This window comes from Wocania arenilitoris (genome assembly GCF_021728535.1).
GTDB classification, from domain to species: Bacteria; Bacteroidota; Bacteroidia; order Flavobacteriales; family Flavobacteriaceae; genus Wocania_A; species Wocania_A arenilitoris.
On sequence record NZ_JAKKDU010000010.1, the window covers coordinates 1 to 115,343 of the forward strand.

The 115,343-nt window shown below is 30.3% G+C and carries 101 protein-coding genes and 1 pseudogene (1 of these 102 running past the window's edge); 39 read left to right on the forward strand and 63 right to left on the reverse strand.

What is annotated here, in order from left to right; genetic code table 11:
* Nucleotides 1-317: 317 nt before the first annotated feature.
* Genes thrC through thrA form a run of 3 tightly spaced genes read right to left on the reverse strand, consistent with a single transcriptional unit; the run spans nt 318 to nt 4,990 of the window.
* A complete protein-coding gene (gene thrC, locus L3X37_RS09395) occupies nt 318-1,610 on the reverse strand; it encodes a threonine synthase (RefSeq protein ID WP_237239922.1) in 1,293 nt (430 codons plus the stop codon).
* Nucleotides 1,611-1,618: 8 nt separating this feature from the next.
* Nucleotides 1,619-2,542 carry a homoserine kinase gene (locus tag L3X37_RS09400; protein WP_237239923.1) on the reverse strand — a complete coding sequence of 308 codons (924 nt, stop codon included), beginning with the start codon at nt 2,540-2,542 and terminating at the stop codon, nt 1,619-1,621.
* A gap of 3 nt (nt 2,543-2,545) precedes the next feature.
* A complete protein-coding gene (gene thrA / locus L3X37_RS09405) occupies nt 2,546-4,990 on the reverse strand; it encodes a bifunctional aspartate kinase/homoserine dehydrogenase I (RefSeq protein WP_237239924.1) in 2,445 nt (814 codons plus the stop codon).
* A 334-nt stretch (nt 4,991-5,324) separates the two neighbouring features.
* On the opposite strand from thrA, the gene L3X37_RS09410 reads away from it, so the two are divergent.
* Nucleotides 5,325-6,884 carry an NAD(P)H-hydrate dehydratase gene (locus tag L3X37_RS09410; protein WP_237239925.1) on the forward strand — a complete coding sequence of 520 codons (1,560 nt, stop codon included), beginning with the start codon at nt 5,325-5,327 and terminating at the stop codon, nt 6,882-6,884.
* Nucleotides 6,885-6,903: 19 nt separating this feature from the next.
* Here the strand turns inward: L3X37_RS09410 and L3X37_RS09415 are convergent, their stop codons facing one another.
* From L3X37_RS09415 to L3X37_RS09440, 6 genes are all read right to left on the reverse strand, one after another.
* Nucleotides 6,904-7,953 (reverse strand): TlpA family protein disulfide reductase, encoded by a 1,050-nt coding sequence (locus L3X37_RS09415; RefSeq protein WP_237239926.1) that lies wholly within the window; start codon nt 7,951-7,953, stop codon nt 6,904-6,906.
* Between the two features lie 84 nt (nt 7,954-8,037).
* Nucleotides 8,038-8,892, reverse strand: a complete 855-nt coding sequence (locus tag L3X37_RS09420) for a substrate-binding domain-containing protein (RefSeq protein WP_237239927.1) — start codon at nt 8,890-8,892, stop codon at nt 8,038-8,040.
* Nucleotides 8,893-8,908: 16 nt separating this feature from the next.
* Nucleotides 8,909-9,772: a nucleoside phosphorylase gene (locus tag L3X37_RS09425; RefSeq protein ID WP_237239928.1), complete on the reverse strand. Its 864-nt coding sequence runs from the start codon at nt 9,770-9,772 to the stop codon at nt 8,909-8,911.
* Entirely contained in the window at nt 9,762-10,703 is a 942-nt protein-coding gene (locus L3X37_RS09430) for a DUF1835 domain-containing protein (RefSeq protein ID WP_237239929.1), read from the reverse strand. The genes L3X37_RS09425 and L3X37_RS09430 overlap by 11 nt, the downstream gene beginning before the upstream one ends.
* 3 nt (nt 10,704-10,706) lie before the next feature.
* Nucleotides 10,707-11,042 carry a translation initiation factor gene (locus L3X37_RS09435; RefSeq protein WP_237239930.1) on the reverse strand — a complete coding sequence of 112 codons (336 nt, stop codon included), beginning with the start codon at nt 11,040-11,042 and terminating at the stop codon, nt 10,707-10,709.
* 92 nt (nt 11,043-11,134) lie between these two features.
* Nucleotides 11,135-12,085: an isopenicillin N synthase family dioxygenase gene (locus L3X37_RS09440; protein ID WP_237239931.1), complete on the reverse strand. Its 951-nt coding sequence runs from the start codon at nt 12,083-12,085 to the stop codon at nt 11,135-11,137.
* 162 nt (nt 12,086-12,247) lie between these two features.
* On the opposite strand from L3X37_RS09440, the gene L3X37_RS09445 reads away from it, so the two are divergent.
* Genes L3X37_RS09445 through L3X37_RS09460 form a run of 4 tightly spaced genes read left to right on the forward strand, consistent with a single transcriptional unit; the run spans nt 12,248 to nt 16,799 of the window.
* Entirely contained in the window at nt 12,248-14,224 is a 1,977-nt protein-coding gene (locus L3X37_RS09445; RefSeq protein WP_439654836.1) for an alpha-ketoacid dehydrogenase subunit alpha/beta, read from the forward strand.
* A gap of 9 nt (nt 14,225-14,233) precedes the next feature.
* Nucleotides 14,234-15,454, forward strand: a complete 1,221-nt coding sequence (locus tag L3X37_RS09450) for a sulfite oxidase (protein WP_237239933.1) — start codon at nt 14,234-14,236, stop codon at nt 15,452-15,454.
* Nucleotides 15,454-15,921, forward strand: coding sequence for a monoheme cytochrome C (locus L3X37_RS09455; protein ID WP_237239934.1), 468 nt, complete (start codon nt 15,454-15,456; stop codon nt 15,919-15,921). Before L3X37_RS09450 ends, L3X37_RS09455 begins: the two co-directional genes overlap by 1 nt.
* A 2-nt stretch (nt 15,922-15,923) precedes the next feature.
* Complete coding sequence (locus tag L3X37_RS09460; protein WP_237239935.1) at nt 15,924-16,799, forward strand: sterol desaturase family protein; 876 nt, start codon at nt 15,924-15,926, stop codon at nt 16,797-16,799.
* Here the strand turns inward: L3X37_RS09460 and L3X37_RS09465 are convergent.
* Nucleotides 16,796-18,088 (reverse strand): dipeptidase, encoded by a 1,293-nt coding sequence (locus L3X37_RS09465; RefSeq protein ID WP_439654834.1) that lies wholly within the window; start codon nt 18,086-18,088, stop codon nt 16,796-16,798. The two genes, L3X37_RS09460 and L3X37_RS09465, sit on opposite strands and share 4 nt — an antisense overlap.
* Nucleotides 18,089-18,183: 95 nt before the next feature.
* Here L3X37_RS09465 and L3X37_RS09470 point away from each other — a divergent pair, with 95 nt between their 5' ends.
* Nucleotides 18,184-18,597 (forward strand): 3D domain-containing protein, encoded by a 414-nt coding sequence (locus tag L3X37_RS09470; protein WP_439654835.1) that lies wholly within the window; start codon nt 18,184-18,186, stop codon nt 18,595-18,597.
* A gap of 12 nt (nt 18,598-18,609) precedes the next feature.
* On the opposite strand, the gene L3X37_RS09475 is transcribed toward L3X37_RS09470, so the two are convergent.
* Both L3X37_RS09475 and L3X37_RS15270 read right to left on the reverse strand, forming a co-directional pair.
* Entirely contained in the window at nt 18,610-19,161 is a 552-nt protein-coding gene (locus L3X37_RS09475; RefSeq protein WP_237239936.1) for an ExbD/TolR family protein, read from the reverse strand.
* 68 nt (nt 19,162-19,229) lie between these two features.
* Complete coding sequence (locus tag L3X37_RS15270) at nt 19,230-19,364, reverse strand: hypothetical protein (RefSeq protein WP_262910802.1); 135 nt, start codon at nt 19,362-19,364, stop codon at nt 19,230-19,232.
* A gap of 454 nt (nt 19,365-19,818) precedes the next feature.
* On the opposite strand from L3X37_RS15270, the gene L3X37_RS09480 reads away from it, so the two are divergent.
* From L3X37_RS09480 to L3X37_RS09515, 8 genes are all read left to right on the forward strand, one after another.
* Nucleotides 19,819-20,487, forward strand: a complete 669-nt coding sequence (locus L3X37_RS09480; protein WP_237239937.1) for a hypothetical protein — start codon at nt 19,819-19,821, stop codon at nt 20,485-20,487.
* Between the two features lie 404 nt (nt 20,488-20,891).
* Nucleotides 20,892-22,448, forward strand: a complete 1,557-nt coding sequence (locus L3X37_RS09485) for a DEAD/DEAH box helicase (protein ID WP_237239938.1) — start codon at nt 20,892-20,894, stop codon at nt 22,446-22,448.
* Between the two features lie 408 nt (nt 22,449-22,856).
* Nucleotides 22,857-23,312 (forward strand): cold-shock protein, encoded by a 456-nt coding sequence (locus L3X37_RS09490; RefSeq protein ID WP_237239939.1) that lies wholly within the window; start codon nt 22,857-22,859, stop codon nt 23,310-23,312.
* Between the two features lie 36 nt (nt 23,313-23,348).
* On the forward strand, nt 23,349-24,254 hold the full coding sequence (locus tag L3X37_RS09495) for an EamA family transporter (RefSeq protein WP_237239940.1): 906 nt from the start codon (nt 23,349-23,351) through the stop codon (nt 24,252-24,254).
* 94 nt (nt 24,255-24,348) lie between these two features.
* Nucleotides 24,349-25,398 (forward strand): glycosyltransferase family 9 protein, encoded by a 1,050-nt coding sequence (locus L3X37_RS09500; RefSeq protein ID WP_237239941.1) that lies wholly within the window; start codon nt 24,349-24,351, stop codon nt 25,396-25,398.
* 90 nt (nt 25,399-25,488) lie between these two features.
* The gene (locus L3X37_RS09505) at nt 25,489-26,031 is read left to right on the forward strand and encodes a DUF4251 domain-containing protein (RefSeq protein ID WP_237239942.1); all 543 of its coding nucleotides are present in this window, start codon (nt 25,489-25,491) and stop codon (nt 26,029-26,031) included.
* Between the two features lie 132 nt (nt 26,032-26,163).
* Nucleotides 26,164-26,790, forward strand: a complete 627-nt coding sequence (locus L3X37_RS09510) for a dioxygenase family protein (protein ID WP_237239943.1) — start codon at nt 26,164-26,166, stop codon at nt 26,788-26,790.
* 1,194 nt (nt 26,791-27,984) lie between these two features.
* Nucleotides 27,985-29,214, forward strand: coding sequence for a M43 family zinc metalloprotease (locus L3X37_RS09515; protein WP_237239944.1), 1,230 nt, complete (start codon nt 27,985-27,987; stop codon nt 29,212-29,214).
* Nucleotides 29,215-29,240: 26 nt separating this feature from the next.
* On the opposite strand, the pseudogene L3X37_RS09520 reads toward L3X37_RS09515, so the two are convergent.
* Nucleotides 29,241-30,432: pseudogene (locus L3X37_RS09520) on the reverse strand (ISAs1 family transposase).
* A gap of 233 nt (nt 30,433-30,665) precedes the next feature.
* Here L3X37_RS09520 and L3X37_RS09525 point away from each other — a divergent pair.
* Nucleotides 30,666-32,066 carry a Gfo/Idh/MocA family protein gene (locus L3X37_RS09525; RefSeq protein WP_237239945.1) on the forward strand — a complete coding sequence of 467 codons (1,401 nt, stop codon included), beginning with the start codon at nt 30,666-30,668 and terminating at the stop codon, nt 32,064-32,066.
* 75 nt (nt 32,067-32,141) lie between these two features.
* On the opposite strand, the gene L3X37_RS09530 is transcribed toward L3X37_RS09525, so the two are convergent.
* A complete protein-coding gene (locus L3X37_RS09530) occupies nt 32,142-32,852 on the reverse strand; it encodes a hypothetical protein (RefSeq protein ID WP_237239946.1) in 711 nt (236 codons plus the stop codon).
* Between the two features lie 166 nt (nt 32,853-33,018).
* Here L3X37_RS09530 and L3X37_RS09535 point away from each other — a divergent pair, with 166 nt between their 5' ends.
* Nucleotides 33,019-34,095: a DUF3667 domain-containing protein gene (locus L3X37_RS09535; RefSeq protein ID WP_237239947.1), complete on the forward strand. Its 1,077-nt coding sequence runs from the start codon at nt 33,019-33,021 to the stop codon at nt 34,093-34,095.
* Between the two features lie 11 nt (nt 34,096-34,106).
* Here the strand turns inward: L3X37_RS09535 and uvrA are convergent, their stop codons facing one another.
* The gene (gene uvrA, locus L3X37_RS09540) at nt 34,107-36,890 is read right to left on the reverse strand and encodes an excinuclease ABC subunit UvrA (RefSeq protein ID WP_237239948.1); all 2,784 of its coding nucleotides are present in this window, start codon (nt 36,888-36,890) and stop codon (nt 34,107-34,109) included.
* 230 nt (nt 36,891-37,120) lie between these two features.
* On the opposite strand from uvrA, the gene L3X37_RS09545 reads away from it, so the two are divergent.
* Nucleotides 37,121-37,705, forward strand: a complete 585-nt coding sequence (locus L3X37_RS09545) for an RNA polymerase sigma factor (RefSeq protein ID WP_237239949.1) — start codon at nt 37,121-37,123, stop codon at nt 37,703-37,705.
* Between the two features lie 223 nt (nt 37,706-37,928).
* Here the strand turns inward: L3X37_RS09545 and L3X37_RS09550 are convergent, their stop codons facing one another.
* Nucleotides 37,929-38,588, reverse strand: coding sequence for an endonuclease III domain-containing protein (locus L3X37_RS09550; protein ID WP_237239950.1), 660 nt, complete (start codon nt 38,586-38,588; stop codon nt 37,929-37,931).
* 35 nt (nt 38,589-38,623) lie between these two features.
* On the opposite strand from L3X37_RS09550, the gene bcp reads away from it, so the two are divergent.
* Nucleotides 38,624-39,076 (forward strand): thioredoxin-dependent thiol peroxidase, encoded by a 453-nt coding sequence (gene bcp / locus L3X37_RS09555; RefSeq protein WP_237239951.1) that lies wholly within the window; start codon nt 38,624-38,626, stop codon nt 39,074-39,076.
* Between the two features lie 166 nt (nt 39,077-39,242).
* Here bcp and L3X37_RS09560 read toward each other — a convergent pair whose 3' ends face one another.
* Nucleotides 39,243-40,721: a TonB-dependent receptor gene (locus tag L3X37_RS09560; RefSeq protein WP_237239952.1), complete on the reverse strand. Its 1,479-nt coding sequence runs from the start codon at nt 40,719-40,721 to the stop codon at nt 39,243-39,245.
* Nucleotides 40,722-40,816: 95 nt separating this feature from the next.
* On the opposite strand from L3X37_RS09560, the gene L3X37_RS09565 reads away from it, so the two are divergent.
* Together L3X37_RS09565 and L3X37_RS09570 are read left to right on the forward strand one after the other, a co-directional pair.
* Nucleotides 40,817-41,578: an MBL fold metallo-hydrolase gene (locus tag L3X37_RS09565; RefSeq protein ID WP_237239953.1), complete on the forward strand. Its 762-nt coding sequence runs from the start codon at nt 40,817-40,819 to the stop codon at nt 41,576-41,578.
* Nucleotides 41,579-41,589: 11 nt separating this feature from the next.
* A complete protein-coding gene (locus L3X37_RS09570) occupies nt 41,590-42,090 on the forward strand; it encodes a hydrolase (RefSeq protein ID WP_237239954.1) in 501 nt (166 codons plus the stop codon).
* Here L3X37_RS09570 and L3X37_RS09575 read toward each other — a convergent pair whose 3' ends face one another.
* The gene (locus tag L3X37_RS09575) at nt 42,091-42,441 is read right to left on the reverse strand and encodes a DNA topoisomerase IV (protein ID WP_369409889.1); all 351 of its coding nucleotides are present in this window, start codon (nt 42,439-42,441) and stop codon (nt 42,091-42,093) included. It lies immediately after the preceding gene.
* Nucleotides 42,442-42,498: 57 nt separating this feature from the next.
* Nucleotides 42,499-42,867, reverse strand: coding sequence for a helix-turn-helix domain-containing protein (locus L3X37_RS09580; RefSeq protein ID WP_237239956.1), 369 nt, complete (start codon nt 42,865-42,867; stop codon nt 42,499-42,501).
* Nucleotides 42,868-43,159: 292 nt separating this feature from the next.
* Here L3X37_RS09580 and L3X37_RS09585 point away from each other — a divergent pair, with 292 nt between their 5' ends.
* Both L3X37_RS09585 and L3X37_RS09590 read left to right on the forward strand, forming a co-directional pair.
* The gene (locus L3X37_RS09585; protein ID WP_237239957.1) at nt 43,160-44,314 is read left to right on the forward strand and encodes a M14 family zinc carboxypeptidase; all 1,155 of its coding nucleotides are present in this window, start codon (nt 43,160-43,162) and stop codon (nt 44,312-44,314) included.
* Between the two features lie 74 nt (nt 44,315-44,388).
* Nucleotides 44,389-44,868: an Lrp/AsnC family transcriptional regulator gene (locus tag L3X37_RS09590; protein ID WP_237239958.1), complete on the forward strand. Its 480-nt coding sequence runs from the start codon at nt 44,389-44,391 to the stop codon at nt 44,866-44,868.
* 71 nt (nt 44,869-44,939) lie between these two features.
* On the opposite strand, the gene L3X37_RS09595 is transcribed toward L3X37_RS09590, so the two are convergent.
* Complete coding sequence (locus L3X37_RS09595) at nt 44,940-45,782, reverse strand: cupin-like domain-containing protein (protein ID WP_237239959.1); 843 nt, start codon at nt 45,780-45,782, stop codon at nt 44,940-44,942.
* Nucleotides 45,783-45,797: 15 nt separating this feature from the next.
* Nucleotides 45,798-46,949: an ATP-grasp domain-containing protein gene (locus tag L3X37_RS09600; RefSeq protein ID WP_237239960.1), complete on the reverse strand. Its 1,152-nt coding sequence runs from the start codon at nt 46,947-46,949 to the stop codon at nt 45,798-45,800.
* Between the two features lie 256 nt (nt 46,950-47,205).
* On the opposite strand from L3X37_RS09600, the gene L3X37_RS09605 reads away from it, so the two are divergent.
* Nucleotides 47,206-48,660, forward strand: a complete 1,455-nt coding sequence (locus L3X37_RS09605; RefSeq protein WP_237239961.1) for an MBOAT family O-acyltransferase — start codon at nt 47,206-47,208, stop codon at nt 48,658-48,660.
* 7 nt (nt 48,661-48,667) lie between these two features.
* The gene (locus tag L3X37_RS09610) at nt 48,668-49,624 is read left to right on the forward strand and encodes a hypothetical protein (RefSeq protein ID WP_237239962.1); all 957 of its coding nucleotides are present in this window, start codon (nt 48,668-48,670) and stop codon (nt 49,622-49,624) included.
* Here L3X37_RS09610 and L3X37_RS15415 read toward each other — a convergent pair.
* The 18 genes from L3X37_RS15415 to L3X37_RS09700 all read right to left on the reverse strand — a co-directional run bounded on the left by L3X37_RS15415 (nt 49,617) and on the right by L3X37_RS09700 (nt 71,143).
* On the reverse strand, nt 49,617-53,327 hold the full coding sequence (locus tag L3X37_RS15415) for a GNAT family N-acetyltransferase (protein WP_237239963.1): 3,711 nt from the start codon (nt 53,325-53,327) through the stop codon (nt 49,617-49,619). The two genes, L3X37_RS09610 and L3X37_RS15415, sit on opposite strands and share 8 nt — an antisense overlap.
* Before the next feature lie 2 nt (nt 53,328-53,329).
* Complete coding sequence (locus L3X37_RS09620) at nt 53,330-53,965, reverse strand: acetyltransferase (RefSeq protein ID WP_237239964.1); 636 nt, start codon at nt 53,963-53,965, stop codon at nt 53,330-53,332.
* Between the two features lie 27 nt (nt 53,966-53,992).
* Complete coding sequence (locus L3X37_RS09625; RefSeq protein WP_237239965.1) at nt 53,993-54,658, reverse strand: acetyltransferase; 666 nt, start codon at nt 54,656-54,658, stop codon at nt 53,993-53,995.
* Nucleotides 54,659-54,680: 22 nt separating this feature from the next.
* Nucleotides 54,681-55,304 (reverse strand): sugar transferase, encoded by a 624-nt coding sequence (locus L3X37_RS09630; RefSeq protein ID WP_237239966.1) that lies wholly within the window; start codon nt 55,302-55,304, stop codon nt 54,681-54,683.
* A 15-nt stretch (nt 55,305-55,319) separates the two neighbouring features.
* Complete coding sequence (locus L3X37_RS09635) at nt 55,320-55,562, reverse strand: acyl carrier protein (protein ID WP_237239967.1); 243 nt, start codon at nt 55,560-55,562, stop codon at nt 55,320-55,322.
* Between the two features lie 3 nt (nt 55,563-55,565).
* A complete protein-coding gene (locus L3X37_RS09640) occupies nt 55,566-57,062 on the reverse strand; it encodes an AMP-binding protein (RefSeq protein WP_237239968.1) in 1,497 nt (498 codons plus the stop codon).
* A 15-nt stretch (nt 57,063-57,077) separates the two neighbouring features.
* Nucleotides 57,078-58,172, reverse strand: a complete 1,095-nt coding sequence (locus L3X37_RS09645) for a hypothetical protein (protein ID WP_237239969.1) — start codon at nt 58,170-58,172, stop codon at nt 57,078-57,080.
* A gap of 235 nt (nt 58,173-58,407) precedes the next feature.
* Nucleotides 58,408-59,712 carry a phenylacetate--CoA ligase family protein gene (locus tag L3X37_RS09650; RefSeq protein ID WP_237239970.1) on the reverse strand — a complete coding sequence of 435 codons (1,305 nt, stop codon included), beginning with the start codon at nt 59,710-59,712 and terminating at the stop codon, nt 58,408-58,410.
* A gap of 1 nt (nt 59,713) precedes the next feature.
* A complete protein-coding gene (locus tag L3X37_RS09655; RefSeq protein ID WP_237239971.1) occupies nt 59,714-60,757 on the reverse strand; it encodes a sugar-transfer associated ATP-grasp domain-containing protein in 1,044 nt (347 codons plus the stop codon).
* Between the two features lie 6 nt (nt 60,758-60,763).
* Complete coding sequence (locus tag L3X37_RS09660) at nt 60,764-61,921, reverse strand: glycosyltransferase family 4 protein (RefSeq protein ID WP_237239972.1); 1,158 nt, start codon at nt 61,919-61,921, stop codon at nt 60,764-60,766.
* 106 nt (nt 61,922-62,027) lie between these two features.
* Entirely contained in the window at nt 62,028-63,158 is a 1,131-nt protein-coding gene (locus L3X37_RS09665; protein WP_237239973.1) for a GNAT family N-acetyltransferase, read from the reverse strand.
* Nucleotides 63,159-63,166: 8 nt separating this feature from the next.
* Entirely contained in the window at nt 63,167-64,387 is a 1,221-nt protein-coding gene (locus L3X37_RS09670) for a GNAT family N-acetyltransferase (protein ID WP_237239974.1), read from the reverse strand.
* A gap of 15 nt (nt 64,388-64,402) precedes the next feature.
* Nucleotides 64,403-65,566 (reverse strand): GNAT family N-acetyltransferase, encoded by a 1,164-nt coding sequence (locus L3X37_RS09675; protein ID WP_237239975.1) that lies wholly within the window; start codon nt 65,564-65,566, stop codon nt 64,403-64,405.
* A 2-nt stretch (nt 65,567-65,568) separates the two neighbouring features.
* Nucleotides 65,569-66,756, reverse strand: coding sequence for a GNAT family N-acetyltransferase (locus L3X37_RS09680; RefSeq protein ID WP_237239976.1), 1,188 nt, complete (start codon nt 66,754-66,756; stop codon nt 65,569-65,571).
* A 6-nt stretch (nt 66,757-66,762) separates the two neighbouring features.
* Nucleotides 66,763-67,710 (reverse strand): GNAT family N-acetyltransferase, encoded by a 948-nt coding sequence (locus L3X37_RS09685; protein ID WP_237239977.1) that lies wholly within the window; start codon nt 67,708-67,710, stop codon nt 66,763-66,765.
* A gap of 28 nt (nt 67,711-67,738) precedes the next feature.
* Complete coding sequence (locus tag L3X37_RS09690) at nt 67,739-68,746, reverse strand: GNAT family N-acetyltransferase (RefSeq protein WP_237239978.1); 1,008 nt, start codon at nt 68,744-68,746, stop codon at nt 67,739-67,741.
* Entirely contained in the window at nt 68,747-69,697 is a 951-nt protein-coding gene (locus L3X37_RS09695; RefSeq protein WP_237239979.1) for a hypothetical protein, read from the reverse strand. It abuts the gene before it with no gap.
* Nucleotides 69,698-71,143: an MBOAT family O-acyltransferase gene (locus tag L3X37_RS09700; RefSeq protein ID WP_237239980.1), complete on the reverse strand. Its 1,446-nt coding sequence runs from the start codon at nt 71,141-71,143 to the stop codon at nt 69,698-69,700. It abuts the gene before it with no gap.
* A gap of 501 nt (nt 71,144-71,644) precedes the next feature.
* Between L3X37_RS09700 and L3X37_RS09705 the strand changes: the two genes are divergently transcribed.
* Nucleotides 71,645-73,609 (forward strand): right-handed parallel beta-helix repeat-containing protein, encoded by a 1,965-nt coding sequence (locus L3X37_RS09705; protein WP_237239981.1) that lies wholly within the window; start codon nt 71,645-71,647, stop codon nt 73,607-73,609.
* 66 nt (nt 73,610-73,675) lie between these two features.
* On the opposite strand, the gene L3X37_RS09710 is transcribed toward L3X37_RS09705, so the two are convergent.
* The 13 genes from L3X37_RS09710 to L3X37_RS09770 form a co-directional block, all read right to left on the reverse strand.
* Nucleotides 73,676-74,572, reverse strand: coding sequence for a hypothetical protein (locus tag L3X37_RS09710; RefSeq protein WP_237239982.1), 897 nt, complete (start codon nt 74,570-74,572; stop codon nt 73,676-73,678).
* Between the two features lie 5 nt (nt 74,573-74,577).
* Nucleotides 74,578-76,026: an MBOAT family O-acyltransferase gene (locus L3X37_RS09715; protein ID WP_237239983.1), complete on the reverse strand. Its 1,449-nt coding sequence runs from the start codon at nt 76,024-76,026 to the stop codon at nt 74,578-74,580.
* 35 nt (nt 76,027-76,061) lie between these two features.
* The gene (locus tag L3X37_RS09720; protein WP_237239984.1) at nt 76,062-76,787 is read right to left on the reverse strand and encodes a DUF2334 domain-containing protein; all 726 of its coding nucleotides are present in this window, start codon (nt 76,785-76,787) and stop codon (nt 76,062-76,064) included.
* The gene (locus tag L3X37_RS09725; RefSeq protein ID WP_237239985.1) at nt 76,762-77,877 is read right to left on the reverse strand and encodes a glycosyltransferase; all 1,116 of its coding nucleotides are present in this window, start codon (nt 77,875-77,877) and stop codon (nt 76,762-76,764) included. The genes L3X37_RS09720 and L3X37_RS09725 overlap by 26 nt, the downstream gene beginning before the upstream one ends.
* On the reverse strand, nt 77,877-78,755 hold the full coding sequence (locus tag L3X37_RS09730) for a glycosyltransferase family 2 protein (protein ID WP_237239986.1): 879 nt from the start codon (nt 78,753-78,755) through the stop codon (nt 77,877-77,879). Before L3X37_RS09730 ends, L3X37_RS09725 begins: the two co-directional genes overlap by 1 nt.
* A gap of 4 nt (nt 78,756-78,759) precedes the next feature.
* Nucleotides 78,760-79,854, reverse strand: a complete 1,095-nt coding sequence (locus tag L3X37_RS09735) for an EpsG family protein (RefSeq protein ID WP_237239987.1) — start codon at nt 79,852-79,854, stop codon at nt 78,760-78,762.
* A 178-nt stretch (nt 79,855-80,032) separates the two neighbouring features.
* Complete coding sequence (locus L3X37_RS09740) at nt 80,033-81,160, reverse strand: glycosyltransferase family 4 protein (RefSeq protein WP_237239988.1); 1,128 nt, start codon at nt 81,158-81,160, stop codon at nt 80,033-80,035.
* A complete protein-coding gene (locus L3X37_RS09745; protein WP_237239989.1) occupies nt 81,161-81,940 on the reverse strand; it encodes a glycosyltransferase family 32 protein in 780 nt (259 codons plus the stop codon).
* A 57-nt stretch (nt 81,941-81,997) separates the two neighbouring features.
* On the reverse strand, nt 81,998-82,924 hold the full coding sequence (locus L3X37_RS09750; protein ID WP_237239990.1) for a glycosyltransferase family 2 protein: 927 nt from the start codon (nt 82,922-82,924) through the stop codon (nt 81,998-82,000).
* Nucleotides 82,925-82,999: 75 nt separating this feature from the next.
* The gene (locus L3X37_RS09755) at nt 83,000-84,526 is read right to left on the reverse strand and encodes an oligosaccharide flippase family protein (RefSeq protein ID WP_237239991.1); all 1,527 of its coding nucleotides are present in this window, start codon (nt 84,524-84,526) and stop codon (nt 83,000-83,002) included.
* A 40-nt stretch (nt 84,527-84,566) separates the two neighbouring features.
* A complete protein-coding gene (locus tag L3X37_RS09760) occupies nt 84,567-85,847 on the reverse strand; it encodes a nucleotide sugar dehydrogenase (RefSeq protein ID WP_237239992.1) in 1,281 nt (426 codons plus the stop codon).
* Nucleotides 85,848-85,854: 7 nt separating this feature from the next.
* A complete protein-coding gene (locus L3X37_RS09765) occupies nt 85,855-87,234 on the reverse strand; it encodes a nucleotide sugar dehydrogenase (RefSeq protein WP_237239993.1) in 1,380 nt (459 codons plus the stop codon).
* Nucleotides 87,235-87,480: 246 nt separating this feature from the next.
* Nucleotides 87,481-88,479, reverse strand: coding sequence for an SDR family oxidoreductase (locus L3X37_RS09770; RefSeq protein WP_237239994.1), 999 nt, complete (start codon nt 88,477-88,479; stop codon nt 87,481-87,483).
* Between the two features lie 676 nt (nt 88,480-89,155).
* Between L3X37_RS09770 and L3X37_RS09775 the strand changes: the two genes are divergently transcribed.
* From L3X37_RS09775 to L3X37_RS09790, 4 genes are read left to right on the forward strand one after another with little or no spacing between them, the layout of a single operon-like run.
* Nucleotides 89,156-90,286, forward strand: coding sequence for an aminotransferase class I/II-fold pyridoxal phosphate-dependent enzyme (locus L3X37_RS09775; protein ID WP_237239995.1), 1,131 nt, complete (start codon nt 89,156-89,158; stop codon nt 90,284-90,286).
* A complete protein-coding gene (locus L3X37_RS09780) occupies nt 90,283-92,244 on the forward strand; it encodes a polysaccharide biosynthesis protein (RefSeq protein ID WP_237239996.1) in 1,962 nt (653 codons plus the stop codon). The genes L3X37_RS09775 and L3X37_RS09780 overlap by 4 nt, the downstream gene beginning before the upstream one ends.
* 42 nt (nt 92,245-92,286) lie before the next feature.
* Nucleotides 92,287-93,090 carry a polysaccharide biosynthesis/export family protein gene (locus L3X37_RS09785; RefSeq protein WP_237239997.1) on the forward strand — a complete coding sequence of 268 codons (804 nt, stop codon included), beginning with the start codon at nt 92,287-92,289 and terminating at the stop codon, nt 93,088-93,090.
* Nucleotides 93,091-93,098: 8 nt separating this feature from the next.
* On the forward strand, nt 93,099-95,480 hold the full coding sequence (locus tag L3X37_RS09790; protein ID WP_237239998.1) for a GumC family protein: 2,382 nt from the start codon (nt 93,099-93,101) through the stop codon (nt 95,478-95,480).
* Here L3X37_RS09790 and L3X37_RS09795 read toward each other — a convergent pair.
* From L3X37_RS09795 to aroB, 3 genes are all read right to left on the reverse strand, one after another.
* A complete protein-coding gene (locus L3X37_RS09795) occupies nt 95,477-96,223 on the reverse strand; it encodes a tyrosine-protein phosphatase (RefSeq protein ID WP_237239999.1) in 747 nt (248 codons plus the stop codon). The two genes, L3X37_RS09790 and L3X37_RS09795, sit on opposite strands and share 4 nt — an antisense overlap.
* Nucleotides 96,224-96,267: 44 nt before the next feature.
* Nucleotides 96,268-96,426, reverse strand: coding sequence for a hypothetical protein (locus L3X37_RS09800; protein WP_237240000.1), 159 nt, complete (start codon nt 96,424-96,426; stop codon nt 96,268-96,270).
* Nucleotides 96,427-96,606: 180 nt separating this feature from the next.
* Nucleotides 96,607-97,674, reverse strand: coding sequence for a 3-dehydroquinate synthase (gene aroB, locus L3X37_RS09805; RefSeq protein WP_237240001.1), 1,068 nt, complete (start codon nt 97,672-97,674; stop codon nt 96,607-96,609).
* 97 nt (nt 97,675-97,771) lie between these two features.
* On the opposite strand from aroB, the gene L3X37_RS09810 reads away from it, so the two are divergent.
* Entirely contained in the window at nt 97,772-98,950 is a 1,179-nt protein-coding gene (locus L3X37_RS09810; RefSeq protein ID WP_237240002.1) for a proline dehydrogenase family protein, read from the forward strand.
* Here L3X37_RS09810 and L3X37_RS09815 read toward each other — a convergent pair whose 3' ends face one another.
* The 4 genes from L3X37_RS09815 to L3X37_RS09830 form a co-directional block, all read right to left on the reverse strand.
* Entirely contained in the window at nt 98,951-100,006 is a 1,056-nt protein-coding gene (locus L3X37_RS09815; protein WP_237240003.1) for an SDR family NAD(P)-dependent oxidoreductase, read from the reverse strand.
* An 87-nt stretch (nt 100,007-100,093) separates the two neighbouring features.
* Nucleotides 100,094-100,687 carry a sugar transferase gene (locus tag L3X37_RS09820; protein ID WP_237240004.1) on the reverse strand — a complete coding sequence of 198 codons (594 nt, stop codon included), beginning with the start codon at nt 100,685-100,687 and terminating at the stop codon, nt 100,094-100,096.
* Nucleotides 100,684-101,034 carry a hypothetical protein gene (locus tag L3X37_RS09825; protein ID WP_237240005.1) on the reverse strand — a complete coding sequence of 117 codons (351 nt, stop codon included), beginning with the start codon at nt 101,032-101,034 and terminating at the stop codon, nt 100,684-100,686. Before L3X37_RS09825 ends, L3X37_RS09820 begins: the two co-directional genes overlap by 4 nt.
* A gap of 34 nt (nt 101,035-101,068) precedes the next feature.
* Entirely contained in the window at nt 101,069-102,268 is a 1,200-nt protein-coding gene (locus L3X37_RS09830; protein WP_237240006.1) for an alanine dehydrogenase, read from the reverse strand.
* Between the two features lie 166 nt (nt 102,269-102,434).
* On the opposite strand from L3X37_RS09830, the gene L3X37_RS09835 reads away from it, so the two are divergent.
* On the forward strand, nt 102,435-104,861 hold the full coding sequence (locus L3X37_RS09835) for an outer membrane beta-barrel protein (RefSeq protein ID WP_237240007.1): 2,427 nt from the start codon (nt 102,435-102,437) through the stop codon (nt 104,859-104,861).
* Between the two features lie 31 nt (nt 104,862-104,892).
* Here L3X37_RS09835 and L3X37_RS09840 read toward each other — a convergent pair whose 3' ends face one another.
* The 4 genes from L3X37_RS09840 to porX form a co-directional block, all read right to left on the reverse strand.
* A complete protein-coding gene (locus L3X37_RS09840; RefSeq protein ID WP_237240008.1) occupies nt 104,893-105,420 on the reverse strand; it encodes a hypothetical protein in 528 nt (175 codons plus the stop codon).
* Nucleotides 105,389-105,526 (reverse strand): hypothetical protein, encoded by a 138-nt coding sequence (locus L3X37_RS09845; RefSeq protein WP_237240009.1) that lies wholly within the window; start codon nt 105,524-105,526, stop codon nt 105,389-105,391. Before L3X37_RS09845 ends, L3X37_RS09840 begins: the two co-directional genes overlap by 32 nt.
* A 169-nt stretch (nt 105,527-105,695) precedes the next feature.
* Nucleotides 105,696-106,127 carry a tRNA (adenosine(37)-N6)-threonylcarbamoyltransferase complex ATPase subunit type 1 TsaE gene (gene tsaE / locus L3X37_RS09850; protein WP_237240010.1) on the reverse strand — a complete coding sequence of 144 codons (432 nt, stop codon included), beginning with the start codon at nt 106,125-106,127 and terminating at the stop codon, nt 105,696-105,698.
* Between the two features lie 92 nt (nt 106,128-106,219).
* Nucleotides 106,220-107,767 carry a T9SS response regulator signal transducer PorX gene (porX, locus tag L3X37_RS09855; RefSeq protein ID WP_262910803.1) on the reverse strand — a complete coding sequence of 516 codons (1,548 nt, stop codon included), beginning with the start codon at nt 107,765-107,767 and terminating at the stop codon, nt 106,220-106,222.
* A gap of 90 nt (nt 107,768-107,857) precedes the next feature.
* Here porX and L3X37_RS09860 point away from each other — a divergent pair, with 90 nt between their 5' ends.
* The 8 genes from L3X37_RS09860 to fabG form a co-directional block, all read left to right on the forward strand.
* Nucleotides 107,858-109,087 carry an HD domain-containing protein gene (locus L3X37_RS09860; RefSeq protein WP_237240011.1) on the forward strand — a complete coding sequence of 410 codons (1,230 nt, stop codon included), beginning with the start codon at nt 107,858-107,860 and terminating at the stop codon, nt 109,085-109,087.
* A gap of 78 nt (nt 109,088-109,165) precedes the next feature.
* Nucleotides 109,166-110,188 carry a UDP-3-O-(3-hydroxymyristoyl)glucosamine N-acyltransferase gene (lpxD, locus tag L3X37_RS09865; RefSeq protein WP_237240012.1) on the forward strand — a complete coding sequence of 341 codons (1,023 nt, stop codon included), beginning with the start codon at nt 109,166-109,168 and terminating at the stop codon, nt 110,186-110,188.
* Nucleotides 110,179-111,585 carry a bifunctional UDP-3-O-[3-hydroxymyristoyl] N-acetylglucosamine deacetylase/3-hydroxyacyl-ACP dehydratase gene (locus L3X37_RS09870; RefSeq protein ID WP_237240013.1) on the forward strand — a complete coding sequence of 469 codons (1,407 nt, stop codon included), beginning with the start codon at nt 110,179-110,181 and terminating at the stop codon, nt 111,583-111,585. Before lpxD (L3X37_RS09865) ends, L3X37_RS09870 begins: the two co-directional genes overlap by 10 nt.
* 2 nt (nt 111,586-111,587) lie before the next feature.
* Complete coding sequence (lpxA, locus tag L3X37_RS09875) at nt 111,588-112,373, forward strand: acyl-ACP--UDP-N-acetylglucosamine O-acyltransferase (protein ID WP_237240014.1); 786 nt, start codon at nt 111,588-111,590, stop codon at nt 112,371-112,373.
* Nucleotides 112,374-112,423: 50 nt separating this feature from the next.
* Complete coding sequence (efp, locus tag L3X37_RS09880; protein ID WP_237240015.1) at nt 112,424-112,990, forward strand: elongation factor P; 567 nt, start codon at nt 112,424-112,426, stop codon at nt 112,988-112,990.
* Nucleotides 112,991-113,071: 81 nt separating this feature from the next.
* Complete coding sequence (gene lpxD, locus L3X37_RS09885) at nt 113,072-114,016, forward strand: UDP-3-O-(3-hydroxymyristoyl)glucosamine N-acyltransferase (RefSeq protein WP_237240016.1); 945 nt, start codon at nt 113,072-113,074, stop codon at nt 114,014-114,016.
* 76 nt (nt 114,017-114,092) lie between these two features.
* Nucleotides 114,093-114,965 carry a succinate--CoA ligase subunit alpha gene (gene sucD, locus L3X37_RS09890; protein WP_237240017.1) on the forward strand — a complete coding sequence of 291 codons (873 nt, stop codon included), beginning with the start codon at nt 114,093-114,095 and terminating at the stop codon, nt 114,963-114,965.
* Between the two features lie 108 nt (nt 114,966-115,073).
* Nucleotides 115,074-115,343 carry the 5' end (the start) of a 3-oxoacyl-[acyl-carrier-protein] reductase gene (fabG, locus tag L3X37_RS09895; protein WP_237240018.1) on the forward strand. Its footprint extends 477 nt past the window's final position, so the window shows 270 of its 747 coding nt (coding positions 1-270); its start codon is at nt 115,074-115,076; its stop codon lies off the right edge, out of view.

The window sequence follows — 115,343 nt, forward strand, 5'->3', positions numbered from 1 at the left end:
TTATAATTGCATATTTGAAAAACCAAGGAAAACAAAAAGAGTATAAACAGATTCACTCAAGCCAGTTAAGGTTATTTGAGTAATTCTGATACCTCGTCAGCTTGCTGCGGGGTAGTTCATTTTTCTATTTGATTTTTTTTCTCTCAAAATGGAGTTTTAATCAAATGTGGCTAATTTATTATTATGCTTAAAAAATTGTACGGATTGCTTATACTACTAGGGATTGAAACACATAGGTTTTTTCGCATATTGAAAGCCTACTGCGTTAAAAAAAATAGTTATTTAACAAGGCTAATAAAACACAATAGATTTTGAAATTATTTCAATAAGAATTCCTTTAATTCGTCGTAACTTGAAATTACTATAGATTTTTTTTCTTTACCCATAACAGATTGAATTTGCTTAGGTAATGGCTGTTCTTTTTTTATAACTTCCTCAACCACATCTAAAAACTTAGTTGGATGAGCAGTTTCTAAAAACACACAATGCGCATTTGGGTTGTCTTTTAAATAGGTTTTACAGCCTAAATAGCCGACAGCACCGTGCGGATCTGCAACATAACTATAACTATTGTAAATTTCAAGCATGGCTTTTTTGGTTTCATCATCAGAAAAACTATATGAAGATAAATTTTCTTTTAGTGTTTCAAAATTGTTTTTATAGATTTCTTCAATACGAATAAAATTACTTGGCGCACCAACATCCATAGCATTACTGATAGTTTGAACAGATTGTTTTGGCTCGTATAACTGCGATATGAGATAACGCGTTACCACATTATTGGCATTATTTGAAGCTACAAAATGTTTTATTGGCAAGCCTAATTGTTGTGCCATCATGCCTGCGCAAATATTACCGAAGTTGCCACTAGGAACTGAGAATACAATATTGTTGTATTGTTTATACAACTGTTTGTAGGCAAACATAAAGTAGAATAACTGAGGCAGCCAGCGTGCTACATTTATAGAATTTGCTGATGTTAATTGCATTTGGTTTGTTAGTTCCTCATCTAAAAAAGCCGTTTTAACCATGGCTTGACAATCATCAAATGTACCATTAACTTCTAAAGCAGTAATGTTTTGTCCGAGTGTTGTTAATTGCTTTTCTTGAATGTCACTCACTTTTCCGCTAGGGTAGAGTATCACTACATTCACACCCTTTACACCTAAAAAACCATTAGCTACAGCACCACCAGTATCTCCAGAAGTAGCTACTAACACAGTTACCTCTTTATCATTATTTTGATTAAAATACCCCAAACAGCGAGCCATAAAACGTGCACCAACATCTTTAAAAGCCATTGTTGGTCCGTGAAATAACTCCAATGTAGAAATGTTTTTATTTAATTTTACAACAGGAAAATTAAAAGACAATGTATCGTTAACAATATTTTTTAAAACATCTTCTGGAATTTCAGGGCTTACAAACTGTTTAATTGTTTCAAAAGCAATCTCTGTATGTGATAATTTATCAATATCATTAAAAAATGATTTTGGTAAAGGCTTAATTTTTTCTGGAAAATACAAGCCTTTATCTGGTGCTAATCCTTTTATAACAGCATCTTTAAAAGATGTGTTTGGTGCTACTTTATTAAGTGAGTAATAATTCATTATTAAGATTAGTTCAAAATTTTGATTCCTTCAGTATTTATTTTAGATACATAAATATCAAATTTAATTCCTGTTTTAGAGTAGATATTTTTAATTGCATCTTTTACATTGTTAGCACTTTCTAATCCTTCACATAAAGAAAATATTGAAGGCCCAGACCCAGAAATACCTGTTCCTAAAGCACCAGCTTTTATGGCTGCCGTTTTAACATCATTATAATTAGGAATGAGCTTACTTCTGTGAGGTTCAACAATTGAATCGTGTAAAGATCTTTTAATTAATTGATAATCGCTGGTGTGCAAACCATGTATTAAACTTCCAAAATTGCTCCATTGCTCTATGGCATCTTGAAGATTAACTTGGTTTGGAAGAATAGCTCTAGCCTCAGCCGTTTTTATTTCGATTTGCGGATGAATAATGGTAGCATATAAATTTTTGGGTACTGGAATTTGTAATATCTCAAGTGGCGACATGCTTTTAACTAGAGTAAAGCCACCAAAAATAGCTGGTGCTAAATTATCGGCATGCTCACATTTACTGGCTAAAGCTTCGCCTTTAATTGCAAACTCTACAAGTTGTGTTTTATTAAAAGGTCTGTCCAAAAGCTCATTTATTCCAAAAACACTACCTACAGCACTAGCAGCACTACTTCCAATGCCACTACCCGGTTTAATGTTTTTATATATTTCAATTTCAAAACCATAATCTAAGTCTAAAGTTTTGTACATAGCCAAAGCAGAAACCCCAGCTACATTTAATTCTGCTTCAATAGGTAAATCAAAACCTTCAATTTTAACTATAAAAATGCCTTTTTTATAGGTTTTTTTAATGCACATCTCATCACCGATTTCATTTAAGCAAAAGCCTAAAACATCAAAACCACAGGCTACATTGGCAACAGTTGCAGGAGAAAATATCTTTATTTGGTTCATTGCTTAGTTGTTTCCTATTCTTATTATATCTGCAAACAAACCAGATGCAGTAACGTCGGCACCAGCACCAGCTCCTTTAATAATCATAGGTTGTTCTGGGTAACGTTCTGTATAAAACATAACGATATTGTCGCTACCTTTTAAATTATAAAAGGGGTGTGCTACAGGTATTTCTTGTAAGCCAACACTCGCTTTTCCTGAATCAAATTCTGCGACATATTTTAATTGGCAATTATTTGTTTTCGCTGATGCGAATAAACCCTGATAATGTGCTTCATCTTCTATAAGTGTTTTATAGAAGTCATCAACAGTATTACTTTTTAATCCAGCTTCAGATAAAAATGGTTTATTTTCAATATCTTCTAAATTGATTTTCACTCCACTTTCACGAGCTAAAATTAATATTTTTCTAGCTACATCTACACCACTTAAATCAATTCTTGGATCTGGCTCAGTATAACCTTCTGCTTGAGCTTGTTTAACTACATCATGAAACTTAGTAGTCTCATTAAAATTATTAAAAACGAAATTTAAACTACCAGATAATACCGCTTGAATTGAAGTTATTTTATCGCCAGAAGCAATTAAATTATTTAAGGTGTCGATAATTGGTAAACCTGCGCCAACATTAGTTTCAAACAAGAAAGGAGCATTATATTTAAGCGATAATCGCTTTAATAAACTATAATTTTGATAATGATTTGAGCATGCTATTTTATTACATGCTACAACACCAATACTTTGTCTTAAATAGTTTTCATATAAATTGGCAACGTCTTTATTTGCTGTAACGTCAACAAAAATGCTATTGCGTAAGTTTAGTGCTTTAATTTTTTCAAAAAAGCCATGTAATGATGCTTTTTCTCCTTCTGCTAGTTTTTCTTTCCAAGTTTTTAAATCAATCCCTTGGTCATTAAAAATCATGGTTTTTGAATTAGACAAACCAATGATTCTTAAATTAATTTTAAGATTTTCTTTTAGGTAATTTTTTTGTTGCTTAATTTGTTCGACTAAACGTTCGCCAACATTGCCAACACCTGTAATAAATACATTGAGTTGTTTTGTTTGTGTTTCAAAAAACTGTTCGTGTAATGTATTTAAAGCCTTTTTTACATCGTTACTTGCTATTACTGCTGAAATATTTTTTTCTGAAGCACCTTGAGCAATAGCTCGAATATTAATATTGTTTTTACCCAAACTACTAAACATTTTTCCGCTTATGCCTTGGTGATTTTTCATGTTATCACCAACAAGAGCAATAATAGATAATCCCGTTTCAACAATAATAGGGTCTATCTTTTTAAGTGCAATTTCATTTTCAAAAGCACTATCAATGGCAATTTTAGCAGCATGACTATCGCTTTCATCAATTCCTAAACAAATAGAATGTTCTGATGATGCTTGTGTAATTAAAATGATGTTTATTTTTTCTTGCGATAAGGTTTCAAATAAACGTTTAGAAAAACCAGGAATACCAACCATACCACTACCTTGAAGTGTAAGCAACGCAACATTGCTTATATTGCTAATACCCTTTACCGGACGTGTTGCGTTAGACGCATTATTAGAAATTACGGTTCCAACAGCTTCTGGCTGTAACGTATTTTTAATATGAATTGGAATATTTAAATCTAATACAGGTTGTACTGTTGGAGGATACAAAACTTTTGCCCCAAAATGTGATAGCTCCATAGCTTCCTGATACGAAATTTTTTCAATAGGGTAGGCTTGCCTAACTAGTTTAGGGTTGGTTGTAAACATGCCGCTAACATCTGTCCAGATTTCTAATTGTTTTACATTTAAAGCCGCAGCTACGATTGCTGCAGTAAAATCAGATCCTCCACGACCAAGGGTTGTTTGTTCTCCTAAATTAGAATTTGCTACAAAACCAGGAAGTATAGTAATTTGCTGGCTAGCTGATTTAAAATAACCCTTAATATTAGAGTTTGTTATATTGAAATCTACTTCTGCCTTAGTAAAATTTGAGTTAGTAATTATTAAGTGTTGTGAGTTTTTTTGTCTAGCTGATAAACCTCTATTTTTCATGGTTTTAGCAATAATAAACGAAGATAAAGATTCGCCAAAACTTACTAATTTGTCTGATGTTTTTGGAGACAGCTCATTAATCAAATAAATACCATCTAACAAGCTTTTAAGTGTTTTTAATTGCTCATTAACATCAACTAAAATATCTTTGCTCTTGTTAGGGTTTAGTTCATTTATAATGTCTAAATGAATCTCTTTTATAGTATTAAATGTGTTTAAAAAATTAGTGTCTTTATTTTGTGCTTGGGTACCAGCAAGTAATAATTTATCTGTAATACCCCCAACAGCCGAAACAACACATATTACGGTGTCTTCTTTTGAATAATTATCTAAAATATGTATAACACTATTTATGTTTTTTGAAGAACCTACAGATGTTCCTCCAAATTTTAAAACCTTCATTTTTAATGAATTAGTACTTTTAATAAATTATTTAAAAAAATGTAATTATAAAAATTACAAAGATAAACCGAAGAGAATATAATTAACAACCCCAAAGGGTAATTGTAGTTGTAACAAAAATAGTAGTAGTTACTTTTGTAGAAAAAGAAAGTGAGTTAAAGCTATTTTGACTTAAAAGAATCATTATATTCATAAATAATACAAGTCAAAAGTATTATTTTTAACTCAATAAAAAAACAAATTGTGTTTTTTTGCAGTATTCTTACGAAGCCTTTCTTTTTCCAAAAGAATAACGATAAAACATATTAAGAATTGAAAAAATGATAATTAGTAAATGAAAATATTTTCAAAAGAACAAATATATGAAGGTGATAAGCTAACTGCCGAACGCCAAAATATTTCCTCTACAGAACTCATGGAGCGTGCAGGAAATCAAATTTTTAATTGGATGCATATGCGTATGCAAGGAGCCCAAGTGCCCGTACACGTTTTTTGTGGTATTGGCAATAATGGAGGTGATGGTTTGGTTATTGCACGACATTTGGTAACGCATGGTTATGATGTTAAAACTTATATTGTTAATTGTAGTGATAAACGCTCAAAGGACTTTTTAGTGAATTACGATAGAATAAAAAATGTTACTAAAAAATGGCCAATATTATTGAGTTGTACTGAAGATTTTCCTGAAATACATCAAGACGATATTATAGTTGACGCTGTTTTTGGAATTGGCTTAAATCGACCTGTAGATACATGGGTTAAAGCTTTATTTGTACATTTTAGAATCACTAAGGCTTTTACACTTTCTGTCGATATTCCTTCTGGTTTAAGCACAGATAAAATTCCTACTGATTCAGATGCTGTGGTATGGGCAGGATTTACATTAAGTTTTGCATCTCCAAAATTGGTATTCTTTTTACCAGAAACAGCAAAATATACGGTACAATGGGAAGTATTGGATATAGGTTTAGATCAAGAATTTTTATATACCACAGAAACTGAAGTGGATTTAATCGGCAAGCACGAAGTACTGCCGATATATATTCCGAGAGAAAAATTTTCACATAAAGGACAGTTTGGACATACGCTTATAATTGGAGGAAGCTATGGTAAAATTGGAGCTGTTACTTTAGCTAGCAGAGCTGCTTTATCGGCTGGTGCCGGATTAGTAAGTGCATTTATTCCCAAATGTGGTTATCATGCATTGCAAGCTTCTTTTCCAGAGGCTATGGTTATTACAGATGTAAATGAAGATCTGATTTCTAAAATCGATTTCAAAATAGCACCAACTGTTATTGGTTTTGGTGTTGGCGTTGGTACAAATACTAAAACTGTAAATGCCTTTGAAGCATTTTTAAAAAATAACAACATTCCATTAGTTATAGACGCTGATGGAATTAATATATTATCTAAAAAGAAAGCCTTATTAAAATTATTACCAGAATCAACTGTTTTAACACCACATCCTAAAGAATTAGAGCGTTTAATTGGTAAGTGGAAAGACGATTTTGATAAACTTAAAAAAGTAAAGGCTTTTTCCAAAAAACACAATGCTATAGTGGTTATAAAAGGAGCAAATACTATAACTGTTTTTCAAGACAAATTATATGTAAATACTACAGGAAACCCGGGTTTAGCAACTGCTGGTAGTGGAGATGTTTTAACGGGAATTATTACCGGATTAATTTCTCAAGGTTATAATCCATTAGCTGCTACTATTTTCGGTGTGTATTTACATGGCAAATCTGCCGATATTGCTGTTGAATATTTTGGTTATCAAAGCTTAATTTCAAGTCATGTTATCGATTATTTAGGTGAAGCTTTTATAGATTTGTTTAAGCAGCCTGAGCAACCGCCACAAGAACATGATGAGGAAGATAACTCAAATCAATAATTGTAATAAATTATGTGAATTAAATACTTAATTCCACAAATAGTTCTTTTATAGACGCGCTAGATGGTCTCGGTGCATCTGGAGTTACTATATTGCCGTTTGGGTCTATTAATAAAAATCTTGGAATGCCTTTAATCTTGTAGTCTTGTACAAATTGAGATTGCCAGCCATTTGGTGCTAATATTTGAATACCTCCTAACTCTTTTTCTGCAATCATTTTTTTCCAACCTTCTTTCGCTCTGGCAAATGATTCTTCTTTGGTACCTGCTTTATAACCTCTACCGTCATCAATAGAAAGACTAACAAACTGAATGTTTTTGTTATGATATTCTTTTTCTAAAGCTTTTAAATAGGGGATTTCAGCTATACATGGACCACACCAAGTAGCCCAAACATCAATATATACATATTTTCCTTTTAAATCTGAAAGCGAAGTTGTTGTGCCATCAATGTTTTCATAGTTTTTAAATATAGGTGAAGGCGATCCTTTTGGTAATTCTTCTTTTAAAGCAATGGATTTGCTTAAGTACCTTTTGTAAAAATTCAACATAGGGTCAATCTCATTTTTTCCTTTGTTAATTATTGAAGAATCAATTTGAGGATTAGAATTATAAAACTTGGTTAATTCGTCTTTTATGTCGTCTATTTCAGCTTCTAAACCAGCCATGTTTAGTTTAGATAATACATCCACATTTAATAATTTTTCTTGTAATAAAGCTTTTTCAGCTAAAAAATTACTGTGTTCAGAACCTGTACCAGTATATTTTACAGATTCACCAAATGCTTTGGTGTCAATTGTAACTTTTAAATCGAATCCGTTTTTTAAGAAAACAAGTGTTGATTCATTTCCATCATAAAGGAGATATAGGCCTGTTTCTACTTTTAATGTGTCTTTAAAAGAGCCATCTTCACTTACTTGTATAGCTTTTGAATAAGTTCTGTTTTTTACAACTAAAGAGTCGCTGTTTTTATCTGTTATTATCCCTGATAACGTTACATAGTCTTTAGGTTCTTCTTTACAAGCTATTGCCATAACAAATACACAGCATAAAATAAATAGTTTTTTCATTTTTATAATTTTTGTTAATGCAAAAATAGCCTTTACATATACTATAGTTTCAGCATTAACATTTATTTAAGAGGTTTAAAGGGTTTATAACTTATGAGTTAACTTTTTATAATCAACAATTTCTGGAATAATATTTAATGCAAACAATTCTTTTTGAACATTGTTAAGAGTTTTTTTGCTTATAAGTTCTTGAGACCACTCTGTTAAACTTAGCCATTCTTGTACATCTTCAAGTTTTTGCTCGTAACGATTTGCTATGGTTTTATCTATGCTTGGTATGTTTTTAAATTCTTTTGTTGTGCTATTGATGATTTTTAAAATGGTTTTAATATCTTCTTTATTTGATTTTATAAAATCTTCTCTTACAGCAATAACAAAACAAGGCCACGGCGAAGGGCAATTACCAATACGCCTAAAAGTATTATTATCAACCAAAGGCTTGGTGGTAAATTTTTCCCATAAAAAATAATCAGCTTTTTGGTTTGTTAAGCCTTCAACAGCTCCGTCTAGATTTTTTATCACTTCAAAATTTAAATCTTTATCTAAATCCCAATTATTGTTTTGTGCATTTATGTATGCCATTAAATGAGATCCAGAGCCGTATCTGCTAATTGCAGCTTTTTTGCATTGTAAATCTTTAATGGTTTTATATGATGAATTGTAAGCTACATGAACACCCCAAATTAATGGTGTTTGAACAAAAGTTTGTACAATTTTACTTGGGTTTCCGTCTATAATATCTTTTACAATCCCTTCGGTAAGAATAACTGCAATATCAATTTCTTTTGCTCTTAGTGCTTTGCACATAGCGCCTGTACCACCATAATAATCATGCCAACGCAGGTTAATATTTTCTTTTTTGTATTCACCATCTTTTAAAGTTAGGTACCACGATAAATTAAAATGTTCGGGTACACCTCCAATGTTTATTTGTTTCATCAATGCTAATCTTTTTCTATATTCTTTCTAAAGTGTAATCAATTAGGTCTTCTATTATTTTTTTTGGATTTTCACTAAACGTCCCACTAGCTCTATTGGCAATTATAGCATTTAATGAAAGAGCATCATGCCCTAATAATTTAGATAATCCATAAATAGCTGATGTCTCCATCTCAAAATTAGTAATGCATACTCCATTAAAATTAAAAGCATCTATTTTGGTGTTTAAGTTTTCATCTTGTAAGGGTAAACGCAAAACGCGTCCTTGCGGACCATAAAACCCACCGGCTGTAGCTGTTAAACCAGAGCAAGTTTGCTTACTTTTAAAACGTTTTTCTAATGTTTTACTGTTTTTTACAACAATGGGGCGTGCTTTTAATGGCGACCAATTAGTTTGTTGTATAAAGGCGTCTTCTAGTTTTGAATCGCTAATAGATTGAATTTGGTAGGAGTGAAGCATGCCATTAAGATCTAAACCATGTGTACTTAATACAAATGAATCTACAGGAATGTTACTTTGCAACGAACCCGATGTTCCTATTCTAACAATATCTAAACTTGTAAGTGTTTCTTTTGGCTTTCTTGTTTTTAAATCAATATTAACTAAAGCGTCTAATTCATTTAACACAATATCAATATTATCTGGACCAATACCTGTAGAAATAACTGTTATGCATTTACCTTTATAAGTTCCTGTTTGTGTTTTAAACTCACGTTTTTGAGTTTTAAACACAATAGTATCAAAATGCTTGGTTACTTTTTCAACACGGTCTTGGTCGCCAACGCATATAATTGTGTTTGAAATGTTTTCAGGTTTTAAATTAAGATGATAAATACTACCATCAGGATTTAAAATGAGTTCGGAGTTTTTAATACGCATTTGAAATGGTTTTTACAAGCTTGTTTTCTGCGCTATTAAATTGAAAATTGAATTTATTTACACCACCAAAAACCATATTATTATGTAATTCGCTTGAAAAATTATGTGTTCCTAAAAGTGCTTCGTGTCCTTTACGATTAAGTGTTATGCCTTCAGCTTTTTCATTAAAAAAGATATTTAGCTCTTCAATAATTCTACTTAATTGCAGATCTCCGTAACCATAATAGCCTTGGTAATTAATAGCATAGCCTAATAGATGATTTTTCGATTTAATAGTATTATCCTTAATGATTTCTAAAATATTTCGCTCTAAAATATTTAAACCACTTTTATGATCTGGAAATCGCTCTAAATGTGCTTTTAAGCAATTACTTAAATACTTAAATGTTGAGCTTTTAATAATGTAAGGCTTAAACAAATTGTGGTCTTTACCACAATATATACCCCAAAGTGTTACAACTAGTTGAATATCGTCTGGCTTTAGTTTTACCTTATTTTTATAATGATTTAGAAGTTGTTCTGTGGTAAGTTCAGATAAACCTTTTAAGTTTTTTTCACCCGGAATTCTACCACTGCAAACCAAATAAATAGGGAGTTCTATTTTTTGTTGTTGTATCATGCTAATAACAGCCATCATGTTTATATGGCAAAATAAATCATACTCAAACCAAAGAACAATTTCAGAGTATTTTTCAGGGTTATTTAACTTATTTAACTCTTTTTTTAACTCGTCAATATCTAATTCAATATCATAAAAATCTTTTAAAAATGTTGTCCTTAGGTTTAAAAAGGCATCGCTACCAACAACAGATTGTGTTGATCCTTCGCAAAGCATTTCTTGCCACGTAAGTTTTTCTCCAGTAATATCTAGTTCATTTAAATAATCTGTTAAACTATCTCCATTGGTAATATGTAATGTTTTCTTAGCCATAAGTTATCCACCAACACGTTTTACTTTAAATCCTTTATCTCTTAATATTATCATAATCTTATCTCGGTAATCTCCTTGAATAATAATTTTATCGTCTTTAAAACTTCCGCCAACGCTAAGTGTTTTTTTTATGTCTTTTGCAAGCGTTTTAAAATCTTTATTTGCACCAGTGTATCCTTCTAAAATAGTAATTGGTTTTCCTTTGCGTTTTTCATATTTACAAATTATAGGTTCTTCTTGAATCCACAAATTATCTATTTCTTTAGAGTTTAATTCATTTTCCAATTCTTCAGAAATATGGTCTGGAAATAAATTTTTTAATTGATCTTGTAAATCCATGTTTTCAGTATGCAGTCTTTAGAGTTTTCAGTAAGCAGTTAAAAAACACGCAAAAATAAGCAACTGCTTACTGCCAACTGTTGACTGTTCTCTTATTTTTTTATTAGTCCAAGTTCAATTAAACGCTCATTTAAAAATTCACCAGCAGTAATATCATCGAAAGCTTTTGGGTTTTTTTCGTTAATGCAACCTTTTAAAGCATTTAATTTCATTTCGCTTATTGGATGCATAAAAAATGGAATAGAATACCGCGATGTTCCCCAAAGTTTCTTTGGCGGATTTATAACACGGTGTATGGTTGATTTTAATTTATTATTAGTATGTCTAGATAGCATATCGCCAACATTTATCATAAGTTCATCAGGTTCAGCAATGGCATCAATCCATTCGCCTTTATGGCTTTGTACTTGTAGTCCACGACCTTGAGCTCCCATTAAAAGTGTTATTAAATTAATATCGCCGTGTGCTGCTGCACGAACTGCTTCTTTGGGTTCTTTTGTAATTGGTGGATAATGTATGGGCCTTAAAATAGAATTTCCGTTATGTATGTAAGCATCAAAATAAGTTTCATTTAAACCAAGGTGTAATGCTAAAGCACGCAGCACATATTTTGCAGTTTTTTCAAGCATTTTGTATGCTTCTTTGCCAACAGCATTAAAATTTGGTAGTTCGCTAACGATTACATTCTTGGGGTATTCATCTTCCAATTTTGGGTTGTTTTCAACATATTGTCCAAAGTGCCAAAACTCTTTTAAATCAGCTTCTTTTTTACCTTTAGCACTTTCTTTTCCAAACGATACATAACCACGTTGCCCACCAATTCCTGGAATTTCATATTTTTGTTTAGTTTCTGTTGGCAAATTAAAAAATTTTTTTACTTCGGTGTATAAATCGCCTACTAATTTATCATCTAGAAAATGTCCTTTTAATGCAACAAAACCTATCTCTTCGTAAGCCTTCCCAATAGCATTAACAAAATTTTGTTTTCTAGTTGGATTATTGGAAATAAAGTCATTTAAATTAACACTAGGTATGCTACTCATAAGAATAATTTAAAATTGAAAGTAATACAAATGTACAAAAACATTAGAAATTTTTTAGGCCATAATTTACAAGTAACTTTTCAGTTGATATATTCATTTTATGCTATATTTGATAAAATTTGACACACTAGTTTTATGAGTCACTCCACATCTTTGTTTAATATGGATTATAATATTAAAAGCCTTGATGCTACAGCATTACTAGAACTTTATAAAAACATGCTCAAGCCAAGAATGATTGAAGAAAAAATGCTTATTCTGCTCCGTCAAGGAAAGATTAGCAAGTGGTTTTCTGGCATTGGGCAAGAGGCTATTTCTGTTGGTGTTACAATGGCAATGCATAAAGAAGAATATATCCTGCCAATGCATAGAAACCTTGGCGTTTTTACTACTCGTAAAATCCCTTTAAATAGATTATTTGGTCAATGGCAAGGAAAAGCATCAGGTTTTACTAAAGGTAGAGATCGCTCGTTTCACTTTGGTACGCAAGAATATAAAATTGTTGGGATGATTTCTCACTTGGGGCCACAATTAGGGGTTGCTGACGGCATTGCACTGGCAAGTATTTTAAAAAACAAAAGTCAAGTAACAGCAGTTTTTACAGGAGAAGGAGGTACTAGCGAAGGCGATTTTCATGAAGCTTTAAATGTGGCTTCGGTGTGGCGTTTACCTGTTATGTTTTGTGTAGAAAATAATGGTTATGGTTTATCTACACCTACAAATGAGCAATATAATTGTAAAAATATTGCAGACAAAGCTTTAGGTTATGGTATGGAATCTCATATTATTGATGGTAATAATATTGTTGACGTTTTTACAAAAGTTAGTAAAATAACCGAAAGTATAAGAAATAAACCAAGACCCGCTTTAATAGAGTTTAAAACCTTTAGAATGCGAGGACATGAAGAAGCTAGTGGCACAAAATATGTTCCGCAAGACCTTTTGGATGGATGGGCTAAAAAAGATCCTGTTATAAATTTTCAATCGTTTTTAAAAAATGAAGGATTGCTAAATGAAGCTGAAGAAGTTGAAATAAAAGAAACTATTTTAGCAGAAATTAATGAGAATTTAGATATCGCCAATAAAGAAGATATTATTAAACCAAATGAAACTAACGAGTTAAATGATGTTTTTCAAGAATTTGAATATGAAGAAGTTAATGTTTTTTCAGAAAGTAAAGAAATTCGTTTTATAGATGCTATTTCTGATGGATTAAAACAAAGTATGCAAAAGCATAACGATTTAGTGATAATGGGACAAGACATTGCCGAATACGGTGGCGTTTTTAAAATCACAGATGGTTTTGTTGAAGCTTTCGGAAAAGAAAGAGTAAGAAACACACCTATCTGCGAATCTGCTATTGTAGAAACTGCCATGGGACTTTCTATAACAGGGATTAAAAGCGTTGTAGAAATGCAATTTGCAGATTTTGTAACGTCTGGATTTAATCCTGTGGTTAATTATTTGGCTAAATCGTATTACAGATGGAACCAAAATGCAGATGTAGTTTTAAGAATGCCTTGTGGCGGAGGAGTTGCTGCTGGTCCGTTTCACTCACAAACAAACGAAGCTTGGTTTACTAAAACACCAGGCTTAAAAGTGGTTTATCCAGCATTTCCGTATGATGCCAAAGGCTTATTGGCAACAGCTATAAACGATCCTAACCCTGTGCTATTCTTCGAGCACAAAGGTTTGTATAGAAGCATCCGACAAGATGTCCCTGAAGATTATTACACCTTGCCTTTTGGTAAAGCCTCAACTATAAAAAAAGGGGATGATGTAACTATTATAGCTTATGGGGCTGCAGTACATTGGGCGTTAGAAACTTTAGATAATAACCCATCTATAAATGCTGATTTAATTGACTTGAGAACTCTTCAACCTTTAGACACTCAAACAATCTATACCTCGGTAAAAAAGACAGGAAAAGCCATTATACTTGCTGAAGATTCTTTATTTGGAAGTATTACTAGCGATATTTCAGCATTACTTATGGAGCATTGCTTTGAATATTTAGACGCTCCGATAAAACGTGTTGCTAGTTTAGAAACTCCTATTCCGTTTGCCAGTCAATTAGAACAGCAATACCTTCCAAAACATAGATTTGAAAAAGAATTAAAATTATTGCTTGATTATTAATTTGCTAAAATGAAAAGACGTCATTTTATTAAGAATACTGTTTTAGGCACAACAGCTTCCATATTAGCTTCAGATATTGTTTTTTCATCTGCAATTCCAAGTGGTTATGTGCCCATTGCTTTTCAAGAACCCGATCCTTACACATTGTTTGGGAAAGATAAAGAAATGACCTCTTTAAATAATAAACCTTGGAATATTGAAGCCAAAGCACATTTATTAGATGATAAAATTACACCTAATAAATACATGTTTATTAGAAATAATGGTATTATTCCTAAAAATATTGATGTATCAAAATGGGTATTAACTATTGATGGTGAATCGGTTACAAAATCTAAATCCTATTCGCTAGCAGATTTAAAAGCAAAGTTTAAACAGAATACGTATCAATTAACATTAGAATGTGGTGGAAATGGAAGAAGTGAATTTAATCCACCTGCTAAAGGAAATCAATGGACAACTGGTGCTGTATCTTGTGCAGAATGGACAGGTATAAGGCTGAAAGATATTCTTGAAGATGTTGGTATTAAAAGTAATGCCGTTTATATAGGGTATCATGCTGCAGACACGCATTTAAGTGGCGACCCAGAAAAAGAGCCTATTTCTCGTGGTGTACCTATGCATAAAGCATTACAAGATGAAACGCTTTTGGCTTTTGAAATGAATGGAGAAGATATTCCTTTGGCTCATGGTTATCCACTACGTTTGGTTGTAGGTGGTTGGCCTGCATCGGCATCAGGAAAATGGGTAAATAGAATTAGCGTTAGAAATAAAATACACGATGGCACTAAAATGAAAGCACCTGCATATCGTGTACCTTGTAAACCAGTTGCTCCTGGAGAAACAGTAAAAGATGAAGACATGTGTATCATTGAAAGTATGCCCGTCAAATCTTTAATTACTTACCCTAAAACTGGTGCGATGATTAAAAAAGGAAAACAATTAAACATTAGAGGGCATGCTTGGGCAGGAGAATTAGTTGTAAAAGCTATGGAATATTCTATAGATTTTGGTTCTACATGGAAATCATGTGATATAGAAAATCCAGTTAATCGTTTGGCGTGGCAACACTTTAAGGCTTCTGTAAACTTTCCTAAAAAAGGGTATTACGAAGTTTGGGCTCGAGCTACAGCTAGTAATGGTGTAAGTCAACCCATGTTAGTTCCTGGTTGGAATCCTAAAGGATATTTAAACAACGCCTGCCATAGAATTGCTGTAATAGTTAAGTAATGGATTATAAATTATTTACAAAACGAGTTAAACACATTTATAAGTATCTATTTGTTCTCTTTGCAGCTTTAACAATTGGCTCTAGTGGATTAATTTATAAAATATTAAACCCATCATTTTTATCGTTTTCTGAAGAAGATAATACAGAAACTTACACAAATGCTGAAGAATTTGATAACATTGAAAACAATATACATGTTGCTACTGGCTTTAAGGATGATGAAGGCTTGCAATTGGTAATAGCAAATTGTACGTCTTGCCATTCAGCACAATTAGTTACTCAAAACCGAGCTACGAAGGAAGGTTGGTTGAGTATTATACGATGGATGCAAGAAACACAAAACCTTTGGGACTTAGGTAATAATGAAGCCATTATAGTAGATTATTTGGCTAAAAATTACGCACCAGAAAAAAAGGGGAGAAGACAAGCATTACAGCAAATTGAATGGTATGATTTAGAAGATTAAGTATGAGTAATTATTTAGAGGTTTTTATTAGTACACTTTTAGGGACAATAGATTGGGTTTGGAAATCTATGAGTTTTCAAGTGCCTCTACAAAACAATTATTTTTGGGGCTTAATAGTTATTTCGCTTGTTGTTTGGTTATTAGAAATTGTGTTTCCGTGGCGCAAAAACCAGTCCATTTTTAGAAAAGATTTTTGGCTTGATGCGATTTACATGTTTTTCAACTTTTTCATTTTTGCCATTATTATTAGTGGTATTTATAAATGCTCAGAGTTGTTTTTTTTAGATATTGGTATTACGGTAAAATCTTTGGCAATTATTGATATAACAGTACTTCCTATGTGGAGTCAACTTTTAATTTTCTTTTTATTTCAAGATTTTGTGCAGTGGTTTACGCATGTTTTATTGCATCGGTATAATTTTTTGTGGAAATTTCATAAAGTACACCATTCGGTTAAAGAAATGGGTTTTGCGGCACATTTGCGCTACCACTGGATGGAAAATATTTTTTATAAACCTTTAAAAGTTTTGGTTGTGATGCTTTTAGGAGGTTTTGAACCTGAGCAAGCATTTATTATTCACTTTATAGCTATAAGTATTGGGCACTTAAATCATGCGAATATAAAATTGACATACGGACCTTTAAAGTACATTTTTAATAACCCAGTAATGCATTTATACCACCATGCGTTTAGTTTGCCAAAAGACAAAAAATATGGGGTTAACTTTGGTATTAGCTTAAGCATGTGGGATTACATTTTTAAAACCAACTATATCCCTGAAAAAAGCGGAACAATTGAATTGGGTTATTTAGACGATTCTAAAATGCCTAAAAACTTTTTTAGACAATTGCTTTATGGCTTTAAAAAGGGGGATTAATTAAGCGTTTTCGCAACCGCTTCAACTTCATCTAAAACACGCAATAAGTTACCACTCCAAAGCATTTCTATTTCATCCTCAGTATAACCACGTTTTACCAATTCTAGAGTTACATTAAAAGTTTCAGAAGCATCACTCCAACCTTCAATTCCGCCACCTCCATCAAAATCACTACTAATGCCAACATGTTTTAAGCCCATTTTTTTAACTAAATAATCTATGTGATCTACAAAATCTGTAACGCCAACATTTGGTGGAAGGTTTTCTGTTTTTTCTAATTTTTGCTTTCGGATTGATACCATCAAATCATAATATTCATAATATGCTTCTCGTTCTTCAGGACTAATTTTTCTCAAATCTTTACGGTCTACCCATTGTACTTGCATCGAGTCTAATATTTCTTGGGCCAATTTTGTTTCAATTGCTGAACGTTTTTCTACCTTTTCAGTATTTAAATAAGATTTAAATGCAACAGTTTGAACAACACCACCGTTTTGTTTCATCCATTCTAGTTGCTCATCATCTAAATTCCTACTATGATTACATAAAGCTCTCGCTGAAGAATGCGACGCAATAATTGGTGCTTTACTTAATTTAATCATTTGTCGCATGGATTCTTTTGAAGGATGCGAAACGTCAATCATCATACCCAAACGATTCATTTCCTTAATCACTTCTTTACCTAAATCGCTTAAGCCGTTGTGCAACCAAACATCATCAGTTTCACCTGTATTACTATCGCACAATTGACTATGTCCATTATGTGATAGCGACATATATCGAGCACCAAGATTATAAAATTTTTCAACATTTTTAATATCTAATCCAACAGGGTATCCGTTTTCAATCCCAATCATAGCTACCTTTTTACCAGATTTATTAATGCGTCTAACATCATCAGAAGTTGTAGCTAATTCAATATCATTTGGAGCCAATTCATTTACCAACTTATGGATGGCATTAAATTTAGACATGGCATTTTCATAAGCCTTTTTATAGCCTTCATCAGTTAAAGTATCTTGCCCAGTGTAAACAATAAACCAAGCCACATCTAAACCACCTGCTTTCATTTTTGGAAGATTGACTTGAGATGATAAATTTTGAGTATAGTTTATAGAATCCGTAAAATTCTTCACATTAATATCGCAATGCGTATCTAAAGTAATAACGCGTTCGTGAATTGCTTTTGCACGATCTTTTAAGGATAGCACTTCGGTGGTTTTTTCAGTGTTGTTTTTGCAAGCCATAAGCATAAATAATGTACAGAATAATAAATTATTTTTTTTCATTTTTTAGTTGTCTGTTATAAAAAGTGAAAGTACAAAAACTATAACACTTTTATAAATGCCTTATAATCAGTATATTTAATAAAGTTTTGATAAGGATGAATTATAGAATTTTGATTGGTATTGCAACTATGTTGTTAGGTTTTAATTGTAAAAAAGAAGCAAAACCGAAAGATATTTATGAATGGAAGACCATAGAAGTTACTGCTACGGCATATAATTCGTTAGCATATCAAACAAATTCTAATCCTCACATAACAGCATTTGGCGATAGTTTAAAACCTGGTTTAAAGTATATAGCGGTATCGCGTGATCTTTTAAAAATGGGATTAAAGCATAATACGCCTGTTAAAATTGAAGGGTTTGATAGCGTTTATCTAGTTAAAGATAAAATGAATAAACGATGGAAAAACCACATAGATATTTATATGGGTGTTGATGTTAAGGCAGCAAGAAGATGGGGCAAAAAAAAGATTTCTATTGCATATGGTATTCCTAAAAAACAGGATTAATTTATGTTATTACTACTTTGTTAAAGCTTCAGATAGAATAAAAGGATAAGCATCCTTGACTTTTTTTAAATCTGTTTTTGATAAGTTCTCAACCTCTTTTTTAAGCACATTTTGGCTGTATGTTTGCCTTAATTGGTAGTATGCTTTTGTTAACTCGTCTTGTACTTCAATAAATTGATTATAGCTAGTTAATGTTCCTGTTTGTAACGAAACTACTGCTTTTTTAGGGTTGTTTGATGCCTTTTCGTTTTTTATTCCATTGCAATAATTACAGGTTCCATCGCCATTATTATCAATAAAACTTGCTACAAGATCTTTTAATTCATCTATTAGAATTAAATCATCATCTACCATTATTTCATCATTATTATTAATAACAATGCGTAAAATATTACGCTCTTGAATTGTAATAGGATGGGGGATTTCATTTTCTTTAGCCAACTTTCTATTAATCCCTGTGTCTTTAGGAATCGTTGCTGTAACTAAAAAGAAAATAAGTAATAAAAATGCAATATCTGCCATAGAGCCTGCATTTACCTCTGGAATTAATTTTGAGCGCCTCATGTTTGTGGGTTTATTGTTAATGCTTAAAATAACTCACAAAAACAATACCACTTTATATGACCCTATTTTTAATGTGCATAGCGTTTAGTACCTTTCCAAAGTGTTCCACTGGAGTAGTTAAAACTCAATATACGCCTGTTTTGCAATAAGTTTTCTTTAGTGATTACATCTAAATGTTTAGATAATTTTAAAGGTGATTTCATGATTTTTTTGATTGATGATGATGATGAATTCTTAATTAAAAGACGCTACATTACCTGTAACGTCTTTTTGTGTTCCAACGGTTACTCTTTGTACTGTTTAAAGTTCCGCTTAATTGATTGTTGTTTAAAGTTCTCATTATTTTTCGTTTTTTAATTGATTTATACTAAGTAGACGTCTATAAATAGAAAATGTTACAGTACTATGTATAACACACTAATAAATTAACACATTTTAACAATTTAAACAGTGTAGAAGATAAGGTTAAGAGGTGTTTTTAGATTTTATATATATACTTAGGAACGGTTTTTGCTTAAATAAATACTAAATACTATTGGTTATAAGACAAATTACAGATAAAAATAATAATTTTGAAATTCATAATGATTATTTTTTAGTAACGATACAAATATGAATAAAAAAACTAAGCATCATTAAAATTCATTTTTTATACAGATGAAATATTACATTTCTTTTTTCATACTATGCTTTTTTGCTATATCAGCAAGCGCTCAAATAGATAGTAAAAATAAATCTATATCTATTCCTGCGGTAGAAAGTAAAAAAGATTCGGCTGATGCTAAAACATTATTGCCATCAAAACCACTAAATAATAATACTATTAATGGTATAACGGTGCCTAAAACAAATACGACTTTAAACTTTCCTAAAAAAGAATTTTCCATGTTTGGAGAAAAATTTGGTAACCCAGGAGAGTTATATGAAGATAGATTAAAAAAACAAACAGAAGACCTTAAAACCGAAATGGGTATTGGCGCTAGAGGTAGCACAACAGATGTTTTTTATGGCAACTTTAATACCAAATCTGAATTTATTAGAGTCGTTTATAGAGATTTTGGTTTACAAGATGGCGATTTAGTTCGCATTTTGGTTAATGACGAAATCTTAGAATTCCGAGTTATGCTAACAAATAGAAATAAGAGTTTTAGGTTAATGTTAAAAAAAGGTATTAACAAAATAGATTTCTTAGCTCTAAATGAGGGTAATGCTATGCCTAATACAGCAGAATTTTATATTATTGACGATAAAGGCACTGTTATTACTGGCAATAAGTGGAATCTTTCTATTGGAGTTAAAGCAACTGTTAATGTTATTAAAGAATGATTTTACTTTGTATCATTCTAATCTCTTTCATGTGTATATATTTATTGTTATTCAACAGCCACATGTAACATCCTAAATAATCATTTGGTTGTGTGATTAAATATTAATCATGGATGTTTCATTCAAATATTTTTATGCTATTTAATTGATAAACGTAAACTCAACTACAATAATATTTCTTTTAGTTACTTGTTGGCAATTCATATTATTTGAATGATTAAATTACATAAGTAACATAAAAACACTTTTTTAATAAGAAATAAAAGAAAACGTAACACGCCTATTTTTAGTTAAATACATGTTTTATAGTACTTGCAAAAATGATCATTTTAAAATTTTACTTCAAACCATTCGTTAAAAACCCTTTAAAGATGTTATTTTTGCACGTCTGAAAAATTAAAAACATGTCGAAAATATCTACTTTAGAGTTAGAAGAAAGAAAAGCTGGCAAAGACCTTTATAGCTATCAAAAAGGGGCAATAAATAAGATATTTACGGCTTTTGAAGAATCTCCAGACGATTATCATTTACTATACCAGCTTCCAACAGGTGGTGGAAAAACAGTTATTTTTTCAGAAATAGTTAGGCAATACCTAAAGCATCATAAAAAAAAGGTGCTAGTTATGACGCATCGTATTGAGTTATGTAAGCAAACCTCAAATATGCTTACCGAATTTGCTGTAAATAATAAGATAGTTGATAGTAAAGCTGATTTAAGTGACCAACGACAATACAGCTGCTTTGTAGCCATGGTGGAGACTTTAAATAACAGATTAAATGATGATAAGTTAGATATTTCAGATATTGGATTGGTAATTATTGATGAGGCTCATTACAATTCGTTTACAAAATTATTCAAGTTTTTTAGTCAGTCGTTTATTTTAGGAGTTACAGCAACACCACTAAGTTCGAGCATAGAGTTACCAATGACCGATAATTATGATGAGTTAATTGTTGGCGAAAGTATAGAATCTTTAATTGAAAATGGGTTTTTGGCGCGAGCCAATATGTATTCATACAATGTGGGGTTAACCTCTTTAGTGGTTGGTGCTAATGGCGATTATACAGTAAAATCTTCTGAAGATTTATATACTGATAACGATATGCTTACAAAATTAATGCAAGCCTATGAGGAACGTTCAAAAGGCAAAAAAACATTAATATTTAATAACGGAATTAATACTTCGCTACATGTTTACGATACCTTTCGAAGAGCTGGTTATCCTATTGCACATTTAGATAATACCAATTCTAAAAAAGAACGTGCGCTAATATTAAAGTGGTTTAAAAATACGCCTGATGCCATATTAACATCGGTTAGTATCTTGACCACAGGTTTTGATGAACCAACTGTAGAAAGCATTATTTTAAACCGAGCCACAAAATCGTTAACACTATATTATCAAATGATTGGTCGAGGCTCTCGTGTTTTAAAAAACAAAAAAACTTTCGATGTAATTGATTTAGGAAACAATTTTCATCGATTTGGTGCTTGGGGAGACGATTTAGATTGGCAAAAAATATTTAGATCACCATATTACTATTTAGATTCATTATTGAGTGATGAAGAACTTGAAAGCAATTTTAGGTATGAAATGCCTGATGAATTGCGTGCAGAATTCTCAAAGTCTAAAGAGGTTTATTTCGATATACAGAAAACTTATGTCTCATCAATTAGAGCAGGTGAATCTTCAAAAGTGGTATTAGAACGTTCTATAGAGCAACATGCCAAAATATGCATTGAAAATAGCGAAGACGTTTATGATGCTTTAGCATTAGCAAAAAGGCTTGGAGACGATATTGATTTTAGAATTGGCAGATACACCAAATGCATTAGTAAGAGTACGTTTAATTTTGTTGAATGGCTAAAAGGCGATTACCGGAAAAAACTAAACTCGTATTTGCGCTCTAATTTTGATACAGTTTTTGAAGAAATACATGGGCACCCTCCTGAAGATTAGATTTAAAAAGATGAGTTCATACCTAAATTATTAACAGCCAACTGAAGTGTATAATTAATTTCTGCTTTTAGACGTTCTCAGAAAATCTTTAAATTTTCCTTATAGCTCGTTTTTTAATGGTTATCTTTTTATATTGGAAATTAACTTATGGTTTAGTTAAAAAGAATACATTAAAAAAATGCTAAAGCAATGGGGCATAAGAATGTTTTATTGGACTGAGGCATTATTTTTTAGTAAAGGATTTACTGTCCTAGTAATTATTCTTTTAAAAGGCATCATTTTTTAACCTTCAAGCAGAATACTTTTTTGGTACAAGTCTGCTATTATTGCAACGATTATTAAAGCATGAAAAAAATAAGGCGTACATTTACAGCATAACTAATTTAAAACTGCACGATAATATAAACTATGGCAAAATCACAAGTCACATTTAACAAGATTGAAAAAGAAAAAAAACGCTTAAAGAAAAGAGAAGAAAAGCAAAAAAAGAAAGAAGCACGTAAAGCCGAAAAAGAAGCTAGTGGAACTTCTGGTATTCAGTTTGCTTACGTTGATTTTAATGGCAATTTAACCGATACACCACCAGACCCAGCAATGCGCGAAAAGGTAGAAGCTGAAAGCATTGAATTGGGCGTGCCTAAAAAAGAAGATAGAGTAGAAGAGGAACCAACTGCCAAAGAAGGAAAGGTTTCGTTCTTCGATCATTCTAAAGGTTTCGGTTTTATTATTGATAGCGTTAACCAAGAAAAGTATTTTGTTCATGTTAGTGGTTTAATTGATGAAATTGACGAAAACGACAAAGTGACTTACGAACTAGAACGAGGACAGAAAGGCATGAACGCTGTCAGAGTTAAGAAAATTTAGGTTTCTTTTTTTTAATATTTAAACTCAAAGTATCACATGAGTTTACCCCGCAAAACTGTTCTTATCGTATTGGCATTTTTTGCTATATATGTTATTTGGGGGTCTACCTATTTACTTAATAAAATTGCGGTATCGCATCTGCCACCATTTTTTCTGGCATCTGCTAGATTTTTAGTGTCTAGCATTATAATATTTTTAATTGCTAAATCATTAAAAGTTAGTTTAAAAATATCCAAAAAACAATTCCTCAATGCTACTATTGCAGGATTTTTATTTTTAACCTTAGGCAATGGGCTTGCTGTTTTTGCATTAAAATATGTCGATAGTGGTTTTACTGCTTTAGAAATTTCTGCTCAACCTTTAGTAGTGCTTATAATAATGCGTATCCTTTATGGTAAGCGCATAACAATTATGCCTTATATTGGAGTGATTTTGGGATTTATAGGAGTTTTTCTTTTGGTTAGTCAAAAACAAATTATTAGTCAAGAGGGACAAGTATTAGGTGTGATTTTAATTTTTGTTTGCATGCTAAGTTGGGCTTATGCTAGTATTTTTGTTGGCAAGGCAGATTTACCAACAAATTCATTTTTAAATACAGCCTACCAAATGCTAACAGGTGGTATTATGCTTGGTGTTGTTAGTTTAATTTTAAACGAACAGTGGTCCTTACCAAACGTTTGGAAGGTTCATGTAAAATGGTCTATGCTTGGGCTAATACTATTTGGAAGCATTGTTGCATTTACCGCTTTTAATTATCTTTTAAAAGAAGTGTCGCCAGAAAAAGTAGCAACTTCAACTTATGTAAACCCCATTATAGCTTTAATTTTAGGGTGGTGGGTTTTAAATGAACAAATTACAACACAATCTGTAATTGCCGCAATAGTACTGCTAACAGGTGTTTATTTTATTAATACTAAACGCACTTTTAAACCTCGAGTTTAGCTAAAATAAATTTGTTTTGTAAAGTTTGTTAACTTTAAGCTTATTTGTAATTTTGACTACAATAAAAAAATAATTTCATTTTAGCATTTAATTTATGAAAGCACCAATTAGTGTAAATGTATATCGTAGAAAGATTATGCATTTTATTACCAAAAATATTGGTAGTTCTCAAACCGAACCCATATTTGATGCTAATACAAAGGTTATTATAGAGAGGGTTTTAATTATTAGACCAAACCATCGATTAGGCAATCAATTACTTTTAACACCAATTGTGCAAGAAGTGATTAATACATTTCCTAATTGCAAAATTGATTTATTTGTAAAAGGAGGTGTAGCACACCCTGTTTTTGAAAAATATAATCACATTAACACCATATTTAAGCTGCCTAAAAAACCATTTAATCAGCTGTATAAGTATGTTAAATGTTGGGTTTCAATAAAAAGAAAAAACTATGACTTGGTAATAAATGGAGATAAAAACTCATCTTCAGGACGCTTACTTACTCAAATGTCTAATGCTAAATACAAAATTTTTGGTGATTTAAATAAGGCTATTCAACTTAAGTACAATGATTATGAGCATATCGCTAAATATCCTGTTTATAGCTTGAGATACTATTTAACAAAGTTAGGATTTAAAGAAAACACAAATAGTGTTCCTAATTTAAATATTAAACTAAGTGATTCTGAAGTATTAAACGGTAAAAATATTTTAACAAATATTGTAAAAAACGATAAGCAAACCATCTGTATTTATACTAATGCAACTGGTAATAAATGCTATTCTGAGGATTGGTGGAGTACTTTTTATGCGCGTTTAAGAGCAGAATTTGAAAACGATTTTAATATAATTGAGATGTTACCTATTGAAAACATTTCAAAAATCAACTTTAAAGCGCCTCATTTTTATAGTAAAGATATACGAGAAATGGGGGCTATTATAAAAAACACTGCCATATTTATAGCTGCCGATAATGGCGTAATGCATTTAGCTAGCGCATCGTTAACACCAACCATTGGTTTCTTTTCTGTTACAAACGAAAAGGTTTATGCGCCATACGGAAATAGAAGTCTAGCGCTTCAAACGAATAAAACGAATATTGAAGATTGGATTGTAGAAATTAATAATATTCTAAGATAACTTTGCAGTAAATTTCTAATTTTAACAATCTGTTATTAGCACTTTTTACTAAGATTTTGTAATTTGTAAAAATGTATAATCATGTTTAAAATGAAATCTTTACAGATTATAGCTTTTGCTATTATGATTATTTTTTTTTCGTGTAAGGCTACAAACTTAAAAGCTTCTAATGCGCAAATAAAAATGCTTAAGAATTTAGTTGAAAGTAGGCGCTTTAAAATTGAATCTGATTGGGCTTATCCGCAAACTACTATGGCAATGCAACAAGTTTTAAATACTGGGTTATTACAACCAGGGAGCACTTCAGGAGCTATAAATCTTATTACTAACCCTAACTATTTAACTATTTCTGCCGACAGTATCACTTCTTATTTACCATATTTTGGCGAGCGTCAAATTAATGTAAGTTATGGAGGAAATGATGCTGCTATTCAATTAAATAGTAATATTGAAAATTATAAAATCACCAACGGAAAGCGTGGTAGTTATATTATTTCTTGTAATGCTAAAAGCAAATCAGAATACTTCAATATTATCATAGAATTATATCCTAATTTAAAAAGTAATATTAGGTTAATTAGTGCTTCAAGAAACTTAATTTCTTATTCAGGACACGTGAAATCTTCAGATTAGTTTGCGTCTTTTATTTGTTTGTGAGTTTTGTATTTTATCTATTCATCGCAAAATTTTACAATTCAATCGATTTTTTTATTTATAAATTAGATAATTAATTAGTTTTGAATGGATTATAAAAATTTACTCCAAATGAAAAATACAATAAGCCTAATTAGTCTTTTAATAATTATAAGTTTGTCTTATAATACTAATGCTCAAGATGTTAATAATGTATTAAATGATATTCCGCAGAATTATAAGAAACGTAGTCCTATTTACGATTATTCTGAAAAAAAATTAAACAGCGTAGATACTATTCCAGATTTTGCATATAGAACAAGTAAGCTTAAAATAACAGGTACTATTTATGAAAATGATGGTAAAACACCCGCTAAAAACATTCTTTTATTTATACATCAAGCTAATGAAAATGGTAATTTTGAATTAAAAAAACACAACAAAAAACGCTATGTTAAGCATAGAGGCTGGGTAAGAACCGATGAAAATGGACGCTATACGTTTTACACTTTTATACCAGGAAAATATATGTTTGACAACGAGTTAACACAAATACTACCCATAATTAAAGAACCTAATAAAACTGAGTATAAAATTGAATCTTTTGTGTTTGATAACGACCCTTTGTTAACTAAATCTTGTCGCTCTAAAATTGAGCAAACCAATCCTAATAGAATTCTCAAATTAGATAAAAAGGAAGGTTTGTTTGTTGCTAATAGAGATATTATTCTTGGTAAAGAGCTTGAGATTTATGAGTAAGGAATTATGCAGTTATAAAATTTTGTACTGTTGTGTAATAATACTAACAAGAAGTTTCTGAAACTTTTTGCAGCAAGAGTTTCAATCTCATATAAAACACAGATCTTACTTTCTTTTTTTTATTCGGCTACACTCAGGACAAGCATATAAATTTTAAAAACCGAAAGTTGATGTGACTGAAAAAGCAATATAATATTATAAAACAATCGAGTCTACCTGACAATAGAAAGGCGTTTTTAGTAGCTATAATACAAATAACTGTCCTTGTAATACCAATTTAATTTTATGATGTCGTTATATTTGTATATCTTTAAGGATGGCAAAACCACAAGAATTCGCAATCAAAGAAAGTGTAGCAGAACTTGTTTCACTCCGCAAAAAGCAACCAAATTTCAGATTTGAAAAAGAATCATTTGGCTCATTGAACTGAAAGGTAAAAAATTCAAGACTAGAAAAAAGCTCTGTGAATATTTAAGCATCAGCACCAGAACACAACAGCGCTGGACTAAAGAATACATTACCAATGGTATACAAGGCCTACTGTCTGACCAGCCGAAAAACAAAAAGTCCAAGATTATCACAGAGCAGATCCACAATGGATTGTCCGCACGTGTCAATTCAAGCGACAATGGTTTCTTGGGTTATTGGGATGCGCAACAATGGGGCTGTTCAGAATAAATCCGTGAGAATCGCTTATTTTAAATTTTAATAACCATATAAACTTAATATTGAAAAGAATTACAGCAATTTCTGGGATTTTTTTAACATGCTGTTTTAAACAAATTATAGTTATTATCATAAAAAAAGTTTCATTGTTTTAGTATTGAATTATTCACTGAATAATCCAATATAAAAGAGTATAATAATTAACTCTGATATTTAAACAGAGTTTTATAAAAAAAACTTAGCACTACAATTTTTTTAAAAACAAAACTACTAGTTTGAATTTCTTTTTTATAAAACACGCTTCATAAAATACGATCGCGCTGACTATTAAAAGTTTTAGAATGAAGTATAAACTGGTGTTTGCTTAACCTATACGAAAAAATATAATTAATAAAAAAAATATTCGGTAACATGCAAATAAAATCGTTTTTAAACGATTTTATTAATTTTTTACATCATTTATATTTATAAATCATGTAATTTATATGTGATAAATATCATGTATTCAAATAAACAAAAAGAAAAAAGATGAAAAAAAACAATCCTTTAATTGCATTATTACTATGCATAGTAATGCTTTTTCCGATAAGTATTTTTACTCAAAACGAAATTAATTGTGGCACAATCGATACAACGGAAAATTTTGAGAATTTTAAAAAGAACTTTAACTTACAAAAGGATGTAAGTAATACTCAAGAAGAGTATATAATTCCAACGGTATTCCATGTTTATGGTACTAGTTTTAATGGAGATACTGTAACCGATGCAATAGTTCAAGATGCATTGCAAAAAACTAATGAAGATTTTCTTGGTCTTACAAGCGATTGGAATTCTGTTGATCCTGCGTTTCAAAGTGTAAAAAAGGCTCAACGCGTTACCTTTAAACTAGCTCAAATAGACCCAGAAGGCAATCCTACAACAGGTGTTGTATATTATAGCAATAAAGCTGGATATGGAAACTCAAGTAGTTATTACACCAATCAAATTGCACAGGATGCATGGGATAATTACAAATATTTTAATGTATATATACAAAATGATTTGTACGATAATGGTGTAACTAATAATTCAGGAGTATGTTGGTACCCTAGTGTTTCTCAATCTGATCAAGGCATTGCTCGCTGTGTGTATAATGGTGCTTATCTTGGCACAAATACTAGTGAAAATTTTAGAAGCGTACTAACACATGAATTCGGACACTTTTTTGGTTTAATTCACACTTTTAAAGATGGTTGTCCTACAAATAATTGCGCAGAAGAAGGCGACAAATGTTGTGATACGCCTCCAGTGGACAACTCTAGTTTGGGTCAGAATAACAACTGTGAAGGAAATGCTACTAATTGGGAAAATTTCATGAATTATTCGAGTGATTTTAAAATGTTTACTGCCGATCAAGTAGCCAGAACAGAAGTGGCTTTGCAACATCCTGCAAGAATTACTTTATGGCAAGAATCAAACCTTATTGCAACAGGTGTTAGTGTAGGAGACTTATCTATTAACAATCACTTTATTGATGAAGTTGATATTTATCCAAATCCAATAAATGATTCTTTTAATATTAGGAGTAACGCATTTAATGGTAAATCTGTAATTATTAATATATACAGTCTATTAGGTGTGAAAATATATCAAAAGGAGTATCTAAATGTACAGCATACATTAACTATTGATGATGCAATTAAATCTGTAGGATATTATATTGTTAAAGTTATTTTAAAAAATGGAAGAGAAATTAATATACCTGTTGTAAAAAAATAATTATCAAATTAAACAATTTGATAGCTTTAGCAACCAGGGCAAACGCAGTAAACTTTCATTAAATTCAATACTTTGATTAGGTAATGATTGTCCCATCCCGCTTTCATGCGTCTGCTCTTGACACCTATTTTGCTTGATTTTTCGTTTTTCAATAAATTGAGTGCAATTTTGTTAAGTATTGAGAAGTTTTGAGAAGCATTCGCTGTTCTTTTCCTTGAGGCATCCTCTGAGAAAGCTACATCTAGAGTCCAGTGTAGTTTGTTTTCAATAGCCCAATGTGAGCGAATAGCTTTTTGGAAGTCTACAGGTTTTGCTTTTAAACTTGATATACAATAACGTGTTGCTGTTTCTGTATTTTTTTCTGAGTTTTTAAATTCTCTTATGCTTTCTGTTTTTATAATAGTGCTAAGTTTATTCCAATTGTTTTCTATTGGAATAAACTGAAAGTTACTTATAATACTGCATTTGCGAGTTTCTATGCGTTCGTGATCTAAATCTTCACCTGTAGTGGTTTCTATTGTTTTTCCAAACTTAAACTCATCTTCAATATCTTCTAATAATTGTGATTGATTTGCTTTTACAGCTAAAATATAATCTGCTTGTTTATCTATAATAGCTGAGACTATTTCAGTTTGACAGCCCATAGCATCAATCGTTACAATGGTATCTTCTAAAGATAAAACTTCTAATAGTTTTGGAATAGCAGTAATTTATTCATGGTTTTCTATTTTATATTAGGTATTCATGAATGCTTCGCATTTCATTTGATTTTTCGCATACTTTTACCTGACCTAGAACAAGGTTGTTATCATTAGCCCAAGCACTAACCATATGAACTGGAGACTTTTTTCCACTTGCTTTTGCACCTCTAATTGTTTTACCATCAATAGCAATCACTTCTTTGGGTTGTAGCTGTGCTAAGGTATTAACCCAATTTATAAAACAAGCTTCAAATTGCGCGCTGTCTATATTAGAAAACACACGGTTAAAGGTGTCGTGAGAAGGAATACCGTTGGGCAAATCAAGAAATGTGCACAGAAACTCTTCTTTGGATTGCGCATAATTTTCCATTTCGTTCCAACTATCTACACCACAAATCACTGATATTATTCCAATAAGAAGGATGCTTTCTAAATCGTAAAGCTGCTTGTGTGAACGTCTAAAGTCGGGTATTTGACCAAATATGGTCTTAAGTTTATGTGCTGTTTTTAAAAATATATAAATTACTGATTATCAGTATAATATACAATTTTAAAATAACAAAAACAACAAATAACGCTTTGATTTATAGATTATTAGACTAAGAACGGAACAGAAAAAACAAAGCATTTTAAATTTTTACAAATCCGTATTAATAAATGTGAAAAAAGTATTTGTAATAACCACTTAAAATTAAGTAATTTTAAAAATTTACTTTTGTAAAAGTTATTAAACGTATAAATTCATAATTAATGAAAAATTTAGACCGAAGAAGTTTTATTAAAAAAACATCCCTTTCTGGAGTTGCTTTAGGATTAGGTAGTATGATGCCCGCTTATTCAGAAAATCACCCAATCTTTAATCATGATGGTAAATACATGGGCGATTTTGCTGCTCCTAAGCTAAGCAAAGTACGTGTTGCAATAATTGGTGTTGGTGCCCGTGGTAGGGGACATGCAACGCGGTTAGCTACAATTGAAGGTACCGAAATTGTTGCTATTAGTGATTTATATGAAGATTTAGCTAATAAATCAGCAGATAAATGTAAAGAAATTGGGAAAGGTTCGCGACATAAAAAAATTGCAGTATATCACGGTGCAGAAGATAAGTGGAAATTAATGTTGGATGAAGTAAAACCAGATGCTGTTTTTATTGCTACAAACTGGAATAATCATGCGCCAATGGCTATTGAAGCCATGAAAAAAGGAGCGCACGCCTTTGTTGAAGTACCTTTAGCGGTTACATTAGAAGAAATGTGGGATATAGTGATTACTTCTGAGCAAACCCAAAAGCACTGTATGATGATGGAAAATGTAAATTACGGAAGAGAAGAACTTTTGTATTTAAACATGTGCAGACAAGGTGTTATTGGCGATCTTTTACATGCTGAAGCTGCTTATATTCACGAATTGCGAGGGCAAATGAATCAACAAGAAAGAGGAACAGGTTCTTGGAGAACACCTCATTATGCGCACAGAAATGGAAATCTTTATCCAACACACGGATTAGGACCAGTAGCGCAATATATGAATTTAGCTAGAGGAGAAGATAACTTCAGTAGTTTAGTGTCTTTTTCAACACCAGCATTAGGTAGAAAACAATATGCTGAAAAAAACTATGACAAAGACCACAAATGGAATAAACTTGACTATAAAGGTGGAGATATGAACACGTCTATTATTAAAACCACATTGGGTAGAACGATTATGATTCAATGGGACGAAACGAGTCCTAGACCTTATTCGCGCCATAATTTAGTGCAAGGTACAAAAGGAACTTTAGCTGGTTTTCCTACTCGAGTAGCCTTAGATGGTGGTGTTGAAGGTATTACTAAAGATCATCATAGTTGGGCGCAAGGGGATCAGTTAGAGAAAATATATGAAAAATATGAGCACCCACTGTATCTTCGTTTAGGTGAACTATCAAAAAAAATGGGTGGCCATGGCGGAATGGACTTTATGATGCTCTACAGAATAGTGGAGTGCTTACGCAATGGTGAACCGTTAGACCAGAACGTTTACGAAGGCTGCCACTGGAGTGCTGTTGCACCATTAAGCGAACAATCGGTAGCTCTTGGTGGAGCGCCACAAGCCTTTCCAGATTTTACCAGAGGTAAATGGAAAACTACTGCGCCACTTGGTATATTGAAATAATTTACTTTAAATAGGATTGAAAAAAAACCTTAGCAATTTTGCTGAGGTTTTTTTTAGTCTTTAGGATAAAAAGAATTAACGTTTTCTCTTTTTATGCTTTTTTATTTTACCATTTTGTTTGTAATAGTAATAGTTCTCATCATCATCATGCTCATACCAATCATCATCATCATAATCTCTATCTCTTTGGTTGTGGTCAATATCACAAGAACTAACACCACAAATATTACAACTATTGCTAAAATGTTTTACTTGTCCACGCGTATGTACAATTTCTCCCCAATGGTTGTATTTTATTATTAAACCTCCAACTTGAGTTAAAGTGCCATTACGCTTATAATTCATATATATAGAACCAGCACGCTTAAGTCTTCCGTTTCTATCGTAGTTTAAAAATATGTTACCAATACGTCTTACTTTACCATCTCTATCGTGCGAGATTGAAACACCTCGGTTTCTGTGTCTGTACAATGTATGCTTAACACGTTTGCCAGAAGTGCCATAAGTTGTATTTACATTACTACGTTTAGAAGTTCTTTTTCTATAATACGAATCATTGTAAAATGTATTCTCATAAGCTGTATTAAAATCGAAACTTCCATCAGGAAATACTAAAAATTCAACACCTCGTTCTACAAACATAATAGGTTGTGCATAACGATAGCGTTTCATTTTGTCTAACTTGGTTTTTTGGTTTTTGTAATTTAGCTCTGTTGCTGATACTGTTGCTGATACTGTTGTTAATCCTATTAACAAGCCTGTAAATAATAGTACTAATCTTTTCATAATCATATAGGATTTAATTAACGCCTACTCTTTAGCTTTTCGGCTTACGCTATACTTAGGGGTTTCAATTAATATGCCAAAAATGTAAGTTATTTATAATTAGTGTTTTAATAGTGTGTAAATTGTAATTACTTTTTTTTACTTTTATAGAAACCAATTATTTCCAATGGGAAAGGCTACCGAAATATGTAAAAATTGCGAAAAAGAATTTAAAGAGGATTTCGAGTTTTGTCCATATTGTGGGCAAAAAGCAAAAGACGAACTCACAATTGGTGTTTTATTTTATAACACCATAACTAATTATTTTTCGTTTGATGCTCGATTTTTCAAAAGTTTTTTTCCACTAATATCTAAACCAGGTTATTTAGCATCTCGTTTTATTGAAGGCAAACGCTTGTTATATTTACACCCGGCACAATTGTATTTATTCGTTTCAGTTGTGTTTTTCTTTTTATTAACAACACTTGTAGTTAGAGACCAAGTACAAGAAATTGATACGGCATTAAAAAAAACTTTAAATAAGCCTATTATATCTGATAGCACAAAGATTAAAGCGCAACAGGTTTTAGATTCAATAAAATTAGACAGTATTTTAGCGCCTTTAAAGAAACAAAACCCAGCAATAATTGATGAAAACGAAGTAAAAGTATTTGATTCTTTAATAAAAAGTAATACTGAAAAACCTATAACTACCGAGGCTTCTTTTGATTTTGATGTTAAAAAAGTAGATTCTTTAATTGCTGTTGGTGCTACAGATGAAGATATTTACAAGGCTATGGGTATGAGTGATGATGCAGGTTACTTTAAAAGAAAATATTACGAACAAGGTTTGAAGTTTTACAGGCAGCGAAATGTTGGACAAGTATTTCAAGCTGCTTATGATACTATTCCTGTTTCTTTATTTATTCTTTTACCAATTTTCGCATTAATATTAAAACTAATGTATAGAAAACGTGGTACTTATGCTCACCATTTAGTATTTAGTTTTTACTTTTTTTCATTTTTGTTTACAGTATTTAGTATTGTACTTATTGTAAATGTTATTTGGGATGTTCCAGATTGGATAGATTGGTTTATAGTTCTGTCTACTTATTTTTATTTATTAATAGCAATTAAACATTTTTATAGACAAGGATGGTTTCTTAGTTTTATTAAAACTGGAATAGCCTCTTTTATTTATTTGATGATTGTAATTCCTATTGCTATAGTTATTATTTTCTTGGTAGGATTTTTGTTTAATTAAGAAAAAAAGCATTAAAGTTTCTCCTTTAAATACTTCCCAGTCTCTGAAGCTTTAATTTTTATAATAACTTCTGGCGCTCCTTCAGCAACTAGATAGCCTCCTGTTTCACCACCTTTTGGGCCTAAATCAATTATAAAATCTGCACATTTAATAAGCTCCAAATTGTGCTCAACTACAATGATTGAATGTCCTTTTTTTATTAACGCATTAAACGATTTTAAGAGTTTTTTAATATCGTGAAAATGTAGACCTGTAGTAGGTTCATCAAATATAAAAAGAGCGTTTTGTTTGTTGTTTCCTTTACCTAAAAACGATGCTAATTTTATACGTTGCGCTTCGCCACCAGAAAGAGTAGAAGAACTTTGTCCTAAAGTAACGTAGCCTAACCCTACATCTTGTAACGGTTGGAGTTTAGTTTTAATTTTTGTTTGCTTATTAGCATTAAAAAAAGCAATAGCATCATCAATGGTTAGATTTAAAATATCATCTATATTTTTGTTAGCAAAAGTAACTTCTAAGACTTCTTTTTTAAAACGCTTGCCCTTGCATGTTTCGCATTCTAAATGCACATCTGCCATAAATTGCATTTCAATGGTTACTTCACCTTCACCTTTACAAGTCTCACAACGTCCGCCATCTACGTTAAATGAAAAATGTTTAGCTTGGTAATTTCGTATTGTGCTCAATTTTTGTTTTGAAAATAAAGCACGAATATCATCGTAGGCCTTTATGTAGGTAACAGGGTTTGATCTTGAGGATCGACCAATTGGGTTTTGGTCTACAAACTCAATATGCTTTATATTGCTAAAATTGCCTTCTAAACTTGTAAACTGTCCTGGTTTATCACCAAAATCGGTTAGTCGTTTTTGTAAGGCGGGATATAAAATCTTTTTAACTAATGTGCTTTTTCCGCTACCAGAAACGCCCGTAACAACAGTTAGCATGCCTAAAGGAAAACTTACATCAATATTTTTTAAATTATTTTCTCGAGCCCCAATAATATTGACATAATATTTAGATGTTCTGCGCGTTTTTGGTAATTCAATTTTTAACTTTTTATTTAAATATTGTGCTGTTAAAGAATTTGATATAAGAATATCTTTATAAGTGCCATTAGCAACTACGTGACCACCAAAAGTTCCTGCTTCTGGACCAATATCAATAATGCTATCGGCAGCTTTCATTATATCTTCATCGTGTTCAACTACAATAACGGTATTGCCTAAATCACGTAATTGTTTTAAAACCAAAATTAAACGTTCGGTGTCTTTGGGGTGTAAACCAATACTAGGCTCGTCTAAAATATACATAGAGCCAACCAAACTACTTCCTAATGATGTTGCGAGATTTATACGCTGACTTTCGCCACCAGAAAGAGTATTCGATTTTCTGTTTAAAGTTAAATAGTCTAACCCAACATTTGATAGGAATAGCAATCTGTTATTAATTTCTTTTAAAAGCCTATTTGCTATTTGTGTGTCGTAATCATTTAGCTCTAATTGCTTAAAAAAAGTTGCTAATTTATCTAATGGCATTTCAACCAAATTAGTTATTGTGGCGCCATTAATTTTTACATAATTAGCTTCAATACGAAGGCGTTTGCCGTTGCATACTTTACATTTTGTTTTTCCGCGATAGCGCGATAGCATAACACGATTTTGAATTTTATAGGCTTTAGATTCTAATTCAGCAAAGAATGAATTTAAACCTTCAAAATATTGATTACCAGTCCAAATAAGTTGTTTTTGGTTGTCGCTTAGCTCAAAATATGGCTTATGAATAGGGAAGTTGAATTTATGAGAACTATTTACCAACTGGTCTCTGTACCAACTCATACTTTCTCCTCGCCAAGGAAAAATGGCGTTTTCGTAAATAGATAATCCTGTGTTTGGAATTACTAAATCGTCGTCAATCCCAATAATATCACCATAACCTTCACATTTTGGACAAGCTCCGTACGGATTATTAAAACTGAATAAATGTACATTCGGTTCTAAAAAAGTAATACCATCTAACTCAAATTTGTTACTAAATATGTGTTGTTCACTATTTGATAAGCTTTCTATAATACATTCGCCTTTACCTTCAAAAAAGGCAGTTTGAACGGCATCAGCTAAACGATTAAAAAAATCATCCTCATCTCTAATAATAATTCTATCAATAACTAAAAAGATGTTTTTATACTCAGAAATATCTTTTGCTTCGTCAATTCTGATAACCTCGTTATTTACTTTAATCCTCGCATAACCCTGCTGATTTAAAGTTTTAAGTTTATCGCTCATTAATCGTCCTTCTTCTAAATGAATAGGAGCCAGGAGCAATAGTTTTTCGCCCTCAGTAAAGGTTTTTAAGTGCTTTAAAACATCAGTAACGCTATCTTTTTTTACTTCATTTCCAGAAACAGGCGAGTAGGTTTTGCCTATTCTAGCAAAAAGCAGTTTTAAATAGTCGTAAATCTCGGTAGTTGTGCCAACAGTTGAGCGAGGATTGGTTGAGTTTACTTTTTGCTCAATAGCTATTGCTGGAGCAATTCCTTTTATATAATCCACCTTAGGTTTGTTTAGACGACCTAAAAATTGGCGTGCATAACTAGATAAGCTTTCAACATAGCGTCTTTGTCCCTCGGCATAAAGCGTATCAAAGGCTAAACTGGACTTTCCAGAGCCTGATAAACCTGTGATAACTACCAATTTATTTCTAGGGATAACAACATCTATATTTTTTAAGTTATGCAATTTTGCACCTTTTATGATGATGTTTTGCTTTGGGTTTACTTTAGAAATATTAGTAATCATAGGTGTTTTAAAGAATAATCTTGCAAAGATACTATAAGTATTTCACCTGATAAAACGCCCTGTAAATTGCTCAATTTTAAAAAATGATAATATTTTTTGTTTTTTAGGGATGATTGTTGTTATATTTGATTTATTAATTAAAAAACAAATCTTGCCTATAGCATAAAATTACTTTTAAAATTTAACCCCAACAAAGAGGCTCTAGCTTCATTGTAATAAAAGTAATTGTTATGGAACACAAATTTATTTCAGATGCTAATTTAGTTAGCAATTATATTAAAGGAGATGAAAGTGCTTTAGAAATTCTTGTAACAAGGCACAAGCAAAAAATTTACAGTTTTATTTATTCAAAAGTTTATGATAGAGATGTTGCTGAAGACATTTTTCAGGATACATTTATTAAAGTTATAAACACTCTTAAACGTGGTGCTTATAACGAAGAAGGTAAATTTTTGCCTTGGGTAATGCGTATCTCTCATAATTTGGTTATTGACTTATTTAGAAAAAATACTCGCATGCCAAAATTTGATAATAGTGGTGATTTTAGTATTTTTTCGGTACTTAGTGATAATGCTTTAAATGCAGAAAAAATGATTATTAAAGAACAAGTTGAAAGTGATGTAAGACGTTTGGTTGAAGAGTTGCCTGAAGATCAAAAAGAGGTGTTAATGATGCGCATATATAACGATATGAGCTTTAAAGAAATATCAGACAGAACAGGGGTTAGTATAAATACGGCGTTAGGCCGTATGCGCTATGCATTGATAAATTTGAGAAAGATTATAGATAAGCATAATATAGTTTTAACAAACTAGTACAATAAAGTAAGTTTTGTTACGTTTATAGGTTTAATAACTTATAAAATTATAAAATGGCAAAACTTTACCCTGAAAATTCTATTGAAAATTTTAACGATCTAAAACCGAAAGAAGAGACGGTTAATTTTCTTCTAAATTATTCTAAGGCTTTAAGTGTTATAAATTATAATAAAATGAAGTTTGAAGCGCTTCTGAATTAAATTAAAAGTCCTGATTTTAGTCAGGACTTTTTCTTTTTATAATAATCGTACAAAACAGATTTTCTACCAATTGTTTTGGTTATGATGTCTTTATCTAAATCCCATCCACGGGCAGGAGAATATTGACGCCCATACCAAATGATTTGTAAGTGTAAATCATTCCATAATTCTTTTGGAAATAAGCGTTTGGCATCTTTTTCAGTTTGAACCACATTTTTACCATTGCTTAAATTCCATCTGTACATTAATCTGTGAATATGGGTGTCTACAGGAAAAGCAGGGATTCCAAAAGCTTGAGACATAACTACTGCTGCTGTTTTATGTCCAACTGCAGGTAAGGCTTCTAAGGCTTCATAAGTCTGCGGTACTTTACCATTATATTTATCAATTAATATTTGTGATAATCCATGGATGCCTTTACTTTTCATAGGAGACAAGCCAACAGGTTTTATGATTTCTCTTATCTCTTCAATCGAAAGTTTAATCATATCATAAGGGTTGTCTGCTTTTTCAAAAAGAAGTGGAGTAATTTTATTAACTCTTACATCTGTACTTTGAGCAGACATTAATACCGCTATAAGTAGTGTATATGGGTCTTTATGGTTTAATGGAATGGGAATTTCTGGATATAATTTATATAGTGTATTAATAATGAAGTTTACACTTTCTTGTTTCGTCATTGGGTTGTATTTTAGCAAATACAAAGTTAAGCAATATGAATACATTAAAAGAAGGAGATAAGGTTCCGAATTTTGAGTCGATTAACGAACAAGGAGAAACTATTAAATTAAGTAATTACAAAGGAAAAAAACTAGTTGTGTTTTTTTATCCCAAGGCTAACACGCCAGGTTGTACGCTTGAGGCTTGTAATTTAAGAGATAATTATGAGGTTTTAAAAGAAAAAGGTTATGAATTGTTAGGGGTAAGTGCAGATTCTGCTAAAAGGCAATCTAATTTTAAAAAGAAATATAGCTTTCCTTTTCCGTTGTTAGCAGATGAGGATAAAACGGTTATTAATGCATTTGGTGTTTGGGGGCCAAAAAAGTTTATGGGAAGAGAGTTTGACGGGATTCATAGAAAGACTTTTATTATAGATGAAAACGGAATAGTTGAACGTGTAATCGATAAAGTAAAAACTAAAAATCACGCCGCTCAAATATTAGAGTAAAAAATAAGAGGTTGTCTTAAAAATCATTGTAACCCCAATTTATTAAGTAGAGCTTATCAAAACTGATTTTGATTATCAGGTTGTTAAAATATTTCGAACAGGCTCAATACGGCATAAAATTTATTTTATAAGACAAGTATCTTTTTTGTGTTTTAGCAAACAGGTGCTATTTTTTAGAGGTTCTTTTTTTAATTACTAAAGGTTTTAAAGGTTTACGAGTGTATCCAAACAGTCTATAATCCTTAATTAAATCTGCAGTTCCTTCAGGCAACATATCTTCCCATCCAAGTTCTCCATTTTCAATTTTCTGTAATATTTCTCTTGAAAAAACACTCATAATCTCAGTGTCGTATGCTTCAATATCAATAACTTTTCCGTTGTACTTAAAGAATTTGTAAAGCTCTTTCATTCTTGGATAAACCTTTAAGTTTTTACTATTTATGAGTTCGCCAGTTTCAGGGTCAAGCATAGGATATAAGTATACTTTTAAGTCTTTAAAGAATAGTTTACCAAAAGCTTCTAAGATGCCACCACTTAAATGGCGATAATATTTTTCATCAAAAATATCAACTAAGTTGTTTACACCCATAGCCAGCCCCATTCTCGCTTTTGTGTAACTTGAAAAATACTCTACTACCTTGTAATATTCTTGGAAATTAGAAATCATTACAGATTGCCCTAGAGAGCATAATAAATCTGCTCTATCCATAAAATCCTGTTCGTCTATTTCGCCTTCGGCTCGTAAGTTAGATAGTGTTATTTCAAATACAACTTCTGTTTTGTCAACATCAACCTTATTTTCTTTTATAAACATTTCATATGATTTCTCATACATAGCCATGTTCACTTTAGTTACAGGTCTAAAGCTACCTCGTAAAGCCAGAATGTTTTTTTTATATAAAACTTTTGCAGGAAGCACATTGTTTCCATCTGGACTAAACATTACGGCATCCGTCATGCCATTTTTAACTAGCTGCAAACTCATAAGCCTATTGTCTACATCTTTAAAAACAGGCCCAGAAAAGTTAATGGTATCAATTTCTAATTGATCTTTATCTAAATGGTCGTATAAATATCGCAGTAATTTTTTTGGCTCATTATACTTGTAAAACGCACCGTAGATAAGATTTGTACCTAAAGCACCCAGAGTTTCTTGTTGCAAACGGGCATCGGTTTCTTTAAAACGCACATGCAATATTATCTCATTATAATCGCCATCTGCATCCACTTGATATTTGATACCTACCCAACCATGACCTTTAAATTTTTTAGCAAAATCTATAGTGGCAACAGTATTGGCGTAAGTAAAAAATATTTTATTTGGGTGTTTATCGCGTGTAATACGCTTTTCCATAAGATTCATTTCGTGCGAAAGCATCTTGCGTAAACGTGCTTCGGTTACGTAGCGTCTATCATCTTCAATTCCATAAATGGCATCACTAAAATCTTTATCGTAAGCAGACATTGCCTTTGCAATAGTTCCTGATGCGCCACCAGCTCTAAAAAAATGACGACAAGTTTCTTGACCTGCGCCAATTTCGGCAAATGTTCCGTAAATATTTTCGTTTAAATTTATTCGTAAAGCTTTCGATTTTAGCGATGGAATATCATCAAATTCTTTATCCCCCTTTATGGTAATTTCCATATCTTTTTTTGAGTTAGTAGTAATATTACAAAGGTATTAAATAACTATAGTAAACAAAAAAATAAGCTTATTTTTGTGATTAAATTAAGCTTTTGTTGAAGGTAACTTTTTTAGGAACAGGCACGTCTCAAGGTATTCCGGTAATTGGAAGCAAACACCCGGTATGTCTTAGCGACAACCCCAAAGACAAACGTTTAAGAGTCTCCATATTAATTGAGTGGGATGATTTTGCATATGTTATTGATTGTGGTCCAGATTTTAGGCAGCAAATGTTACGAGCAAAATGTGAAAAAATTAATGGTATTTTGTTTACACACGAACATTCTGATCATGTTGCAGGTTTAGATGACATTAGACCGCTTTGTTATTTGAATGGCGATATGAATATTTATGCACACCAGCGTGTGGTTGAATCTTTAAAAAAGCGTTTTGATTATATTTTTGAAACTGAAAATAAATACCCCGGTGCACCAACGGTTATCGCAAATATTATTGAGAATAAGCCGTTTGATTTATCAGGAATTAAGGCTATGCCCATTAATGTAAATCATTATTTTGTACAAGTTTTTGGTTACAGATTTAATGATTTTGCCTATTTGACAGATATAAAAACAATAGATAATACTGAAGCTAAAAAGTTGAAAGGCCTAAAAGTTTTAGTGGTTGATGCGTTGCGCATAACACCGCATATTTCTCATTTTAATCTAGAAGAGGCATTGCAATTTGTAAAAATAATAAAGCCTGAAAAAGCCTATTTTACACATATAAGCCATTTGTTAGGCTTTCATGACGAAGTGCAAGCAAGTCTTCCAAAAAATGTTTTTCTGGCGTATGATGGCTTACAATTAACAATTTAAAAAAGCAAAATATGAGACAAAAAATTTTCATGTATTTATTTGTGTTTTCAGCCTTGTTGCTGCTTTTTCAGTATGTTAATTCTAAACGTGTTTTTGAAGATTTGAATAATAAATTAGAAACTTATAAAGAGAAAACAAAAAAATATAAAGATTCATTAACTGTTTTGCAAGATGATATTTTAACGCTATCACACTTCAATTTAAATAGAAATGAAGATGCTATTAGTTATTTTGAAAATGATGGCTATAATATAGACGAATTGATCCCATTTATTAAAGATGAACTTTATAAGCTAAATGAAGTTAAAGGCGATCATCCTATTGTGCCCTATGCAGCAAGTGAAGGAAGAAAAATATTAATAAATACTGTTAAGATGCTCAATCATAAATGGATAATTGCAGATTTTTCAGATGGGGAGTATTGGGGTGAAATATTTTTAACTTACGAAATAACAAAAGATAAGCGGTTAAAATTTAATTTAGTAGAATCGTTTTTATATCCTTTTGATTAGTTATTTTTTAGCTTTATAAGCTACACCTTTTTGTTTTTTAGTTTCTCCAACATACGAATATTCAAAAGTGTATGATGAATCTGTAGTGGTTAAAATTTTTAAGTGAATATCTTTTTTTTCAGCCCTATTTTTTGGATTAATGGTTTTAAAAACAACCTCGCAATCGTTTATCCATCGAAGTTTTGATGAATCAATTTTATTATTATAAGTTTCAATTTGCAAATCCTTAGTTCTTTTAAAAGTGGATTTATACAACACATCATTTACGTAAACTTCGCTATAAAATTTACCCGTTTTATAATTTTCACAATCTCTAGTAGTTTCGTAACAGCTAAATAGACTAAATGTCAAAAGAAAACATAACAACCGCATAAATATATTTTTACGCAAAGCTACTAAAGAAAGTAGTTAATTTTGAAAATTTTTAAAACTTCCATCAGAATAAAAAATTATAATGCGCTCAATTTCTTTTTTCTTTTTAATTTCTGACCGAATAGTGCTTTCAATTTTTAATTCTGGATTTTCATTTTCAAAACTTTTAGAGTTTTTGGTTGAAGGAAATTCACCCTTACCATTTAACAGCCAGTAAAGTTCTACTTCAGGAAAGGAGGAAAGCACTTTTAGTACAAAATCTAAACTAGGTTTATTTCTGCCAGACAAAATGTGAGAAATACTAGAACGTTGTACCCCAATTTTTTCAGCAAAAGAAGATGCAGATTCACCGTAATAATCTATTACTTTTTGGAGTCTTTTCGTAAATGCTTCGTTGTCTATCATTGTAAATTCAATATTGAAGTTAAATGCGTTACAAATGTAACAATATATTTGTAATAACAGTCTTTTAATTACTTAAAGTTAAGTATATTTGTTAATTTATTACTTACAGCAAACAACATTAAAGTATTGGAAATAAAATAGTTAAAATAATATTTTAAAGCGCCATTAATTTATTGTTTATTTTGCGGCTTCTAGTGTGTGTGTTGTATATTTATGTAAACAAAAGGAATTGTTAATTGTGTTTACATTTGTAAAAACGTAATTGTTTACATTTGTATTTTAAATATTTTTAATGAATACAGAAGCAATTAAATCATTATTTTTAAAACACAAAGAGGCTCATCTTAAGCATAGATATATTACTAACCATAGTATTGAGCCTTTATTAAAACAGTTGCAAAATAAATTAGAAGTCGATATAATAGGGAAATCTGTTTTGGGCAATTCTATCCATTCTGTAAAAATTGGCACAGGTAGTAAAAAAATACTGATGTGGTCTCAAATGCATGGAAACGAATCGACCACAACTAAGGCTCTTTTTGATCTTTTAAATACGCTATTAGACCAAGGTTCAAATCTCAGTTATGTTTTAAAGGCATGTACTTTATATGTTATTCCAATTTTAAATCCAGATGGAGCCGCTGCTTATACAAGAGTTAATGCCAATAAGATTGATTTGAATAGAGATGCACAGGATTTGTCGCAACCAGAAAGCAAGGTTTTAAATGCCATTTTTAATACGTTTAAGCCACATTTTTGCTATAATTTGCATGGGCAGCGTACTATTTTTAGTGCTGGTAACACTAATAATTCTGCTACGGTATCGTTTTTGGCACCTGCACAAGATATAGATTGTACCATTACACCAACCCGCAAGATAGCCATGGAAATTATTGGTACTATGAATGCGAAGCTTCAAAAAGAGATTCCTAATCAGGTAGGAGTTTACGATGATGCTTTTAATTTAAATTGTGTAGGCGATACGTTCCAGAGTAAAAATGTGCCAACCATTTTGTTTGAAGCAGGTCATTTTCATGAGGATTATGCTCGTGAAAAGACAAGAGAATATATTTATATGTCTATGCTGGAATCTTTATCTTATATAGCTAAAAACACCATTGACGGTAGCTTTTATGATGACTATTTTGATATTCCAGAAAATGAAAAACGTTTTTTTGATATTATAATACGAAATGCCGATGTAGGAGAAGGTTATAAAAGTAAGATAGAAGATATAGGGATTATGTTTCAAGAAAAATTAATAAGCGGCAAGGTCGAATTTATTCCTAAAATTGAAAAAATTGAAAAACTAACCAATTTTTATGGTCATAAGGAAATAGATGCTAATAGATATAAAGTGCTTGATGAATTTGGAGATTGCATAAAAATTGATAGCGAAAACGTTTTCGTAATGATAAATAATGAGAGAATTATTCTTTTTTCGTAAAAAAAACACAGTAATAATATATAAATTTTGCTGAAAATGTATTAATTTTGCTTTTTATTTAAGAATAATTAATTATGGGGAAAATTAAATTAGATGAAATTGATCATCAAATTCTTGATATGTTAATTGACAATACAAGAATTCCGTTTACAGACATTGCTAAAAAATTATTAATTTCTGCAGGTACAGTTCATGTGCGTGTAAAAAAAATGGAAGAATCTGGTATAATTAGAGGTTCATCATTAACATTAGATTATAAAAAGTTAGGATATTCTTTTATTGCTTATGTTGGCGTATTTTTAAATAACACCTCTAAAACAAAATTTGTACTAGAACGTATAAACAATATTCCGTTTGTAACGGTAGCTCATATAACCACTGGAAAATTTAATATATTCTGTAAAATTAGAGCCAGAAGTACAGAACACGCTAAAGAAGTTATTTTTATGTTAGACGATATTGAAGGTGTTTACAGAACAGAAACCATGATATCACTTGAAGAAAGCTTGAATGATAAAAAGCGTTTAATGCATTCTATTTTTAATGAATTATAGCTAGCGCAATAAATAGATGCAACTAATACAAAAAAGCCCTTGACAAAGGGCTTTTTTTATGTGTTTATGTTTTATTGTATTTCGCAACAGAAACAGTTATTAGGCTTATAAAAGCCCCTTTTATGTAGTGATTGTATAATTCGTTCTTTAAACTTTAAACTGTAAACTTCAAATTTGGTGTAACCAAAATTACTGATACTAATTGAAGGTGCTAAAGCTTGTACATAATGCCACCAGTTTTGTGGTACAAACAGCACATCTCCGGGTTCAAGTACAACACTTTTAAACTTATTGTTTTTAAATTCAGGGAATTTGGTATTGTTAAAATTATTAATGTCAACATCACTAGCAACAGCGCCATATATATGTTTTTTGCTGGGGTACATGGTTTTATTAAATTTTGTTGAGCTAATAATAAACATTTTTTTACCCCTTATTTGCGCATACACATTATTAGCTGTATCGGCATGAAAACCAGAAATGGTGTTTGCAGGACCAATCCAAGCTGTAATGTCGTTAACTTTAGTATGCTTCTCAAAAAACGAAAAGTCAATATCACTTTTCAGGTGTGGGTAATATTCAAAAATATCTAAAGTTGTTAGATAATCTTTTACTGATGTGTTATTGCTTTCAGCATCTTTTAATTGTTGAATATATTTTTTAAATGATGCTTTTTTATATCTGTTATCGTCTTGGATAAAGTTGTCTGATAATAAGAATATATTTTTATCTTCTTTAAGGTTTAATAAAAAATCTAAATCCCAATTTTTTGTTGCGCCCCAATCTTTTGCAAATCCTTTTATTATAACAGGTTTCTTTTTGTTAAAATAGTTTTTTTTAAAGGTAGCAGAATCAATAGACGTTATTTCTTCAACTGGTTGACTTTGTTTTACAATTTCTGATACAATATTCATGTTGTACTAAATTTGTTATAAACTGTTTATTATGAAATGTTGGAAGTTTTTTTTTGGTCTAATTTTTCTCATAAAAAAACGGCTAAACCTATAAAATGTTGGCTTTAAGTCGTTAAGCATATATTTCATGGGGGTGTGCTTGAAGATAAAGTTTAGCTTAAAAAGGTAGCTTTTATCATTTTTTATACTTTTTACCAAACCTTTCATAAGCATAAAGTCTATAAACTTATACTTAGGCATATCAAACTCATAACCCAAACTAGCGGCAGCATATAAATATGGAAAGTTAACACCAGCAAACAAAGAAGCTTCAACCGATCCCCAAAACCTTGGGTTTACTTCAATTACCTTAAAGTTATTAGCGTTTTTATCGTAACGCATATCTAAATGTGCAACACCAGACCAATTAAGGGTTTTCATTAACTTTTCTACATCTTTAAATAATACATCATTTTCTAAAAACTCAAATGATATTTGAGGTGCATATTTGCTATTACCGAACATATTCGGTTTCTGAATCGTATATGCTAATATTTCACCGTTTTTGCAAAGTACGCTACAATCTATATCATAACCTTCTACATAATCTTGGATAAGGTATGTGCAATTAAATTTATCAGAGTTTAAAAACTCATTTAAACCACTTTTATCTCTAAAAACATCAATACCATTACCGCCCCCAATGCCTTCCGCTGGTTTTACCAAAACAGGAAAATCAACGGTTTTAATATCAAAATCAACACCTTTATCTATCATTTGGGTTTTTGGAAATGGCAAATTATTTTCTGCTAAATGTTTGTTTAGAAGCCCTTTATTATTTGCAGTATTAAAATTTTCATAAGAAGGTAATAAGGCAAGCTTATTAATGGAAGAAATTAAATCCTTATGTTCAAGTATAACCCTAATAGCATCTTCAAAAATGGGCATAATCACATCAATATTATACTTATCTACCTCTTTGTTTATATGGTTTATAAAGTCTGTATTGGTAGTTTTGGGATAAAAAGAAAATTTATGTACTTTATTTGAGTGTTTCATGGGAATTTCGTTGTCATCAGACATCACATGAATTTTGATTCCCCTTACTTCAGACAAACAATTTAGCACAATCATTAAAACTGGGGCTTCGCCATCTGGTATCAAAACAGATATATTCCTATCTATCATTTGTTTATTGTTTAAATAGCTTGGTTTATTATATTGGAGAACTAAATCTTTAATTTTTTTGAAATATCTGTAATAAAACTTAATTCATCAAATAAAGTCTTTAAATAACTTAATTATACTACAAAAATACATTTAGTTTATATGCCTTGTAGTTAAAAGATAATTTTTGCCATTTAAAAGAGTAATTTTGACTTAATGAAAGCTTTGTAAGACATTTAATTGTATATCGACAAATACTAGATTTTAATTTTAATGCATGGTATTTAATTCCTTAGAGTTTTTTCTTTTTTTATCGATAGTTTTTACGCTATACTGGTCGGTTTTTAAAAAAAACCTAAAGGCACAGAATTTACTACTCCTTTTTGCGAGTTACTTATTTTACGGCTGGTGGGATTGGAGATTTCTTTCACTTATATTGCTTAGTACCACAGTAGATTATTTTGTTGGATTGAAAATATTTGCTAATGAAAAAAAATCGACACGAAAAATGTGGTTATGGGTAAGTGTACTTTTTAATGTTGGGCTTTTGGGCTTTTTTAAATATTTCAATTTTTTTGTTGACTCATGGGTAGATATGTTCTCAATGCTTGGATATGAGATGAAAAGCACTTGGACATTGCGAGTCATTTTACCAGTGGGTATATCATTTTATACGTTTCAAACCATGTCTTATTCGTTTGATTTGTACTATAAAAAACTAGAACAGCCAACTAAAGATTTTTTATCCTTTGCAGCTTTTGTTAGCTTTTTTCCGCAATTAGTTGCTGGCCCTATTGAGCGTGCTTCAAACTTATTATCTCAAATTACAAATAAAAGGGAGTTTAGTTACAACCAATCTGTTAGTGGTTTAAAATTAATTTTGTGGGGACTTTTTAAAAAGGTAGTTATTGCAGATTCCTTAGGACCAATTGTAGATGATATTTTTGCAAACTATTCAACCTATCCTGCGTCAACACTTATTTTAGGGGTTACACTATTTAGTTTTCAGGTATACGGAGATTTTAGTGGTTATTCAGATATTGCTATTGGTACTGCAAAATTATTTGGTATAGAATTAATGTCTAATTTTAAATTCCCTAATTTTTCGAGAAATGTTGCTGAATACTGGCAGCGGTGGCACGTATCGCTATCTACATGGTTTAGGCATTACGTTTATATTCCGTTAGGCGGATCACGTGTTAGTAAACTTAAATCTGTTAGAAATATTATTATAATTTTCCTGGTTAGTGGCTTTTGGCACGGAGCCAATTGGACATTTGTTTTTTGGGGTGCATTTCATGCATTGGCATTTATTCCCGTTTTTTTAATGGGAAGAAATACTATTTATAAGAACAGTGTCGTAGGGGAGAACACTATTTTCCCTTCGTTAAAAGAAATAGGACAAGTTGTTTTAACCTTTGGAATAGTTACGTTTTCGAGAATATTTTTTAGATCAGAATCAATTACCGATGCCTTTGCTTTTATAAGGGGTATAACTAATAACTTTACTTATGAGGTTTACCATCATCCAATGGGTTATAGAATGATTGACTATTACATTCTTTTAGCATTATTTGTTTTATATGAATATATCATAAGAAAAGATGAGCGATCACCTTTTAAATTTAAATCAAAAATGGTTAGATTTATCATATATACATTGGTAATTTTATTGATGCTACTGTTTTACGATGATAACGTTGATAGGTCATTCATCTATTTTCAATTTTAAGCAAAAAATGAAAAAACTGTTTTTTAAAACCATATTATATACCATTCTAATTTTGTTAGCGTTAGAGGTATTAATACGTGTTCTACATTTAACAAAAGATTATCCGTCGCGCTATATCGATGAGTTTGGTGTAGAGAAATGGGTGCCAAATCAAAAAGGAATGTCAGTAACTGGTATTAGAAGACAAAATTTTTCAGAGTACAAAATCAACAACTCAGGGTATAATTCTTATCGCGAATTTGTTCCAACTTATGATAAAACAGAAATAGCCTTAGTTGGGGATTCTTTTATAGAAGGTTTTCATCAGCATTATTACAATGCCATTGGGAAAAAGATTGAAAGTAAACTAACGGATGTTGAAGTTTATGAGTTTGGTTACGCTGGCTATGATTTAGCAGACCAGTTACATTTAATACATGCTTATAAAAGTATGTTTAATAAAATAGATCATGTAATTTTAGGCTTAAAATTTGAAAACGATTTAACTCGTGGCGAGTATAATATAATTCAAGATAGAATACATTTAGAATCGCCATTATACAAAAACATTCGTAAAATAAAACTGATAGTACATGCTCAAAATAGTGGCGTTTTCGATCCTATTTTAAATATTATTGGTTCAATCTCAACTTTTTTAAAGCCTAAAATAAAAACATATACTAAAGAGAAAACTAAGGAAGAAATTAAAAATATGCATTTGGCATATATTGAAAACTTTAAATCTTTAATAGAAAAATATGGATTTGATAAACAACGATTTGTGCTTCTTATAGACACAAGTATAACACCGCAAATATTTATAGAACATCTAGAAGAAAACAATTACAAGTATATTGATTTTTATGATGCATTAAACACATCAAAAACCCCAACAACTTTAATATATGATAGACATTGGAATAATCACGGAAGGCATTTAATTGCAAATTTAATTGTTAAATATTATAGTAATATTATTAAGTAGTTTTATTTCTATACAACGGAAAAAAATCTGAGTTGATATTTGCATCGCGCTCTGCAACTAATTTGTCGTAATTTTTTTTATCTACAACATACCGCCATATTTTAAAAGGCCTATAATCTTTTGAAAAAGAGGCCTTAAACCTAAACAGTTCATCTTCTTTATTACCTAATCCGCCACCTAAGTTAAAATACTTATAGCTATTTGTACTATTTTTAATTCTTGCTTCGTCTATAAGCAATCGAAGAGGCGACAAATTTAAAGAGCTGTTTTTTGTACCCGACAGGTGGTATTGAATAATATTATTGGTTTTTACCATCATAGCACCAGAAATAATAGCATTGGTTTCCTTATCAACTGCATAATACATAACCGTTTTAAAATCTTTACTATCCAAAAGTTTATAGAAATAGTCTCTAGAAAAATAATAATTTTTAGTAGCATCAACTCTATCCATATTCTCGTAATAGAGACTAATAAAGATATCTAAATCTTCTCTTTTATCACTAGTTATAATGTTTAAAAGTTTGCGTCCTTTGTTCAAATATCGCTTTGTAGTTTTAGAAAAAATAACACGTTGTTCATCTATAGGTTTTGTTAAATCAATATTTACAACATTGCCCAGTTTAATAGTTTCTCCTAAATTGGCTAGTATGGCATCTTGGTGTTTGATAAAAGGATTTAATCTTGAAAAAACAGAAATAATCTTTTCCTGTGCAAAAAAAGAATTTAATGTTCTTTTAAAGTTTGAATTGTTAAATTTTGCATCGATGTTTTTTTGCAATGGTCCCGAGTAGCCATAAACCGAAGTTGCATCGTAAAAACTAGTACCTTCAATTTTTCTTATTATTAAAGGAAAGCAAATTAGTGCATCGCCTTCAGTATACCGCAACAGAACTGCTTTATAATCGTCTTTTTTTGCTAAGTAGTGATAATCGTAAGTATGGTAAAAATCATAGTTTCCTACTTGTTTTAAAGCTTTTTCCCAATGACCTTTGGATGTTATTACACTAAACGAAGAATCTTCACAAGTATTATTAACCTCATTTTGTCTGTAAACAGGAAAAAAAGCATCTGCGTTTTGTATTAAAGATGAAACGTCATCATATTCAACTACCATGTTGTTAATTAGCTTGTTATAAACATGGTGGTTTATAATTTTTCTTCCAGTACAAAATGGAATGTCTTCGGTTTTTGGAAAAAGATATTTTTTACTCTTGTATAGCCCATCTCCATCTTTTAACCCTCCTCCTAAAACATAATATTTAAAGTTTTGGCTTATAGCCCATTTTATAATTTCTACTCTTAAATAATCATTTGGTCTGCAATGAAAATAATCGGAATCTGTCCCTCCTAGAAATGCAAATATAGTGTCGTTGTTTTTTATTATTAATTCTGCAGAAATAGGAATATTATCTAAGTAGGCAAATGCTATTGAAAACTCATTTGGGTTGCTTAATATTAAGCTTTCAAAATAATTTAATGAAAAAAAGTAAATGTCTTTTGCATTAAGTCTAATCATTGTTTTTGTATATATATCAAAGAAAAGCTTAATTGTTTTTTTGTTTATTTCATTACTATTAAAAATAGTATTGTTTAAGTTATATGAAACTGCTTTGCGATAATTATTTCTTACTTTAGAAACAAAAGATATCCATTGTCTATCAAAATCTTTAAAAAGTTCTCCTTTAACATTTAATAACGATTTAACTAAGTGCCCTGTATACCCTAAATGGTTTTTATTTAAACTAAACCTAATAAATTCAGTTATTACATTGTTTTGTTTATACCAATTATCAACAGCACTCCAAAAAGCTTTTAAATCCTTTTCATTAATATCTCCATTATATAAAGGCCCGCCATAGCCATAAGGTGTTATAACATCAAAATATTTAACTGATGAGTTGTTTTTTAAAGTTAATTCTCTAAAAATTAATGGCATCAAAATTTCACTAGAATTATTAATCTTAAACAGGAAATACTTTAATGAGTTAGTTTTGTTTTCAAAATATTTTAAGTGGCAGTAAGCATAATAAATATTATTATTCCAGTTTGTTTTTAACAATTGGTTATAATTTTCAATATCTGTGGGATTATCTAAATTTATAACTTCTAGCTTATAGTTTTTTGATATGTTTTTTTTGTCTTCGAACAAATCGTCAAATAGTATTTTTGATAATGTTTTAGACAACCAAATAATTCTTCCACAATGCTCAACATGCCATACTGCTTTGTTTTCAATAACATTGCCCGCTAGCATGGGGCCAATGATGTGGAAATTTTTTGTAGATTCTAAATTCTCATTAACATGAAAGCCTATTTTTGATTGATTAGGGATACAGTATTTTTTTTCTAACAAATTTTTTAGCAATGCAGGTATGTTATTATCCATTAAATTTCTACTTCCTACACAATTTATTACAATATGAAATGGGCTTTTATGTACTTTATTAGTTTTGGTTAATGTGTCTAAATACTCTAAGCTATAATTGTCATTGTCATTAGATGTCATGGTGTTAAATCGGCCAGCAATATGTTGAAACCTGTTTTGATTTTCTAGGCTTTTTACAACATTTAAATAATGCATACCTGCGCAGCGTTGTCTTTTTCCTATTGTGTTACCATAGTCGCAAGCAAAAATTTCTAATTCTTTTTTACTTAAGTTTTCAAGTAAATCACCAAAATGTTTAGAGATTATATCTACGGTTGAAGCTGCTCCTAAATTTATTTTATCGGCATTATCAAGATCTTTAAAAGTCGCTTCGGCAATTAATTTGGCAGTTAATTTTTTTTCTTTTTTTAATTCATTTAAATGGTAAGGTATATACAGTTTTTGTTTTTCTTTATCAATTAAGCCATCTGGTATCAAACCTTGAGTAGAAAGAAAAGTGAAATGAGTACTCGTGTGCTTATTATTAGAGAAATCATTTATTTTATATATTAATTCTAAAGCACTTGCATTGGCACCAACTATAAGAATATTGGTTGGTTTCCCCTCTCTGTTGCTTATAAAAGTATTGACTTTGTTTAATGTTTTACCTATATTGGGTTTGTATGGGTTATTTATAAAAATTAGATTTTTTTCTTCTATTAAATCCTTATTCTGCCATAAATGTTTAACAGGTAACGAACCTACAGATAGAACTACTTTTAGAGAATTTATTTTTAATCCACCTTTTAGTGTAATGTTGTATGTGTTGCTATCTTTTTGTACATCTATAACTTCACCATTAGTATAGCTAATGTTTATTAATCCTTTTTCAGTAAGTTCTTCAACCTTATTATTTACTCTTAAATTAATGTAGCACCCAAAAAAACGTCTAGGGATAAATAGGTCTTCCCAATCGTTAGTATCAATTTTATCTTTATTGACTAAAAGCCATTTTTTTGATAATGTACCACCCTCTTTTTCAAACTCTTTTAGTAACCAAGATTTGTTTTTGTTAAGCCATTTGATAAATAAATTAAGTTCTGGTTCAACCAAAAAGTTTCTCAAAGATGTTATTAAAAGTGTAGAATAGCCAGATCGTGTACCGTAAGGAATTCCTAAATTAAACTCTGAATATTTTTCAATAATATGTATAGAAACAACTTCTTTAGATGTTGAATCATTATAGATTCGATCTAGAAAATTTAGTAAACTGAATGAGGTTGAAATTCCAGATCCAATAAAAGTAATGTCTGCTATAGTATTATCTTTACTCACTTTTAATTATATTTTCTAGTTTTAATTATTTTGCCTGGGTTACCAACTACAGTTGAATAGTCTGGGACATCTTTAAGTACAACAGTACCTGCGCCAATAGTGCACCATTTACCAATTTTTACTTTAGGGATAACAACAGCACCAACACCAATATGACTGCCTTGACCTACTTCTACATGACCACACAGTGCTGCTTTTGGTGAGATATGAGCAAAATCATCGATAACATTATCATGATCTACACTAGCTCCAGTGTTAATAATAACATGTCTTCCTATGGTCGTATTAGGTTGAATAATTGCCCCTGCAAAAACTACAGTACCTTCACCAATAGTAGATTTATCTGAAATAATGGCTGATTTATGCACCGCTTTTTCATAACTACATTTTAAAAACTCTGCTATTTCAGCACGTTCTTTATTAATACCAACGGCAATGATAACGGGTGCTCCTTCGTGTGGAAATTTGCTTAGGTCTTCTCTTGCACCAATAGCTACATTTTTTGAAGCATGATGTACGCCTTCTGGTTTGTCATCAAAAGTATCTGTAACATGATATCCATTTTGCACTAATACATTTTTGATAACTTGTGAGTGACCACCTGCACCGTATATTCTAACTTTATTTTTTGTATCCATTATGATTTGTAAAATTTAGTATCTTTTTTAAGATAAGTACTTTTCATTTGGCTTTCTATTTTTAATTTCTCTAGCAGGAATACCATAAGCTAATTTGTAATCTCCAATATCTCTTATTACTAATGATGCTGCACCTACTATGGTGTGCTTACCAATTTTAATATTTTGGATAACTGAGGTTCCTAAAGAAATGGCTGAACAAAAACCTATAGTTATATTCCCTCCAGTAGTAACACCAGGAGCTAAACTTGAAAAGTTATCCATATTCGAATCATGACCCAAAGAAGATTTGGTATTAATAATACAAAATTCGCCTACTTTAGCATCAGAGTTTATTGTTACATTAGCCATAACAACAGTGCCTTTTGGTATAAAAACACCATTTGCTAAAACTGCACTGGGATGAATTGCACTAATAAATTCTAAATTTGGTGATTTAGACTCAATAAGTTCTTTCATTTGTTTTCTAACCCAATTATCTCCTATGCTAATCAAAGCACCAAAAATATTATGTTTCTTTATTAATTTAGGAATATCGTTCTCATTTCCAATTACCTTATAACCAAATATTTTTGAATCAATACTTTTAAATGAGTCTATTAAGCCAACAATGTTATATTCATTATTTTTTATAATAATGTCAATAATCATTTTAGAGTGCCCTGAAGCTCCTATTATTAAAATGTTTTTCATTTTATACTTAATTAATAACTTATTAGCGTATCTCTCGATCTTTTCTTTCTACATTTAGTAGATTTTCTACATTTGTATTATCTATCGCTACATCTTTTGAAGCAATAACTTTATATATAGTTTTTGTTAGGATATTTAAATCCATTATAAAGGATAAATTATCTACGTAATCGGCATCAAATTTTAGCTTTGTATCCCAATTTATATTGTTTCTTCCGCTTACTTGTGCTAATCCTGTTATTCCAGGTTTTACAGTATGCCTTTTTCTTTCATTAGTCATGTAATATGGAAGGTATTGAGGAAGCAGAGGTCTAGGACCAATTAACGACATATCTCCTTTTAGAATGTTTAAAAGCTGTGGTAATTCATCAATAGAAGTTTTTCTCACAAGTTTTCCAATTTTAGTTAACCGGTAAGTATCTGGAAGTAATTTACCTTTTTCATCAACTTTATCATTCATTGTTTTAAACTTTATAATGCTGAAGAGTTTTTCGTTTTTACCAGGTCTTATTTGAAAAAAGAATGGTTTGCCACTGTTAGCAAAATAAAGTAATATGGTAGTTATTATAAAAATTGGCGAAAAAATTATAATAGCTAATAATGCAGCGGTATAATCGATTAATGGCTTAAAAAACAGTTTGTACATAGTATCAAATTTCTTTTAAGATATGTTGGATTTTATCGATTTTACTAAATCTCCAACATTGTCCATGGTCATTAAATCCATAAGTTTAAATTTTATATTGAATTCTTTTTCGATCTCTTCAATTATAACCATGTGAGATAATGAGCCCCAACCATCAACATCTTCTGTGGTAGTGGTTTCGGTTAACTCAAAGTTGTCATGTTCTAAAACTTTTACAAAAATTGGGTTTATTTTTTCAAATATTTCTTTGTTATCCATAGTTTAATTGTCAAAGAGGGTTCTTAATATTTTTCTGTCTATTTTACCATTTGTGTTATAAGGTAATTCTTTTGTAAATTTTATGTGGTCAGGAATCATATAATCGGGCATTTTCGCCTTCATATGTGCAACCATATGATCTGTATTAAACACTTTGGATTCTATTACCAATGCTAATTCGGCATTGCCTAAATCATTAAATACATCTATGGCTACCATATTTACTTTTTCAGTGCAACTGGCTTTGGCATGAAATTCTACTTCAGACAATTCAATTCTAAAACCTCTTATTTTTGCTTGAAAATCAATTCTTCCCAAATACATATAATTGTTATGAGTATCTTTAAAGCAGAGGTCTCCTGTTTTATAAAATCTTAAATTATCGCCGTTTACAGTTTTAGTAAAAAAGGATTCGTTATTTCTCTTTTTGTTTTTCCAATACCCTGGAGTTAGTTGACCGCTGGCTAATGCTAATTCTCCTGTTTCGCCATCAGAAACTTCTTGATTTTTTTTATCAATTATAATATAAACAATATTATTTAGTGGTTTACCTATTGATATAACACCATTATGCGTGGTATTTTGATTGCTATTTTTGTTTAATTTGTAATAGCTACTATATATAGTATTTTCGGTTGGTCCGTAATAATTAAATGTTTTACTGTTTGGTATGCATTTGTTCCACTCTTCTATAATATCATTGAATAAGGCACCGCCGCCAAAGCTACAATAACGGACTTCTGGCGCATGTATTTCATTAAAATAAGGTCTTAAATAATGGATTATTGAGGGGACTAGAGACAGCACCGTTAGTTTGTATTTTTGAATTAGCTTGTAGATATAAAAATATTTTATTGAATTTCGAGGGACGGTGTAAATACAACTACCTTCTATCAATGGAAAAATATAGGACACTACCGAAAAATCGAATGTAAGCTCGAACATTTGCAAACACCTGTCGGATGCATTGAGTTTAAACTCGCCATCAAAGTTTATGGCTTTTATAAATTCGTTTAAATTATTGTAAGTTATAGGTACTCCTTTAGGGCTGCCTGTAGATCCAGAAGTAAATAGTATATATGCTAAATCGTTTTTTGCTATTGGTTTTGGTTTTAGGTTTATAGCAAAGGTTTTTTCTTTTACTGGCGTTAAAACTGTAAATCCATCAAAGTTAGCGGTATTGGTTGAATCGAATAGATAGCTTGTTTCTAATGACTTTAGAATCTCTATATTTCTATCAATAGGATGCTCAGGGTTTATAGGTACATAGGCTTTTCCTTCTAACCAAAAAGCAACAATAGCGGCGTAAGTTTGTATATCGTCGTTAGCTATTAAGCCAATTAATTTTGAAGAAGTTTCAATACTTTTATCAATCGTAGCTCTTATTTTACTTATTTCTTGAGCAAAATCTGCATATGTATAATAGATGTTATTTATATAAAACGCATTATTCTCATAATGAGTTTCAATAGATTTTTGTAAATTATTTATATACTTCATGATGTGCAAAAAGGCTTAATAAAAATGGCCGTCTCTGTTTAACATAGTTACACTATCGTAATCAAACTTGGTGTCGTTATGCACTAGTCCTTTTTTTAATACTTTATGTATAAATAGTGTAAAGTATCTTTTTTTAATGTTGTCGGATAATTTTGTATCATCTGTAAACATAAAATTTCGTTTAGATTTGATAAGGTTTTCCATTAGTGCATCAACGCATAAATTGTAATTATCTTCATCTTTAACTAAAAAATATTTTACATTAAACTCATTATAATTAACAACATAAGATAAGAAGCCTATAATTTTATCTTCTGAAATAATTTTTAAGTTATGTATATGAATATTATCACTAATGCCTGTTTGTAAATTTTTATAAGGTGTTTTTGAGATGGGTAGTTGCAGGTATTGATTATTATCGAGTTGCCAATTAACGTAATTGTAAGTTTTTAAAATTAAATCATTCTTGCAAAGTGGTTCAATAAAATTCCAAGTATCAGTATCTAATTGGTTTATAAAATCGTATTTTAATGTTTTAGTTTTATTACCTAATTTTTTATTGTTAATAAATCGGATGGATTTGCTGATAATGGCATCAACACCATCAATAATAAATTTTACCGACTTTAGGAATCTGAATTTCCCAATCAACATTGACGAATCTAAACTAAAAAATAAGGTATGTCTTAATCTTGAGGCTATTACAGTAAAAGGTTGCTTGTCATAAAATTCTTGTACGTTTTCTGTGTAGCCTTTAATAAGCACTTGTTTTTCAGCAAATTTTACAGCTTGGTTATAAATGTAAGTTCCAAGAATAGTGTCTTTGTATTTACCAATTACCCACCAATCAATCATCCAATAGGCTTTTTTGCCTGTTGCGGTTTTGTTGTTTATTAAATCAGGAAACATGAATATAAAAGACACCATTTTTTTGCCTTCGTAAGCTAAAACGCCACAGTAATCATTCTCATCAATTCTTTCATTAGAAATTAGCCAAATAGCTTTGCTCCTTGGCATAGGAGCTAAATCAGTTTTCCAAAGCGTATTGTTTTTAACAAAATCACGAAGCATATCTTTGGTTAAGCCAACAATTTCTAGTTCTTCACTCATTTATGCAATAGATTAAATGGGGGTAATAATGTATTTACTTGTATCCAAATATATAATACTATTGGCATAGATTTTTAATTTTACGTTGTTTATTAACGTTTTATCGTCAAATGACTTGTTTTGGTATTATATGTTGTAGTTGTCTTTTAAAAGATTTGCCTATGATATATGCTGCAGAAATCACATAGATTAACTACAATTGAAGATTAAAAAAGGCTAATCCTAAAATAAGGCATTACGTGTTTTTAATAAAGTTATTAATGGTTGCTTTCTGTTTGCCAGAAGATAACCGCGGAATTTCGTTTACATATTCTATTTTAATATTGGCATCATTACCTAAAAAGCCTTTAAATTGCTTTAGTAATTTGGCTTTTTCATTAAACTCATCAGTACTGTTTAGCTTTAAAACATATTCTTTTTGTTGCTCTTGAATTAATTGCCCTTGCTTTATACCTTTATATTCTACAACATTTGTTATTATAAACGACGATATAATTTCACCTTTTGTATTGTATATAACATCAGATTTTCTACCCTCTACGTGCTTTAAAACAGGAGGGGTAACTGTGTAATCTATAATGCCTAAATCTCCAGTATCGTATCTAATAACTGGTATGGCATAATTATACAAATCTGTAACTACAATTCTTCCTAATTCATGTTTTTCAGCAGGCTTATCTTCATCAATTTTGAATATTTCAACATAATAGCTTGCCCAATTAACGATGTAATGGTTACAATTTATTTGTTGCTGAGCAACAATGCCTGTTTCCATAGTAGAATATCTTGATACTGCTGGTACACCAAAATATTTCTGCATGGTTTTTTTTGTGTAACTATTTAAGTTTTCAGACATAGCAATAATAGATTTAACGTTGCTATGAAATGGTTTAGATTGTGTCTTGTCTAAATATTTACAAATTAGCTCATAGCCAGATGGATAGCCAATCCATCCTTTTGTAGAAGAGTCTTTAGTAATATTTTCTATTACACTATCTATATACGCATCATTTAGTTTTGTGACTTCTAATTCATCAACATTTTGCATAAACTTAACAAAAGGAGGTCTACTTAGGTTATCATCCCAATGCCGTAGATATAATAATTTATATCCTATTTTAAAACCTGCTAGTTTTCCAAAATAAATGGAATCTGCGGTATTCCTATTTACTTTATTTTGATTTTGATATAATTTAAGAGCTACACTAGTTGAACCACTTGTAGAAACTGCTTTGTTTTTTTTAGCTTTAAATATTTCAGATTGAAAATTAGTTAATTGGTCTCTAATTAAATTTTTATTAATTACCGGAAAGGTTTCAAAGCCATTATACTTATTATAAAAATTAGTAGTTTGTTTTGCGTGCTCAATTAAGCTTACTAAGCTTTTTTTCCTTTTTTCAATAGATTTAGCTGATGAGAAATTTTCTAGAATAAAGCTAATATCTTTAGTATGTTTTTTAATTTCTTGCCCTTTAAGCAAATCAATAAACCAATAACTAGCATACCTTAAATTTTCAAACAAAACTAAAATGGGTCTCATATTATTCTTTAATTTCTTTTAATATATCTTGAATTATTGGGTGTTTGCAATACCCACCATAAGCAACGTCTGTAAGGTGTAACGATGGACCCTGGTTGCCTTCTATTATTAATGGGCCTCTAGGTGTTATAGCAATGTCCCAACCAATAAGACGACTAGGTAGTAATTTAGAAGCTGTTTTAGCAAGTTTACAAGCTTCTGTAACATATGGTATTTTATATCCATCGAGTTTGGTATTCGAATCTGGGTGGGCAAAAAACACTTTACCTCCTTTAGATAAATCTTGTCTGCAAGGACCTTTTAGTTTGTTAGTGTTTAGGTCTAAAGCAATTGAAAAACCACCAGCACTTGCATTATCAACAAAACTATTTCCTGCACCAAAACGCATTAAAGCCGAAAGCACATGTATATTTTTTTGTTTGTCTATAAATGTATCAATGCGTATAGTGTTGATAGAGTTATTGTAAATTTTGCTAATATCGCTATGCTGTATTACTACTTTTTGATGGATGTAGCAATTATTTAGTAAATCGTCTTTATGCAAACTTATTTGTTCGTTTAGTCTGTTTTTTTCTAAAAGTATACAACCTTTACCACCCAAAGAATTAAAGAGTTTTAAAAATAATTTTGATTTATCAATTTGTTTAAATACATCTTTAAAAAAAGCAATGAGGTCATTTGAGCTCTTTATAGTTTTAAAACTACCATTGAAAAAAAAACTATTAGTTAAATTATAGCTTATTAGTTTTGGTGTAGGCAGTTTGTTTTTTTCTGCAAAAAGCGCAAAGCTTAACTTATTGTTTAAAATGGAACCTGCTTCTGGAACAATTATTTTAGGCGAATTAATAATGCTATAATACTCTTTTAGCGTTAAATAGTTAGTGTAGTCAGAAACATCATTTCTGTATAAAAATTTTCTAAAATAATCAGAAGGAATATCTTTTTTAACCCAAGAGAAGTGTATTATCTCCTTGATGATTTTTAGCCAGCCTTTTTTGTTTTTATCTTTAATAAATACATTTAAGTGTCGTAATCTTGACAGCATAAACCTTTAATTTAAACTATTATACTCCTCAAGCATAGCTTCCCATACTTTTATGCGTTCAAATTTTGAAACAATATTTGCACGCGACGCAAGACCCATTTCTTTGGATATTTTTTGGTTGTTTAAAATATAATTCATGCTGTTATAAATGGCATCTACATTTTTAACAGGAATAATTAAACCGTGTTTGTTGTGCTCTATAATTTCATTACAACCGTTAATATTTGTAACAATACTAGGTAATTCCATGGCACCAGCTTGCATAACTACATTTGGAAAACCTTCTCTGTAACTCGGAAAAACCAAGGCATCTGATATTGCAAAAAATGGTCTTACATCATTTACCCAACCTGCAGAAACTATGGTTTTATTGTTTTTTATTATTTCCATCGATTTTGGTAGAAGTGGGTCCAGCTCGTTTTCATAACCACCAACCAATAATAGTTTTATCTTTTCTTTTTCATTGCTTAATTTATTATAAGCAGATAATAATTCATTAACGCCTTTGTCTGAAACTAATCTACCTACATAAACAAAAACAAAATCATCTTCATTAATAGTTAAACTTTCTTTGAGTTTTCTTTTTTTAGCGTCATCATTAATTACTTTTGGATTAAAATGAGAAGTATCAATGCCGTTAGAGCTACCGTTAGCTATAACTTTTAATTTGCTAGGTTTTGTAAACCTGTGCTCAATAATAATATCATTTAACCCAAACGAATTAGGGTAAATTTTTGTAGCACATGCATAAGTGGCTTTTTCAACTGTATTTAGTAAAAACCTTTTTAAACCAGTAGCTTCTAAAAGCGGTAAACCGGCAATGGTATGAAGCCTGTGTTTAACACCTGCCAATTTAGCAGCAAGCATAGATAAAGTACCAGCTTTTGGAGTATGAGAATGTACAATAAAAGGCTTTTCTTTTTTAAATAGTTTGTACAATTTATAAACAGCAACAATATCTTTTAAAGGCGTAATTTTCCTTGTCATTTCAATAGCAACAGTAGGGATGTTTTCGTGTTTAGCAACACTTTCAAGTTGATTGTTTTTTCCCATTGATGACACTCCCATAACATCATAATGGCTTTTCATGTACCCTAATTGCCCATGTAACAAACCGCTCAAAGACAGTGGTACTGTAGTAATTCTAATGATTTTATTTTTCATAAAAGCGGCTGTATTAGTCTTTTGTTAGACATGTTGACAAATATATAAAAGTAATTAGTTTTCATGTGATTTTATCCTTGTTTTACAAGCTTAAGCGATTAACAGTTTATTGATTGAACTTGATTTTTTGAAATTCTTCTTTTCCTTTAATTATATAGTAATGTTCATTTTTATAAATGCATATATCGTTTATGTGGTTTTTTGTTGTATATAAAAAATTATTGATATGTTTTTTCAGATGACTATTATCTTCTATTTTCTCATAATCATTAGTTTTTAAGAGGCTAATTGGTGTTATTTTAGAGATGAAAATAGAGTTCTGTTGTATGTCTTCCTTTTTAAAAAAAGCTTTAATTTTTGGATAAACTTCATTTACTTTTTTAGACTTTAAATATTCCTTTAACTGTATTTTAGTAATTAATAACCTAAGCTTAAAAGACTGTTTATTATAGACTACATAGTGGTTGTACCTGTAAATATTATTACTCCATCTGCGTTTGTAATCCATACCGCCAACACCCATTTCGAAAAGAATATAGCCGTTAATAGCACACCATTCGGTTTGCTTATAAATTTCAATATGACCCAAACCGAATTTTGAATAATCGATATTATAGGATGATAAATAGCTAAACAACACTTTGTCGAAATGATAATTCAACGAAATTTCAATAGGTTCATCTTTGTTGTAAATTACAAACAAAGAAGCTTTTTTATTAATAATGCCTGAAAACGTATTTTCTAATAAATAATCCCATTCATGCAGGTTTTTATGTAGTTCGTTACGCTCTTTAAACCTAGCTACTATCATGTTATACAGAGATTGCATAATAAAGTTGTAATCGGTTTCACTTATATTACCGTAAAACATTCTGTATTCAACATCAAAACAGGTTTCTAAGCGATTTACATAGCGTGTAAAAATGTTTCTTTTTTTTGAGTTGAATTGTCGCTGCATAAAGCCATCAATAGAATCGGATGGGTTTAATAAAATAGAATATCCCCAATTACATTCAGGTATTATTTTGGTTTTAAATGATGTGTCTCTTAGGTTTAATTTGAAATATTCTGGTACTAATCGATGTGAATAAATAGTATTTTTATTTGTTTTAAAATCCTTGTTAACAATAGCATTGCTAACTTTTAAATTAAAATACTCAATGCTTTTGTACAAATTGCAAATTGTACTTGTTCTAAATAAATTAGGAAACACCGGTATTTTATTTTTACTGCTCATTTATAGCTTTAAAGTAAACCTTTTTGGTTTTCAATACTTAATTTCTGTTGTTTTTTTGTGCCTTCAAAATAAAAAACTTGAGAATTCTTTTTATCCATGTAAACCTTTACTTGAGATACGTTATCTTGACTTTTATGTAAAAAATAGTTTAGTGGTTTTATTAAAAAATCATATTTACCAATAGTTAAGTCAATTAATGTTAAGGTTTCTAATTTTGGGATTTCAGAAATTGTATCTGTGCTTATTTTAACTTCATTGTTTTTGTTGTTTCTCGATTTAGCAAACTTGTATTTATATTTAGCATATCTTCCGTACAACAAATGTAAATTGGTTTTTTTAAGAAGTTTAATCAAAGCAAAACGCAACTTTAACTTTAAAAGTTTACTTTTTGCAGAGATGTATGCTATTATCGATTTTGAGTTGTAAACTATATGTTCGTAGTACATGTAGCTTTCGTTTACATACTTTCTTTTATGCAAAAAGTCGCCACGACCCATATCAAATAGTTTAAAGCCATTGTTAAATGCCCATTCTAAATGATTTACCATATTTATATGGCCTAAATTAAACATTTGGTAGTCAATATCGTAGCAGCTATTCCAATGAAAAATAGTGGCATCTTCAATAAAATTAAGTGTTATGTTTATTGGTTTTTTGTCGTGATAAATAATAAATATGCTTGCTTTTTTATCTAGTATCATTGGGTACATAATCTCTTGATATAATTCTAAATAGGGGAGCTCAAAATTCAATTCCTCTTTTTGTGTAAACCTGCGCTGAGTTAATTCAATAAGTTTTTTAAAAGTAAAGTTATATTCTTCTTTTGAAATATCTCCGTAAAAGATTTTATATTGTGGTGATATGCATTTGTCTAGTCGCTTTCTGTAGCGTTTTAACTGCGATTTTCTAGGTCTACCTAAATGGTTGTTAAGGTAGTCTTCAAGGTTTTTAAATACTGAAAGATTGATTAAAAACCCCAAATACAAAGGTGTTTTTAAAAGCTTTAAATGTTTGTAGCTCTTGTTAAATTCTGCAATAAAATAGCTTGGTATATCGCTAATAGCATAAGTTAAATTGCTAAACTTACTGGTTGTTTTTGCATCAGATTCATATACGATACTATTTAAAAATGAGTTAGTTATTTTTTTATAAAAAGGAGGGAAGCACTTATTTTTAAAAAAAAGATCTAAAAATAAGCTGTTGATTATATGTTTTTTGTTTTCTTTCATCTTTTTATAAAAAAATCACTTCTTTATAATTGTTAAAAGCTGTGTTTTTGTTTTGGATTGTAAAAGAAACTTGTTTTTGGCTAGTTTACTAACTACTATATCGTTAATAGATTGCTTAGTTAAAAAAAGAAAATCGTAAACAGGTTTTCTTAAAACTGCATAATCTTTGTTTTTTTCAATATCAATAATTGTTTTTTCTGTGTTTTGTACCACTTTCAAATCTGATATGAAAACTGAATTTTTTTGTCTTCTATTATTAAAATTAGAAGTTTTAACACTTTTATAAGTGTTTCTTAAAACGCTATATTTTAGTGTGTTATAAATTTTATATTTAAGTTTTTCTTTAGTGTATAATATGGTTCCTTTAATAGCTAGTAATAATGGATTAGTGTTATAAATAATATGATTATAATAATCATGAGATTTTGTTGCCCATTTTGTTTTGTAGTAATCATAGCCTTTTAATAAATCGTAAATTTTAAATTCATTATCAATGCACCATTCAATATTTTTTAGCATATCAATACTACCCAAATGGAATTTAGAATAATCTATATCGTAGCCGCTAAGTATGTAAAACGCTAGAAATTTATTAAACATATTTATTCTAATACTTATGGGTTTGTTGGCATCATAGATTACAAATAAGCTTGCTTTTTTATCTAATATTAATTGATAGACAATCTCATGGAATTCATCAAGATGCTGCAGTTCGTAATTGGCCTCTTGCTTTTCTTCAAATCGGCGTATTAATAAATCTTTTAAAACTACAAAAAGCCTATCATATTCTTGTTTTGTAATGTCGCCGTAATACGATACATATTTAATATTGAAACAGGTTTCTAATCGGCTATTATAGCGTCTTAAATTTGATTTGCTTTTGCTACTAAAGTTTTGGTTTAAGTATTCCGAAATAGTTTTAAACGGGTACAATTCAACTAAATGACCTTTTAATGTTTTTACTTTTTTTATAATTGTATCAGGCTTTTTTAAGGTTTTAATATTTAAATAATCAGGAATATCCTTAACCACAAATACATGTTTATTATTTACTGCTTCTGTATTAGCTTTAACATCAAAATGGACTCCATTACTATCAGTGTTTGTATGATAAATAGGAGGTAGGCCTACGCCAGTTAATAAAGCCTTTAAAAATGTTATGTACTTGGTTTTTGCCAAAATTAATTAAGCGTTATTTTTTGCATTTGTTTTTTTCCTTTTACTAAAAAACTATTGGGTTCGTTATAAAATTTAAAAACCTCAACGGCATCAATAGAATCTTGATTAGTATATAAAAAGTTATAAACAGGTCTTTTTAAACAACTAAAAGCTTCATCGTTTAAATCTATTTTTAATAAATTTTCGTTCGAATTTATTTTAGGGATATTTTCAATACTAACTTTTTTTGAATCGTCATCAAGTCTACTTAGCGCTCTATTTCGGTATTTGTAAGCCATGATTTTGTGATAGAATACATTCATATTCATTTTCTTTAAAACCTTAACCAAAGAATAAAACGCTCTGGTTCTGGCAACTATAATATTAGCCGAAAGCACAGTTAAAAAAGACTTTGTATTGTAAATTACGTGCTTTTGAAAATTGTATTGAGTATCGATTAATTTGTTTTTATATGGGTAACATCCTTTTAATAAATCGAAAATTTCAATGCCATTTTCAAAGCACCAATGCAGTTGCTTTATAAAATCTGTAAACCCAATATAGAATTTAGAGTAATCCACATCGTATGTTCTAATATAGCCGTAAATTGTATTGTTTCTAACTAAATTAAGGCATATGCTAATAGGTTTTTTATTGCTATAAATTACAAATAATGCAGCTTCTTTGTTATTGATTAAAGGGTATGCAATCTCTTGGTAAATATGCCAGCGTAACAAATCGTAGTTTTGTATTTTTTTTTCTAAAAATCGTTTGTTTATCATCTCATAAAAAGCCTCGAAAAGCGACTCGTAATCTGCTTTATCAATGGCTCCAAAATAGGTTTTGTACTGGATATTGAAACATGTTTCTAACCTTTTTTGATAAGTTCTGAATTTAGATCGTCTGGCTGCACTAAACTTGGTTTTTAAATAAGCGTCAGTATTCTTATAATTTTTTAATAATATTAAAGACCCTTTATATGTGTTTATGGTTTGTAGTTTCCAACTTTTTTGGGTAACAAGTCCTTTTAAATAATCAGGGAAATCGTAAATACAATATAGGTAATCACTGTTTTCCATTGAGTTTTTACGCTCGTAAATTGTAGAATTGGTAATGGTGTTTACTATTGTATTGTAAACAGGTAAAGCCTCCTTTCTTTCTAAGGAAGCGCTTAAAACATCTAAACTTTTGGGCTTAATTCGATTTAGCATTATACTTTAAGTTCTGTTTTTATACTTGTATAGCAATTTATCAATCATAAATAGTTTACCTATAATATTTTTATTTCTTAAAAACTGAATGATTTTTAATTCTACCGCAATAATATTGGCATTTAATTTGGATAAAATAGATTTTTTGTTGTAAAAAACATGATACATGAAATTGTACTCGTGGTTACACCATTTTTCTTTGTAGTATGTTTTTCCTATGGCAAGATCGAACACCGCAATATTATTTTTTATTAACCATTCTAAATGATTTACCATACAAATATCGCCCATATTATATTTAGAATAGGCCGTATGATAAGTTTGTATGTGGCTAAAAACCATATCGCTTACGTGGTAGTTTAATGTAATGGCAATAGGTTTTTCATTATCGTATATTACAAATAAAGACGCTTTTTTATCTAAAATTTTTTGATAGGTTGAAGCTTGCAAATCGCTCCATTTTGATAAATATCGGTTATGAATTTTTTTTTCGTCAAATCTGTTTTTGAGCAGTTTGTAAAATGATTTAAACACCAAATGGTACTCGTTTTTATCTATAAATCCAAAGTAAACTTTTGATGATATCTTATTATTGCTGTAGAATTTGCTAGTTTTCGATTTTAAATTTTTCCTATTCCTTTTACTAAGATTTTTATTAATATATGCTAGAGCATCCTCATAATCAATTAGGTTAACTAAATACCCTTTGTATTGTAATATTTTTTTTAACTTAATATTTTGATCTAGATTTTTTAATGAAAAACTTATGTAGTTGGGAATATCTTTAACCAAATAAACGCTTTTAAAGTTATTTGTAGTAACATTATTATTAATTTTAAAAAGCTTTTGAGATAAGTTATTTACGGCATTACTGGTATAAAACGCACTTATTTTGTTTTCTAAAAATAAATTGAAAACTAAAGCATGCGAATGGATAAGTTTGTTAAGTACCATAGGTTACCACAAAATTGTTACGTTATGATTACATGTTTTTTTTGTTTCTAAAAAATAATAATTTATGTACAAAATTTATTAAATCATGTCGACGTAAAAATAATTTGAACGTATAAAACTGTTTGTAAGCTAAAGCTATTAAGCAAGGAATCAACGATTTTTTATCATAATATATGTGATATTCAAACCAATAAGGCTGATTCGACCATCTTTTTTTATACTCAAAATAACCTTTTGAAAAATCCAATGCCTCTAAATTATTTTCAATACACCACTCAATTTGCTTCATAATACCAACAACACCAAGTCTGTATTTGGCATAGTCTATATCAAACACACGAATTACATCGTACATTGTTGTTTTAGAAAAATTAACCAAGTTAATGGCTATAGGTTTATCAGTATCATAAGTTACAAAAAGAGCTGCAGCTTTGTTACGAATCATGGGTAAGGTAACCTCTTTATAAAAGGCCCATTCCTGCGGACTTAAATTATTGTTGTTTGTTTTTTTATTGAAAAAGCGCTTTCTAAGAAGTGTTTTAAAATATCCAAAAACAAACTCGTAGGTTTCATCATCAATATTTTCGTAATAAACTTTATGATAGATATTGACTGACGACTCGATTTTTTTAGCATAGGATTTAAATTTATATCGGCTTTTTTTACTTATAACATCAAGTTTGTAATCGTTTAAATTTGAATAGCCTTTTAAATTAATTCTAAAACCTGGATATTGTGTTATTTTATGAATCCCTATTTTGCTGTGTTTTTCTGGGGTTATTATAGTATTTAAATGCGAGGGTATATCGAAAATTATAAAAACACGCCCTTTGTAATCTTTTGTTTTTATATCAGAGAAATTGTAGGAAACACTCTTGGTGTTATTTTTTCCTGTATTACAGAATATTGGTAAAAATCTACTTTTAACGAACGTTAAGTTTGTGATAAAATTAAATGTAAAATCGCCCTTGCCATAGTTAAAATGCTTTAACCAAATGGTTTTAAATATATCAGATAAAAAAGGGTTGTTTTTCATCTAGGGATTTTTTTCTTTTAAATATTCTTTTATGTCAGAGCTTAATTGCTTTGTAAAAGCTTTAGCGCTTTCAGAAACCATGTGTGATCCATCGTAGGTTTGGTAATTTGTGTTTTGCATTGTATAGTTAAAAAACGCCACATTTTGGTTTTGAGATATACTATCCATTTCTTTATTAAACGATTGCCAGTGCGAATTTTCAAAATCTATTATATCTGCATCAGCTGGTAATCTTACCAAAAATACTTCTCCTTTGGTTTTTAAATACTTTACAGTTTCAATAAATCCATTTATCCGGTATTTTGAAACCTCTTGCAATTCCTTTTTTTTGTTATAATAATCAATAGTTTGTGTTTTCCATAACAGCATATCTTCTTTTTTCAGTTTATCGGAATTATTAATGAGCTTCACTTCATTCCAACCGTTATCATGGGCATAGTGATGACTCCAAGAATTGAGACTTATTATTGAATAATATAAAGGGTGTTCGAAATTATTAATTATATAATCATAATTAGGCTTGTGCTTTAGGTCTTTAGTTTTGCCAATAATGCCTTTTTTGTCCATTTCAAAAATGTCTTCATCTTTCATTTTTAAAGGTGCAGTGAATGCCCCAGGAGATACTGAAAGAATAAATAAGCTTTGTTTTAAATTTGGTTTAAGTTTTTCTTTTATGCCTTTTAAATATAATTCACCGTAAGCAGAATGATTAAGGTTCATGGCAAAGTTAGTAATTGGCATATCAAACTCTAAATCATTCAGTTGTTTTTCTAATACCTGTGGTACAATATCTTGATCTGCTCTAGATAACCCTATTACTAAACTGCCCGATTCTTGTGTAAGCTTATTGTAATACTGGTCTACATAACCTTTTGATAGCTTGTTTACATAAAACAAATAAACTGCTATAAAAAGCAAACAAAATAGCGATATTTTAATGATAAATTTCATTTAAAACTGAAAATAAATAAATGTGTTTTGCCTATTTATTGCAAAAAGAACTATAATTAGTATGTAACCTAAATACATGCAATACCTAACATAGTTCGGGCGCTGTGTTACGATTTCATAAACCTTACTATTACCTTTATAATAATATATAGATTGAACAACTAATATTAATATTATGCATAAAAACAATTCAAAATAATTTCCTAAAATATTGATGTGTAAGCTACCAAAAGTAAACATGCTTTTTAAGTATATTAAAGCATGAGAAATAGAAGGAGATCTAAAAAACACTAAGGTTAAAATAATGTAGCTAATACCAACAAACCAACCAGATAATTCAATAAACCTAATAGGTATATTTAATTTTTTAAATAATTTGAAACGAACTTGTTTTGTAGCAATTTCTATAACAAGTATTAATGCATTTAATAAACTCCAAACAACAAAGGTCCAATTGGCGCCATGCCACAAACCATTAATAAAAAAAACAATAAATACTGCAGTTAATCGGTTAATTTTATATTGCTTAACCAAAGGTTTATATAAAAACTCTCGAAGCCATTGGGTAAAAGAAATGTGCCAACGCTGCCAAAATTGAGCAATAGATGTAGCAAAAATGGGGCGATTAAAATTTTGAATTAAATCGTAACCCATTGTTTTAGCAGCTCCAATTGCAATAGAAGTGTATGCAGAAAAATCATAATATATTTGAAAACAGAAGAAAACGCTCCCTAATAATAACGAAATGCTATGGGGTGAATCTGGGTTTGCAAAGGCTTCGTCTACGTATATACCTAATCGGTCTGCAACTACTACTTTTAAGAAAAAACCCCAAGCCATAAGAATTAATCCTTTTTTAATATTAGGGATATTAATGCTTACTTTTTGTTTTAATTGTGGTAGTAATCTCGAAGCACGTTCAATAGGTCCTGCAACTAATTGCGGAAAAAACGCCACATAAAGTGCAAATTCACCTAAATGCTTTTCTGGCTTTATGTTGCCTCTGTAAACTTCAAACGAATAACTCATGGTTTGAAATGTATAGAAGCTAATACCAATTGGCAGTAAAATATTTGTAAAATTATAAGAGCTGGTGGTTTCTTCTAATAAAAGCTCAACTCCAAAAAATCCTAAAAACGATTCAAGGTTTGTAGTGAAGAATAGTAAGTACTTAAATAAAAATAAGATACCAACATTTGTGAAAATACTTAGAATCAAATATCTTTTTTTAACCTTCGGATTATTAGTTGTATACATTTTTAAACCACAATAATAATCTACAAGTGTAGAAATGCAGAGCAGTATTATAAGCTCTGGTTCATGCACCATATAAAAAAAGTAACTACCAGCAAGTAGCCATAACCATCTATACTTATGTGGTAATGCATAAAATCCAATAATCACAATTGGGAAAAAAAGAAGAAATTCAAAAGAGTTGAATAGCATCTAAATAACAGTTTAGTAGGTAAGAACTTTGGTTATGCGAACATAATTAATTCTATTTAAAAGAGTTTATTAATTAAGATTAAAAGTAAATATAAATGTTCAATAGATAAATGGTATTAAAAACTTGTTAACTGAATATCTTTAGCTCTTAATTTTTTGCAATTCAAAGCAGTTTTATAACATGTGTATGTATTTGTTTACTAAGCATTTAGTTATTAACAAGTAAGCTTGACTTATTAACATTTTTAAGCTCTTTATCGATAATATCATATTTTTGTCAGATTTTAATTTAGTGAGGGACATCCAAAATCAATTTTTAGTACGTATATAAAGACTAATTATAAAATATAAAATACACTTAATCGCTTAAATATGCATTTAGTCGATTATTAACATCAAAACAAATGTATTTTATCGAAAAAATAAATCACTTAAACGATGATTGTTAAGTTTATTTTATTTTTGGTTTAAGCATTAATTCCCCCAAATCATTAAGAATTTATGAAAGCGATTATGAAAACCTTGTTATTTACCTTTTTATTTATGGCATCTATGATGTCTTGCAATAAAGAAGAATTATTTGTAGAACCTGAAGTGGAAGTTGTTGAAGAAGATACTGAAGATCCAGACACTACTACCACTACGCCCGCAGCAGTAGATACTACTTTGCCTTGCGACTTTACTTTAAGTAGCATTGAAGCAAACACAACTGTTATAATAAATTGTGTAATGGATTTAGGAGGAGAAACAATTAACCTTCCGGAAAATGTAACTATAGTCTATGAAGGAGGTGATATAATTAACGGAACAATTAATTTTTCTGGTGGATCAACTTTTGATGGAAACTTTTTAAACGCAACTTTAACTATTGGTGGGACAACGCCACTATTTAAAGACCCTATATTTAATTTTGATCCTAAGAGGTGGGGTATTGTAGAAGGTGTTGTAAATGATGAAGTGGCTTACAATAATAAAATAGTTATTAATGATGTAATGAAAATGGCAAAAGAACTAGGCATAACTACTATAAAAATAGATGCTATAAATGCTTATTTTCAGACCCAACCAGAATTTGTTTTACCAAAACAAACCCCACAAGACTCTGCTATACAAGTTCCTGCTGATATGCATGTAATTATGACTGATAACTCTCATTTGTGGGTGCAACCCAATAATTATAAAAATACTGTATTAATAACCCTTTTTGAAGCAGATAATGCTATTCTTGAAGGCGGAGTATTACATGGTGATAGAGACACACACGATTATTCTGATACTAGTTCAAAGCATGAGTGGGGACATTTAGTGCTTGTTAAAGCAAGTTATAATGCTACTGTAAAAGGGATGACACTTATGGATGCTGGTGGTGATGGCATAAACATAAACTCTTTAGGGCATACATATGATGCTCATTACACTCCTGCTGATAATATTTTAATTACAAATAATAAAATATTAAGAGCTAGACGTCTTGGTATGTCAATTACTGGGGGTAAAAATATTATTATAGAATATAATGAAATAATAGATTCTGGTGTTGACACTGAATTTTCAAATGGAACTGCGCCAAGATGGGCAATAGATATTGAGCCAGTATGGGCAAATGGTATTAAATATGAAACCGTAGATCACGTTATTATTAGAAATAATATTGAGCGTGGATCAGTAGCTGGTGGCTTTATTAATGCTAGAGGGTCTTATATCACGTATGAAAATAACGACATGGAAAGTACTATTGCTATTGGTGAAACTACGCATTCTATTGTTAGAAATAATACCTTTAAGAGAAACCCTAATAGTACAAGTTTGAATGTAGCCATTTATGCTGGAGATGATCGTAACTATGGTTATGGCAACGAATTAAACCATAGTAATGAGGTTTATGGTAATACTATCACAGATTTTGATAATGGTATTTTTTTACAAGATCCTGGTATGGATCTTCATCATAACACCATGATAAACTGTAAATCTGGAATTCAAATAATAAGGTCTAGAGACAGCAAGATACGTGAAAACACCATAATTAGCAATGTGTTTAGAAGTGAAGGGATTGGTAATAAAACAACTAATTATGCCGATAATATTGATATTTACAGTAATACTATAGAAGTAAAAGGTTCTCCTTTTAGGTTTACAGGTATGAATTTAGAAGAAGAAAATAAAGAGTATAGTATAACAATTCGTGATAATGAACTGACCTCTATAGATAATAATAATTCTAGTTTTAATAAAATTAGAGGGTTTGATTTTAAAAATAATGTTAGTCATAATTCAGGAATTAGAACAATATATGCATCTAATGCTAACATAATAGGGAATACTTTTCAAAATGGAATAATTAGAATCAGTGAAGGTTGCTCTGATCTTAGTTTCATTGACAATATAGTTACGGATGGTAGATGTTTTCAAGATGACAATACTGATGCAGTTAATATTGTTAAAGAAAATAATACTTGTGATTAAAAATAATCTTAGTATAAAAAAACTCAAAAGGCGAAGTTTATATAAACTTCGCCTTTATGTTTTAAATTAGTTTTTATTCAAAGAAGTAATTATCCCATTTAATTTTTTCGATATTTTTTTTGCACCATGCTTATTTAGATGATCTACATTATAATAAAGAGAATCAGGGTAATTACTATCAATAAAATTATAATATTCTATCTTGTTTAAATCGCTAATTTGTTTAATAGTTTTTTCATTATTTTTGACAATATCTTTATTTAGATGACTTGTGAAATAATCGTGACAAGGCAGAGTAATTAAAATAGGAATAATATCTTTAGATTTTAAAACTTGAATAAAATCGATTAAATTATTTATTACGTCTTTTTCGTTATTAATAAAAGAGTTCTCAAACTGTTCTACTCTTTTTTTTCCTTCTAAACTATTCATTACATTCCAGTTAGTTGAATCATAGCTAAAATCAAAACCACGATAAGGGTTGATTTTTGACCTTGGAATATGCTCTCTAATTGTTTGCTTGAAACCTAATGTCTTTACCCAAGAGACGTTTTCAAAGAAATATTTTTTATTGCCATAGTCTATACCATAATAATAATGATAAAAAATGTCTCTTGCTTCATTATGTTTAGCATGAAACGAATGATAATCAACGCTTATCAAAACATATTTGAGGTTAGGCATGTTGTCAATGTTTTTTAAAGCAATTTCTTTATCGTAATACAATGATTGAGATGCAAATGCCATATTATAGGCAAACAAATCAAACTCTCTCGGGTCAATGGCGTTCATTGCATGCGAATTCCCCAAAACTAGAATATTTATAGAGTCAGATTTAGAAATATAGCCTTCCCACTTTTCTCTATAGAGGCTATTAGACTTCCTAACCAATAATTCAAGAATAAAAAAAGTGGCAAGTATTGGTAATAAAAAGAGTAAAAAGTTTTTAATAAATTTTCTCATGCTTTTTAAAATTGGAAATAAATAAACTGTTGTTCTTCTCCTTGAAAATATACAATACTAATTATCAATAGATAATAAAATCCCCACCTTAAAGGTTTTGGAAATTTTAAATGTAGTTTCTCAATAGCATATTTGTTTAATCTTCCCATCCATTCTATCGAAAGAAAGCACATAGTTAAAAAGCAGATAATTGATAGTTTACCTATATTTTCAATATCAGGAATTTTTATTAGTGTACTTGAAAAAATACCTGAGATATAACTTATGGCATGACTCAAGTTTGTTGCTCTAAAGAATATCCAAGCAAATACAGTTAACCCAAAAGTTATCAGTATGGAGAATAATTCTTTAAAATTCGGTAAATATCTCCCTTGTGCTACTGTATTTATATTATTACGATTATTATTAGTTAATAAAAGTGGTAAAAAATAAAATGCATTTAGCGCACCCCATATAATAAATGTCCAATTGGCACCATGCCAAAAACCACTAACAATAAAGATAATGAACGTGTTTCTAACTTTCATCCACGTTCCACCACGACTACCTCCAAGTGGGATATACAAGTAATCTCTAAACCAAGTTGAAAGAGAGATATGCCACCTTCTCCAAAATTCTGCTATATCTCTAGAGAAATACGGAAAATTAAAATTTTGCATTAAATCAAAACCAAATAGGCGAGATGTACCAATAGCAATATCAGAATACCCTGAGAAATCACCATATATTTGGAAGGTAAAACAAAGTGCCCCTATTACTAGGGTGCTTCCATTCATTTCTGTTGAATTGTTGAATATGTGATTGGCAAATTGTGCACAATTATCTGCAATCACTATTTTTTTAAATAAACCCCAAAGAATTTGTCGTAAACCATCTATAGCTTTATTATACTCAAATTTCCTTTTATTATAAAACTGAGGTAACAAGTGTGTCGCTCTTTCGATAGGGCCAGCGACTAATTGCGGAAAGAAGCAAACAAAGGCTGAAAAAGCAATAAAGTTTTTTGTAGGTTTTAATTTTTTTCTATATACATCTATAGAATAGCTTAGTGTTTGAAAAGTATAAAAACTAATACCTACAGGTAAAATAATGTTTAAACTGCTTGCCTGAATGGTTTGCCCTAAGAAAGAGAATGCTGTGATGAAGTTGTCTAAAAAGAAATTATAGTATTTAAAAAAACCTAAAAACCCTAAGTTTACAAAAATGCTTGTCCAAAGTAGTAACTTCCGTTTTGTAGGATGTTCTTGTTTAGATAAGCTAATACCAATACTATAATCTACTAGCGTACTAAATATTATTAACGATAAAAATCTCCAATCCCACCAACCATAAAACACATAACTGGCTATAGTTATTAATATGTTTTGAGTTTTTAAATTATTATTAGTTGCAAACCAGTATAGTATGAAAACTATAGGAAGAAATATAGCAAAGTCTATTGAATTAAAAAGCATATATGTCTATTTTTAAATTGATTCAATATGGGCTATTATTTTCTCATTTTACGAAATTGAAAATAAGAAAATGATAATAGCTTACTAATTATGGTTTTAGGCTTAACTTGACTTAAATTTAATTCTTGAAAACTTAAAAACTTGTTCTTGTTTTTTATTAGAAATTGCTCTAAATTATAAAATGCTTTATCGTTCATACCATGAGGGTGATAACACATTGTAAAAATACCTGGTAAAAAAACATTTCTAGCTTGACCTAGTTGTTGTGGTATGAAAACAAAATCATGTTTTTTATATGGCATAAATCCCATTGTGTCACTAACAATATTGATATCACTTTCAGCTTTTAGAGCTTTTAGAGTATTTAAATCAAAAGTGTGTCCTGGGGCAACAAATATTCTTGGATTTAATCCTTCTGATTTTAATTTTTCAACTCCCTTTTTTATTTTATTTTTTTGTTCAGTTAAAGGCACTCCAGCAAACTCAGACCTACTATGGATAGGGTTAATACCACCTTCTTTAGTTTGGAATACATGGTTATTACCATGTAGGCCTATTTCCCATCCTTTCTGTTCTAAGTTTTTTACCCATTGCCAAAATGTTTCTCTTGGAGGGTCAATTTTTTGACCAGGGTCTGCATTGTTGGGAATAACGGCAATTAAAGGTTTTATATTATATTTGTCTAATAAAGCTTCCATTTTGAGCCACCTTTCCCAATTCATGGTTTCACAAGCATCATCTAGTCTGAATAAATATTTCATTTTCTAATAACGATTTATATAAGTTTATTTCTTTATTGATAGTGTTTTTTATACTATAGTCTTCAGCACGATTGAGACAATTTACTACCACTTCACTATAATGTAATTTATCAGATAGTAGTTTGTTTATTTCTTTTGCTAAACTATCATCATCATCAATCGGGAACAATATTCCTGCATCTCTAACAATGTCTCCTAAACCTGGAGCATCAGAAGCAATAAATGCTTTTCCTGAAGCCATACCTTCAACACAAGAAAGCGAAAGCCCTTCGTGATGTGATGATAAAATAATAATATTTGATGCTTTAAGAATGCCTATGACATCCATTCTAATACCTAAAAAGAATACCTTATGGGCAACTCCTATTTCTTTGGCTAAATCTTCGCATTCGTCTCGAAGTGGTCCATCACCAACTAAAACCAAAACCACATTATCTTCTAATTTTTTCAAAGATTTTATAACAGTTTTTTGATCTTTTGGATATCTGAATGATGACACTTGGGTTACTATTGAAAATGAGTCGTTTAAGTTAGAAGAAATCTCATTTCTAGCAATGGGATCACTGTTTTTAATAGTTTCTAAATTAATACCGTTTTTAATCAAAACAAATCGCTCATTTTTAAATCCCAAATGCGACTTGATATTATAATCAACTTCTAGTGAAATAGTTATGATTTTTGAATAAAAACTGTATATAATTTTATCGATTATTTTAAAGATGTATTTTTTTCTTCGATTGTTTGAAGTACTATGTTCTGTGTAAACCAATTTGGTTTTTGAAAAACTAATTATTTTAGCCAAAGCCACCCAATAAAGTGATGGAAAAATATGCACATGTACTAAGTCGTAATGTTTTAAAAGCGGAATGATTTTAAAAATTAAAAGCGGATTATAAACACTTTTATTCCCCAATGAAATTACTTTGCAGCAATTAAGTTTTTTTAGAGCTTTTAAAAATGGATATTCGTAACCATTTAAAACTGCCAAATCTGTTTTAACATTTTTTTTGTTAAGTAGTGGAAGTGTTTCTAAGATTAACTTTTCTGCCCCACCAGTATCTAAACTATTTATGATATGCAGAATTTTCATTATCTGATTTTAAATAGAATATAACAATGAAGTAAAATACCAAATGGCAATGCTAACAACGTTGTAAATTTCTTTGGGTTTTCAGAAGTAAAAAACCATTTTTTTAAAAAAATACAAGATGATATATAATGCATAGCTCTTGTAAAAGTGTAAAAAAAACTTTTGGAGTATTTCATTTCCAGTATCCTAGAATAGCGAAAACCATTAGGGCTTTTTTTATATTGACTTAGAATATTTTTAGACGAACCACCTTCAAGATATTCAATAATACAAAAGACTTCATTACTACAAACAAATTGGTATTCTTGCCCAATCATTAAATATAATGTGCCTAATGGCACCAAACGTTCTTCTTTAGTAATGGGGTATAAAGGATATTTTTTTACTACATCGGTTCTTAAAACCACCTTTTTATCGCCTCTAATTTTATAAACTAGCTCTAGCTCTGCTAGGGTAGAGTATTTTAAATCGCTAGGTATTCTTCCCAGTACAGTACCATCTTTAAAAGCGTCTAATCCAATAATACCAGCTATGTTTATAGTATTTTCTTGTTGATCCCAGATAGATAATATTTTTTCCACAGCATCATCAGGCATAAAGTCGTCTGAATCTATACAAACATTAAGCTTGGTATCTATAATGTTATAAGCAGCGTTATGGGCACTGTGCATACCTTGATTACCTTGATAATGATATTGAATGTCTATTTTTTCTTCTTTAATCCAAGAGTTTACTAAAGACTTAGTATTATCTTGCGAACCATCATCTATAATGAGCCACTTAAAATTTTTATTGGTTTGCCTTATAAGGCTTTCATAGCATTGGCCTAAGCAGAATGCCCTGTTATATGTTGGGGTAAAAACGGTTAATCTTTTCATAGCTTTAATTATAATAAACAAAATACATTAAATAAGTAAATAAAAAATAGGTAACAACTATTTTTGCAATCATAATTTGTTGATTTTTAAACATTAGTTGCTTAAGCGGTGGGTATATTATAATGATTGCCATAAGAAACCATGATAGATAAGCAAAACGGTTTGAAAAGTTTGCTCGAATTACCAAAATCCAAAATCCATTACAGATTAAATAGGTATTAAATAGTTGGGAATAAAATTTATCTTGAAAGTTTTTTTTAAAAATATAATACCAGCCAGCAAAAACGGGAAAGGCACTATAAAAAAGAAAATCCCATCTAAATCCGGTTTTAATTTCTGTTTCGGTATATTCTCCTGAAAGATAACCTGCTAACCGATCGTCTCCAAAGCCTAAACTTGTAAAAATAGTAATAAAAACAGACCCTAGAACTAACGATATTGGAATGGCAGATAACCAGCCAATTAAATACGTTTTAGGTTTATTATAGACTAGAGTTAAAACATAAGCCATTACAGGAAGAAGTAAAGATTTATGACATAAAACTGCAATTAGAAATAATACACCCATTATAATTTTTTTCTTTGGGTAGCATAATCCCCATAGAAACAAAGCAGTTGCAACACCATTTCTAATACCATTAGTACCATAGGTGTAAAATGATAATGATACGACAAACATTAAAAAAGCATAAAACCAATATGGCTTAAAGTGTTTTTTTGAAATGATGTAATGAGGAAAAATATAAAGAGCTGCTGTTATTAAAAAAAAGGTATGCTTGCCAACTACGTACGATAATGTCTTCATATAAAAATGAAATAAAGCATCCTTCTCTGTTGTTACAGGAAGTCCATTGGCATACCCCATAAAGTACCTTGAATATGTACCCATATCTCCGAAAAATCTACCACTTATAGGGCGCAATCCTAAATAAAGCGTAATCAAGATTAGTAATACATAGCCTGAAGTTCTTAAAAATTTTATATTTTTTTCATCATTTAAACTTACCGAATAGGCATGTAGAAGGTTAGCGACTACTAAAAAGAGACAAAAATGAATATATACGTCGTAGTAATGCTCTAATGGAAAAAAGTCAATCATAAACTTTTCATTATTATTTGGGTCATAAAATTCTTATTATGAGTAGCCTATTCTTTAATTTTAAAATAATTTATTCGTTAAAATATAGCGAGGGAAGTATGATAACTAAGCGAACATACTATGGTTTTTTCATTTTTTTTTGAATTATCTTTTAAACTGCATTTTTTTTCGATGTATGTTAGTTTCTGATATGATTTTTTTTAAATAAATCTAACCATAATGGCATAATAACCGATTCTTTATAACGATTTACGTTTATTTTAGCATTATTACTCATAAACTCTCGTTTGTCTATATTGTTTATTAAATCAATTAAACCTTCTGAAAGTTTGTTTTTATTTAAATACTCTACTAATAAACCATTTAAGTTGTGTTCTATCATATGCCTTGGTCCATTTGGACAATCAAAGGATACAACAGGTAAACCACAAGACATAGCTTCTAGAATTACCATTGGAAAGCATTCTGTTAATGATGACATAACATAAATTGAAGACTCCAACATTTTACAGTCTAATTGTTGTGTTGCTCCTTTTAAAAAAACATGCTTTTCTAAATTTAAAGATTTAATTAGACTTTCTAATTCTTTTACATATTCACCTTCACCTTCACCATAAATCTCTAGAGTCCAATCTGGACATGATTCAATTACAGTTTGCCAGGATTTTATCAAATATTCAAACCCTTTTACTGGAGCAATTCTTCCTGCACTAATAGCTTTTTTGTTCGATAAATCTGCCGATTGAGAGCTGACATGTGTTATAGCATTTGGAATTACCAAAGTATTGTTAGAATTATGATATTTAAGTTCATCTTTAGTTAAAAGAACTAAAGCATCATATCTGGATTCAAAGTAATCTGAAATTTTATAGACACATTTTTTTATAAATTTTTTATTATTTAGTCTTGATATATAATTAAAATGACCAGAGGAATGATACTCCTTAATTTTAATAGCCTTTTTAGTTATTAGTGGTATAAAATAGAAACCATACTCATAATTGCAAACGACTATTACATCTGGATTAATTTGCTTGATTTTCGATTTAAGTTTGAGATAATGCTTTGGTGCATGCTTTATATTTTTAGGATGTAAAAAGCTCTTTTTTCTATCATATTTAATACTTAAATCATGAAATTTAACTTTGTCATTAATATCATAACATGGAGGATTGTTTCCTTGTTGAAAAGTTACAACATGAAGTTCAAAGTTTGTGTTCTGAGAAAAATAGTTAAGTTTATTTGCTAGTACACGCTCTAAACCGCCATGCAAATAGATTTGATCTGTATAATAAACAATTCTCATTTAATTATTTTTCTTAAACATGCGTTTTAACTTTCTTAAACCAAATAGGCGTATAAAATTATTAATAAAACGAACTCCAAAAAAGGACATTAATTTTCGTTTTATATTAGGTAAAAAAGTTCTTTCTTTTGCAATCCATGACATGGCAAAATGATGAATAGAGTAGGTGTTATCTGTTTTTTCTATCATACCAGTACCGTGGTTTTTTGCACAGAAAAAATCTTTAGGAAACATATATAGTGTACCTGTATCGTCAATCTGGAGACTTGCTTCAAGTAAACTAGGGTGGACTTCTTTGAATGTTCTAGTTTTTGAAATTTGTGACATCATAATCCTAGGCAAAGTTAAAGTATTAAATGTGCCATCGTCATTTATAAATGATTTTTCATTATAATAATCCAAACATTGTTTTACCCAAGCATTATTTTTTTCAGCTCCAAAAACCCCAGCTTCTATTATCCCAAGACCTTCAGCTCCCGCTATATAAGGACGATTAAGTAAATCATTAAAACTCTTTATTACTTCTACATCTGTATCTAAATAAATACCACCATAATTATAAACGGCATATAACCTTATGTAATCTGCAGCGAAAGCATATTTTTTAGTTTCAAAAGCTTCTCTTACCCAATCGTTTTTTTCTAATGGAAACCTATTTGTGTCCCATAATATAAATTCATAGTCAGGTAATTTTACTTTCCATGAATCAATACACTTTTGTATTAGAGGAGGAAATTCATCCCCACTTAGCCAACAATAATGGATAATTTTGGGTATCATAATAAGTATGTGTTAAATAAAATACAAGATATAGAAAACAAAACCATATTAGCTAAATCAAGTTGCTTTTTGATTATTTTTTTGCTTTAAGATAAAATTTGGTGAAATAGATTTTAAAAAAATTTTAGTAACATTAAAATCACCCGTGTAATATTTTATGGATGTTAAAATATTTGCTAAACCTTTTATTTTTTGCCTAAAATTACCTTGACAAAAATTATAAGCTTTATTATAGTAAAAGCGATGTGCTAAATATTTCCATTCTTTCTTTGAAAATAAATTATGATGTTTTTTTTCAAATTTGCGTAACTTATCTAAAGCGACTGCTATTTTTTCAATAGCAGATAATGAAATACGAAAATCAGAGTGTTCAACTAAAGTAAGTAGCTGTTTGTCCAAAATACCTATTTTATAGTTTTTTTCTAAGAATTTATAATGAAAAAATTTATCCTGAAATCTTGATATCTCTGAAAACCCATTTAAACTGTAAAAAACTTGCTTCTTTATAAGCAGCATTGATGTAAATAAATTACCATCTAAAATGGCTTCTTTCAAAGAAACCCCTCTAGCAAGATTTTCCCTAGACACAATTTTTTTTTTATTTTCATTAATTCTAAACATAGAACACATACATGCATCAAGGTTTTTGTTTTTTTTTAAAAAATCAATTTGAAGTTCTATTTTTTCTGGTTCGTAAAAATCATCATCATCTAAAAATGCTATATACTCCCCTTTAGAATGTTTTGCTCCTGTATTTCTTGCTGCACAACCTCCTGCATTGAACGGATGCTCTATATATATAATTTGATTTTTTTCTAAATACGGGAGCAAACTTTTTTTCGTATTCTTGCGATAGTCATCATGGTTATTGTCATCAACAACAATTATCTCAATATCGTTATATGTTTGGTTTATAACACTATCTATAGCTATTGGTAACCTCAAACTTCTTCTATAGGTAGGTATAATTACAGAGACGAGCATATTACAGTTTTAGATTTTTTTGGAGTAAATTAAGAATAGTTCTTATTATTTATATTTATTTCAATCAATATTTTTTTATTTTTTAATCCTAGTTAGTATATCCGAAATGGTTTTTTTTAATAATTCTTTTTCAAATTCAACAGTACCTAAAGTATACATTATAACTCCATAAGCTAAAGAGTAAATAACGCCTTTTATAATAAAATTCACCCATCCAGATCCAGGTATAAAATTTAAGGTGTAACCAATTGCAAATATTAGTAAAACAGTCAGTATAGTTTTTTGAGAAAGTTGTTTGAAAAACCTGATAATATTTATGCCTATTTTGTTATGGAAATAAAAATTCATGATTATTTGAATTATAAACCAACCAATTACAGATCCTACTACCATACCAATTGCTCCATGATTGTAAGCTAAAAAACCTCCTAAAACGGTTCCTAACAACATAAAAGTTAAATATACTATCGCTCTGAACCTTAATTTTGCTTTTGCTTCTAAAATTGATTTGCCAAAACTTTGTATTAGAGGTAAGGTATAACCAAACATAATCATAACGGCAATTATCCAAACTTGAAAACAGCCCTCTATTCCTAGTTCCTCACCAACCCATAGATTAATAAATTGTTTACCAAATAATAAAAACCCCGTTAAAATAAGCATTAGAATAATAAAAGACAATCTACCTATTTTAATCATCATATCAGTTAATTCTTCTCCAGAAGCATTATCAACATTCATTTTTGTTGCTCTAGGTAAAAAAACACTAGATATAGCGGACGAAAAGGCGCCATAGTAAGTGCCTAGAACTATCCCTATGCCGTATATACTCAATACACCTGGAGTGCTTATTCTACCTAAAACCCAATGACCTGCTTGCCATTGAAACATTGATACTATTGCAAAAACAAAAATCCAAGTTGAATAGCTAAAAATTTGCCTAATGTATTTAGTAGAGAAGAAATGAAGTTTTATTTTCACCTTTAATTTTCTAAAAACATAATAGCCAGTAATTAATATAATTAGGATATTAAAAATAGTATCAACAATAACCAGTGCAATAGCCTTACCACCAAAAAGAAGTACTCCTATAACTGCAACAGATCTTAAAACATATCTTATTATATTTAATGATTTAGGAAATACAAAGTCTTCATAACCCAGACATATACCTGTAAGCGTACCACCAGGTAATCCAACAGCTAGATTAAAAATAAAAATACCAAAAATCACTCTAGCAATCTCAATCTCTTCCGAAGTCATTTTGGTGAAATATGTGTCAAGATTGCCATAAAAAATGACACCAATAATTACTACCAATGTAGAAATGACTGAATAAATGAGCATTGTAGTTGCTAAAAAGTTTTCTTCTCCCTTTCTGTCTTTTTCTGCTCTATATTTAGCAACAAATCGTACAACAGTATTATTAAGACCAAAGTCTAATAAAGAAATTGTTCCAACTAGTGCGCCCATAGTTAAATAAATCCCATATTCTTCTTTGCCTAAATGGTTTAAAATAAAAGGAGTCATTACTAAACCCACAATATTGGTTAGGAAAAGTGTTAAATAATTTAAGGCTGCTCCTTTTTTTATTTGGCTCAAAATTGTTGGTTTTAGTTGATAGTATTAAATGCTAATAGTTTTATAATCTTCCATTTACATATTCTTTTAAAACGCCCTTTACATCATATAAAACCCCATTTGGATTTAATAATGATTTTAAATCCACTTTAAGAAATTCTTTATGTGCCACTGTTAATACTATGGCATCAAAAGTTTTATTAGGTAATTTTTGAACAGTTTCTAAGTTGTATTCATGTTTTACCTCTTCAGGACTTGCCCAAGGATCGTAAATGGTAACGTCTGTCCCGTAGCTTTTTAGTTGATTAATAACATCAACTGCTTTGGTATTTCTTACATCTGGGCAATTCTCTTTAAATGTAATGCCTAAAGCTAATATATTTGCCTCTTTAATTCTTATATCTTTTTGTACCATTAGTTTAATAATTTCAGAAGCTACATATTGCCCCATGCTATCATTTACGCGACGACCTGCCAAAATAATTTCTGGATGATACCCAACTTCTTGAGCTTTTTGCGCTAAATAGTAGGGATCTACACCAATACAATGTCCTCCTACAAGACCAGGTTTAAATGGCAAAAAATTCCATTTAGTTCCTGCGGCTTCTAACACATCATGCGTATCAATATCCATTAGGTTGAAAATTTTAGCAAGCTCATTTACAAATGCAATATTTATATCACGTTGTGAATTCTCAATAACTTTTGCTGCTTCTGCAACTTTAATAGTTGGTGCTAAATGTGTTCCAGCACTTATAACACTTGCATATAATGCATCGACTTTTTTACCGATTTCTGGAGTAGAACCCGCGGTAACTTTAAGTATTTTATCTACAGTATGTAGTTTATCTCCAGGATTAATTCGCTCTGGGGAGTACCCAGCATAAAAATCTATATTAAATTTTAATCCACTTATCTTCTCAAGAACAGGAACACATTCATCTTCTGTAACTCCAGGATATACTGTAGATTCGTATATAACAATATCTCCCTTTTTTAAAACCTTAGCAACTGTTTCGCTAGATTTATATAGAGGTGTTAAATCTGGTCTATTATTTTTGTCTATTGGAGTTGGAACAGTAACAACATAATAGTTGCAATCTTTTATATCTTCAATATTTGAAGAACAAAATAAACCAATCTCACCATCATTAGAGGTCTTTAAAACTGATTTTAAAACAGTTGACTCAACTTCCATAGTAGAATCAATTCCCTTTGATAATTTTTTAACTCGAGATTTATTAATATCGAACCCAACAACATTATATTTTGTTGCAAATAATCTAGCTAGTGGAAGTCCAACGTAGCCTAAACCTATAATGGCAATTTTATCTTTACTCATAAATTAATTATTGACCTATTGAATAATATTCAAATCCGATTTTAATCATCTCGGATTTATCTAACAAATTTCTGCCATCAAATATAAAGGCAGGTTTTTTCATTTTAGTATATATAGTTTCCCAATCATAGGTTTTAAACTCATCCCACTCTGTCATAATGGCTATTGCATGAGCATCAACTAGTGCATCATATGGAGAATCAACACATTCAACACCTTCCTTGTTTTCTTCTTCAGTTCTAGTTCCTAAATAATTTAAATCTGTTTGAATTTTCCTGGAAGATACTTTTGGGTCGTAAACTGAAATTTTTGCTTGCTCACTTAATAGATGATCTGCAACATAAATAGCTGCAGACTCCCTAGTATCGTTAGTGTCTTTTTTAAAAGACCAACCTAACATACTTATTTTTTTACCAGAGACTGTATTATAAAGTGTTTTTATTAAACGATCAGAAAATCTGCGTTTTTGATGATCATTCATTATTATAACTTGCTCCCAATAATCAGCAACTTCATTTAAATTATAGCTTTTTGCAATATAAACAAGGTTTAATATGTCTTTTTGAAAACAAGACCCCCCAAAGCCAACAGACGCTTTTAAAAATTTAGAACCTATTCTTGAATCCATCCCTATAGCTTTTGCGACTTCATTTACATTAGCTTCAGTATGTTCACATATTTCTGATATAGAATTGATAGAAGAAATACGCTGAGCCAAAAAAGCGTTTGCTGTTAATTTTGACAATTCAGATGACCATACATTAGTTCTAAGTATTTTATCTTCAGGAACCCAACTTGCATATATACTAGCAAGACTTTCTATTGCATAATCAGATTCACCCCCAATTAAAACACGATCTGGGTTTAGTAAGTCTTCAATAGCAGTACCTTCAGCTAAAAATTCTGGATTTGATAGAATATCAAACTTAACATCACTACCTGAGTTATCTAATATACTTTTAATAGCTTCAGCTGTTCTAACAGGTAGTGTAGATTTTTCAACTACAATTTTATCTGTTTTTGCAATTTCTGCAATATTTCGCGCGCACAGTTCTATATACTTTAAGTCTGCAGCCATACCTTTTCCTTTACCATAAGTTTTAGTTGGTGTGTTTACAGAGATGAAAATCATTTCAGACTTATCTATGGCAGTGTTAATATCTGTAGAAAAAAACAAATTTTTGTTTCTCGTTGCCTTCACTATTTCAGATAGCCCTGGTTCAAAAATTGGCAATTTAGAAAGGTCTGAATCATTCCAAGCTGCAATTCGATCTGCATTAATATCAACGATAGTAATGTTTATATGCGGGTTGTTTTTTGCTATAACAGCCATTGTTGGGCCACCTACATAGCCTGCTCCAATACAACAAATATTTTTTATTGACATTTACTTAATTTATTTTCTATAATATTTTTTTATGCTACTACTAAAGGTTGTTTTAATTATTTTAATGGGCGTAAATAAAAATTCCTTTAAATAATTAATTTCTTACCTTTGCAGCTGTGTTATATCGCAAATCTATGCGATTTATCGTAAAAAACAATCATTTCGTCGATTATTTTGATTTTTAATTTAACTTATTTATAACAAAAATAAAGAGTGTTATCAGATAATAGTTTTAAAATTTTAAGATTATTTTAAATTTTTCCAATACCAATTAACAGCTTCTTTTAAGCCATTGTTAATATTGTATTTTGGATTGTAATCTAATAATTGTTTTGCTTTATCAATAGAAGCTAAAGAGTGAGGGATATCTCCAATTCTATTATTTCTATGCTTAATTTCAATATTCTTTATAGAATTGTCAAATTCTGATAAATATGTTTTTAATAATGTGGCTAATTCTAGTAAAGTTGTTCTTTCGCCGTATGCAACGTTATAAACATTATTAAGAGCTTTTTCATTATTAGTTGTAATAGCATTTATATTCATTTGTACAACATTATCAATATAGGTAAAGTCTCTTGAATAACTTCCGTCTCCATTTATTACTGGTGATTCATGACTTATAAACTGTTGCACAAATTTTGGAATTACAGCTGCGTAAGCACCATTAGGATCTTGTCTTTTGCCAAAAACATTAAAATAGCGTAAACCAATCGTATCAAAATTATATGTGTTTTTAAATATATCAGCATACAATTCATTAACATATTTGGTAATAGCATAAGGTGATAAAGGTTTCCCAATAATGGCTTCTACCTTAGGTAATGCTTCGTGGTCACCATAAGTAGAAGAACTCGCGGCGTAAACAAACCTTTTAACATTTGCATCTCGCGCTGCAACTAGCATGTTTAAAAAACCAGAAACATTTACATCGTTAGTTGTAATGGGGTCGTTAATAGATCTAGGCACAGAACCTAAAGCCGCTTGATGCAATACAAAATCTACACCACTACAAGCTTTGTGACAATCTGCTAAATTTCTTATATCGCCTTCAATTAGGTTGAAATTGATGTTACCTAAAAAAGGTTCAATATTAATTCTTTTTCCTGTAGAAAAATTATCTAAGCATATAACTTGTATGTTGTTATCTAATAAGGCTTCGCATAGGTTAGATCCAATAAAGCCAGCGCCTCCAGTTACAAGCACCTTTTTTTCTTGTAATATTTTAATCTGCTGTGTAGTCATTTAAATTTGGGGGTTGTGAATTATTAATAGCAACGCAAATATGAAAAAAATAAATGTAACACAGTTAACAATTTATATCAATACCTCTTTTTTACCGACGAAATTCAGTTTTTTGTTAAAAACATCGATTAAGCCAAATAATTTCAAGTAAAAAAATAAATTAAAAATGACTTGTTATGAAAAATAATTCACTATAATGTTAAAATCATGAAATCATAAAAACTTGCTTGCTCAAGAGGAACTTTTTCAAAATCTTAAAAACATAAAATCGACAATCAGCATAGTTTCTCTACCAATGAAAAAGGGTATTGTATTTAGCCGATTTTTATTACTCTTTTAGCGAATTAAAGCCTTAACATAGTTTATAAATTAAAACAATTGCTAAATTTACACCATATTTTAAAATTGAATTGATTAATAGCACATTAATTTAATAAAAGTATAATTTACAGTAACCTAAAAACCCTCTAAGTATTAATCCTTTGAAAGATTGATATGATTTTTTAAAGTTATACTTGAATTATGAAAAAACAAATGAGCTATAAATTATGAGAATGATTCGATTTTTTGTATGTGAGGGATTCGCAAAAAGACATTTTAAATTTGTATTTAGGTGGTTTAATTACCTGCCTTAGTTTATTATGCGATAAAATTAAAGAATAATTAAGATATAGTAATGCTAACCAAAACTAAAATATATTTATCATCACCTCACATGGGAGGATCTGAGCAAAAATTTGTTAATCAAGCTTTTGATACAAATTGGATAGCTCCGTTAGGACGAAATGTTGATGGTTTTGAGAATGACATAAAGGGCTATTTAGGAGGTAATAATGAAGTTGCTGCTCTAAGTTCTGGTACAGCTGCTATACATTTGGCATTACAGTTGTTAGATGTATCAAAAGGACATGAAGTATTGTGTCAAAGTTTTACGTTTTCGGCTTCAGCCAATCCTATTGTATATCAAGGGGCAACTCCAATATTTATTGATAGCGAGTCTGATACTTGGAATATGTCTCCTGAATTATTAGAGATTGCTATTAAAGATAGAATAGAAAAATACAAAAAACCTAAAGCTATAATTGCAGTTCATCTATATGGTATGCCATATAAAGCAAAAGAAATAAATGATATTGCAAAAAGATATGGAATTCCTGTAGTTGAAGATAGCGCTGAAGCATTAGGAAGCACTTATAATGACCAAGCATGTGGAACATTAGCAGACGTAGGTATTTTATCTTTTAACGGAAATAAAATTATAACGACTTCTGGTGGAGGAGCTCTAATAACAAAGAACAAAGAATTAAAAAATAAGGCTGTTTTTTTATCTACCCAAGCAAGAGACAATGCGCCTCATTACGAACATTCGTCTATTGGGTTTAATTATAGAATGAGTAATGTATTGGCAGGGATAGGAAGAGGGCAAATGGAAGTTATTGATGATAGGGTAGCAGCTAGAAGAAAAAATTACAATTTTTATAAAGCTAATTTATCAAAATTCAACACAATAGAATTTTTAGATGAACCAAAAGGTTTCTTTTCAAATAGATGGATTACTTGCATTAAAACAAACTCTTTTGCAATGCGCGAAGAAATAAGACTTGCACTGCAACAAGATGATATTGAGTCAAGACCATTGTGGAAACCAATGCACATGCAACCAGTATTTAAGGACTATTTGTCTTATACTGATGGTACTTCTGAAAACTTATTTAATAATGGGCTTTGTTTACCAAGTGGCTCTAATTTAACACAAGAAGATTTAGAACGTGTTCTGAATATAATTACAAAAACCCCAAACTTATGATGAAGAATTACTTTACTTATTACTCTCAAAAGTACGCTTCTAAATGGCTTGTATTGGCCATTGATTTAGCAATAGTAATGCTAGCATTTTTTGCAACTTATTTAATAAGATTCAATTTTACATTAGATTTTGATATAAATCAATTTTTATTTCAAATTCCTTTTTTATTGGTAATTGCTACTTTTAGTTTTTTAATTATAGGTTCATTTAAAAGTGTTATAAGGCACACCGGTTTTACAGATGTAGTTAACTTATTTAAATCGGTTACACTAATGTCTTTACTTGCCGTTATATTTGTTTTATTTAACAGAATAACAAACATAATTCCAGAATTTACTATCCCTCTTTCTATCATAGTAATGCATGCATTACTCAGTTTTGTTGTATTAAGCTCTAGTAGATTGCTCTTCAAAATGGTTTATAAAGCATTAAAATGTAAATTAACAGCGTCCAAAAGAGTGCTCATATATGGTGCTGGAGATTCAGGTATTATCACATACAATGCATTGCTTAGTAATTTAAGCTCCAGGTTTAGTATTGTTGGTTTTATAGATGATGATATTAAAAAGAACGGTAAATCTATCAATGGTGTTCCAATTTTTCCAAAAAATAAAGTTACAAAAGCATATATAGAATCTAATGCTATTGATGAAATTGTAGTTGCAACTCAAACTATAGATTCAAATAATTTACTAAACTTAATTGATAGTTTGATTGATTTAGATATTAAGGTAACTAAAGTGCCACCAATTGAAAAATGGATTAATGGCGAATTAAGTGCTAAACAAATAAAACAGGTTCAAATTGAAGATCTTTTAGGTCGTGCTCCAATTGAAATAGATAACCCGAATTTATTAAATGAATTTAATGGTGAAACTATATTAGTTACTGGTGCTGCAGGATCTATCGGTAGTGAGTTAGTAAAGCAATTAGCGAATTTTGATGTAAAAATGTTAATTCTTGTTGATCAAGCTGAATCTGCCTTATACGATTTACAGCAAGATTTAAAGCGAAGCGGCAAAGAAGAAAGTATGATTAGTACTATAGTAGCAGATATTAGAGATGGTTTGAGAATTGATAGTCTTTTTCAAGACTATAAGCCAACAATGGTTTTTCATGCTGCAGCATATAAGCATGTGCCATTAATGGAAAGGTCTCCTTACGAGGCTATAAAAATAAATGTGAACGGAACTAAAATACTAGCAGACACAGCATCACGTTATGATGTTAAAAAGTTTGTATTTATATCTACTGATAAAGCAGTTAACCCTACAAGTGTAATGGGAGCAACTAAGCGTATGGCAGAAATGTATATTAGTTGCCTTCAAAAGGAAAGCAAAACCAAGTTTATAACAACACGTTTTGGTAATGTTTTAGGGTCTAACGGATCTGTTATTCCTTTATTTAAGAAACAAATAGAGAATGGTGGTCCATTAACTCTAACACATAAAGATATAACGCGTTATTTTATGACGATACCAGAAGCTTCCCAATTAGTATTAGAAGCAGGTACTATGGGCAAAGGTGGTGAAATTTTCATTTTTGACATGGGTGAATCTGTGAAAATTTATGACCTTGCTAAAAATATGATAAAATTATCTGGGTTAAGATTTCCAGAAGATATCGATATTGAAATTTCTGGATTACGCCCAGGTGAAAAACTTTATGAGGAGTTATTAGCAAATGGTGAAAACACATTGTCTACTTACCACAAAAAGATAATGATAAGCAAAACCAGAGCATTAGAATATAATAGAGTTAAATCTGAGATTGAGGAGTTATGCATTACCAATCGTTTTCAAAACAGCAATATCGTTATGAAAATGAAAAACTTAATCCCTGAATATAAATCTAATAATTCCGATTACGAAAAATTCGATAAAAGAGTTCAAATTTACAAAAAGGTTAAAGGCTTATCATCTGACGACAAATCAGATAAAAGTTATATCAGTCTTTAATAAATAAGTAAATTTTATTACTTTCCCCAAATGTTTAAAAATATGATTAAACCTTTTTCAAGACGCAGGTTACTCATAACGAGCGTTGTAATTAGTTTATTTTTTACTTCTTGTAAAACACGACAAGATATTGTATACTTTCAGAACGCAAAAGATTTTGAGACCATTGTTGATACTGACACTTTTACAGCAAAGCTTAAAGTTGGAGATATATTAAATATTTATATTTCTGTTTTATCAAGTACTACTCCTGAAGGTAATATAATTGATCCTGCAAGCCCATATAATATTGTTAGACAAGGTGGCGGAGGCGGAGGTGCTAACTTTATAGATTATCTTATTGATGTGGAAGGAAATATAGATTTCCCGGTTTTAGGAAAAATTAAATTAGTAGGTTTAACAACAGAAGAAGCAAAAGCACTGATTAAGAAAAAATTTGCTGAAGGCAAGTTATTAAAGGACCCTGTAGTTATTCTACGTCTTTTAAATTATAGAATTACTATTGATGGAGAAGTTAGATCTCCAGGTGTTTACCCTGTATCTGGTGAAAGAGTATCCATTTTAGAAGCGTTAGGTATGGCAGGTGGATTAACCATAAAAGGTAGAAGGGATAATGTTATGGTTGTTAGAGATTTTAATGGTACAAAAACGGTTTCAAGAATAGATTTAACTACAAAAGAAGTTTTTAATTCTCCTGTTTATTTTTTAGCACAAAATGATTATGTTTACGTTGAACCAAATAATTCGGCAATAAGTGTTGCCTCAGGAGACACAAGAATAGGTACAATAATTAGTATAACTTCTTTTCTCTTAACTACCGCACTAATATTTGTAACTAGAAATTAGAATTAGAAATGGCTTTATTACCGAATAATAATTTATCGAATGATAATTCTGAAGATTTTAATTTTAATCTTAAGAAAACCTTATCTGTTTATTTAAAACAATGGAAATGGTTTGTTTTAAGCTTGCTAATAAGTTTTGTATTAACATACATAAGTTTACGATACACAACTCCAAAATATTTAGCTGTTGCCAAAATTATGCTTTTAGATGATAAAGACAACTCAGCGGGTGCACTAAAAGATTTGTCTATTTTCTCTGAGAAGGAAGACGCTATGGTTGAGGATGAAATAGAAGTTATAAAATCCAGAAGCTTTCTTAGAAATATTGTAAAAGAGTTAACCTTAAATGTTAGATATTATGTTAAAGGCAGGATTTATGAATCTGAATTATATAAAAACACTCCGATAGTTGTCAATTTTATTGAATCAGACTCTATAATCAACAATACCAATTTTAATTTTTATGTAGAAATTCTTTCGGCTACGGATTTTAATTACCGAACTAAAGAAGATGGCACAGCAAAAAGACATGCTTTTGGAGAAACCATACCAACATCGTTTGGAGGTATTATTATAACTCCAAAAAAAGAAAATATTGAAAATAGCGTTGGTAGCAATATTAGAATAAATATTGTAAAAGCAGAATCTTTGGCCGAATCTTTAAAGGATAGAATATCTATAGCGCCAATTAAAAAATCTTCCAAAGTTGTTCAAGTCAGTTTAGTAGATCCCGTTATAGAAAAGGCTAAAGATATTGTTAATACGCTAATACATGAGTATAACGATTTTGCTATTCAAAAGAAAAACGAAATATCAAAAAGCACAGCAGACTTTATTGATGAACGTGTTGAGTTAATAGCATCAGATTTAGTAAATGTAGACGATAGCATTGTGCGCTTTAAAACAGGAAATAAAATCACAGACGTAGCTTCAGAAGCTGGACAATTTTTAAACTCAAGTGTGGCTAACGAGCAACAATTGGATGCAACCAAAATGCAACTAAGTCAGCTTAATTTTGTAAAAGAAACACTTGGTGATGATAGCGCAAAATATAGTTCAATTCCCTCAAATTTGGGAGCAGGAGATCCAGCAATTAGTGCTTTATCTGCCAGATATAACCAATTACTTGAGACTAGAAGAACACTTTTAAAAAGTGCTGGTGAGCAGCATCCTAATGTTCTACAATTAAATCAATCTATTGCTAATGTGAGGCAAGACCTCCAACAAAGTATTAATAATTCAAGCAAATCTTTAAGAATTCAAATCGGAAGTTTAGAAAGTCAATCTAGAAGAATTAACTCCAAAATATTAGGAGTTCCTGGGCAAGAACGAAGATTAAGGTCAATTGAACGTTCGCAAGGTATTAAAGAATCATTATATTTATATTTACTTGAGAAACGAGAAGAAGCAACAATCTCTTTAACTGCTACATCGCCCAGTGCTAAAATTATTGATGAAGCATATAATAGTGCTGGTGGACCTATATCACCAAATAAACAAATTGCTTATGCAAGTGCAATATTCTTAGGTCTATTAATTCCGTTCTTAATTTTTTACACTAAAAATCTGTTAGATACAAAAATCCATAATAAAGAAGATTTAGAAAAAGAAATAAAAAACATCACTGTTTTAGGTGAAATACCAAAAGTAAAAGGCAATAATGTTTTAGTAAAAAGAAATGATCGTTCAATACTTTCAGAATCTTTTAGGATAATAAGAACAAATTTTGATTATATTAAAAGAGCAAGAAAAGTAGAGAATTATGATAATGTAATTTTTGTTACGTCAACTATTAATGGCGAAGGAAAATCTTTTTTTAGTATGAATATGGCGTTAACACTTGCCAATACAGATAAGAGGGTGTTGTTAATAGGAGCAGATATTAGAAATCCAAAATTGATTTTAGGACTTGATAGTCAGAATAAAAAAGATTTAGCTAAAGTTGGACTAACAGAATATTTAGTTGATAAATCTATAATAGTTGGTGAGGCTATTAATACTTATGAAATCAATGGCAATAAGCTAGACGTTTTATTATCTGGTAAAGTGCCACCAAATCCAGCAGAATTGTTAATGAGTGATAGAATGAAACCGCTTTTTGATAAGGTTTCAGAGCAATACGACTATGTAATTGTTGATACTGCGCCATCAATGTTAGTTACCGATACACTATTGTTTAGTCAATATGCAGGACATACAATTTACATGACTCGTGCTGACTATACTGAAACACGTATTCTAAATTTCGCGAAAGAATTACATGCTGAAAATAAACTAAATGGTATGATGCTAGTTGTTAACGATGTTAAACAATCTAATTTTGGATATGGTGCTAAATACGGATACTACGGCGCCAAAGAAAAGAAAGGTTTTTTTAGAAGACGCACTTAAATAACTGAAAACGTATTACAGGTTTTCTCAACAATAATTGGTAGCTTTTTAACTAAACTCTTATCGAGAGTTAAGTTAGAAAGCTTTTTTATGTGGTTTTTATTGTGTGTATCTGTAGCAACAAAATCGATTAGTTGTTCTTCTAACAAGTAGCTAGCAGTTTTTTCTACACTATTACCGTAATGATCGCTTAATGATAACAGATTAAGCTGAAAAAAACAGCCTAATTGTTTTAGTTTTTTATAATAACCCTTAGTGTTATGATAAAACGAATAGCGCTCTGGATGTGCCAAAATTGGTAAATAGCCCTTCATTTTAATTTTAAAAATGATCTCTTCTAAATTAATTGGAGGCTGAAAATAAGACATCTCTATCAATAAATAATTTCCTTTTAGTGTAAATAATTCTTGAGTATCTAGTTGTTTTTGAAAGCTATCGTCTAGCATATATTCTGCAGCAGGATTTATTGTAATTTCTGACAGTATTTTAGAATCTAAAGCATCTAATAATTGTTGATAAGCATCACCAATTGTTTCATCAGTATTAGGATAAAAATCTTGCATTACATGAGGCGTTGGCATAAATTGCTTAACACCCAATGCTTGCATACCTTTAATTAGCTCTATAGATTCTGAAGTGTTTTTTGCACCATCATCAATTCCTGGTAATATATGAGAATGTATATCAACAAAATCTTCTAATAAATCTTTGAGGAATACTTTTTTAGAAAAAAAATGAAACATTATTTAAAGTAGGTTAGTTAAAAGATAAAAGTGTTTTATTCTTATTAATCTCTAAAAATATTAGGTTCAATAGCATTAGTATCTACAACAATATTTCCTAAATCGTTAATCTCAATATTATCACTATTAAAATTAGTCATTGTGTAATGCAATTTATTATTTACTTTTACTAAATAGACAGCATCGGGCTGTTTTAACTTCAATGGCTAATAGTTTCGTTTCTATGGTTGTCAAAGGTAATAAACATCATCATCTCCATAACCATCAGGATATTTCTCTGCTAAAAGATTTAAAACTTTTGGAGTTAGTTTTTTATAATCAACTATAATTCCTTTCGTAATAAAAATTTTGGTTGATAATTATAAAATTACAAAAATATATATTTAACTCTCATAAAATTCAAAAGCATCAATTATAATGCTATCATCAACTAAGCAGTCAATTTTTGGTTTTCCAATCTTTTCAAGGAGTACAAAATTTATATTGCCATGGTTATTTTTCTTGTCATATTTTAATAAGTCTATAATACTTTTATATTCACTTTTATCAATAGCAACTTTATCGTAATAGCTTAAAAACAAGGTTTTAATTTCTTCAGTTGTTTTTCTAGGAAAACCAACCAATTCTGTAGAAATATAGCTAGCCAGAATCATTCCAACAATAATGGCTTCTCCGTGTAATAGCTCTTTTTTATTTTGATGACTTAAGAAATAGGATTCAATAGCATGCCCAAGGGTGTGCCCAAAATTTAATGTTTTTCTAAGACCGTTTTCAAAAGGATCTTCTTCAACTACATTTTTTTTAATAATAACAGATTCGTAAATCAATTCATCCAAATCTTCTAAGCTAAGTTTAGATAAATCTTTAAATTTATTCCAATAGTTTTCATCACTAATTAAGCCATGTTTTAACATTTCAGCTAAACCAGATCGCATTTGGTTTTGTGGTAGTGTTTGCAAAAAAGTTGTGTCAATAAGCACTAAATCGGGAGTACTTATAACACCTATTTGATTTTTTAAAGCCCCTAAATCTACACCCGTTTTTCCTCCAACAGAGGCGTCAACCATAGATAATAAAGAAGTTGGTACATTTATATAAGCAATACCCCTTTTAAAGGTAGAGGCAACAAAACCGCCTAAATCTGTAATCACCCCACCGCCAACATTAATTAATAAACTTTTTCTATCAGCGTTCAATTCAGATAATGAATTCCAAACACCAGAACAGGTGTCTATGGTTTTGTGTTCTTCTCCAGCTTCAATTTCTATAATTTCAACTAAAGCATTACTTTCTAGTTTCTCTAAAAAATTTGGCAAGCAATACTCGTAAGTATTCTCATCAACTAAAATGAAAATTTTAGAAAAATTGTTGACCTTAAGGTGTTCATTTAAAGCTGTATAGCAAGCTTCATTAAAATGAATTATAGAATCATTTGCAGTGATAGATTTCATGAAAAATATAACTAATAATTGTAGCGGTGAAATTAAGGAGATTTTATATAAAATGATAACTAACTCTTAATTATATTTGTGCAAAATTTTAAAGATAATGCAAAAAACTGACTCTATTTTTGAAAATACCGAAATAGCGTTTGCACTTAAGAGTGATTCTGAATTAGAACGCGCCTATTTTTTGTTTAAAATGATTTCTATTGAACCTTTGGTGAAAATTGGAACTGCAGCCACAAACTTTGCACTCAAGGCTAATTTGCCTGTTGAAGGACTAATTCGATCTACAGTTTTCGATCATTTCTGTGGTGGTGTTAATGAAGAGGATTGTTTACCTGTTATTGATAGGATGTACGAAAAAGGGGTGAGTGCAGTTTTGGATTATTCAGTTGAAGGCAAAGAAAATGTAACCCAATTTGATGCTGCATTAAAGGTGGTTCTTAAAATTATAGATTTTGCCAAAGAAATTGATGCCATTCCTATAGCTGTTTTTAAACCAACTGGTTTTGGGAGATTTTATTTATACGAAAAACTGAGTAGAGGTGAAGCTTTAACAGAAATGGAGCAAGAAGAGTGGGATAGAGTTGTAAACAGATTTGATATTGTTTGTAAAAAATCAAAAGAAAATGATATTACTATTTTAATTGATGCTGAGGAAAGTTGGATGCAAAAAGCAGCTGATGATTTGATAACGCAGATGATGGAAAAGTACAATATTGAAAAGCCTATTGTTTTTAACACATTGCAAATGTATAGACACGACAGGCTAGAGTTTTTAAAACAACAGCATGCATTAGCTAAAGAAAAAGGGTTTTATTTGGGATATAAGCTGGTACGTGGTGCATATATGGAAAAAGAAAATGAACGCGCGGAAGAAAAAGGGTATAAGTCGCCTATTTGTAAGAATAAAGAAGAAACTGATATAAATTTTGATGCAGGATTAAAATATGTTTTAGATAATTTAAAAGACATTGCCTTATTTGCTGGGACACACAATGAAGAGAGTTCGTATTTATTAATGCAATTAATGCAAGAACGCGGATTAAGAAATAACGATTCTAGAGTTTGGTTTGGCCAATTATACGGTATGAGCGACCATATAAGTTATAATTTAGCAGATAAAGGCTATAATGTTGCTAAATACATGCCTTTTGGACCCGTAAAGGATGTTATGCCTTATTTAATAAGACGTGCTGAAGAAAACACATCGGTAGGAGGTCAAACTAGCAGAGAACTTAATCTGCTACGCAAAGAGAAAAAGCGCAGAAAACTAAAGTAACTATAAATAAGTTTTAAGTATTTTTTTTATTTCCGAATTAGAATTGTAAGGTGTTATTTTAAAAAGCGCATCAAAACTTATATTAGGTAAAATATCCTTTTTTCTTTTTACTTGCATAATTTCTTTATGAGCTGTTGCTACTAAAGTTTCATCAATTGAAATTATATCTTCATGTAATTTTTCTCCAGGGCGAATATTAGTAATTTTTATATCTATTTCCCCATCAAAAAATGTAATTAAAACTTTGGCTAAATCCAATATTTTAATGGGATTACCCATATTAAAAGTAAAAATAGATGATTCAAAATTTTTGAAAGTTGCAATTTTTAATATTAAATTACAAGCTTCGCCCTTGCAAATAAAATAGCGTGATATATTTTTGTTTGTAACTGTAAGCGGTTTACCAGAATTAATTTGACTAATGAATAATGGAACAACCGAACCGTTTGAGCCAAATATATTTCCAAATCGAGTAATAATAAATTTAGTTTTTTCTTCAATATTTAAATTTAATAAATAGTACTCAGCGATACGTTTAGTCATCCCCATAACGCTAATAGGGTTTACTGCCTTATCGGTAGAAATAAAAATAAATTTTTTAACGCTATGTGTAATTGATAAATCTGCTAAAAGTTTAGTGCCAATAATATTAAGTTTTACAGCCTCATACGGGTTAGATTCCATTAATGGCACATGTTTGTATGCGGCAGTATGAAAAATAAGTGTGGGTTTATGAGTTTTAAATAAATAGTTTAGAGATTCTTTTTCGGTAATATTTAATAAAATAAATTCTACGTGCTGTGATTTGTTTTCTAATTCTTTTTGAAGTTCATACAAAGGAGATTCTGCTATATCAACCAGTATAAGCTTTTTATAATTACAATCAACAAGTTGTTTTGTGAGTTCAGCACCAATGGATCCTGCAGCACCAGTTATTAGAATCGTGTCGTTTGAAAAATCTAAATTTGGATATTTTTTTTTTGAATTAGTTTTTGAATGAATTAATCCTGAATCTGCAATTAATTGTTTAATATGATTTAGGGTAGAATTATTCATTAACTTTTAATTTCGGTAAAATGTAGATTTTGGTGGATAAATTACATTTGCAAAGTATGAATAATTACCTTTTGAAGCAAATCTATTCTACTTTGTAATTACCTTAACAATAGTCATTAAAATCAGTTTCATATCAAAAAAGAAACTTTGTTTTTCAATATATTTCTTATTAAACTTTAGTTTATCTGGTATTATAGTTTTGATAAAAAAATCTTCAGGATTATCGGCAGCTTTTAAGAGTTCAACTTCGTTTCTGTATTTTAATGATGCTAAACCTGTAATGCCAGGTCTAACTTTAAATATTTTCATATCGTCATCATTATAAAAATTTACATAATAACGCAATTCTGGCCTTGGACCAACGAAACTCATGTCGCCTTTTAAAACATTTATTAGTTGTGGAAATTCATCTATTTTATAGCGCCTTAAAAAATAGCCAACTTTTGTAACTCGTGAGTCATTATTACCAAGCGTTAACAAACCATCTTTTTCAGATTTAATACGCATGGTTCGGAATTTATATATGTTGAAATCAACATTATTCTTCCCCACACGATTTTGAATAAATAAAATTGGACCTTTGGAATCTAGTTTAATTAAAATAGCAATTAGAAGAAGAATAGGAGCGAGGAGGAGTAACCCAATAAATGAAAAAACTAAATCGAAAAGACGTTTTATCATTCGGCTATATAATTAGTTATTTTAGCAATACTATCGCAATTTTCAACAGTAAGTTTAATTTCTTTTTCATTATAATGACCTTCAATTATGTATAAGCCACATGGTTTTTGTCGTGTATTGCTTTCAGAGAAATTAATATCTCCTTCTTTTAAAACATGCTGTATTGCTGTAGTATCTATTGGTGTGCTGGTACTATATTCTATAGTTTTTAGGTTGATGTTTTTTAAAACTCTTGCCTCTGGACCATAATCACAGGACACTTTTTTGCCATTTAAAAAAAACGCGAGAATAATTAGCCCTAATGAGAATCCGCCCAAATAATAACCAATACGTTGTATTAATTTCATTTAAAAATAGTTGTTGTTTTATAGGATGCTGGTTTTAAAAAATAAGTAAATTGATATCGCTATATTTTAAATCGAACCATTCACCAACAGGCTTGCTGGTTAAAATCCCGTGGTAAAAATACAACCCATTTTTTAAACCTCTATCAAATCTTAAAGAATTTTCAATACCACCTTCTTCGGCTATTTTTAACAAGTAAGGTGTAAAAATATTACTGATAGAAACCGAAGCTGTTCTGGAATATTTGGCTGGTATGTTAGGCACACAATAATGCACCACATTATGTTTTATAAACGTTGGTTTTTTGTGTGTTGTAACTTCGCTAGTTTCAAAACAACCACCCATATCAATACTTACGTCAATAATAACAGCGCCTTTTTTCATGTGTTGCACCATAGCTTCAGATACAATAATTGGTGATCTGTTTTTTCCGCGAACAGCACCAATAGCCACATCACAACGTTTTAAAGCTTTGGTTAAATTTTTTGGTTGTAACGTTGATGTAAAAAGCGGGCGACCAAGATTAGTTTGTATGCTTCGTAATTTTGTAATAGAATTATCAAATATTTTAACGTTGGCGCCTAAGCCAATGGCACTTCTAGCTGCAAATTCGCCAACGGTTCCTGCTCCAAGAATAACTACTTCAACAGGAGGAACACCACTAATGTTACCAAACATCAATCCGTTGCCATCTTTACTATTTGACAGCAATTCTGCGGCAATAAGTGTTGAAGCTGTTCCAGCAATTTCGCTTAAAGACCGTACAGCAGGATATGTACCGTCATCATCTCTAATAAACTCAAACGCCAACGCAGTAATGCGCTTAGATGCTAAAGCTTCAAAATACTTTTTTTCTTGTGTTTTAAGTTGCAAAGCAGAAATAAGTATGGCTTGCGGATTTAATAATTTTATTTGGTCAATGCTTGGTGGCTCTACCTTTAATATCATTGGGCAAGAAAAAACTTTTGCTGTGTCTTTTGTTATTTCTGCTCCAGCTTCACTATAATCTTTATCACTAAAATTAGCGCCATCACCAGCTCCAGCTTCTATTAAAACTTTATGTCCGTTATAAACAAGAGCCGATACAGCATCAGGCGTTAAACACACACGCTTTTCTTGATAAGCTGTTTCTTTAGGAATTCCAATAAAAAGCTCGCCTTTACGCTTGTGTATTTCAAGCATTTCTTCTTGAGGTAAAAGTTGCTGTTTTGTGAAAGGTGATAAAGATTTTGACATGTTCAGATTGTTAAATAAAAATCAAATTACGAATAAATTCTGATTGTTTTATAATTGTGAAGAAAATAATTTTTTAACCTATGTAAGATTTAATTTTGATTTAATTGTGGTTTTACCGCACCTTTGTTAATCATAATTATTTTAAGTTTGTGTTTTAGTTATATTTATGAGTTTAAAATCCATTCATCTCCTTTTATTTGTTTTTTCTATATCGTGTTTTTCTCAAGAGTATAGAGTAAATGGTTATGTTAAAGATGATAAAAGTAATGCTATTGCATACGCAAATGTAGTTATTACTAAAAACTCTAAAGTTACTGAAGGCATCGCTATTGGTGCATCTACTGATGAAAACGGTTATTTTATAATAGAAAATTTAATAACTGGTAATTACACCATTAAAGTTAGTTTTTTAGGATATATAACTTATACAGAAACCTTTGAGTTAGACAAACACACTAAATTAAATAATATTGTTTTAAAAGAAAACATAGAAGCTCTTGGTGGCATTACTGTTTATGCCAAAAAGCCAACATTAAAACGACTTGTAGATCGTTTGGTTTTTAATGTTGAAAATTCTACGCTATCAAACAATAATGTTTTGGATGTTTTAAAAAATACTCCAGGTGTTTTAGTGCACGATGGTAATATTACTGTTAAAAATTCTGAACCTACAGTTTATATAAATGATAGAAGAGTGCATTTATCATCGAGTGAAATTCAACAACTTTTAGAAGGCACATCAGCTACTAATATAAAATCTATTGAGGTTATTACAAATCCACCTGCTAAATACGAAGCCGAAGGAGGAGCGGTGCTTAATATTGTTACTAGCAAAAATATTGTAGCTGGTTATAACGGAAGTGTTTTTGGAAATTTTAAACAGGGCTCAGAATATCCAAAATATGCTTTTGGTACAAGTCATTTTTTTAAAACAAAAAAGTTAAGTGCATACATAAACTATAATATTAGCCCAAAAAGAGATTTTAGAAACAATACCGAGGCTGTAAACTTTATTGAAAATAATCAAAACACATCTAGTTGGGAAACTGATTATAAAAGGACACGTGAAACTTCAAATCAAAATATAAACTCAAGTATAAACTATCATCTAAATGATAAGAATAACATAGGTTTTTCAACAAATTTATTGTTTTCACCTAGAGCAAATACTAAAAATACTGTTGACTCTTTTACCGAAGTTTATAATGTTAGTGGTGTATTGGATTCTACATTTACCTCTTTAAATAGAAAGGTAGATGAAACTTTTAATTTGGCATTTACACTTGATTATTTACTTAAACTAAAAAAGGAAGGAGAGAAGTTGTCGGCAAGTGTGCATCATACGAATTATGATTTTTCAAGTTTTCAAAATGTAGATACGGACTATTTATTTCCCGATGAATCATTAATTAGAAGTAATCGGTTTCAAACCTTTTCAAGTCAAGAAATAAAAATATATACAGGTCAGTTTGATTATGAATTACCAATAAATGACTCATCTGAATTCGAAGCTGGTTTAAAAGTATCGAATATAAATTCAGAAAGTATTTTAGATCAGTTCTTATTTGATAACGGAATAAAATTGCAAGATTTAGAAAATTCAGATAAGTTTTTATACGATGAAACTAATTATGCTGCTTATAGCAGTTACTCCAAAGATTGGGGTAAATGGCATTTGAAGGCTGGACTAAGAACAGAAATAACGAATATAAAAGGCAATTCGTTATCTACAAATCAAATTAGTAATAATGATTATATTAAGCTCTTTCCGTCTTTCCATTTATTAAATGAAATTAATGAGAATAATGAGATTTATTTTAATTATAACAAGCGAATATATAGACCAAGATATGATCAATTAAATCCATTTAAATATTTTCTAAATGATAATGCTTTTGTTACTGGAAATCCAAAATTAAGACCACAAATTGACGATGTTTTTACATTAGGCTATACGTTTAATAAGGATTACACTTTTGAGCTCTATTATAGATATGAAAACAACTCTACACTTCTAGTCATTGTTCAAGATAATGAAGAGAACCTTATAAAGAATATTAACACTAATTTAAACAGGTCAATATCTTATGGATTAGATTTTACAACTTATACAAAAATTTCAAATAATTGGAATTTGTATGCTTTGGCCTCTGCTTTTAAATTTGAAGATCAATTTAATGCTTTGGAAAGTAATAACGAATTAATAGATAATGGCAGATGGTCTGTTTATTCTCAAATAATAAACTATTTTACGTTTTTAAAAGATAAAAGTTTATCGGCAGACTTAGCTTATTTGTATGTGTCTGATATTGCCTCGGGACCTTATGTAAATAGTTCAAGGTCTAGCTTAGATCTTAATTTAAGAAAATTACTTTGGGAGAATAGAGCGTCTTTAAGTATTGGTATTGTTGATTTTTTTAACAATCAAAATTTCTCACGTAGTGCCAGATATTTGAATCAAGATATATTCTTTAAATATGGAAAAGAAACCAGACTTTTTACATTGGGTTTTAATTATAAATTTGGAAACTATAAATTAAAAGCAAAGAAAAAAGAAATTAACTCACAAGAACGCGATAGATTACAAGAATAGAGTAGTAGAACAATATTGCCATAATTTATTGTTAAAAGTATTCTTTTATTTTACCCCAAAAGTTTTTAGGAGATACCTTAAATTCTTCTTCTAATTCCTCTAAAGACTTATTCACTTCATTTATCCTATTGAATATTCTAGCTCTTATTAAGTATATTGATGGTATAATAATAGCCATTATTGGTATTAAGTAAATTAATTGGCCAGAATCAAAAAATATAACTTCTTTATTTAATAAGTCAAAAGTCTGGTAAGAATACATGGCAATTGGAACTAGTAGAGTGTGATACCACCAATGTCTACAAGTAAAAAACCATAAGAACAATAAGTATAAAGGAATTAATTTACCAGTAAGTACCCACATACCTACATTGGCGCTTTCATAAAATCCACTATTGTAGTCAAACAAAAAAGTGTTCCAGACTTTTTCATCTGGAACACTTTCGTACAAGTAAAATAAATAAGGTGTTATAGCAATTAAAGTAGCTAATATACTACCAATAACTATATTCTTATTATCAGATGTCTTAATCTGAGACTTTGATTTTTCGCTTGTCAACTTTTGCGGTTTGTTGTGCATCTACGTTATATGTATTAGCAGCTTGTGCTAAAAACAACATACCTCCAAAAATTGCGATTGCAATTAAATACTTTTTAGTTTTCATTTTATTAAGGGATTTAATTAATTAATAACCAAATGTAGCTAAAGAGTATTTTTGCGAAATTGTTTAAATGTTAAAAAAATGTTAAAATGACATTTTCTTAAAATTTATGCTGAGGGTTTCCCGTAAATCTTCAAAAATCAGAGTATTTCATGTCGTTTTTAATCACAAATCATGCTTTGTTAGGGGTGTTTAATTTTATATTTAGTTTTAATATTCTTTTATTTTTAGAATTAAAATCAATAAAAATCTCATCAAATTCATCAAACAAAATAGGTTCAATTTTTTCTGGCCACTCAATTAATTTATAATGTTCAGAATATAAATAATCTTCTACTCCAAAATTATAGGCTTCTTCAATATCATTAATTCTATATAAATCAAAATGATATATAAAACCATTTTCAATTTCATATTCATTAACAATTGAAAACGTGGGGCTGCTCACTTCATCATTACTGCCTAGTATTTTAACTATAGCTTTTATAAGTGTTGTTTTACCTACACCCATATTACCATAGAATAATAAAGTTTTACTTGTTGCGTTTTTAATTAATTGTTTTGCAACATGTTCAACCTCATTTAACTCATAACTTATTTCCAATGTTTACAATGTTTATAGTGCAATAATAATTATAAAATTTGAAACAACCTAAAAAATATGTATTTCGTCGATGTTTTTTGTGTTACGTGGATTTATTTTGGATTAAAAACCACAAACGGAATAATCATTTCTTCTAAAGAAACACCTCCATGTTGATACGTGTTTTTAAAATAACTTACATAATGATTATAATTGTTTGGGTAAGCGAAAAATAAATCGCTTTTGGCAAATATATAAGAGCTGCTCATAGTAATTGAAGGCAAATGCACATTTTTAGGGTTTTTAGCTTCAAAAACATCTTTTATATCGTATGTTAAACTTCGGCCCGTTTTGTAGCGCAAGTTTAAACTAGTATCTCTATCTCCAACTACTTTTGATGGATTTTTTACATTAATTGTTCCGTGATCTGTAGTTAGCATCAATTTAAAACCAAGTTGATGAGCTAGTTGTATCATTTCTAATAGCGGAGAGTTTTTAAACCAACTCAATGCTAATGATCTGTAAGCTTTATTGTTTGAAGCTAATTCTTTTACAACTTCCATTTCTGTTTTTGAATGTGATAACATGTCTACAAAATTATAGACCACTACTGTTAAATCGTTGTTTTTTAACGAATTAAAATTTTCAACTAGTTTTTTGCCAGTTTTAAGGTTTGTTATTTTATAATATTCGTATTCTAAATTATTTAACCCTAAACGCTTCATCTGGCCTTGTAAAAACTCAGCTTCGTAGAGGTTTTTCCCTCCTTCGTCAGTATCATTTTTCCAATATTGAGGAAATAATTTTTCCATATCGCTAGGCATTAATCCAGAAAATATAGCATTTCTTGAATATTGTGTAGCGGTTGGTAAAATGCTAAAAAAAGCATCTTCTGTTTCTTTTTTATAATAGTTATTTATAACTGGCTCAAAAACCTTCCATTGGTCGTACCTTAAATTATCAATAACAATTAGTAATGTTGGTTTTTCTTTACCTAACTGAGGCGCAATTTTTTCTTTAAACAATGTATGAGACATTATAGGTGCGTTAGTATTTGGCAGAAACCAATCGGTATAATTTTTATCTATAAACTTGCCAAATTGAATATTTGCTTCGTATTTTTGTGACTCTAAAATTTCAAACATACCTGCATCTTCAATATCTTCTAGCTGAATTTCCCAATAGATGAGTTTTTGGTATAAGTTTACCCACCCTTCATAAGAATTTACCATAGATAAATCCATAGCTATTTTTCTAAACTCTTGTTGATAGTTTGAAGTTGTTTTTTCTGAAACTAAGCGAGAATGATCTAAATTCTTTTTTAAACTTAACAGTATTTGGTTTGGGTTTACAGGTTTTATTAAATAATCTGCTATTTTGTTACCAATAGCTTCTTCCATAATATATTCTTCTTCACTTTTAGTAATCATTACTACTGGAAGGTTATCTTGCTTTTCTTTAATTTCATTTAAAGTTTCAAGTCCTGTTAATCCAGGCATGTTTTCGTCTAAAAAAACAATATCAAATTTAGCTTCGTCTAAAACATCAATTGCATCTGTGCCACTTGTGCATGTAGTAACTTTGTAATTTTTCTTTTCTAAAAATAAAATATGTGGTTTTAATAAATCAATTTCATCGTCAACCCAAAGTATGTTTATCATATTAATATTATTAATTGTGTTATATTTTAAGTGCCCAATATGAGCATGATATCGTTATATTTGTATAATAGTTAATTAAAAAGTAAAAGTTTGAATAAACTTAAAATATTAAACGACCCAATTTACGGTTTTATTACCATACCAAATTCACTAATTTTTGATTTAATTCAACACAAATATTTTCAGCGCTTACGTAGAATTACGCAAATGGGTATGTCTTATTTAGTATATCCTGGAGCACACCATACACGTTTTCATCACGCTATTGGTTGCGTGCATTTAATGCAGCAAGCAGTTAATGTACTTCGTTTTAAGGGAGTTACAATTTCTAAAGAAGAGGAGAGGGCTCTTTATATAGCCATTTTGTTGCACGATATTGGGCATGGTCCTTTCTCGCATGCCATGGAGCATAGTATTGTAAATAATGTGTCACATGAACAGATTTCGTTGCTTTTTATGGAACGTTTAAACCAAGAATTTAACTCAAATTTAACGCTAGCCATTAAAATTTTTAAGGGAGAATATCACAGAAATTTTATGTGCCAGTTAATTTCGGGGCAATTAGATATGGATAGGGCAGATTATTTAAAGCGTGATAGTTTTTACACGGGAGTTGCTGAAGGAAATATAAATAGTGAGCGTTTAATTACTATGCTAAATGTTGTAAATGATGAACTGGTTGTTGAAGGAAAAGGCATTTACAGTGTTGAAAAGTTTATTGTTGCAAGACGGCTTATGTATTGGCAAGTATACTTGCATAAAACAGGATTAGTGGCTGAGCAACTGTTAATTAGAGTGCTAAAACGTGCCAAAGAATTAACCAATTTTGGAGTAAAGCTTAATGGTAGTATAGCGTTACAATATTTTTTGAATAATGAAATTTCTATTGAAAGGTTTGATAATAAAACTTTAAATACGTTTTCTGAGTTAGATGATTACGATATTATTTCGGCAATGAAAGAATGGCAACATCACAATGATTTTGTATTGCGTAATTTGTGCGAAATGATTATAAACAGAAACCTGCTTAAAATAAAAATAAAAAACAAACAAATTAAAAAAGATAATTTAACCAAGCATATAAAAACTTTAGTAAATACTTACAATATTTCTGAAGAAGAAGCGGAGTATTTTGTGTTTACAGGTAGCATCTCAAATCAAGCATACCAGCTTAAACATCAAAATATTAATATACTACATAAGTCTGGAAAAATTGAAGATATTGTAAAAGCATCAGATCAATTAAACCTTAAAGCTCTATCAAAACCAGTTACCAAATACTATATCTGTTATCCAAAAGAGCACATTTCAACTAAATAACAATAATGCTAATGCATGAAAAACTTTATTACATTTTTCCTATTTTTGCGGTACTTAAAAAACAACAAAAACTAAAGTGTGAAATTTACAGCACAACAAATAGCAGATATTTTAGAAGGTGATGTAGTTGGTAATCCTGATGTTGAAGTATCAAAGCTATCAAAAATTGAAGAAGGTACACAGGGCTCGTTAACTTTTCTTGCAAATCCAAAGTATACACCACATATATATTCAACAAATGCTTCTATTGCAATTGTTAATAAAATGTTTACTCCAGAGGAAGATATTGATGTAACACTTATTAAAGTTGAAGATGCTTACAAATCGTTCTCTAAACTTTTAGAATATTACAATCAAATAAAAAACAATAAAACAGGAGTAGAATCTCCATCATTTATTTCGGATTCTTCAAATTATGGAGAAAATGTTTATATAGGTGCATTCTCGTACATAGGTGAAAATGTAAATATTGGTAATAATGTAAAAATTTATCCAAATGTATTTATCGGAGATAATGTTGTTATTAGTGATAATTCAGTAATTTTTTCTGGTGCTAAGATTTATTCTGATTGCATAATAGGTAAGTACTGTGTTATTAATTCTGGAGCTATTATTGGTGCAGATGGCTTTGGTTTTACCCCAAACGAACAAGGTGAGTATAGCAAGGTGCCACAAATTGGCAATGTCATTATTGAAGATTTTGTAGATATAGGTGCAGCAACCACAATTGATAGAGCAACATTAGGGTCAACAATTATAAGAAGAGGTGTTAAATTAGACAACCAAATTCAAATAGCCCACAATGTTGAGATAGGAAAAAACACAGTAATTGCTGCTCAAACAGGAGTTGCAGGTTCAACTAAAATTGGCGAAAATTGCCAAATTGGAGGTCAAGTAGGTATTGTTGGTCATATTACAATAGGTAACAATGTTAAAATTCAAGCCCAATCTGGAATTGGTAGAAATGTAAAAAATAATGAAGTGCTTCAGGGCTCACCAGCTTTACCATATGGAGACTATAATAAATCTTATGTACACTTTAAAAACCTACCAAAAATTGTTAAAAACATTAATGATTTAGAAAAAAATAAATGGGAATAGTTAATACAGAAATAAAACAGAAAACCTTAAAAAATGAAGTTTCTTTAACAGGAGTTGGTTTGCATACAGGTAAAAATGTAACATTAACATTTAAACCCGCAACTGCAAATTTTGGCTTAGCTTTTAAAAGAATAGATTTAGAAGGAGAGCCCGTTATTGAAGCAGACGCTAGCTACGTAACTAATACCCAACGAGGTACGTGTCTTGAAAAAAACGGGGTAACTATACAGACCTCAGAGCATGTTCTGGCAGCTTTAGTAGGTTTAGATGTCGATAATGCCATTATTGAATTAAATGAATCTGAGCCACCAATTATGGATGGTTCATCAAAGTTTTTTGTTGAAGCTATAGAAAAATCTGGAGTTGTAGAACTTGATGCATTTAGAGAAGAATATGTTGTAACTGATGTTATTTCGTATACTGATGAAGAGTCTGGTAGCGAAATTTTAGTTATGCCAGCCAAAGAATATCAAATTACTACGATGGTAGATTTTGGAACTAAAGTTTTAGGAACCCAGAATGCTACTTTAAATCATATTTCAGATTTTAAAAAAAATATTTCAGATTCTAGAACTTTTAGTTTTTTACATGAAATTGAAATGCTTTTAGAACATGGACTCATTAAAGGCGGGGATTTAAATAATGCTATAGTATATGTAGACAAAGAATTGTCTCCTGAAACTATGAAGAAGTTACGATTAGCCTTTAAAAAAGACAATATAGCTGTAAAGCCAAATGGCATTTTAGACAACCTTACATTGCACCACCCTAACGAAGCTGCAAGACATAAATTATTGGATGTTTTAGGTGATTTAGCACTTATTAGAACACGTATAAGAGGAAAAGTTATAGCCAATAAGCCAGGGCATTTTGTAAATACACAGTTTGCAAAAAAACTTTCTAAAATAATAAAAAATGAGCGCCGTAATAATGTGCCAAATATAGATTTGAACCAGCCTCCTTTAATGGATATTACTCAAATTATGGCTATGTTACCACATAGACAACCATTTTTATTAATAGATAAAGTTTTCGAGTTAACCGATAAAAACGTTATAGCTACTAAAAATGTGACTATGAACGAGGAGTTTTTTAAAGGTCATTTTCCTGGAGCACCTGTTATGCCTGGTGTTTTAATTGTTGAAGCTATGGCGCAAACAGGCGGTATTTTAGTATTAAATACGGTTCCAGATCCTGAGAATTATTTAACCTTTTTCATGAAAATGGATAATGTTAAGTTTAAACAAAAAGTAAGTCCAGGTGATACTTTAATCTTTAAATGTGAGTTAATAACTCCAATACGTCGCGGTATTTGCCATATGCAAGGTTATGCGTATGCAAACGGCAAATTATGTGCAGAAGCCGAACTTATGGCTCAAATATCTAAAGTTAAATAACTATGAACCAACCACTTGCCTATGTGCACCCAGGTGCAAAAATTGCTAAAAATGTTGTTATCGAGCCCTTTACAACCATACATAACAATGTAAAGATTGGAGAAGGGACTTGGATTGGCAGTAATGTAACTATTATGGAAGGTGCTCGCATTGGTAAAAATTGTAACATTTTTCCTGGTTCAGTTATTTCTGCGGTGCCACAAGATTTAAAATATAATGATGAAGACACTACCGTTGAAATAGGTAATAATGTTACTATTCGGGAATGTGTTACTATAAATAGAGGTACTGCTGACAGAATGAAAACAGTTATCGGTAACAATTGCTTAATAATGGCGTATTGCCATATAGCACATGATTGTATTGTGGGTAACAATTGTATTTTTTCAAATAATAGTACGCTGGCTGGCCATATAACAATTGGCGATTATGTTGTTTTAGCTGGTATGACTGCGGTTCATCAATTTGTATCTGTGGGTAATCATGCATTTGTAACAGGAGGCTCTTTGGTTAGAAAAGATGTTCCGCCTTATGTAAAAGCAGCAAGAGAACCGTTATCGTATGTAGGTATTAACTCTGTTGGTTTGCGAAGACGTGGCTATTCAACAGAAAAAATCAGAGAAATTCAAAATATATTTAGAATCCTCTATCAAAAAAATTATAATAATACTCAGGCTTCTGAAATTATTGAAGCTGAAATGGAAGCAACTCCAGAACGAGACGAAATTCTTCAATTTATAAAGAATTCACACCGTGGTATTATGAAAGGATATTTTAAATCAAATTAAAAACACAAAATAGCTTAACAGCTAAAAACAACTTAACAACAAATAAAAAAATGGCAAGCACTTCAGATATTAGAAACGGATTATGCATAAGATATAACAACGATATTTATAAAGTCATTGAATTTTTACACGTAAAACCTGGTAAAGGACCTGCTTTTGTTAGAACAAAACTTAAAAGTGTTACTAACGGAAAAGTGATTGATAACACCTTTTCTGCTGGTCATAAACTTGAAGATGTTCGCGTTGAAACTCATAAATTTCAATACTTATATAATGATGGAGAATTCTACCATTTTATGAATGAAGCAGATTACACACAAATTCGTTTACTAGAAGCTGCATTAGATAACCCTGGATTGATGAAAGAAGGTGAAGTCGTTACCGTTATTATTAACTCTGAAGATAATATGCCTTTATCTGTTGAAATGCCAGCAAGTGTTATACTTGAGGTTACAGCTACAGAACCAGGTGTTAAAGGTAATACAGCTACAAATGCAACTAAACCTGCAACAGTGGAAACTGGCGCAACAGTAAATGTGCCATTATTTATTAATGAAGGCGATAAAATTAAAGTTGAAACAACAAAAGGAACATATAAAGAACGCGTAAAAGAATAAAATCGGTTGCAGTTTGTAGTATTCAGTAAGCAGTATATACTTCATGCTGAGGACTATAGACTGAAGACTGAAGACTGAATTATGAAGTTTCCAAAACCATATATATTAAAACAAATTGCGCAATTAATTAGCTGTAAATTTATTGGGACTGAAGATTTTCCTGTTTTAGGTATGAATGAAATTCATGTTGTAGAACCTGGTGATATTGTTTTTGTTGATCATCCAAAATATTACGATAAAGCACTTAATTCTGCAGCAACAATTATCCTTATTAATAAAGAGGTAGAATGCCCTAAAGGAAAAGCCTTATTAATTAGTGATGACCCTTTTAGAGATTTTAATAAATTAACTAATCATTTTAAGCCGTTTAAATCTTCAAATAGTCAAATATCTAGTTCTGCAAAAATTGGAAAAAACACTATTATTCAACCCAATTGTTTTATAGGTAATCATGTTGAAATAGGAGACAACTGCATTATTCATAGCAATGTTAGTATTTATGATAATACCATTATTGGCAATCATGTAGAAATTCATGCTGGTGCTGTTTTAGGAAGTAGCGCTTTTTATTACAAAAATAGACCTTCTGGATTTGATCAGCTAAAATCTGGAGGGCGAGTTATTATTAAAAACCATGTAGACATTGGAGCTGCCTGCACTATTGATAGAGGAGTAACTGGCGACACAACGATTAAAGAAGGCACTAAAATAGATAATCAAGTTCAAGTTGGGCATGATACAGTAATAGGAAAAAAATGTTTAATAGCATCTCAAGTTGGTATTGCTGGATGTGTTGTAATTGAAGATGAAGTAACTATATGGGGTCAAGTTGGAATAACAAGCGCTATAACCATTGGAAAAAGGGCCGTAATATCTGCAAAATCTGGTGTAAGTAAATCTTTAGAAGGTGGGAAAAGTTATTTTGGAATTCCTGCAGATGATTTTCGCTCAAAATATAAAGAGATAGCTTCAATCAGAAAAATTCCAGAAATATTAGAAAAATTAAAACAAAACGATAAAAAGTAATTTAGTTTTTACTTTAAAAATAGAATTCAAAAAATTACTTTTGCACAGCAATATAAACAAATACAAATAATCACTTATGAGTGTTTTAGTAAACAAAGATTCAAAAATAATTGTACAAGGTTTTACTGGTAGTGAAGGTACATTTCATGCTAGTCAAATGATAGAATATGGGACTAATGTAGTTGGTGGAGTTACTCCAGGAAAAGGAGGGCAAACGCATTTAGACAAGCCCGTTTTTAATACAGTAAAAGAAGCTGTAGAAAAAGTAGGTGCAGATACTACTATTATTTTTGTTCCGCCAGCATTTGCTGCCGATGCTATTATGGAAGCCGCAGATGCAGGTATTAAAGTAATTATAACAATTACTGAAGGGATACCTGTTGCAGATATGATTACGGCTTCAAACTATATTAAAAGTAAAGATTGTAGATTAATTGGCCCTAACTGTCCCGGTGTAATAACGCCAGAAGAAGCCAAAGTTGGTATTATGCCAGGGTTTGTATTTAAAAAAGGTAAAGTAGGTATTGTTTCTAAATCTGGAACGTTAACTTATGAGGCTGCAGACCAAGTTGTGAAACAAGGCTTAGGAATTACAACTGCAATCGGGATTGGAGGTGATCCAATTATAGGAACAACAACCAAAGAAGCTGTTGAATTATTAATTAATGATTCTGAAACAGAAGCAGTAGTTATGATTGGTGAAATAGGAGGTCAATTAGAAGCCGATGCAGCAAATTGGTATAAAGCAAGTGGAAGCAAAAAACCTGTAGTTGGGTTTATTGCTGGCGAAACCGCTCCTGCTGGTCGTACTATGGGGCATGCAGGTGCTATTGTTGGTGGAAGTGATGACACGGCACAAGCTAAAAAGAAAATCATGAGAGCTTGCGGAATTCATGTTGTAGATTCCCCTGCCGAAATAGGAAAGAAAATCGCTGAAGTTTTAGCGTAAAATATAACTAAGGAAAACAAATAAGCCTCACATAATTTTGTGAGGTTTTTTATTTGAAGCAACTAGTATTTACTATATTTGAATATCAAACTATTATATATTAATCGGATGAAATTATTAGAAGGAAAAACAGCTATTGTAACAGGGGCAAGTAGAGGTATTGGAAAAGGTATTGCAAAAGTATTTGCAGAACAAGGTGCTAATATAGCATTTACATACAGTTCTTCTGTAGAAGCAGCAAAAGAATTAGAAAACGAATTAAATACTTTAGGCGTTAAGGCTAAAGGTTATCAAAGTAATGCGGCTAGTTTTGATGAGGCGCAACAACTAGCATCAAATGTTGTTGAAGAATTTGGTAGCATCGATATTTTAGTAAAT

Coding starts and splice junctions, on each gene's coding strand:
- L3X37_RS09795 (WP_237239999.1), bottom strand. CDS start 96,223: ATGTTTCATTTTTTTTCTAAAAAAGTATTCCTCAAAGATTTATTAGAA.
- L3X37_RS09620 (WP_237239964.1), bottom strand. CDS start 53,965: ATGGATACAAAAAATAAAGTTAGAATATACGGTGCAGGTGGTCACTCA.
- L3X37_RS09525 (WP_237239945.1), top strand. CDS start 30,666: ATGAAAAATTTAGACCGAAGAAGTTTTATTAAAAAAACATCCCTTTCT.
- L3X37_RS09490 (WP_237239939.1), top strand. CDS start 22,857: ATGGCAAAATCACAAGTCACATTTAACAAGATTGAAAAAGAAAAAAAA.
- L3X37_RS09825 (WP_237240005.1), bottom strand. CDS start 101,034: ATGAAATTAATACAACGTATTGGTTATTATTTGGGCGGATTCTCATTA.
- L3X37_RS09730 (WP_237239986.1), bottom strand. CDS start 78,755: ATGAAAAGATTAACCGTTTTTACCCCAACATATAACAGGGCATTCTGC.
- L3X37_RS09660 (WP_237239972.1), bottom strand. CDS start 61,921: ATGAAAAATAAAATCATTAGAATTACTACAGTACCACTGTCTTTGAGC.
- L3X37_RS09585 (WP_237239957.1), top strand. CDS start 43,160: ATGAATACAGAAGCAATTAAATCATTATTTTTAAAACACAAAGAGGCT.
- L3X37_RS09655 (WP_237239971.1), bottom strand. CDS start 60,757: ATGCTGTCAAGATTACGACACTTAAATGTATTTATTAAAGATAAAAAC.
- uvrA (WP_237239948.1), bottom strand. CDS start 36,890: ATGATTACTAATATTTCTAAAGTAAACCCAAAGCAAAACATCATCATA.
- L3X37_RS09700 (WP_237239980.1), bottom strand. CDS start 71,143: ATGCTATTCAACTCTTTTGAATTTCTTCTTTTTTTCCCAATTGTGATT.
- L3X37_RS09470 (WP_439654835.1), top strand. CDS start 18,184: ATGAATTATAGAATTTTGATTGGTATTGCAACTATGTTGTTAGGTTTT.
- L3X37_RS09420 (WP_237239927.1), bottom strand. CDS start 8,892: ATGAAACAAATAAACATTGGAGGTGTACCCGAACATTTTAATTTATCG.
- L3X37_RS09610 (WP_237239962.1), top strand. CDS start 48,668: ATGAAAAAACTGTTTTTTAAAACCATATTATATACCATTCTAATTTTG.
- L3X37_RS09475 (WP_237239936.1), bottom strand. CDS start 19,161: ATGAGGCGCTCAAAATTAATTCCAGAGGTAAATGCAGGCTCTATGGCA.
- L3X37_RS09790 (WP_237239998.1), top strand. CDS start 93,099: ATGGCTTTATTACCGAATAATAATTTATCGAATGATAATTCTGAAGAT.
- L3X37_RS09625 (WP_237239965.1), bottom strand. CDS start 54,658: ATGAAAAACATTTTAATAATAGGAGCTTCAGGGCACTCTAAAATGATT.
- L3X37_RS09780 (WP_237239996.1), top strand. CDS start 90,283: ATGATGAAGAATTACTTTACTTATTACTCTCAAAAGTACGCTTCTAAA.
- efp (WP_237240015.1), top strand. CDS start 112,424: ATGGCAAGCACTTCAGATATTAGAAACGGATTATGCATAAGATATAAC.
- L3X37_RS09670 (WP_237239974.1), bottom strand. CDS start 64,387: ATGAAAGAAAACAAAAAACATATAATCAACAGCTTATTTTTAGATCTT.
- L3X37_RS09740 (WP_237239988.1), bottom strand. CDS start 81,160: ATGAGAATTGTTTATTATACAGATCAAATCTATTTGCATGGCGGTTTA.
- L3X37_RS09650 (WP_237239970.1), bottom strand. CDS start 59,712: ATGAGACCCATTTTAGTTTTGTTTGAAAATTTAAGGTATGCTAGTTAT.
- thrA (WP_237239924.1), bottom strand. CDS start 4,990: ATGAAGGTTTTAAAATTTGGAGGAACATCTGTAGGTTCTTCAAAAAAC.
- L3X37_RS09430 (WP_237239929.1), bottom strand. CDS start 10,703: ATGGCTAAGAAAACATTACATATTACCAATGGAGATAGTTTAACAGAT.
- L3X37_RS09680 (WP_237239976.1), bottom strand. CDS start 66,756: ATGCTAAATCGAATTAAGCCCAAAAGTTTAGATGTTTTAAGCGCTTCC.
- L3X37_RS09495 (WP_237239940.1), top strand. CDS start 23,349: ATGAGTTTACCCCGCAAAACTGTTCTTATCGTATTGGCATTTTTTGCT.
- bcp (WP_237239951.1), top strand. CDS start 38,624: ATGAATACATTAAAAGAAGGAGATAAGGTTCCGAATTTTGAGTCGATT.
- L3X37_RS09560 (WP_237239952.1), bottom strand. CDS start 40,721: ATGGAAATTACCATAAAGGGGGATAAAGAATTTGATGATATTCCATCG.
- L3X37_RS15270 (WP_262910802.1), bottom strand. CDS start 19,364: ATGAAATCACCTTTAAAATTATCTAAACATTTAGATGTAATCACTAAA.
- L3X37_RS09545 (WP_237239949.1), top strand. CDS start 37,121: ATGGAACACAAATTTATTTCAGATGCTAATTTAGTTAGCAATTATATT.
- L3X37_RS09535 (WP_237239947.1), top strand. CDS start 33,019: ATGGGAAAGGCTACCGAAATATGTAAAAATTGCGAAAAAGAATTTAAA.
- L3X37_RS09810 (WP_237240002.1), top strand. CDS start 97,772: ATGCAAAAAACTGACTCTATTTTTGAAAATACCGAAATAGCGTTTGCA.
- aroB (WP_237240001.1), bottom strand. CDS start 97,674: ATGAAATCTATCACTGCAAATGATTCTATAATTCATTTTAATGAAGCT.
- L3X37_RS09715 (WP_237239983.1), bottom strand. CDS start 76,026: ATGCTTTTTAATTCAATAGACTTTGCTATATTTCTTCCTATAGTTTTC.
- L3X37_RS09445 (WP_439654836.1), top strand. CDS start 12,248: ATGGATTATAATATTAAAAGCCTTGATGCTACAGCATTACTAGAACTT.
- L3X37_RS09845 (WP_237240009.1), bottom strand. CDS start 105,526: ATGAAAACTAAAAAGTATTTAATTGCAATCGCAATTTTTGGAGGTATG.
- L3X37_RS09775 (WP_237239995.1), top strand. CDS start 89,156: ATGCTAACCAAAACTAAAATATATTTATCATCACCTCACATGGGAGGA.
- L3X37_RS09400 (WP_237239923.1), bottom strand. CDS start 2,542: ATGAACCAAATAAAGATATTTTCTCCTGCAACTGTTGCCAATGTAGCC.
- L3X37_RS09455 (WP_237239934.1), top strand. CDS start 15,454: ATGGATTATAAATTATTTACAAAACGAGTTAAACACATTTATAAGTAT.
- L3X37_RS09530 (WP_237239946.1), bottom strand. CDS start 32,852: ATGAAAAGATTAGTACTATTATTTACAGGCTTGTTAATAGGATTAACA.
- L3X37_RS09500 (WP_237239941.1), top strand. CDS start 24,349: ATGAAAGCACCAATTAGTGTAAATGTATATCGTAGAAAGATTATGCAT.
- L3X37_RS09725 (WP_237239985.1), bottom strand. CDS start 77,877: ATGAAAATTCTGCATATCATAAATAGTTTAGATACTGGTGGGGCAGAA.
- L3X37_RS09870 (WP_237240013.1), top strand. CDS start 110,179: ATGGGAATAGTTAATACAGAAATAAAACAGAAAACCTTAAAAAATGAA.
- L3X37_RS09570 (WP_237239954.1), top strand. CDS start 41,590: ATGAGACAAAAAATTTTCATGTATTTATTTGTGTTTTCAGCCTTGTTG.
- L3X37_RS09600 (WP_237239960.1), bottom strand. CDS start 46,949: ATGATAGATAGGAATATATCTGTTTTGATACCAGATGGCGAAGCCCCA.
- L3X37_RS09710 (WP_237239982.1), bottom strand. CDS start 74,572: ATGAGAAAATTTATTAAAAACTTTTTACTCTTTTTATTACCAATACTT.
- L3X37_RS09605 (WP_237239961.1), top strand. CDS start 47,206: ATGGTATTTAATTCCTTAGAGTTTTTTCTTTTTTTATCGATAGTTTTT.
- sucD (WP_237240017.1), top strand. CDS start 114,093: ATGAGTGTTTTAGTAAACAAAGATTCAAAAATAATTGTACAAGGTTTT.
- L3X37_RS09770 (WP_237239994.1), bottom strand. CDS start 88,479: ATGACTACACAGCAGATTAAAATATTACAAGAAAAAAAGGTGCTTGTA.
- L3X37_RS09760 (WP_237239992.1), bottom strand. CDS start 85,847: ATGAGTAAAGATAAAATTGCCATTATAGGTTTAGGCTACGTTGGACTT.
- L3X37_RS09580 (WP_237239956.1), bottom strand. CDS start 42,867: ATGATAGACAACGAAGCATTTACGAAAAGACTCCAAAAAGTAATAGAT.
- porX (WP_262910803.1), bottom strand. CDS start 107,767: ATGATAAACATACTTTGGGTTGACGATGAAATTGATTTATTAAAACCA.
- L3X37_RS09510 (WP_237239943.1), top strand. CDS start 26,164: ATGAAAAATACAATAAGCCTAATTAGTCTTTTAATAATTATAAGTTTG.
- L3X37_RS09465 (WP_439654834.1), bottom strand. CDS start 18,088: ATGAAAAAAAATAATTTATTATTCTGTACATTATTTATGCTTATGGCT.
- L3X37_RS09435 (WP_237239930.1), bottom strand. CDS start 11,042: ATGGATTTACAAGATCAATTAAAAAATTTATTTCCAGACCATATTTCT.
- L3X37_RS09590 (WP_237239958.1), top strand. CDS start 44,389: ATGGGGAAAATTAAATTAGATGAAATTGATCATCAAATTCTTGATATG.
- L3X37_RS09820 (WP_237240004.1), bottom strand. CDS start 100,687: ATGATAAAACGTCTTTTCGATTTAGTTTTTTCATTTATTGGGTTACTC.
- L3X37_RS09460 (WP_237239935.1), top strand. CDS start 15,924: ATGAGTAATTATTTAGAGGTTTTTATTAGTACACTTTTAGGGACAATA.
- L3X37_RS09550 (WP_237239950.1), bottom strand. CDS start 38,588: ATGACGAAACAAGAAAGTGTAAACTTCATTATTAATACACTATATAAA.
- L3X37_RS09630 (WP_237239966.1), bottom strand. CDS start 55,304: ATGTACAAACTGTTTTTTAAGCCATTAATCGATTATACCGCTGCATTA.
- L3X37_RS09440 (WP_237239931.1), bottom strand. CDS start 12,085: ATGAGTAGCATACCTAGTGTTAATTTAAATGACTTTATTTCCAATAAT.
- L3X37_RS09695 (WP_237239979.1), bottom strand. CDS start 69,697: ATGAAATTTATCATTAAAATATCGCTATTTTGTTTGCTTTTTATAGCA.
- L3X37_RS09815 (WP_237240003.1), bottom strand. CDS start 100,006: ATGAATAATTCTACCCTAAATCATATTAAACAATTAATTGCAGATTCA.
- L3X37_RS09705 (WP_237239981.1), top strand. CDS start 71,645: ATGAAAGCGATTATGAAAACCTTGTTATTTACCTTTTTATTTATGGCA.
- lpxD (WP_237240016.1), top strand. CDS start 113,072: ATGAAGTTTCCAAAACCATATATATTAAAACAAATTGCGCAATTAATT.
- L3X37_RS09765 (WP_237239993.1), bottom strand. CDS start 87,234: ATGTCAATAAAAAATATTTGTTGTATTGGAGCAGGCTATGTAGGTGGC.
- L3X37_RS09665 (WP_237239973.1), bottom strand. CDS start 63,158: ATGAGCAGTAAAAATAAAATACCGGTGTTTCCTAATTTATTTAGAACA.
- L3X37_RS09450 (WP_237239933.1), top strand. CDS start 14,234: ATGAAAAGACGTCATTTTATTAAGAATACTGTTTTAGGCACAACAGCT.
- L3X37_RS09480 (WP_237239937.1), top strand. CDS start 19,819: ATGAAATATTACATTTCTTTTTTCATACTATGCTTTTTTGCTATATCA.
- L3X37_RS09750 (WP_237239990.1), bottom strand. CDS start 82,924: ATGCTCGTCTCTGTAATTATACCTACCTATAGAAGAAGTTTGAGGTTA.
- L3X37_RS09735 (WP_237239987.1), bottom strand. CDS start 79,854: ATGATTGACTTTTTTCCATTAGAGCATTACTACGACGTATATATTCAT.
- L3X37_RS09690 (WP_237239978.1), bottom strand. CDS start 68,746: ATGAAAAACAACCCTTTTTTATCTGATATATTTAAAACCATTTGGTTA.
- thrC (WP_237239922.1), bottom strand. CDS start 1,610: ATGAATTATTACTCACTTAATAAAGTAGCACCAAACACATCTTTTAAA.
- L3X37_RS09685 (WP_237239977.1), bottom strand. CDS start 67,710: ATGGTACTTAACAAACTTATCCATTCGCATGCTTTAGTTTTCAATTTA.
- L3X37_RS09835 (WP_237240007.1), top strand. CDS start 102,435: ATGAGTTTAAAATCCATTCATCTCCTTTTATTTGTTTTTTCTATATCG.
- L3X37_RS09410 (WP_237239925.1), top strand. CDS start 5,325: ATGAAAATATTTTCAAAAGAACAAATATATGAAGGTGATAAGCTAACT.
- L3X37_RS09745 (WP_237239989.1), bottom strand. CDS start 81,940: ATGATACCCAAAATTATCCATTATTGTTGGCTAAGTGGGGATGAATTT.
- L3X37_RS09485 (WP_237239938.1), top strand. CDS start 20,892: ATGTCGAAAATATCTACTTTAGAGTTAGAAGAAAGAAAAGCTGGCAAA.
- L3X37_RS09640 (WP_237239968.1), bottom strand. CDS start 57,062: ATGAAGTATATAAATAATTTACAAAAATCTATTGAAACTCATTATGAG.
- L3X37_RS09505 (WP_237239942.1), top strand. CDS start 25,489: ATGAAATCTTTACAGATTATAGCTTTTGCTATTATGATTATTTTTTTT.
- L3X37_RS09415 (WP_237239926.1), bottom strand. CDS start 7,953: ATGAAAAAACTATTTATTTTATGCTGTGTATTTGTTATGGCAATAGCT.
- L3X37_RS09785 (WP_237239997.1), top strand. CDS start 92,287: ATGATTAAACCTTTTTCAAGACGCAGGTTACTCATAACGAGCGTTGTA.
- lpxA (WP_237240014.1), top strand. CDS start 111,588: ATGAACCAACCACTTGCCTATGTGCACCCAGGTGCAAAAATTGCTAAA.
- L3X37_RS09645 (WP_237239969.1), bottom strand. CDS start 58,172: ATGAGTGAAGAACTAGAAATTGTTGGCTTAACCAAAGATATGCTTCGT.
- L3X37_RS09635 (WP_237239967.1), bottom strand. CDS start 55,562: ATGGATAACAAAGAAATATTTGAAAAAATAAACCCAATTTTTGTAAAA.
- L3X37_RS09720 (WP_237239984.1), bottom strand. CDS start 76,787: ATGAAATATTTATTCAGACTAGATGATGCTTGTGAAACCATGAATTGG.
- L3X37_RS09595 (WP_237239959.1), bottom strand. CDS start 45,782: ATGAATATTGTATCAGAAATTGTAAAACAAAGTCAACCAGTTGAAGAA.
- L3X37_RS09830 (WP_237240006.1), bottom strand. CDS start 102,268: ATGTCAAAATCTTTATCACCTTTCACAAAACAGCAACTTTTACCTCAA.
- L3X37_RS09515 (WP_237239944.1), top strand. CDS start 27,985: ATGAAAAAAAACAATCCTTTAATTGCATTATTACTATGCATAGTAATG.
- L3X37_RS09425 (WP_237239928.1), bottom strand. CDS start 9,772: ATGCGTATTAAAAACTCCGAACTCATTTTAAATCCTGATGGTAGTATT.